108 protein-coding genes, 1 tRNA gene and 1 pseudogene (2 of these 110 only partly in view) are annotated in these 113,343 nt (G+C 69.5%); 59 read left to right on the top strand and 51 right to left on the bottom strand.

Translation table 11 applies throughout. The annotated features are described in order from the left end of the window. Positions 1-1,493: the 5' portion of an ABC transporter substrate-binding protein gene (locus PUT80_RS01420; RefSeq protein WP_275291091.1), read on the bottom strand. The gene continues 292 nt to the left of window position 1, outside the view; the window shows 1,493 of its 1,785 coding nt (coding positions 1-1,493); the start codon lies at positions 1,491-1,493; its stop codon lies beyond the left edge, outside the window. Between the two features lie 188 nt (positions 1,494-1,681). On the opposite strand from PUT80_RS01420, the gene PUT80_RS01415 reads away from it, so the two are divergent. Together PUT80_RS01415 and PUT80_RS01410 are read left to right on the top strand one after the other, a co-directional pair. Then, the gene (locus tag PUT80_RS01415; protein ID WP_037805955.1) at positions 1,682-2,509 is read left to right on the top strand and encodes a M55 family metallopeptidase; all 828 of its coding nucleotides are present in this window, start codon (positions 1,682-1,684) and stop codon (positions 2,507-2,509) included. Beyond that, positions 2,502-3,806, top strand: coding sequence for a M20/M25/M40 family metallo-hydrolase (locus PUT80_RS01410; RefSeq protein ID WP_037805953.1), 1,305 nt, complete (start codon positions 2,502-2,504; stop codon positions 3,804-3,806). The genes PUT80_RS01415 and PUT80_RS01410 overlap by 8 nt, the downstream gene beginning before the upstream one ends. A 4-nt stretch (positions 3,807-3,810) precedes the next feature. Here the strand turns inward: PUT80_RS01410 and PUT80_RS01405 are convergent, their stop codons facing one another. Beyond that, a complete protein-coding gene (locus PUT80_RS01405) occupies positions 3,811-4,443 on the bottom strand; it encodes a class I SAM-dependent methyltransferase (RefSeq protein WP_037805952.1) in 633 nt (210 codons plus the stop codon). After that, entirely contained in the window at positions 4,443-5,096 is a 654-nt protein-coding gene (locus PUT80_RS01400; protein ID WP_037805950.1) for a methyltransferase domain-containing protein, read from the bottom strand. The genes PUT80_RS01405 and PUT80_RS01400 overlap by 1 nt, the downstream gene beginning before the upstream one ends. A gap of 891 nt (positions 5,097-5,987) precedes the next feature. Between PUT80_RS01400 and PUT80_RS01395 the strand changes: the two genes are divergently transcribed. Then, complete coding sequence (locus PUT80_RS01395; protein WP_275290807.1) at positions 5,988-10,295, top strand: GH92 family glycosyl hydrolase; 4,308 nt, start codon at positions 5,988-5,990, stop codon at positions 10,293-10,295. A gap of 71 nt (positions 10,296-10,366) precedes the next feature. Here PUT80_RS01395 and PUT80_RS01390 read toward each other — a convergent pair whose 3' ends face one another. Next, on the bottom strand, positions 10,367-10,669 hold the full coding sequence (locus PUT80_RS01390; protein ID WP_275290806.1) for a hypothetical protein: 303 nt from the start codon (positions 10,667-10,669) through the stop codon (positions 10,367-10,369). Between PUT80_RS01390 and PUT80_RS01385 the strand changes: the two genes are divergently transcribed. The 3 genes from PUT80_RS01385 to PUT80_RS01375 are packed head-to-tail and all read left to right on the top strand — an operon-like array spanning position 10,668 to position 16,288. Next, positions 10,668-11,066, top strand: a complete 399-nt coding sequence (locus PUT80_RS01385; RefSeq protein ID WP_134661496.1) for a GNAT family N-acetyltransferase — start codon at positions 10,668-10,670, stop codon at positions 11,064-11,066. The two genes, PUT80_RS01390 and PUT80_RS01385, sit on opposite strands and share 2 nt — an antisense overlap. 39 nt (positions 11,067-11,105) lie before the next feature. Next, positions 11,106-14,204 carry a GH92 family glycosyl hydrolase gene (locus tag PUT80_RS01380; RefSeq protein WP_275290805.1) on the top strand — a complete coding sequence of 1,033 codons (3,099 nt, stop codon included), beginning with the start codon at positions 11,106-11,108 and terminating at the stop codon, positions 14,202-14,204. Next, the gene (locus PUT80_RS01375) at positions 14,201-16,288 is read left to right on the top strand and encodes an FUSC family protein (RefSeq protein WP_275290804.1); all 2,088 of its coding nucleotides are present in this window, start codon (positions 14,201-14,203) and stop codon (positions 16,286-16,288) included. Before PUT80_RS01380 ends, PUT80_RS01375 begins: the two co-directional genes overlap by 4 nt. A 1-nt stretch (position 16,289) precedes the next feature. On the opposite strand, the gene PUT80_RS01370 is transcribed toward PUT80_RS01375, so the two are convergent. Then, positions 16,290-17,240: an aldo/keto reductase gene (locus PUT80_RS01370; protein ID WP_037805939.1), complete on the bottom strand. Its 951-nt coding sequence runs from the start codon at positions 17,238-17,240 to the stop codon at positions 16,290-16,292. Positions 17,241-17,367: 127 nt separating this feature from the next. On the opposite strand from PUT80_RS01370, the gene PUT80_RS01365 reads away from it, so the two are divergent. Continuing rightward, positions 17,368-19,137 carry a protein kinase family protein gene (locus PUT80_RS01365; protein WP_275290803.1) on the top strand — a complete coding sequence of 590 codons (1,770 nt, stop codon included), beginning with the start codon at positions 17,368-17,370 and terminating at the stop codon, positions 19,135-19,137. A 94-nt stretch (positions 19,138-19,231) separates the two neighbouring features. On the opposite strand, the gene PUT80_RS01360 is transcribed toward PUT80_RS01365, so the two are convergent. After that, on the bottom strand, positions 19,232-19,618 hold the full coding sequence (locus tag PUT80_RS01360; RefSeq protein ID WP_051728497.1) for a nuclear transport factor 2 family protein: 387 nt from the start codon (positions 19,616-19,618) through the stop codon (positions 19,232-19,234). Positions 19,619-19,721: 103 nt separating this feature from the next. On the opposite strand from PUT80_RS01360, the gene PUT80_RS01355 reads away from it, so the two are divergent. Beyond that, positions 19,722-20,159 (top strand): MarR family winged helix-turn-helix transcriptional regulator, encoded by a 438-nt coding sequence (locus PUT80_RS01355; protein ID WP_037805936.1) that lies wholly within the window; start codon positions 19,722-19,724, stop codon positions 20,157-20,159. 37 nt (positions 20,160-20,196) lie between these two features. Here PUT80_RS01355 and PUT80_RS01350 read toward each other — a convergent pair whose 3' ends face one another. Further along, positions 20,197-20,835 carry a DUF4360 domain-containing protein gene (locus tag PUT80_RS01350; protein ID WP_037805934.1) on the bottom strand — a complete coding sequence of 213 codons (639 nt, stop codon included), beginning with the start codon at positions 20,833-20,835 and terminating at the stop codon, positions 20,197-20,199. A gap of 554 nt (positions 20,836-21,389) precedes the next feature. Here PUT80_RS01350 and PUT80_RS01345 point away from each other — a divergent pair. Continuing rightward, positions 21,390-22,379, top strand: a complete 990-nt coding sequence (locus tag PUT80_RS01345) for a malate dehydrogenase (protein WP_037805932.1) — start codon at positions 21,390-21,392, stop codon at positions 22,377-22,379. A gap of 139 nt (positions 22,380-22,518) precedes the next feature. Here PUT80_RS01345 and PUT80_RS01340 read toward each other — a convergent pair whose 3' ends face one another. After that, positions 22,519-23,580, bottom strand: coding sequence for a Gfo/Idh/MocA family oxidoreductase (locus PUT80_RS01340; RefSeq protein WP_275290802.1), 1,062 nt, complete (start codon positions 23,578-23,580; stop codon positions 22,519-22,521). A gap of 92 nt (positions 23,581-23,672) precedes the next feature. Here PUT80_RS01340 and PUT80_RS01335 point away from each other — a divergent pair, with 92 nt between their 5' ends. After that, positions 23,673-24,311: a TetR/AcrR family transcriptional regulator gene (locus tag PUT80_RS01335; protein WP_134661507.1), complete on the top strand. Its 639-nt coding sequence runs from the start codon at positions 23,673-23,675 to the stop codon at positions 24,309-24,311. Here the strand turns inward: PUT80_RS01335 and PUT80_RS01330 are convergent. Next, the gene (locus tag PUT80_RS01330; protein WP_037805929.1) at positions 24,235-24,669 is read right to left on the bottom strand and encodes a MarR family transcriptional regulator; all 435 of its coding nucleotides are present in this window, start codon (positions 24,667-24,669) and stop codon (positions 24,235-24,237) included. The two genes, PUT80_RS01335 and PUT80_RS01330, sit on opposite strands and share 77 nt — an antisense overlap. Before the next feature lie 101 nt (positions 24,670-24,770). Between PUT80_RS01330 and PUT80_RS01325 the strand changes: the two genes are divergently transcribed. The 4 genes from PUT80_RS01325 (at position 24,771) to PUT80_RS01310 (ending at position 29,092) form a co-directional block, all read left to right on the top strand. Beyond that, a complete protein-coding gene (locus PUT80_RS01325) occupies positions 24,771-25,577 on the top strand; it encodes an MBL fold metallo-hydrolase (RefSeq protein WP_275290801.1) in 807 nt (268 codons plus the stop codon). Between the two features lie 10 nt (positions 25,578-25,587). After that, a complete protein-coding gene (locus tag PUT80_RS01320; RefSeq protein WP_275290800.1) occupies positions 25,588-26,187 on the top strand; it encodes an AAA family ATPase in 600 nt (199 codons plus the stop codon). 243 nt (positions 26,188-26,430) lie between these two features. Further along, entirely contained in the window at positions 26,431-28,053 is a 1,623-nt protein-coding gene (locus PUT80_RS01315; protein ID WP_275290799.1) for a beta-ketoacyl reductase, read from the top strand. A 46-nt stretch (positions 28,054-28,099) separates the two neighbouring features. Beyond that, entirely contained in the window at positions 28,100-29,092 is a 993-nt protein-coding gene (locus PUT80_RS01310) for a hypothetical protein (protein ID WP_275290798.1), read from the top strand. Between the two features lie 82 nt (positions 29,093-29,174). On the opposite strand, the gene PUT80_RS01305 is transcribed toward PUT80_RS01310, so the two are convergent. Together PUT80_RS01305 and PUT80_RS01300 are read right to left on the bottom strand one after the other, a co-directional pair. Then, a complete protein-coding gene (locus PUT80_RS01305; protein WP_275290797.1) occupies positions 29,175-30,893 on the bottom strand; it encodes a glycosyl hydrolase family 18 protein in 1,719 nt (572 codons plus the stop codon). 248 nt (positions 30,894-31,141) lie between these two features. Next, positions 31,142-32,392, bottom strand: coding sequence for an MFS transporter (locus PUT80_RS01300; protein WP_205673336.1), 1,251 nt, complete (start codon positions 32,390-32,392; stop codon positions 31,142-31,144). Between the two features lie 254 nt (positions 32,393-32,646). Between PUT80_RS01300 and PUT80_RS01295 the strand changes: the two genes are divergently transcribed. Next, positions 32,647-33,819 (top strand): serine/threonine-protein kinase, encoded by a 1,173-nt coding sequence (locus PUT80_RS01295; protein ID WP_051728493.1) that lies wholly within the window; start codon positions 32,647-32,649, stop codon positions 33,817-33,819. A gap of 72 nt (positions 33,820-33,891) precedes the next feature. On the opposite strand, the gene PUT80_RS01290 is transcribed toward PUT80_RS01295, so the two are convergent. The 3 genes from PUT80_RS01290 to PUT80_RS01280 all read right to left on the bottom strand — a co-directional run bounded on the left by PUT80_RS01290 (position 33,892) and on the right by PUT80_RS01280 (position 37,614). Further along, complete coding sequence (locus PUT80_RS01290) at positions 33,892-35,943, bottom strand: M3 family metallopeptidase (protein ID WP_043833210.1); 2,052 nt, start codon at positions 35,941-35,943, stop codon at positions 33,892-33,894. 91 nt (positions 35,944-36,034) lie between these two features. Beyond that, positions 36,035-36,742, bottom strand: coding sequence for a histidine phosphatase family protein (locus tag PUT80_RS01285; RefSeq protein ID WP_037805922.1), 708 nt, complete (start codon positions 36,740-36,742; stop codon positions 36,035-36,037). A gap of 29 nt (positions 36,743-36,771) precedes the next feature. Continuing rightward, positions 36,772-37,614 (bottom strand): undecaprenyl-diphosphate phosphatase, encoded by an 843-nt coding sequence (locus tag PUT80_RS01280; RefSeq protein WP_009078682.1) that lies wholly within the window; start codon positions 37,612-37,614, stop codon positions 36,772-36,774. A 162-nt stretch (positions 37,615-37,776) separates the two neighbouring features. On the opposite strand from PUT80_RS01280, the gene PUT80_RS01275 reads away from it, so the two are divergent. From PUT80_RS01275 to PUT80_RS01250, 6 genes are all read left to right on the top strand, one after another. Next, complete coding sequence (locus PUT80_RS01275) at positions 37,777-38,739, top strand: aldo/keto reductase (RefSeq protein ID WP_275290796.1); 963 nt, start codon at positions 37,777-37,779, stop codon at positions 38,737-38,739. Positions 38,740-38,837: 98 nt separating this feature from the next. After that, positions 38,838-39,851, top strand: a complete 1,014-nt coding sequence (locus PUT80_RS01270) for a hypothetical protein (RefSeq protein ID WP_238606018.1) — start codon at positions 38,838-38,840, stop codon at positions 39,849-39,851. Next, positions 39,848-40,072, top strand: a complete 225-nt coding sequence (locus PUT80_RS01265) for a DUF5703 family protein (protein WP_009078687.1) — start codon at positions 39,848-39,850, stop codon at positions 40,070-40,072. Before PUT80_RS01270 ends, PUT80_RS01265 begins: the two co-directional genes overlap by 4 nt. A gap of 18 nt (positions 40,073-40,090) precedes the next feature. Next, complete coding sequence (locus PUT80_RS01260) at positions 40,091-40,672, top strand: dihydrofolate reductase family protein (RefSeq protein ID WP_238606017.1); 582 nt, start codon at positions 40,091-40,093, stop codon at positions 40,670-40,672. Between the two features lie 6 nt (positions 40,673-40,678). Next, a complete protein-coding gene (locus PUT80_RS01255) occupies positions 40,679-41,881 on the top strand; it encodes a DUF6596 domain-containing protein (protein WP_275290795.1) in 1,203 nt (400 codons plus the stop codon). Between the two features lie 10 nt (positions 41,882-41,891). After that, positions 41,892-42,302 carry a VOC family protein gene (locus PUT80_RS01250; protein WP_275290794.1) on the top strand — a complete coding sequence of 137 codons (411 nt, stop codon included), beginning with the start codon at positions 41,892-41,894 and terminating at the stop codon, positions 42,300-42,302. Positions 42,303-42,305: 3 nt separating this feature from the next. Here the strand turns inward: PUT80_RS01250 and PUT80_RS01245 are convergent, their stop codons facing one another. The 6 genes from PUT80_RS01245 to metG form a co-directional block, all read right to left on the bottom strand. Further along, on the bottom strand, positions 42,306-42,668 hold the full coding sequence (locus tag PUT80_RS01245) for a YciI family protein (protein WP_134732298.1): 363 nt from the start codon (positions 42,666-42,668) through the stop codon (positions 42,306-42,308). Between the two features lie 70 nt (positions 42,669-42,738). Then, positions 42,739-43,467: an SRPBCC family protein gene (locus tag PUT80_RS01240; protein ID WP_275290793.1), complete on the bottom strand. Its 729-nt coding sequence runs from the start codon at positions 43,465-43,467 to the stop codon at positions 42,739-42,741. After that, on the bottom strand, positions 43,460-44,062 hold the full coding sequence (locus tag PUT80_RS01235; RefSeq protein ID WP_134661518.1) for a helix-turn-helix domain-containing protein: 603 nt from the start codon (positions 44,060-44,062) through the stop codon (positions 43,460-43,462). The genes PUT80_RS01240 and PUT80_RS01235 overlap by 8 nt, the downstream gene beginning before the upstream one ends. A 32-nt stretch (positions 44,063-44,094) precedes the next feature. Continuing rightward, positions 44,095-44,988 (bottom strand): alpha/beta hydrolase, encoded by an 894-nt coding sequence (locus tag PUT80_RS01230; protein ID WP_275290792.1) that lies wholly within the window; start codon positions 44,986-44,988, stop codon positions 44,095-44,097. Further along, on the bottom strand, positions 44,988-46,310 hold the full coding sequence (locus PUT80_RS01225) for a M20/M25/M40 family metallo-hydrolase (protein WP_275290791.1): 1,323 nt from the start codon (positions 46,308-46,310) through the stop codon (positions 44,988-44,990). The genes PUT80_RS01230 and PUT80_RS01225 overlap by 1 nt, the downstream gene beginning before the upstream one ends. Positions 46,311-46,885: 575 nt before the next feature. After that, on the bottom strand, positions 46,886-48,682 hold the full coding sequence (gene metG / locus PUT80_RS01220) for a methionine--tRNA ligase (RefSeq protein ID WP_037811198.1): 1,797 nt from the start codon (positions 48,680-48,682) through the stop codon (positions 46,886-46,888). Positions 48,683-48,743: 61 nt separating this feature from the next. On the opposite strand from metG, the gene PUT80_RS01215 reads away from it, so the two are divergent. From PUT80_RS01215 to PUT80_RS01195, 5 genes are all read left to right on the top strand, one after another. Further along, the gene (locus PUT80_RS01215; protein ID WP_037811196.1) at positions 48,744-49,328 is read left to right on the top strand and encodes a PadR family transcriptional regulator; all 585 of its coding nucleotides are present in this window, start codon (positions 48,744-48,746) and stop codon (positions 49,326-49,328) included. A gap of 94 nt (positions 49,329-49,422) precedes the next feature. Further along, entirely contained in the window at positions 49,423-50,421 is a 999-nt protein-coding gene (locus tag PUT80_RS01210; protein ID WP_275290790.1) for an ATP-binding cassette domain-containing protein, read from the top strand. Continuing rightward, positions 50,411-51,175: an ABC transporter permease gene (locus PUT80_RS01205; protein ID WP_037811192.1), complete on the top strand. Its 765-nt coding sequence runs from the start codon at positions 50,411-50,413 to the stop codon at positions 51,173-51,175. Before PUT80_RS01210 ends, PUT80_RS01205 begins: the two co-directional genes overlap by 11 nt. A gap of 97 nt (positions 51,176-51,272) precedes the next feature. Continuing rightward, positions 51,273-51,887: a GH25 family lysozyme gene (locus PUT80_RS01200; protein WP_037811190.1), complete on the top strand. Its 615-nt coding sequence runs from the start codon at positions 51,273-51,275 to the stop codon at positions 51,885-51,887. A gap of 45 nt (positions 51,888-51,932) precedes the next feature. Further along, the gene (locus tag PUT80_RS01195; protein ID WP_275290789.1) at positions 51,933-53,171 is read left to right on the top strand and encodes an aminodeoxychorismate synthase component I; all 1,239 of its coding nucleotides are present in this window, start codon (positions 51,933-51,935) and stop codon (positions 53,169-53,171) included. Here PUT80_RS01195 and PUT80_RS01190 read toward each other — a convergent pair. Further along, positions 53,168-54,127: an NADPH:quinone oxidoreductase family protein gene (locus tag PUT80_RS01190; protein WP_037811187.1), complete on the bottom strand. Its 960-nt coding sequence runs from the start codon at positions 54,125-54,127 to the stop codon at positions 53,168-53,170. The genes PUT80_RS01195 and PUT80_RS01190 overlap by 4 nt on opposite strands. Positions 54,128-54,303: 176 nt before the next feature. Here PUT80_RS01190 and PUT80_RS01185 point away from each other — a divergent pair, with 176 nt between their 5' ends. Genes PUT80_RS01185 through PUT80_RS01175 form a run of 3 tightly spaced genes read left to right on the top strand, consistent with a single transcriptional unit; the run spans position 54,304 to position 55,488 of the window. Next, on the top strand, positions 54,304-54,780 hold the full coding sequence (locus tag PUT80_RS01185; protein WP_275290788.1) for a QsdR family transcriptional regulator: 477 nt from the start codon (positions 54,304-54,306) through the stop codon (positions 54,778-54,780). A 9-nt stretch (positions 54,781-54,789) separates the two neighbouring features. Beyond that, complete coding sequence (locus tag PUT80_RS01180) at positions 54,790-55,260, top strand: hypothetical protein (protein WP_275290787.1); 471 nt, start codon at positions 54,790-54,792, stop codon at positions 55,258-55,260. Between the two features lie 60 nt (positions 55,261-55,320). Continuing rightward, complete coding sequence (locus tag PUT80_RS01175; protein ID WP_275290786.1) at positions 55,321-55,488, top strand: hypothetical protein; 168 nt, start codon at positions 55,321-55,323, stop codon at positions 55,486-55,488. 1 nt (position 55,489) lies between these two features. On the opposite strand, the gene rsmI is transcribed toward PUT80_RS01175, so the two are convergent. Further along, complete coding sequence (rsmI, locus tag PUT80_RS01170; protein WP_275290785.1) at positions 55,490-56,329, bottom strand: 16S rRNA (cytidine(1402)-2'-O)-methyltransferase; 840 nt, start codon at positions 56,327-56,329, stop codon at positions 55,490-55,492. 54 nt (positions 56,330-56,383) lie between these two features. Between rsmI and PUT80_RS01165 the strand changes: the two genes are divergently transcribed. Continuing rightward, positions 56,384-57,952 (top strand): phospholipid carrier-dependent glycosyltransferase, encoded by a 1,569-nt coding sequence (locus tag PUT80_RS01165; protein ID WP_275290784.1) that lies wholly within the window; start codon positions 56,384-56,386, stop codon positions 57,950-57,952. On the opposite strand, the pseudogene PUT80_RS01160 reads toward PUT80_RS01165, so the two are convergent. Next, positions 57,903-58,651 (bottom strand): annotated as a pseudogene (locus tag PUT80_RS01160) (helix-turn-helix transcriptional regulator). The gene PUT80_RS01165 and the pseudogene PUT80_RS01160 overlap by 50 nt on opposite strands. 82 nt (positions 58,652-58,733) lie before the next feature. Between PUT80_RS01160 and PUT80_RS01155 the strand changes: the two are divergent. Beyond that, positions 58,734-59,300: a class I SAM-dependent methyltransferase gene (locus PUT80_RS01155; protein WP_275290783.1), complete on the top strand. Its 567-nt coding sequence runs from the start codon at positions 58,734-58,736 to the stop codon at positions 59,298-59,300. A 41-nt stretch (positions 59,301-59,341) separates the two neighbouring features. On the opposite strand, the gene PUT80_RS01150 is transcribed toward PUT80_RS01155, so the two are convergent. Further along, a complete protein-coding gene (locus PUT80_RS01150) occupies positions 59,342-61,063 on the bottom strand; it encodes a serine/threonine-protein kinase (protein ID WP_037811181.1) in 1,722 nt (573 codons plus the stop codon). A gap of 217 nt (positions 61,064-61,280) precedes the next feature. Here PUT80_RS01150 and PUT80_RS01145 point away from each other — a divergent pair, with 217 nt between their 5' ends. Both PUT80_RS01145 and PUT80_RS01140 read left to right on the top strand, forming a co-directional pair. Further along, positions 61,281-63,155, top strand: a complete 1,875-nt coding sequence (locus PUT80_RS01145; protein ID WP_275290782.1) for a propionyl-CoA synthetase — start codon at positions 61,281-61,283, stop codon at positions 63,153-63,155. A 211-nt stretch (positions 63,156-63,366) separates the two neighbouring features. Continuing rightward, positions 63,367-64,941: a beta-N-acetylhexosaminidase gene (locus PUT80_RS01140; RefSeq protein ID WP_275290781.1), complete on the top strand. Its 1,575-nt coding sequence runs from the start codon at positions 63,367-63,369 to the stop codon at positions 64,939-64,941. On the opposite strand, the gene PUT80_RS01135 is transcribed toward PUT80_RS01140, so the two are convergent. From PUT80_RS01135 to adh, 5 genes are all read right to left on the bottom strand, one after another. Then, positions 64,918-65,607, bottom strand: coding sequence for an MOSC domain-containing protein (locus tag PUT80_RS01135; protein ID WP_275290780.1), 690 nt, complete (start codon positions 65,605-65,607; stop codon positions 64,918-64,920). The genes PUT80_RS01140 and PUT80_RS01135 overlap by 24 nt on opposite strands. Positions 65,608-65,633: 26 nt before the next feature. Continuing rightward, positions 65,634-66,134, bottom strand: coding sequence for a hypothetical protein (locus PUT80_RS01130; protein WP_275290779.1), 501 nt, complete (start codon positions 66,132-66,134; stop codon positions 65,634-65,636). A 17-nt stretch (positions 66,135-66,151) separates the two neighbouring features. Next, positions 66,152-66,535, bottom strand: coding sequence for a hypothetical protein (locus PUT80_RS01125; protein ID WP_037811176.1), 384 nt, complete (start codon positions 66,533-66,535; stop codon positions 66,152-66,154). A 225-nt stretch (positions 66,536-66,760) separates the two neighbouring features. Next, positions 66,761-67,132 (bottom strand): DUF779 domain-containing protein, encoded by a 372-nt coding sequence (locus tag PUT80_RS01120; RefSeq protein ID WP_037811174.1) that lies wholly within the window; start codon positions 67,130-67,132, stop codon positions 66,761-66,763. Beyond that, the gene (gene adh, locus PUT80_RS01115; RefSeq protein ID WP_037811172.1) at positions 67,132-68,655 is read right to left on the bottom strand and encodes an aldehyde dehydrogenase; all 1,524 of its coding nucleotides are present in this window, start codon (positions 68,653-68,655) and stop codon (positions 67,132-67,134) included. Before adh ends, PUT80_RS01120 begins: the two co-directional genes overlap by 1 nt. Before the next feature lie 106 nt (positions 68,656-68,761). Between adh and PUT80_RS01110 the strand changes: the two genes are divergently transcribed. Beyond that, the gene (locus tag PUT80_RS01110) at positions 68,762-70,234 is read left to right on the top strand and encodes a helix-turn-helix domain-containing protein (RefSeq protein ID WP_275290778.1); all 1,473 of its coding nucleotides are present in this window, start codon (positions 68,762-68,764) and stop codon (positions 70,232-70,234) included. Positions 70,235-70,237: 3 nt separating this feature from the next. On the opposite strand, the gene PUT80_RS01105 is transcribed toward PUT80_RS01110, so the two are convergent. From PUT80_RS01105 to PUT80_RS01095, 3 genes are all read right to left on the bottom strand, one after another. Next, on the bottom strand, positions 70,238-71,149 hold the full coding sequence (locus tag PUT80_RS01105; protein WP_275290777.1) for an NAD(P)H-binding protein: 912 nt from the start codon (positions 71,147-71,149) through the stop codon (positions 70,238-70,240). 21 nt (positions 71,150-71,170) lie between these two features. Then, positions 71,171-72,040, bottom strand: coding sequence for a YwqG family protein (locus PUT80_RS01100; RefSeq protein ID WP_275290776.1), 870 nt, complete (start codon positions 72,038-72,040; stop codon positions 71,171-71,173). Positions 72,041-72,126: 86 nt separating this feature from the next. Further along, complete coding sequence (locus tag PUT80_RS01095) at positions 72,127-72,771, bottom strand: lytic polysaccharide monooxygenase (RefSeq protein WP_037811170.1); 645 nt, start codon at positions 72,769-72,771, stop codon at positions 72,127-72,129. Positions 72,772-72,929: 158 nt separating this feature from the next. Here PUT80_RS01095 and PUT80_RS01090 point away from each other — a divergent pair, with 158 nt between their 5' ends. From PUT80_RS01090 to PUT80_RS01065, 6 genes are all read left to right on the top strand, one after another. Beyond that, positions 72,930-73,715 (top strand): SGNH/GDSL hydrolase family protein, encoded by a 786-nt coding sequence (locus PUT80_RS01090; RefSeq protein ID WP_275290775.1) that lies wholly within the window; start codon positions 72,930-72,932, stop codon positions 73,713-73,715. After that, positions 73,712-74,281 carry a TetR/AcrR family transcriptional regulator gene (locus PUT80_RS01085; RefSeq protein ID WP_275290774.1) on the top strand — a complete coding sequence of 190 codons (570 nt, stop codon included), beginning with the start codon at positions 73,712-73,714 and terminating at the stop codon, positions 74,279-74,281. Before PUT80_RS01090 ends, PUT80_RS01085 begins: the two co-directional genes overlap by 4 nt. Positions 74,282-74,495: 214 nt before the next feature. Then, the gene (locus PUT80_RS01080) at positions 74,496-75,638 is read left to right on the top strand and encodes a sensor histidine kinase (protein WP_275291090.1); all 1,143 of its coding nucleotides are present in this window, start codon (positions 74,496-74,498) and stop codon (positions 75,636-75,638) included. Beyond that, positions 75,635-76,285, top strand: coding sequence for a response regulator transcription factor (locus PUT80_RS01075; RefSeq protein ID WP_134665115.1), 651 nt, complete (start codon positions 75,635-75,637; stop codon positions 76,283-76,285). Before PUT80_RS01080 ends, PUT80_RS01075 begins: the two co-directional genes overlap by 4 nt. A gap of 230 nt (positions 76,286-76,515) precedes the next feature. Further along, positions 76,516-77,247, top strand: coding sequence for a DUF2786 domain-containing protein (locus PUT80_RS01070; RefSeq protein WP_037811165.1), 732 nt, complete (start codon positions 76,516-76,518; stop codon positions 77,245-77,247). 13 nt (positions 77,248-77,260) lie between these two features. Continuing rightward, on the top strand, positions 77,261-77,965 hold the full coding sequence (locus PUT80_RS01065) for a GNAT family N-acetyltransferase (RefSeq protein ID WP_275290773.1): 705 nt from the start codon (positions 77,261-77,263) through the stop codon (positions 77,963-77,965). Here the strand turns inward: PUT80_RS01065 and PUT80_RS01060 are convergent, their stop codons facing one another. Beyond that, positions 77,966-78,895, bottom strand: coding sequence for a LysR family transcriptional regulator (locus tag PUT80_RS01060; protein ID WP_275290772.1), 930 nt, complete (start codon positions 78,893-78,895; stop codon positions 77,966-77,968). 203 nt (positions 78,896-79,098) lie between these two features. On the opposite strand from PUT80_RS01060, the gene PUT80_RS01055 reads away from it, so the two are divergent. Continuing rightward, on the top strand, positions 79,099-80,787 hold the full coding sequence (locus tag PUT80_RS01055) for a 2-isopropylmalate synthase (protein WP_275290771.1): 1,689 nt from the start codon (positions 79,099-79,101) through the stop codon (positions 80,785-80,787). Between the two features lie 37 nt (positions 80,788-80,824). On the opposite strand, the gene PUT80_RS01050 is transcribed toward PUT80_RS01055, so the two are convergent. Then, positions 80,825-81,472: a response regulator transcription factor gene (locus tag PUT80_RS01050; protein WP_043832501.1), complete on the bottom strand. Its 648-nt coding sequence runs from the start codon at positions 81,470-81,472 to the stop codon at positions 80,825-80,827. Positions 81,473-81,483: 11 nt separating this feature from the next. After that, positions 81,484-82,815 (bottom strand): sensor histidine kinase, encoded by a 1,332-nt coding sequence (locus PUT80_RS01045; protein WP_275290770.1) that lies wholly within the window; start codon positions 82,813-82,815, stop codon positions 81,484-81,486. A 132-nt stretch (positions 82,816-82,947) separates the two neighbouring features. Here PUT80_RS01045 and PUT80_RS01040 point away from each other — a divergent pair, with 132 nt between their 5' ends. Beyond that, positions 82,948-84,123, top strand: a complete 1,176-nt coding sequence (locus PUT80_RS01040) for an MFS transporter (RefSeq protein WP_275290769.1) — start codon at positions 82,948-82,950, stop codon at positions 84,121-84,123. On the opposite strand, the gene PUT80_RS01035 is transcribed toward PUT80_RS01040, so the two are convergent. Further along, entirely contained in the window at positions 84,076-84,990 is a 915-nt protein-coding gene (locus PUT80_RS01035) for a polysaccharide deacetylase (protein WP_275290768.1), read from the bottom strand. The two genes, PUT80_RS01040 and PUT80_RS01035, sit on opposite strands and share 48 nt — an antisense overlap. Before the next feature lie 56 nt (positions 84,991-85,046). Between PUT80_RS01035 and PUT80_RS01030 the strand changes: the two genes are divergently transcribed. The 3 genes from PUT80_RS01030 to PUT80_RS01020 are packed head-to-tail and all read left to right on the top strand — an operon-like array spanning position 85,047 to position 87,738. Beyond that, the gene (locus tag PUT80_RS01030; protein ID WP_275290767.1) at positions 85,047-85,841 is read left to right on the top strand and encodes an IclR family transcriptional regulator; all 795 of its coding nucleotides are present in this window, start codon (positions 85,047-85,049) and stop codon (positions 85,839-85,841) included. A gap of 45 nt (positions 85,842-85,886) precedes the next feature. Next, the gene (locus PUT80_RS01025; protein ID WP_275290766.1) at positions 85,887-86,957 is read left to right on the top strand and encodes an NADH:flavin oxidoreductase/NADH oxidase; all 1,071 of its coding nucleotides are present in this window, start codon (positions 85,887-85,889) and stop codon (positions 86,955-86,957) included. Between the two features lie 10 nt (positions 86,958-86,967). Then, positions 86,968-87,738 (top strand): alpha/beta hydrolase, encoded by a 771-nt coding sequence (locus tag PUT80_RS01020; RefSeq protein WP_275290765.1) that lies wholly within the window; start codon positions 86,968-86,970, stop codon positions 87,736-87,738. Here the strand turns inward: PUT80_RS01020 and PUT80_RS01015 are convergent. Together PUT80_RS01015 and PUT80_RS01010 are read right to left on the bottom strand one after the other, a co-directional pair. After that, positions 87,735-88,466: an SDR family oxidoreductase gene (locus PUT80_RS01015; RefSeq protein WP_275290764.1), complete on the bottom strand. Its 732-nt coding sequence runs from the start codon at positions 88,464-88,466 to the stop codon at positions 87,735-87,737. The genes PUT80_RS01020 and PUT80_RS01015 overlap by 4 nt on opposite strands. Continuing rightward, on the bottom strand, positions 88,463-88,780 hold the full coding sequence (locus tag PUT80_RS01010) for a hypothetical protein (protein ID WP_275290763.1): 318 nt from the start codon (positions 88,778-88,780) through the stop codon (positions 88,463-88,465). The genes PUT80_RS01015 and PUT80_RS01010 overlap by 4 nt, the downstream gene beginning before the upstream one ends. Before the next feature lie 70 nt (positions 88,781-88,850). Between PUT80_RS01010 and PUT80_RS01005 the strand changes: the two genes are divergently transcribed. From PUT80_RS01005 to PUT80_RS00995, 3 genes are all read left to right on the top strand, one after another. Further along, a complete protein-coding gene (locus tag PUT80_RS01005; protein ID WP_037811154.1) occupies positions 88,851-89,684 on the top strand; it encodes a LysR family transcriptional regulator in 834 nt (277 codons plus the stop codon). A gap of 197 nt (positions 89,685-89,881) precedes the next feature. Next, positions 89,882-90,421, top strand: coding sequence for a helix-turn-helix transcriptional regulator (locus PUT80_RS01000; protein WP_205670053.1), 540 nt, complete (start codon positions 89,882-89,884; stop codon positions 90,419-90,421). 189 nt (positions 90,422-90,610) lie between these two features. Continuing rightward, positions 90,611-91,498 carry a carbohydrate-binding protein gene (locus PUT80_RS00995; RefSeq protein WP_275290762.1) on the top strand — a complete coding sequence of 296 codons (888 nt, stop codon included), beginning with the start codon at positions 90,611-90,613 and terminating at the stop codon, positions 91,496-91,498. Here PUT80_RS00995 and PUT80_RS00990 read toward each other — a convergent pair. After that, entirely contained in the window at positions 91,495-92,451 is a 957-nt protein-coding gene (locus tag PUT80_RS00990; RefSeq protein WP_275290761.1) for a LysR family transcriptional regulator, read from the bottom strand. The two genes, PUT80_RS00995 and PUT80_RS00990, sit on opposite strands and share 4 nt — an antisense overlap. A gap of 59 nt (positions 92,452-92,510) precedes the next feature. Continuing rightward, positions 92,511-93,659, bottom strand: a complete 1,149-nt coding sequence (locus PUT80_RS00985; protein WP_275290760.1) for an MFS transporter — start codon at positions 93,657-93,659, stop codon at positions 92,511-92,513. Positions 93,660-93,739: 80 nt separating this feature from the next. Here PUT80_RS00985 and PUT80_RS00980 point away from each other — a divergent pair, with 80 nt between their 5' ends. The 4 genes from PUT80_RS00980 (at position 93,740) to PUT80_RS00965 (ending at position 98,775) form a co-directional block, all read left to right on the top strand. Continuing rightward, positions 93,740-94,162, top strand: a complete 423-nt coding sequence (locus PUT80_RS00980) for a MarR family transcriptional regulator (protein ID WP_275290759.1) — start codon at positions 93,740-93,742, stop codon at positions 94,160-94,162. Positions 94,163-94,266: 104 nt separating this feature from the next. Further along, complete coding sequence (locus PUT80_RS00975; protein ID WP_275290758.1) at positions 94,267-96,027, top strand: glycosyl hydrolase family 18 protein; 1,761 nt, start codon at positions 94,267-94,269, stop codon at positions 96,025-96,027. A gap of 138 nt (positions 96,028-96,165) precedes the next feature. After that, positions 96,166-97,239, top strand: a complete 1,074-nt coding sequence (locus PUT80_RS00970; RefSeq protein WP_275290757.1) for an amidohydrolase family protein — start codon at positions 96,166-96,168, stop codon at positions 97,237-97,239. A 42-nt stretch (positions 97,240-97,281) separates the two neighbouring features. After that, complete coding sequence (locus PUT80_RS00965) at positions 97,282-98,775, top strand: aldehyde dehydrogenase family protein (RefSeq protein ID WP_275290756.1); 1,494 nt, start codon at positions 97,282-97,284, stop codon at positions 98,773-98,775. Between the two features lie 15 nt (positions 98,776-98,790). On the opposite strand, the gene PUT80_RS00960 is transcribed toward PUT80_RS00965, so the two are convergent. Continuing rightward, complete coding sequence (locus tag PUT80_RS00960; protein ID WP_275290755.1) at positions 98,791-99,720, bottom strand: LysR family transcriptional regulator; 930 nt, start codon at positions 99,718-99,720, stop codon at positions 98,791-98,793. 144 nt (positions 99,721-99,864) lie between these two features. On the opposite strand from PUT80_RS00960, the gene PUT80_RS00955 reads away from it, so the two are divergent. Next, positions 99,865-100,827 (top strand): amidohydrolase family protein, encoded by a 963-nt coding sequence (locus tag PUT80_RS00955; protein WP_275290754.1) that lies wholly within the window; start codon positions 99,865-99,867, stop codon positions 100,825-100,827. A 157-nt stretch (positions 100,828-100,984) separates the two neighbouring features. Here PUT80_RS00955 and PUT80_RS00950 read toward each other — a convergent pair. The 5 genes from PUT80_RS00950 to PUT80_RS00930 all read right to left on the bottom strand — a co-directional run bounded on the left by PUT80_RS00950 (position 100,985) and on the right by PUT80_RS00930 (position 105,032). Next, positions 100,985-101,057, bottom strand: a tRNA-Ala gene (locus PUT80_RS00950). Between the two features lie 74 nt (positions 101,058-101,131). Beyond that, positions 101,132-101,950, bottom strand: coding sequence for a gephyrin-like molybdotransferase receptor GlpR (gene glpR, locus PUT80_RS00945; RefSeq protein ID WP_037811142.1), 819 nt, complete (start codon positions 101,948-101,950; stop codon positions 101,132-101,134). A 161-nt stretch (positions 101,951-102,111) separates the two neighbouring features. Beyond that, complete coding sequence (locus PUT80_RS00940) at positions 102,112-102,771, bottom strand: GNAT family protein (protein WP_037811141.1); 660 nt, start codon at positions 102,769-102,771, stop codon at positions 102,112-102,114. Between the two features lie 3 nt (positions 102,772-102,774). After that, on the bottom strand, positions 102,775-104,130 hold the full coding sequence (glp, locus tag PUT80_RS00935) for a gephyrin-like molybdotransferase Glp (RefSeq protein WP_199817529.1): 1,356 nt from the start codon (positions 104,128-104,130) through the stop codon (positions 102,775-102,777). Beyond that, positions 104,127-105,032, bottom strand: coding sequence for a UTP--glucose-1-phosphate uridylyltransferase (locus PUT80_RS00930; RefSeq protein ID WP_134665155.1), 906 nt, complete (start codon positions 105,030-105,032; stop codon positions 104,127-104,129). Before PUT80_RS00930 ends, glp begins: the two co-directional genes overlap by 4 nt. A gap of 24 nt (positions 105,033-105,056) precedes the next feature. On the opposite strand from PUT80_RS00930, the gene PUT80_RS00925 reads away from it, so the two are divergent. From PUT80_RS00925 to mscL, 4 genes are all read left to right on the top strand, one after another. Beyond that, positions 105,057-105,656 carry a 5-formyltetrahydrofolate cyclo-ligase gene (locus tag PUT80_RS00925; protein ID WP_275290753.1) on the top strand — a complete coding sequence of 200 codons (600 nt, stop codon included), beginning with the start codon at positions 105,057-105,059 and terminating at the stop codon, positions 105,654-105,656. A gap of 765 nt (positions 105,657-106,421) precedes the next feature. After that, positions 106,422-106,751, top strand: a complete 330-nt coding sequence (locus tag PUT80_RS00920) for an FmdB family zinc ribbon protein (protein WP_078870386.1) — start codon at positions 106,422-106,424, stop codon at positions 106,749-106,751. A 129-nt stretch (positions 106,752-106,880) separates the two neighbouring features. After that, entirely contained in the window at positions 106,881-107,540 is a 660-nt protein-coding gene (locus tag PUT80_RS00915) for an SAF domain-containing protein (RefSeq protein ID WP_275290752.1), read from the top strand. A 74-nt stretch (positions 107,541-107,614) separates the two neighbouring features. Then, positions 107,615-108,034, top strand: a complete 420-nt coding sequence (mscL, locus tag PUT80_RS00910; protein WP_134729256.1) for a large-conductance mechanosensitive channel protein MscL — start codon at positions 107,615-107,617, stop codon at positions 108,032-108,034. Between the two features lie 4 nt (positions 108,035-108,038). On the opposite strand, the gene PUT80_RS00905 is transcribed toward mscL, so the two are convergent. Continuing rightward, positions 108,039-108,212 carry a hypothetical protein gene (locus tag PUT80_RS00905; RefSeq protein ID WP_162836035.1) on the bottom strand — a complete coding sequence of 58 codons (174 nt, stop codon included), beginning with the start codon at positions 108,210-108,212 and terminating at the stop codon, positions 108,039-108,041. A 64-nt stretch (positions 108,213-108,276) separates the two neighbouring features. Further along, positions 108,277-108,777 (bottom strand): MogA/MoaB family molybdenum cofactor biosynthesis protein, encoded by a 501-nt coding sequence (locus PUT80_RS00900; protein ID WP_275290751.1) that lies wholly within the window; start codon positions 108,775-108,777, stop codon positions 108,277-108,279. A 123-nt stretch (positions 108,778-108,900) separates the two neighbouring features. On the opposite strand from PUT80_RS00900, the gene PUT80_RS00895 reads away from it, so the two are divergent. Then, positions 108,901-109,962 carry an SDR family NAD(P)-dependent oxidoreductase gene (locus PUT80_RS00895; protein WP_275290750.1) on the top strand — a complete coding sequence of 354 codons (1,062 nt, stop codon included), beginning with the start codon at positions 108,901-108,903 and terminating at the stop codon, positions 109,960-109,962. A gap of 53 nt (positions 109,963-110,015) precedes the next feature. Next, positions 110,016-110,864: an MBL fold metallo-hydrolase gene (locus tag PUT80_RS00890; RefSeq protein WP_275290749.1), complete on the top strand. Its 849-nt coding sequence runs from the start codon at positions 110,016-110,018 to the stop codon at positions 110,862-110,864. An 18-nt stretch (positions 110,865-110,882) separates the two neighbouring features. Here the strand turns inward: PUT80_RS00890 and PUT80_RS00885 are convergent, their stop codons facing one another. The 3 genes in view from PUT80_RS00885 to PUT80_RS00875 are tightly spaced (at most 8 nt apart) and all read right to left on the bottom strand, a layout consistent with a single transcriptional unit that may run on beyond the window. Continuing rightward, complete coding sequence (locus PUT80_RS00885) at positions 110,883-111,932, bottom strand: HAMP domain-containing sensor histidine kinase (protein ID WP_037811134.1); 1,050 nt, start codon at positions 111,930-111,932, stop codon at positions 110,883-110,885. After that, positions 111,929-112,630, bottom strand: a complete 702-nt coding sequence (locus tag PUT80_RS00880; RefSeq protein ID WP_275290748.1) for a response regulator transcription factor — start codon at positions 112,628-112,630, stop codon at positions 111,929-111,931. The genes PUT80_RS00885 and PUT80_RS00880 overlap by 4 nt, the downstream gene beginning before the upstream one ends. Before the next feature lie 8 nt (positions 112,631-112,638). Beyond that, positions 112,639-113,343: the 3' portion of a hypothetical protein gene (locus tag PUT80_RS00875; protein WP_275290747.1), read on the bottom strand. It continues 699 nt past the right edge of the window; 705 of the gene's 1,404 nt are visible here — the last part of the coding sequence; its start codon lies off the right edge, out of view — the gene reads right to left on this strand; the stop codon is at positions 112,639-112,641.

Genomic DNA, 113,343 nt, shown 5'->3' with positions numbered 1-113,343 from the left:
AGCCGTGCCTGGGCCTGCTTGACGTAGCCGGCACGGACAGCCGGGTCGGTTTCGGCGAGCTGCTTGGCGTAGAGCGCGTCGTACTGCGGGTCGCAGAAGAACGTGTCGGTGGTGCCGCCCTTGCCTTCCGCGTTCGGCCGTGCGGCGCAGGTGTGCAGGGCCAGCGAGTAGTCCGGGTCCGGGTTGTTCGCGTAGCCGGAGATCGCGAGGTCGTAGTTGCCCGCGTTGGTGCGGTCGTTGAGCTCGTCGTCGGAGACGAGTTCCTGCTTCACCGAGATGCCGATGTCGTGCAGCCAGCCGGTGATGTACTGGGCGAGGCGCTGGTCCTGGGCGCGGTTCGCGTGTCCGGTGAGGCGCAGTTCGAGGCGCGCGCCGCCGGGCGCGGTGCGGATGCCGTCCTGGCCCTTCGGGTAGCCGGCCGCGTCGAGCGCGGCGTTGGCGGCGGCGAGGTCGAACTTGCGCGCCTCCCCCGGCGCCGGGTCCCAGTGGTAGGCCGAGTAGATCGGCGGGATCACGCCGCCGCCGGGCTGGGCGTAGCCGCCGGCGACCTTGTCCACGATGGTCTTGATGTCGATCGACTGCGCGATCGCCTGGCGCAGCCGGATGTCCTTGAGCACCGGGTTTCCGTTGCCGATCGGCTTGTTCTCGGAGTTCTCGGCGCCGGGGTTCAGGTTGATCTCGTTGTAGCGGCGGCCGGGCGCCTTGTTCAGCTCGATGTTCGGCTGGCCCTTGAGCGCGTCGAACTGGGTCGGGGTGAGCCGGTTGATCACGTCGACCTCGCCCTGTTTGAGGGCGTTCACCGCGGCCTCGACGTCCTTGAACACCAGCAGCTGCAGTTCGTCGACCTTCGGCGCGCCGCGCCAGTAGTTCTTGTTGGCCTTGAACTTGACGTATTCGTTCTGCTTGTACTCGGTGATCTGGTAAGGCCCGTCGTCGACGCCGACGACCGGGATCGTGTCGGTCTTCGGGTCGCTCAGGTCCTTGATCTGCGACCACACGTGCTCGGGCACGATCGGGACGTCGAGCAGCGTCATCGACGACTGGACGGTCTTGGTCTTGATCACCAGCGTGGTGTCGTCCGGCGCCTTCACCGACTCGAAGCTCGCGACGTAGTTGCCGTTCGCGGTGCGCGCGGTGGAGTCGGTGAGCATCCGGTTGAAGGTGAACGCGGCGTCCTTCGCGGTGACCGGCTGCCCGTCGGACCACTTGGCGCCCTTGCGGATCTTGAACGTCCAGGTCAGCTTGTCCGGCGAGGTCGTCCACGATTCGGCGAGCGCCGGGGAGGCCTCGGCCTTGTCCTGCGACGGGATCGTCAGGAACTCGTAGATGAACCGGCCGACCTGGGTCGACGCGGCGAGCCCGGCGGTGAACGGGTTCAAGTGGTCGATACCAGTGGTCAGCGCGACCCGCAGCACCTTCGGCTGGGCCTGCTGTGGTGCCGCCTGTGCTGCCGCCGTCCCTGCCAGCGGCAGAATCGCCAGCGTTCCCGCCATCACGACACCGAAAACGCGGCGCAACCCGTGCCGCCCGTGCTTATTTCGCACTTGAGAACCACCCCATCGTCAATCCCCGACCCCAGAGACGAAAAGTAACCACATACGGCGGGAAGTGCGCAATATGTGACGGCGCCGCTGCGTGTCCGATCGTTATGCTCGCGGGGCGGATCACTAGAGTGCCCGGCATGCGGATCCTGATCTCGGCCGACATGGAAGGCGCCACGGGGGTCACCTGGACCGACGACGTCGTGCCCGGGAGCCCGCAGTGGCAGCGGTTCCGGGGCATGTTCACCGGCGACGTCAACGCGGTGCTGGCCGGCCTGTACGCGGCGGGCGCGACCGACGTGCTCGTCAACGAGGCGCACTCGTCGCAGCGCAACCTGCTGCTGGAAGACCTCGACGAACGCGCGCGGATGCTGACCGGGCGGCACAAGCCGCTGTCGATGATGCAGGGCATCGATTCCGGTGTGGACGGTGTGGTGTTCCTCGGCTACCACGCCGGCGCCGGGTTCGACGGCGTCCTGTCGCACACGTACCTGGAGAACCAGATCACCGGCGTGTGGCTGGACGACGTCCCGGCGAGCGAGGGCAGGCTGAACGCCGCGATGGCCGGCGAGTACGGCGTGCCGGTGCTGCTGGTCAGCGGCGACGACCAGACCTGCGAGGACGCGCGCGACTACGCGCCGGACGCGGAACTGGTGCAGGTCAAGGAATGCGTGAGCCGGTACGCGGCGATCTGCCTGCCGCCGGCGCGCACCGCGCGGCTGCTGGAAACCGGCGCGCGCGAGGCGATGGGGCTGGCCGGGCGGACCGAGCGGACGCCGGGGCGGCACCGGATCGAGGTCGAGTTCGACGCGAGCCATCTGGCGCAGGCGACCGCGGTGATCCCGACCGTGGAGCAGACCGGGACGCGCCGGGTCGCGTTCGAGGCGCCGAGCATGACCGAGGCGATGAAGGCGTTCAAGGTGGTCACGGCCATCGCGGCAGGGGCGGTGCAGGGCATTTATGGCTGAGGTCGACGTGGTTTCGCTGTGCGCGGACCTGATCCGGTTCGACACCACCAACTACGGCGGCGGGGAGGCGGCGGGCGAACGGCTCGCCGCCGAGTACGTCGCGGAATTCCTTGACCGGCACGGGGTTCCGTCCCGGATTCTGGAGCCCGAGCCGCAGCGGTCGAACGTGATCGCGCGGATCCCGGGCACCGATCCGACGCTGCCCGCGCTGCTCGTGCAGGGGCATCTGGACGTGGTGCCCGCGCGCGCCGCCGATTGGTCTGTACCGCCGTTTTCCGGCGAGGTGCGCGACGGGTTCCTGTGGGGCCGGGGCGCGGTCGACATGAAGGATTTCTGCGCGATGGTGCTGTCCGCCGTCGCGTCCGGGCTGGCGCCGCGGCGGGATCTCGTGCTGGCGTTCGTCGCCGACGAGGAGGACCGCGGCGACTACGGCGCGCACTGGCTGGTCAAGGAGCACGCGGACCTGTTCGAAGGCTGTGCGGCGGCGATCAGCGAGTCCGGCGGGTACAGCTATCACGTGCCCGCCGCGGACGGCCGGAAAGTGCGGCTGTACCCGGTCGGGACGGCCGAGCGCGGCACCGCGCACCTGCGGCTGACCGCGAGCGGGCGGGCCGGGCACGGGTCGCGGCCGAACGCGGAGAACGCGGTCGTGCGGCTGGTCGGGGCGTTGCAGCGGATCGCGGACCACCGCTGGCCGGTGCAGCTGACGCCGACGGTGCGGGCGTTCCTGGAACGGACCGGCGCGGCGCTGGGCGTGCCGGTGGACCTGTCGTCGGGCGACGCGGTCGACGAAACGGTGGCGCGGCTGGGGGCGGCCGGGTCGCTGGTGGTGCCGACGGTGCGCAACAGCACCACGCCGACGATGCTCGAGGCCGGGTACAAGGTGAACGTGATCCCGTCGACGGCGACCGCGCAGGTCGACGTCCGGGTGCTGCCGGGGACCGAGGACGACCTGTTCGCGGTGGTGGATTCGCTGCTGGGCGAGGGTGTGACGCGGGAATTCGTGGCGCATCAGCCGCCGGTGCAGGCTCCGGTCGATTCGCCGTGGTTCGACGCGATGGCCGAGGCGCTGCGGGCGGAGGACCCGGAGGCGGTCGTGGTGCCGTACTGCATGGGCGGCGGAACGGACGCGAAAGCGTTCAGCCAGCTGGGGATGGCGTGCTACGGCTTCGCTCCCCTGGCGCTGCCGGAAGGCTTCCCGTACCGGGCGATGGCGCACGGCGTGGACGAGCGGGTGCCGGTGGACGGGCTGCGATTCGGGACGCGGGTGCTGACGCGGTTCCTGGAGTCGTGCTGAGCGGTCAGGCGTCGACGCGCCGGATCGTCGCCAGCCAGGCGGGAAGCCCGTCCGGGGCGAACCGGGCGACGATCCGGCTGCCGCGCAGGGTTTCCAGCTGCCAGCCGGTTTCGCGCTGGAACGGCGCTTCGAGTTCGGCGCGGGAGACCGGGTGCGGTCCGGCGTCCCCGTCGGTTTCGCGGAAGCACAGGATGTGCAGCCTCGCGCCCGGTTCGGTGACGGACGCGAGGCTGGCGACGTAGGTCTGGCGTTCTCGGGCGTCGAAGGTGTGGAACAAGCCGCAGTCGAGGACGGTGTCGAAGGTCTGGTCCACAGTGGACAGCCGGAAGGCGTCGCCGACCGCGAACTCGGCCGCGATCCCCCGGCTTCGGGCCTTCTCTTTCGCTTGCTCGACAGCGGTTTCCGCGACGTCGATGCCCACAATGGACAGTCCGGTCGCGGCGAGGTGCAGCGCGTTCTCGCCGGTGCCGCAGCCGGCGTCGAGGACCGTGCCGCGGAACGCGCCCTCCGCGGCGAGCTCGACGATCGCCGGTTGCGGGCGGCCGAGGTCCCAGGGAGCCGGACCGTCCTGATAGGACTCGTCCCACGGACGCCCGGCCGCGCGTTCGTGGCTGGTCGCGGGACGGTCCTCGGGCATCAGCGGGTGAACTCCGCCCACCAGCGGCTGTCGCGGACCCGTTCCAGCGAGGCGAGGGTGACGCCGTCGCGGGCGAAGGATTCGACCTCGGCCTTGCTGAGCGGCCACGGCGGTCCGGACCAGGTGGCGAGGTCGATGCTTTCCTCGGCGACCGCGCCGACGACGAGCGTTCCGCCCGGGGCGACGAACCCGGACACCGAGGCGATGGCCGGGTCGTGGACGTCCTTGGGCATCGACTGGACGGTCATGATCTCCACGACCAGGTCGAAGGCGTAGTGGAATTCCGCGGGCGGGGTGAGCAGGTCCGCGGTGCGGTAGGAGACGACGGTGTCGGGGAAGCGGTTGAGCACGGCTTTGATCGCGCTGGGCGAGACGTCGAAGGCGGACGTCTCGTATCCGGCGGCGGCGAGGAGTTCGGCGTCGTCGGCCATGCCGCAGCCGACGACGAGCGCGCGCCGCCCGTTGCCGGGCCGCCCGGCGACCCAGGCGGCGAGTTCCGGCGAGGGCTCGCCGCGGTACCACGGCAGGACGGCCTCGCCCGCTTCCGCCGCGGCGTAGAGGGGCTCGAACCACCCGGTGGGGTCGCCGTTGGCGAGGGCGAGTCCGGCCCGGCGGCGGGCTTCCTCGTCGGGATCGATGGCGTCGTCTGGCATGGACTCTGTTATACCCGCCGGGCCTGGGCGCCGGTGCGCTCGACTGGCCGAGTGCCGATGGCTTCTCCGCCTGGGCCGGATGTTCCGTGTGGTTTCCCGGCTGGGCCGCGCGGCTGGCTGTGAAGGGCTCCTTGAGGGAATCTGATTCTCTCAAGGAGGCCTTCACAGACCTCGGGCTCGCCGACGGCAGTCTCGCCGACGGCGCCGAGTCTCCGCCTCGCCGACCGCGCCAAGGCTCCGCCTCGTTGACCGCTCCGCCTCGTTGGCCGCCTGGCGCCTGCGCCTCGCCTGCCGCCCCAATGCGGCATTGGGTGCATGCGACGAGCCCGATGGGGTTTTGTTACTAGCGAGGGCTGCGTCAGCGAGCCCGCCCACCGACTGCACGCGAGCGGTGCGTGAGGGTTCCCCTCACGGAATCTGATTCCGTGAGGGGAACCCTCACGCACCTCCCCTGCGCCTGCCGGGGCAGCCGGATGGGGAGAGTTCCGCGCATCCGCACTCGCTACGCGCGAGATGCACCCAATGCCGCATTGGGTGCATCTGACGCACCCAATGCGGCGTTCGGTGCGTGGCACACACCCCATGCCGCATCGGGGCCGGGAGGGGCGGGGTGGTCACCCGAACGCCGCGTCGGGGCGGTTCCGCCCGGGCGGACACCCCGTTTGCCGTAGCGGCGCGGCCCGGGCGGGGCGAGCGTCCGGTTGTCGCATCGGGGTGCCCCGGGGCCGGGCCGACACCCGGTTGCCGTAGCGGGGCCGGGAAGGGTTGTCCGTTTCCGGTCAGGTTTGCGGGGCGGCCTTGACATCGATGTCACCCGCGCGTTGAGCTTCCCGCACCCCGGGATTTCGCGAAGTCCCGGGCCCCCGATCCCCTGACGAACTGGGAGCAATGATGCCCCGAAGCGCCAGACCGTTGCATGCCGTGCTCGTCGCGGCGGTGGCGGCTGCGGGCTTGGTCGTCCTGCCCGCCGCGGCCGGTGCCGCGCCGGGCGAGGCCGCCCCGCCGGACTTCGTTTCTTCGTTCGAGCCGAACGACCCGCAACCGATCCAGGACGCTGTCGACACCGATGCCGCCGGGAAGCCGCGGGCTTCGGGCGTGGACGGCGCGAACGGGACCGCGATCCCCGGCGACATCCGGGGCAAGGTCACCGACATCAGCGCGACCAGCGAGAACACCGGCGGCGGCGAGGTCGCCGCGAACCTGATCGACGGCAGCACCGGCACGAAGTGGCTGTCGTGGGATCCGACCGCGTCGGTGACGTTCACGCTGTCGGAGCCGACGAAGATCACGCACTACGCGGTGTCCTCGGCGAACGACGCGCCCGGCCGCGATCCGCGGGACTGGACGCTGCGCGGTTCGAACGACGGCCAGCAGTGGACCGATCTGGACAAGCAGGCGGGCCAGTCGTTCGACAAGCGGTTCCAGCAGAACGACTACAAGCTGCCCGCGCCGAGCGACGCGTACCGGTATTACCAGCTGGACGTCACGCGCAACAACGGCGACGACATCATGCAGTTTTCGGAGCTGCTGCTGGCCAACGACGATCCGGCCCCGCCGCCGTTGCCGAACATGCGCAGCGTCGTGGATTCGGGCCCGAGCCAGGGCTACACGAACAAGAACCGGGTCGGGTTCACCGGCAAGAAGGCGTTCCGGTACTCCGGCAGCCAGCCCAAGGCCGGGCACGGCTACTCCTACAACAAGGTCTACGACGTCGACCTCCCGGTGACGGAGACGAGCGAGCTGTCGTACAAGGTGCAGCCGCAGTTCGTCGAGGGCGATCTGAAGTACCCGAGCACGAACGTCGCGGTCGACCTGGACTTCACCGACGGCACGCATCTGCGCGATCTCGGCGCGACCGACCAGTACGGTTTCCCGCTGACGCCGGAGGGCCAGGGCGCGAGCAAGGTCCTCTACGCGAACCAGTGGAACCTGGTGCGGTCGGCGATCGGGCGGGTCGCGGCGGGCAAGACGATCGACCGGATCGCGATCGGCTACGACAACCCGGACGGCCCGGCGCAGTTCGCGGGCTGGCTGGACGATCTGAAGATCTCGGCGACGCCGACTCCCCCGGCCAGCACCCGGCCCAGCGACAACGTCCTCACCACGCGCGGCACCATGGCGAACGGCACGTTCTCGCGCGGCAACAACTTCCCGGCGACCGCGGTGCCGCACGGCTTCAACTTCTGGACGCCGGTGACCGACGCGGGTTCGGCGAGCTGGCTGTACAACTACCATTCGCAGAACAACGCGGACAATCTCCCGCAGCTGCAGGCGTTCAGCGTGAGCCACGAGCCGAGCCCGTGGATGGGCGACCGGCAGAGTTTCCAGGTGATGCCGTCGGCGGCGAGCGGGGTGCCGGACGCGAACCGCGACAAGCGGGCGCTGCCGTTCACGCACGACAACGAGGTGGCGCGGGCGCATTACTACGGCGTCACGTTCCAGAACGGGATCAAGACCGAGATCGCGCCGGCCGATCACGCGGCGATGATGCGGTTCTCGTTCCCGGGCGCTGATTCCAGCCTGATCTTCGACAACGTCAACAACTCCGGCGGGCTCACGCTCGACCCGGCGCACGGCACGCTCAGCGGGTATTCCGACGCGAAGAGCGGGCTGTCGGCGGGCGCCGGGCGGATGTTCGTCTACGCGACGTTCGACAAGCCCGTCACGACCGGCGGCAAGCTCACCGGGCAGAACCGCGACAACGTGACCGGCTATCTGCGGTTCGACGCGGGCGCGGACAAGACGGTGACAATGCGGATCGCGACGTCGCTGATCAGCGTGGACCAGGCGAAGAAGAACCTGGAGCAGGAGATCGCCCCGAACGCCGGGTTCGACTCGGTGCGGGACGCGGCGCAGCAGGCGTGGGACAAGCAGCTCGGCGTGATCGAGGTCGAGGGCGCGTCGAAGGACCAGCTGGAGACGTTGTATTCCAACCTGTACCGGCTCTTCCTGTACCCGAACGAGGGTTTCGAGAACGTCGGCTCGAAGGAGGCGCCGAAGTACCGGTACGCGAGCCCGGTGTCGCCGAAGGCGGGCCCGGACACCGCGACGCAGACCGGGTCGAAGGTCGTCGACGGGCAGACGTATGTGAACAACGGGTTCTGGGACACCTACCGCACGACGTGGCCGGCGTATTCGCTGCTCACGCCGGACATGGCGGGCAAGATGGTGGACGGTTTCGTGCAGCAGTACCGCGACGGCGGCTGGATCGCGCGCTGGTCCTCCCCCGGTTACGCGGACCTGATGACCGGGACGAGCTCGGATGTCGCGTTCGCCGACGCCTACCAGAAGGGCGTGACGAACTTCGACGTCAAGGCGGCCTATGACGCGGCCTTGAAGAACGCGACGGTGACGCCGCCGAACTCGGCGGTCGGCCGCAAGGGTCTGGACCAGTCGATTTTCCTCGGGTACACGCCGAATTCGACCGGCGAGGGCTTCTCGTGGGCGATCGAGGGCTACGTCAACGACTTCGGCATCGCGAACCTGTCGAAGAAGCTGTACGACCAGGCCGCGGCGAACGATCCGCGCAAGGCGGAGTACCTGGAGAACTACCAGTACTTCACCAGCCGCGCGCAGCAGTACGTGAACCTGTTCGACCCGAGCACCGGGTTCTTCCAGGGCAAGGACGCGAGCGGGAAGTTCACGAAGGCCAAGGCCGATTACGACCCGCGCCAGTGGGGCGGGGACTACACCGAGACCGACGGCTGGAACATGGCCTTCACCGTGCCGCAGGACGGGCAGGGGCTGGCGAATCTCTACGGCGGCAAGGACAAGCTGGGCGCCAAGCTCGACCAGTTCTTCGCCGACCAGGAGACGGCGAATTTCCCGGGCAGCTACGGCGGCGTGATCCACGAGATGCGGGAGGCGCGGGACGTGCGGATGGGCCAGTACGGCCACTCCAACCAGCCTTCGCACCACATCCTCTACATGTACGACTACGCGGGCCAGCCGGCGAAGACGCAGGCGAAGGTGCGCGAGGCGGTGTCGCGGCTGTACACCGGCAGCGAATTGGGCCAGGGCTACGCGGGCGACGAGGACAACGGCGAGATGTCCGCGTGGTACGTGTTCAGCTCGCTGGGCTTCTACCCGCTGCAGATGGGCAGCCCGGATTACGCGATCGGGTCGCCGCTGTTCACCAAGGCGACCGTGCACCTGCCCGGCGGGGACCTGGTGATCAACGCGCCGAAGAACTCGGCGAAGAACGTCTACGTCCAGGGTCTGAAGGTCAACGGGAAGAACTGGACGTCGACGTCGCTGCCGCACGACGTGCTCGCGCACGGCACCACGCTCGACTTCGACATGGGCCCGAACCCGTCGACGTGGGGCACCGGCGCGGGCGACGCGCCGAAGTCGATCACCACGGGCGACGCGGTGCCGACGCCGCTGCACGACGAGACGGGAACGGGGCTGGGCACGCTGTCCACTTCGGACGGTTCGGACGCGTCGGCGTTGCTGGACAACACCTCGCGCACGCAGGCGAAGGTGACCGGTGCGGTGCAGTACCAGCTGAAGTCGACCGACGAGGCGGTCACGCACTACACGCTCACCTCCGGCACCGGGGCGGGCGACGCGAAGAGCTGGACGCTGAAGGGTTCGTACGACGGGAAGAACTGGACGGTCGCCGATCAGCAGACCGACCAGTCGTTCCAGTGGCGGCAGCAGACCCGGGCGTTCGCGGTGAAGAACCCGGCGCATTACGCCTACTACCGGCTGGAGGTCACCGCGACCACCGGCGGTCCGGCGACGTTGGCGGAGTTCGAGCTGCTGGGCCGTCCGGACGCGTCGTGCACCAAGACGCTGACGGGTGTGCAGAACGGCCCGTTGACCGTGTCGGGCGGCGTGGTGTGCCTGAACGGCGCGACGGTGTCGGGTCCGGTGAACGTGGCGCGCGGCGCTTCGCTGATCGTGCGCGGCGGCCAGATCACCGGCCCGCTCGCGGCGGCCGGCGCGGCGCAGGTGGTGCTGAACCGGACGAAGGTCGCCGGTCCGGTGTCGATCACCGGCAGCACGGGTCCGGTGTCGATCGAGCTTACCGACATCTCGGGCCCGGTGAACCTGACCGGGAACCAGGGGCCGCTGATCACGAGCAGCACCGTGGGCGGGCCGCTGGCCTGCACGGGCAACTCTCCCGCCCCGACCGACCACGACCTCGCCAACACCGTCCGCGGCCCGTCCGCCGGGCAGTGCGCGCAGTTGTGATCGGCTGATTTTCCCAGTCGCAGGCCAGTCGCCCGGATTCGTTCCGGGCGCCTGGCCTGCGGCGCGTCCGGCTACTTGTCCGGGCAGTCGGCTTCGGTCCAGGCCGCGGTCAGGTCGCGGCTGACGACGGTGAGCGATCCGGCGAGGAAGCCGATCTCGTGGCTGCAGCCGTGCTCGTGGGGCAGGATTTCGTCCAGCGTGACCGCGCCGAAGCCGGTCCAGTCGGCCGGGTCGTGGGTGAGAGCGCGGAGGCCCGCGTAGCGGATGTTCAGGTCTTCGTCGTGTTTCCAGCGGGGCGGGAGCTCGGCAGAGAGCGCGCCGCCCCAGCTTATTCGGTGGCTCGCCCGCCGAAACCCGTGGGAGCGTCGCGTCATGGAGATCACCTACGCCTGGCGAGCCGACCTCGCCGACGCGCAGCTCGTCGCTCTCACCGAAGCGCACGGCGGAGACGCGGAACCCGGCTGGTGGAACCGAGCGAGGCAGCACAGTCTCGGCTGGGTCAGCGCCCACGACGGCGATCAGCTGGTCGGCTTCGCGAACCTGGCCTGGGACGGCGCCGACCACGCGTTCCTCCTCGACCCGAAGGTGCACGCGGACTGGCAGCACCGCGGCATCGGCACCGAACTCGTCCGCCGGGCGCGGGATGCCGCGAGGGACGCGGACTGCGAGTGGCTGCACGTCGACTTCGAACCGCGCCTGCGCCCGTTCTACTTCGGCGCCTGCGGGTTCACCTCCACTGACGCGGGGTTGATCCGGCTCACCGCGAGCTGATCCGGCGCGCGCCGGTGCGGGAGCGATTACCGTGGGGGCGTGACCACGGCTGCGTTCTTCTCCTCGTTCGAAGCGGGCGATCCGCAGCCGGTCGCGGGGGCGCGGGTGGACAGCGGGCCGCGGCGGTCGCCGACCGCGAAGACCGGCGTCGGGTTCACCGGGGCGAAAGCCTTGCGCTACCAGGCTGGGCCGCCGGTCGTGTTGTTCGAGGTGGACATTCCGGTCACTGACCACAGTGCACTGTCGTATGTGGTCTTCCCGGCTTCCGACGGTCCGGTGCCGAGTTACCGCAGCACGCGGGTCGCGCTCGATGTCGAGTTCGACGACGGCAGCCGCGCCGGGTTCGCCCCCGAAGAGAAAGCGCTCTACGTCGACCAGTGGAACCTGGTGCGCCGTCCGCTGAACGCGTTCGCCGGACGGCGGGTGCGGCGGATCCTGCTGACGACCGCGTTCGACGGCGACGGAACGGGCTGGCTGGACGACGTCCGGATCGCCGAGCATCCGCCGGAGCGCAAAGATCCAGTCGACTGGGTCCGCACGACGCGCGGCACGCATTCCAGCGACGAGTTCTCGCGCGGCAACACCTTCCCGGCCACCGCGGTCCCGCACGGGTTCAACTTCTGGACCCCGGTCACCGACGCGCGGGCGCTGAGCTGGTTCTACTCCTACCACCGGCACAACGACGAGCGGAACGAACCGCGGCTGCAGGCGTTCGGGCTCAGCCACCAGCCGAGTCCGTGGATGGGCGACCGGCACACCTTCCACCTCATGCCCGGCTCCGGACCGGTCGAGCCGGACCGCGGGCGGCGTTCGCTGGCGTTCAGCCACGACGACGAGACCGACCGGCCGCACCATTACCGCGTGCGGTTCCGCGGCGGCATCACCGCCGAGGTCGCGCCGGCCGAGCACGCGGCGATGTTCCGGTTCGCGTTCCCGGCCGAACGCGGCTGGGTGCTGTTCGACAACGCCCGCAACCGCGGCGGCATCCGGATCGACGCCGCGCGCGGGATCGTCACCGGGCACACGTGGGTGCGGAGCGGGCTGTCGACCGGCGCGCGGCGGATGTTCGTCTACGCCGAGGCTGACCAGCGGCCGTCGGGCGGCGGGCGGATCCGGCGGCCGTTCTGGCGGACGGTGACCGGCAGCCTGGAGTTCGCCGAGCCCGAGGTGACGCTGCGGATCGCGACGTCGCTGATCAGCCTGGCGCAGGCGAAACGCAATCTGGCGCTGGAAATCCCGGCGGGCACGACGTTCGACCAGGTCCGGGACCGGGCGCGGGAACGCTGGCAGGAGGCGCTCGGCCGGGTCGAGCTGGAAGGCGCGTCCGAGGACGAGCTGACCACTTTCTACTCGTGCCTGTACCGCCTGTTCCTGTATCCGAACGTCGCGCACGAGAACACGCCGCGCGGCATCCGGCACGCGAGCCCGGTCGTGCGGAGCTTCCGGCCGAGCACGCGGCGGCGCACCGGCGCGAAAGTCGTCGACGGCGAGTTGTACGTCAACAACGGCTTCTGGGATACCTACCGCACCGCCTGGCCCGCGTACGCGCTGCTCGCGCCGCGCCAGTGCGGCCGGATGATCGACGGTTTCGTGCAGCAGTACCGCGAAGGCGGCTGGATCGCCCGCTGGTCCTCCCCCGGCTACGCCGACCTGATGACCGGCACCAGCTCCGACGTCGCGTTCGCCGACGCGTACCTGAAGGGCGTCACGAACTTCGACGTCGAGGCCGCCTACGACGCCGCGCTCAAGAACGCCACCGTCAGCCCGCCGCGCAAAGGCGTGGGCCGCAAGGGTCTCGACCGCTCCGCATTCCTCGGCTACACGCCGGCCTCGACGCGCGGCGGCCTGTCCTGGGCGCTCGAAGGCTGTCTCAACGACTTCGGCCTCGCCAACCTGTCCGACGCGCTCGCTCGGGAAAGCAGCGGCGCGCGGGCCCGCCGGTTCGCCGACAACGCCGTCTACTTCCGCCAGCGGGCCCTGCATTACGCCAACCATTTCGACGCGCGGACCGGCTTCTTCCAGGGCCGCACCCTCGACGGCGGCTGGCGGCACGCGGCCGAAGGATTCGACCCGACGGCGTGGGGTCCGGACTACGTGGAGACCAACGCCTGGAACACCGCGTTCTCCGTGCCGCACGACGGTCCCGGTCTCGCCGCGCTCCACGGCGGCCCGGCGGGTCTCGAGGCGAAACTCGACGAGTTCTTCCGGCTCCCGGAAACCGGCCAGGGCGGCCGGATCCACGAGATGACCGAGGCCCGCGACGTGCGGATGGGCCAGTACGGGCATTCCAACCAGCCCTCGCACCACATCCCGTTCGTCTACGCCTTCGCCGGGGCGCAGGCGAAACTGCAGCGGACCGTCCGCGAGGTGCTGCGCCGGCTGTACGTCGGCGGCGAACTCGGCCAGGGCTATCCCGGGGACGAGGACAACGGCGAAATGTCGGCCTGGTATGTCTTCACCGCCCTCGGTCTCTACCCGCTGGCCGTCGGCAGCCCGCGGTACGCGGTGTGCGCGCCGCTGTTCCGCTCCGCCACCGTGCACCTCGACAGCGGAAAGGACCTGGTGATCCGAGCACCCCGCGCCGCGACCGCCGACAGCGCGGCCGACACGCCGTACGTGCACGGCCTGACTGTCGACGGCGAACCGCACCCTTCGGCCACCCTCGCGCACACGGTCCTCGCGCGCGGCGCGGTGCTGGAGTTCGACGTCCGCGCCGAACCCGGCGACTGGGGTACGGAACCGGTCGCCCCGGCCGCCCCCGCGCCGCTGCGCGACCTCGCCGTCCGCACTGTCCACGGCGTTCTGGCGGACAACACCAGCCGTACCCAAGCCGTCTTCCGCACGCCAAGGCCGACCATCGCGTTCGCCGTCGAAGGCGAGCCGCGCGAGGTCGTCCTCTACACGCTCACCTCCGGCAGCCGAGCGGGCGATCCGAAGGACTGGGTGCTCGAAGGCTCCGACGACGGGCGCCGGTGGCGGACCCTGGACGAACGCTCCGGCGAGGTGTTCCGGTGGCGGCGCCAGACCCGGCCGTTCGTGCTCGCCGAACCCGCCGCGTGCCGGCACTACCGGCTGCGGGTCCGCGCCTCGACCCGGCGGCGCGTCGCCCTCGCCCAGTGGGAGCTGCTGGCCCGATGATCACCGACGTGCGCAACGCCTTCCTCGACCGGCTGGCGGCGGCCGACCCCGGGCTCGTTCGGCTGCGGCTCGCCGCGTCGGCGGTGCTCGGGATCGTCATCGCGGTCCTCGCGATGCTGCCGCTGCATTTCCCGCTCACCACGACGCTCGTCGCGGCCATCGCGGCGATGATGAGCGCGTTCACCGTCAACGACGCGACCAGCGGCGGCCAGGCCGTCACGCTGCTGCTCGCGCTCGTGGTCGGGGCCGCGTCGATCACCGCCGCGTGCTTCGGCTCCGCGTACGCGCCCGCGGACAGCATCGTGTTCGTGCTGCTGATCTTCGTCGCGGTGTACGTGCAGCGGTTCGGCGCGCGGGGCATCGCGCTCGGGTCGATGGCGTTCTTCCTGTTCTTCTTCCCGATGTTCCTGCAGGCGCACCTCGCGCAGGTGCCGCACCTGCTGCTCGCGTTGGCGATCGGGGTCGCGGCGAACGCGGTCGTGCGGTTCCTTCTCTTGCGCCGCAACGCCGAAAGCGAGCTGATCCGCTACCGGCAGGCGTTCCGCGCCCGGCTCGGCGCGGCGGTGCGGGCGACCGAGGCGTACATCTCGTCCGGCGGTTCGGACCGCAGCGACCGGCAGATCCGCACCTCGGTGGAGCGGCTGCACGAGGTGGTCCTGCTCATCGAGGACCACGCGCCCGACGTCGTCGACGACCGCCGCGCCGACCAGCTGCGCCGCCGGGTGATCGAGGTCGAACTGGCCGTGCAGTGGCTGGTGATCACCGTGCGCCGGACCTGCTCGCAGCCGCTGCCCGAGGGGGTCGCGGACGATCTCGTGGCCCGGCTGTCCCGGTTCCGGTCGCTCATGGAACGAGACCCGCGCGACCTGCCGCTGATCAGCGAGACCGGCGAGTACAGCCGGATGCTCGTGGAAGGCAGCCGGATCGACGAACGCGCGCACCCCGGCGACGGCGTCCGCCGCGCGATCGCCGAACTGGCCGTCGCGGACGACCGGGCGCAGCGGATCGCCAGCCTGCAGTCCGAAGTGGACTTCTCCGTCGGCGACGACGAGGACGACGAACCGACCAAGGCCTTCGCCTACGACAACCAGACCCGCGGCGCGATCCAGGCCGTGCTCGGCGGCGGGCTCGCCGTGCTGGCCGGGCAGCTGATCTCGCCGCAGCGCTGGTACTGGGCGGTGCTGACGGTGTTCGTCGTGTTCATCGGCACCTCCAGCGCGGGCGCAAGGTTCGTGAAAGGCATGCGCCGCACCGGCGGGACCCTGCTGGGCATCGTCGGCGGCGTCGCGCTGGCGCTGCTGGTCAGCGGGAACACCCCGGCGATCCTCGCGCTGCTGCTCGTCTGCGTCTTCGGCATGGTCTACACCGCGCGGGTTTCGCAGTTCCTGATGGCGTTCTTCGTGACCAGCATGCTCGGCTTGCTCTACAGCCTGCTCGGCACGTTCAGCATCGAGGTGCTGTGGATCCGGGTCGCCGAAACCGCGGTCGGCGCGGCGTGCGGGCTGCTCGCCGCCGTGGTGGTGCTGCCGGTCCGCACGCGCGCGGTGATGCTCGACGACATCGCGATCGCGCTCGACGAACTGCACGAGTTCATCGAGTCAGCCGCGACCCTGCTGTCCGGCCGGGAGAACGTGAACATCATCGAGATGTCCCGCGACCTCGACCGCGCGGTCGAACAGGTGCGGCTGACCATCGAACCGCTCACCCACCCGATCAACCTGCGCAGCGCCCGCCGCGACTACGGCTGGCACGTGCTGACCACGTTGGAGGGCATCGCCTTCCGCGCCCGGCACGTGGCCGCCCGCGCGCAGCCCGGCCAGCTCGCCGGCCCGGTCTCGGAACGGCTGGACCAGTTCGCCGGCCGGATCATCGCGAACGTCGACCTCGTGCACGAGGCGGTCAGCAACCCCGGCGGCACGCGGCCGCGCAAACTCGTCCGCGACGACGGCACCCCGGTCGCCGACCGGATCGACGAGGCCGAGACCCGCGCCGTGCTGTCCAGCCTGAGCCACCTCGACGAGGGCTTGATCGCGCTGGGCCGCGTGCTGGGCGTCGGCGCGCAGGACCCGCCGCGGCACAGCTGACCTACGCGGAGGCGGCGTCGAGGATCCGCAGCTCGTCGTCGCTCAGCTCCACGTCGTGCATCGCGACCAGCGCGGGCACCTGCTCGACCGTGCGCGCGGACGCGATCGGCGCGGCCACCGTCGGCTGCTGCGCGAGCCAGGCCAGCGCGACCGTCGCCATCTCCGCGCCGCGCGCCTTCGCGACCTCCTCCAGCGCCGCGAGCACCTTCACGCCGTGCTCGGTACCCGCGTAACCACCGGCGAGCCCCGGCAGGTTGCGGATGTTGTCCGCCTGCTGGCCGGGCCGGTACTTGCCGGTCAGGAACCCCGACGCCAGACCGAAATACGGCACGCAGGCCACCCCGTGCCGCTGCACGATCCCCCGCCGCTCGCTCTCGTACTCGTCCCGCGCGACGAGGTTGTACTTCGGCTGCAGCGCCACGTACTTCGCCAGCCCCTCGCGGTCGGAGAACTCCAGCGACTCGGTCAGCCGCTCCGGGCTGATGTTCGACGCCGCGATCGCGCGGACCTTGCCTTCCTTCACCAGCTCGTCCAGCGCGGTGACGATGTCCTCGACCGGAACCGATTCGTCGTCGAAATGCGTGTAGTACAGGTCGATCCGCTCGATCCCCAGCCGCCGCAACGACTCCTCGGCCGCGGCCTTGACGTTCGCCGGCGCGAGCCCCTTGAACTCCGGATGGTCCCCGACCTTCGTCGCCACGACCACGTCGTCCCGGTTCCGCCGCGAGGCGAGCCACTTGCCGAGGATGGTCTCGGACTGTCCCGGCTCGTTGCCCGGGAACTGGTACATGTACGAATCGGCCGTGTCGACGAAGTTCCCGCCCGCCTCGGCGTAGGCGTCCAGCACCGCGAACGACGCCGGTTCGCCGGCGGTCCAGCCGAACACGTTCCCGCCGAGACACAGCGGGGAGACGGCGAGGTCGGATGAGCCCAGTGTGCGAAGTGCGACCATGATCGCATTCAAGCACTCCCCGCCCGCCGATGCCCGTGCCGGCGAGCGATTCTGCCCGCTCGTACCTCGCCCGCCCGCAAACCTGGCAGGATCGATCTTCTCGCACAGCTTTCCGGGGAGGCAGCTGATGAGAAGACCGGCGGTCGACGACCCGCTCTGGCTGGGTCAGTACCGAGTGCTCGCGGAACTGGCCCGGGACGAGACCACCCGGGTCCTGCTCGGCAGCGGACCGGACGACCGTCTGGTCGCGCTCACGCTGGCGCCCCGGCAGTCCGCCGAAGCCGCGGCGTTGAGCGCGGTGCTCGAGGCCGACCCGGACGCGTCCACACCTTGGTGGGCACAAGAATTCGTGCCCGGCCCCTCACTGCGGGACGTACCCGACGCACTGCCCGAACCCGCGGTGCTCCGGCTGGCCGCCGGAATCGCGGCCGACCTGACCCGGCTCCACAGCGCCGGGCTCGCGCACGGGAAGCTGACGCCGTCCCACATCCGGCTCACCAGCAGCGGAGCGAGGCTCATCGCCCGCGCGACCGGCGACGACCCAGCCGACGACGTCTTCGCGCTCGGCACGCTTCTCGCCGCGAAGTCCGCGCTTCCCGAGGCGCTCCGCCCATGCCTCGCGGAAAACCCCGCAGACCGGCCCACCGCCGCCGAATTGCTCGAAGCGCTCAGGCCGTCCGCGGACCCGTGGCCGCCCGCCGTCGAGAAACTCGTCGCCGAACGAACCGCCGAACTCGCCCAGTACCTCGACGGCCAGCACATGCCGCTGGACGACTCGGTGATCTACCAAGTCGCGGACACCCCGCCGCCCCCGCGACGTGCCGCCCCGCGTCGGCGGATCCTGATCAGCGCGCTCGCCCTGGCGATCGCCGGACTCGCCGCTTGGATCGCGTGGCCGGACCCGCCCGCACCCCCGCCCGCACCCCCGTCGCCGCTCACCGAATCCGGCTTCCTCGTCGCGCGCGGACATCCGCAGTACGTCACGTTCAACCACGACGGCCGGCTCCTCGCGACGGCGAACGCCGACTTCACCATCGACGTCCTGGACGTCGTGACCCGCAAACCGGTCGGCCCGCGCATCGGCCCCTTCCCCGAAACCGGCTTGCCCGGCATGACCTTCCGCTCCGACGGCATCACCCTGGCCACCGCGCAGGTCAAAGACAACCAGTTCACGGCGCGCACCTGGGACTCGCGCACCGGCCGGGAAATCGGCGAACCCCTCGTGCTCGAGAACATCGACCGCGGCGGCGCCTGGCCCGAGCTCAGCCCCGACGGCAGCGTCGCGGCGGTGCCGATGGCCTCCCCGCGCAGGACCGACCTGTGGCGCGTCGCCGACCGCACCCGCATCGGCAGCATCGACACGCCAGCCGCCTTCCGGGTCTCGGCATTCAGCCCCGACGGACGCACCCTCGCCGTCTACCAGCGGGACGGCCACTCCGCCCACACCAGTCAGCTCGACCTGTGGGACACAGCTTCGCTCAAGACAGCGGGAAAACCGATCGTCTTCTCCGAGACCGAGCCGATCTGCTGCCTCGCCTTCCGGCCGGACGGCCGGACGTTGATCACCACTAGCGCCGGAGCCGGTGCACCGCCGCAGGTGCGGCAGTGGGACACCGCCACGCACGAGCAGCTGCGCCCGGCGTTTTCCCTGGCCCCGGCTCCCGCCTACGGGGAAATGAGGGAAGCCTACGTCTTCATGGCTTCAGCCGGGCTGGACGACCAGCACCTCCTCGCGCTCGCGGCGGGAACAGTCACGGTCCGGGACCTCGACGGCCAACAGGACGGAGCCAGTCTCCCCGGAATCCTCAGCTTCGCGGTCAGCCCGGACCGGAAAACCATCGCCACCACTACCGGCTCGACAGCGGACACGACCGTGCACCTGTGGCGCAAACCCTGACCCCGCACCACATGCCACGACGGAGCCCTCGGGACCTGGACCCGACGCCGTTGAACTAGGCGGCAGTCCGAGCCACACGATCCGTCGTCCCGGGTCAGCGGGCGAAAGCGGGCGGCGCACCCATCGGACTGAGGTGCATCCCCGCGATCCGCCAGCCGTCCTCGCCGCGCACCAGAATGTGGGTCGCCCGGAAGGTGCCGTCCACGCGGTTCCCCTGATGGGTCGCTTCCTGGTCGTGCACGCCGATCGCGATCGCCGTGTCGCCGTGGACGCGCACCTCGACGTCGCGCCAGTCGAGGCGTTGCGTCGCCAGCGCGCCCGACTGGTAGCGGTCCAGCCACTGCTGCCGGTCGAGCACGAAGCCGAGCGGTCCGACGAGCCGGAATCCGTCGACGACCAGGCCGCTCAACGTGTCCGTGTCGCCCGCGACCTCGGCGGCCGCCCAGCGTTTGCCCAGGTCGGAGATCTCCGCAACATCCATAGTGTCCTCCAGTGCCGATCGATGAGACACCACAAACGTTAGGTATCGAATCGTTCGTCGTCAAACGGTTAGAGTTCGACGAACCTGCGGTACCGTCCTCCCCGTGCCCCGACCCGCCACCCCGCCGCTCGGCGTTCTCCTCGCCCGCACCGCCAAGACCGCGGGCCAGGCCTTCGACCGCGCGCTCGCCGAGGTCGGCGGATCGCAGCCGGTCTGGCAGATCCTCATCGCGCTCAAAACCCGCCAGCACGCGAGCCAGCGCGAACTCGCCGACGCCGTCGGCATCCAGGGCGCGACGCTCACCCACCACCTCAACGGCATGGAAACCGCCGGCCTGCTCACCCGCACCCGCGACCCGGAAAACCGGCGCGTGCACCAGGTCGAGCTGACCGGCTACGGCGAACGCACCTTCCACCGCCTCGCCGACGCCGCGATCGCGCACGACAAGCGGATGCGCCGCGGGTTCACCGACGACGAAATCGCGACCCTGGCCGCATTGCTGGGCAGGCTCGCGGAAAACGTCGCGCGGACGGACCCGTGAGCGCCCGAGGAAGCGCTCACGGGTCCGCGTCCCGCAGTTACCGGGTTTCCGGGCAGGTCTTCCAGGCGAAGTGGTAAACCGTCTGGACGCTGCCGTCCGTCGAGTCCATCGTCAGGAAGCTCGTCGTCTTCGCCGGATCCGAAGTGCCGGCATAAGCCCGCAATTCCGTGTTGACGTTCAGATTCCGCTCCTGCCCGCACGGTTCGTAGATAATCGCGTCGATGTCGGTCGAATCCGAGAATTGCCAGTCATTGTCATAGAACCCGTCGAGCCGATGCGTCGCGTACGCGGTCGGCGAGTTCCCCTGGAAATAGTAGTTCGCGCGCTCCACGCCGTACGCGCCCTTTTCCAGGTGCCCGAACCCGCGGTAGTCCGCCGAGGCGATCCCGTAGGTGAACCCCTGCGGCACGTGCACGCGAAGGCCGATCTGGCAGTTCTTCCGGAAGTCCGTCGGCTGCGCGCCGACGCCGACCTGCGCGGTGTATTGGCTGTAGGTGACGGTGAACGCGGTGTTGTCCGCGGAAACCGAAACCGCGGCCGTATCCGGCGGGCAACCGGTCCCGTTCACGGTCGCGACGTCGATGATAATTTTGTCCGGCGGCGGATTCTGCGGCCAAGACTGCGGGGTAATTGTCGAAGAAAGCGCCAAAAGAGCAGCGGCCATCGTGGCAAGCATGGGTTCCTTCCCATTACTTCCGGGTGGGTGGGGGTTTCGACAGGGTAGCGCAACAACTGTGCGGCTAGTCCCACTGAATGGAGCAACGCCGTTGCTTAGCTGTGCACAGCAACGTGTTCACAAGCCGTTGACAAAAGCTATTATGGACAATTGACGAATCAACAAAAATTATTCAAAAATAAACGACACAGCACCTGCTGACCCAGCAGGTCCGGACAATCCGGCGAAAAAGACCGCGGAAACCGGGGCAATCAGGACAGTTCACGCGCCGCGCCCGCTACCTCGCCGACCCGCTCTTCCCGGGGCGATTCGACGGACCGCCCCGCCCGTCGCCGTCCGACCCGAACCTCCGCGCCCGCACGCCCGTCGCGACCGCGCGCGCCCGCAACTCGATCGTGATCTCGAGTTACGCCCTTCGCCCCACGACTTAAGGCGGATCGCCCGGGACGCGAACGTGATCCTGGCTACCGTGACTGGACGCACCCGGACGACGCCCGCCGGTAGGGCTAGCATCCTCGGTACTAGCCAAAGTCGTCTCAAGCTGGAGAAGCGCAATGACCCAAGCCCCTGTCAACGTCACCGTCACCGGTGCGGCCGGCCAGATCGGCTACGCGCTGCTGTTCCGCATCGCGTCCGGTCAGCTGCTCGGCGCCGACACCCCGGTGAAGCTGCGGCTCCTGGAGATCCCCCAGGCGGTCAAGGCGGCTGAGGGCACCGCGATGGAGCTGGACGACGGCGCGTTCCCGCTGCTCGCCGGCATCGACATCTTCGACGACCCGAAGCAGGCCTTCTCCGGCGCGAACATCGGCCTCCTGGTCGGCGCCCGCCCGCGCAGCAAGGGCATGGAGCGCGGCGACCTGCTCGAGGCCAACGGCGGCATCTTCAAGCCCCAGGGCGAGGCGATCAACGCGGGCGCGGCCGACGACATCAAGGTGCTCGTGGTCGGCAACCCGGCCAACACCAACGCGCTCATCGCCCAGTCGCACGCCCCCGACGTGCCCGCCGAGCGCTTCACCGCGATGACCCGTCTCGACCACAACCGCGCGCTGGCCCAGCTGGCCAAGAAGCTGAACGTGGCCGTGACCGATCTGAAGAAGGTCGCGATCTGGGGCAACCACTCGGCCACCCAGTACCCGTCGGTGCAGCACGCCGAGGTCAACGGCAAGAACGTCGCCGAGACCATCAACGACGAGGCGTGGCTCGCCGACACCTTCATCCCGACCGTCGCCAAGCGCGGCGCCGCGATCATCGAGGCCCGCGGCCTCTCCTCGGCCGCCTCCGCCGCGTCGGCCGCGATCGACCACGTCTACACCTGGGTCAACGGCACCCCCGAGGGCGACTGGACCTCGGCCGGCGTCGTCTCCGACGGCTCCTACGGCGTCCCGGAGGGCCTCATCTCCTCCTTCCCGGTCACCGCGAAGGACGGCAAGTACGAGATCGTGCAGGGCCTGGAGATCGACGAGTTCTCCCGCCCGCGCATCGACGCCTCCGTGGCCGAACTGGCCGAGGAGCGCGACGCGGTCCGCAAGCTGGGCCTGATCTGAGGTTCGTTTTCCACGATGGCCGCCCCGGTTTCGGGGCGGCCATCGCTCGTTTTCGCGTCCTGTGCGGTTGTTTTGGACATGCGGGGCGCACGGTTGTATCACGTGTAGGTTGTCTTTCGATCGCCCGCCGTATAGGCCGTTATACAGTTGAAAGGAGCTCGTGGAGTCGGCGGGCAGTGGCGAAGTCGGGCACCGCGTGCGTCCCGTCGCGGAGGTCCGCGGCCAGGTGGTCGTAGACCCGGCCTACGTTCGCCGCCTGGACTGGCAACTCGCTGGGATCGCACACCGGGACCACCGTCCATTCCGGACTGCCGGGGCGGGACAATCGCAGTTCCAGCCCACCGATCTGCAGCTGCGCGGCCCACGGATCGGTCTCCGGCGCGGATGTCAGCGCGAGATTTCCTTCGGTGCCCGCGATCTCGATCCGCGTCCGGGGTATCGCCGCTTCCCCGTCGTGCAGGTGGACGGACACCACTGCCCCGCCGTCGAGTTCGGCGTGCGCGAGGAAGTGGTCGGGTGCCGTGACGTCGATCGGCTCCCCCGTTTCGGCCACGCGATGCGAGCCGTTCCGGATCGCGGTCCGGGCGGTCAGCTCGCGGATCGGCCCGAGCAGGTACTGCACCAGATCGAGCGTGTGCCCGCCGAGGACTTCGACCAGCCCGGCACCGCTGCGGCGGTCGTAGGTGTAAGCCGTCCAACCGGGAACGTCGTGAGTGTTTCCCTTGCCGCGCGAACTGTAGACGGTCGCGGACATCACCTCGCCGATCTCCCCGAGCATCTCGCGAGCCCGGCGGACAGTCGGCGAGAACCGCGCTTGCAGGCCCACCGCCGTGTGCACTCCGGCCCGCTCCCCCGCCGCAGCCAGCGCGGCGGCTTCGTCTGCGGTCGTCGTCAACGGCCACTCGCAGTAGACATGCTTACCTGCCTCGAGCGCAGCCGTCACCAACTCAACGTGCGCGGGCACCTTCACCGTCACGACAACCAAGTCGACGTCAGGGTGCTCGGCGAGACTCCGGGCGTCAGTAAAGGCATGCCGCGCACCGAACCGGGCGCGCGCCTCTTCCGCGCTGCTGGTGCGCGTGGTGGCGACGGCGGCAAGCGAGAAGCTGGGCGACGCAGCGATGGCGGGAATGTGCGCCCGCGCGGCCCAGCCCCGATCCGGGTTCGCTCCGAGGATTCCGACGCCGATCGGCTTGGTCAAGTCCCCACCTCCACTAAACGGGTCACGTTGTTCCGTTTCCGCCAAGCTACCAGAAGCGGAACAGAGTGACCCGCTTGGTTTAGACTGCGGGAATGCCGGACTCCGCCGTCGCAGCGCTGCTCGCCCAAGGCCGACCGCGCGCCGACGCACAGCGCAACGTCGAGCGGTTGGTGGCAGCGACCCGCGAAGCGCTCGACGAGCTAGGACTCGCGGTCACGACCCGCGACATCGCACAGCGCGCAGGCGTCGGCCTCGGCACGCTGTACCGGCGCGTGCCGTCGTTGGACGCGCTCCTGGCCGCCATCCTCACCGACACCATCGACGAGATGACCGACCGCGCCGCGTGCGTGCTCGACTCCCCCGATCCGTGGCAGGGATTCGCCGAATTCGCCGAAACCTACATCCAACTCCGCGCGGCCAGCTGCGGACTGCACGACGCCCTCTCCGGCCGCGGCGAACGCCTCGACCTGGAGGAACGGATCACCCGGCTGCAGCGGGCGGTGCGACAGCTGGTCGAGCGGGCGCAACAGGCCGGCACCCTCCGCGCCGACGTCGACTGGCGGGACGTCCCGTTCGCGCTCGCCACCGCGATCCCGCCGGACCACACGATCGGCCTCGTCCCGGGCGACGACCAGTGGCGGCGGAACCTCCGCATCATCCTCGACGGCCTGCGCCCGGCACGATCGCCTGCTCCAGCAGACCCTGCAGCACCCGCTGCTCCTGCGGACTGAGCCCGGCCAGCGGCGAATCCCGGGTGAGCAGTTCGAGCAGCCGCTCGCGCAGCGCCGTGCCGTCCTCGGTGAGGACGAGATGCCTGGCGCGCCGGTCGGTCGGATGCGCGCGCCGCTCGATCAGCCCCTGTTTTTCCAGCTTGTCGACGACGAACGTGGCGTTCGACGGTTCGCAGCTCATCCGCTCGGCCAGCTCGCGCATCGTCATCGGGCCGGTCAGCTCGCGCAGCGCGGTGGCCTGCGGGGCGGTCAGCCCCAGCGTCACCGCGCGCTCGCGGACGTGGTCGGCGATCTGCTGCGCCAGCCCGTTCACCAGACCGCACAGCTCGCGTTCGGCGACCGCCCGGGATTCCGTCATGAGCCCATCCTAGCAACTCCATCAAGTCAGAATAATTAGAGCTTGAATGTTTCTAGCTTGATGCTTATGGTCGGAGTAGACCGAGGGAAGGGAACAAGACCGTGCTCGACGACCGACTGCGCAGGCCCGCGCAGAGCCGCACGATCCACTTGGGCGAGACGAAGGTGTCCTACGTGCCGGACGGGGCGGTGCAAGGGAACCCGCGGCTATGGCTGCCCGACAGCACCGCCGAGACCTGGTCCGCGCATCCGGAGTACCTGGACGACGACGGCTACCTCGTCGCGAGCATCGGCGGACTGCTGGTGGAACGCGATGGCCGGGCGCTGCTGATCGACGCCGGGTTCGGTCCGCAGACGGTTCCTGCCGAGCCAGGCGCGCCGAACGGCGTGCTGTACGGCGGCGCCCTGCTCGACAACCTGGCCGCGCTCGGGCGCAAACCGGAAGACATCGAGGCAGTGGCGCTCACGCACTTGCACTCCGACCACATCGGCTGGGCGCTGCGACCCGCGTTCGCGCACGCCGAGTATCTGGTTACGGAACCAGAGTGGGCACAGCGCGAGAGCGACGCGATGGCACCGCAGGTCCGGACGATCTCGGACGGACAGGAAGTGTTTCCCGGCGTCCAGGTGCGCTTCGCCGCCGGGCACACCCCGGGACACGCCGAGTACGTCATCACCGACGGCGGCCAACGGCTGATCGCTTTCGGCGACGCCGTCCATTCGCCGATCCAGATCGAAAACCCGGACTGGTCCTGCGTCTACGACCACGATCCGGTCGAGGCCGCGAGCCACCGCCGGAAGCTCGTCGCGGAACTGGCCGAACCGGGCACGATCGGCTTCGGGAACCACTTCGCCGACGTCGTCTTCGGGCACGTCCGCGACGGCCGCTGGCAGCCGCTCGACCGCTAAGGTCGGGTGGATGGCCCGGCTGATCCACCTCAACGGCCCGTCCGGCATCGGGAAATCCACCGTCGCGCGGCGCTACGCCGATCTCCACCCGGGAGTGCTCGATCTCGACGCCGACCAAGTGGTCATGATGATCGGCGGCTGGCGGACCGCGTTGCGGGACACGCTTCCGGCCGCGCGCCGGCTCGCGCTCGCCATGGCGGAAACGCATCTGCGGGCCGGGCACGACGTCGTCATGCCACAGCTGGTGGCCCGCGTCGAGCAGGCCGAGCGGTTCGAGGAGGCGGCCCGCGCGGCCGGCGGCGAGTACGTCGAGATCGTGCTCGCCGCGCCCCGGCCGCAGGCGAAGGCCCGGTTCGCCGCGCGCGGCGAGCACGCGGCCGCCGACGCGATGGCCGAACTGGGCGGTCCGGGCGCGCTCGACCGCATCCACGACCACGTCGCGGAGTATCTTCCGCTCCGTCCACAGTGCACAGTGCTGGACACCGAACACCTCGACCCGGACGAAACGTGCGCGAGGGTCGCGGAAATCGTTGCCCGCCGAGCAGCGGCGGAGGTACCGAGTGCACGGAACGGGGACCAAACGGGAAGCCTGCCGCCCAGCCCGGCCTGAGCGCGGTATATGTCGAGGAGTGCCAGGACACAGAGCCGACGCGGTTCGGCCGCCGTTTTCCGGGCGGACCGCGCGCACCGGACCCGGTGTCGCCGCGCGCATCGCCGCCGCGGAAATCGCAGCTGATTCCGGCGCATTCCTGATTCTCGACGACGAGCGACAGACCAGTCCGCAGCGAGCGCCCGTCAACGGCCCGGTTTCCGCACTCCCCGATCCGCGCAGGTCCTTCCGGAAGAGACTCCCATGCCCGAACCCGTTGCCCGCACGGACTTCCCCACGCCGCCCTGGCTGCTCAGCGCGAGCGACGGCGTTGCCTTGCGCGCCCTCGCCGCGGGCCTCCTCGACAGCACGGCGTCCGACCTCGACCTCGCCTACTCCCTCGCGACCCGGTCCCCGCGCGCGCTCCGCGTCCACATTCCAGCCGGCGACCGCACCGCTCTCGAGGCAGTCGCCAGCGGCGAAACGCCCGGCGAACCCGTGCTGGAGCGTCCCCGGCTGACGTTCGTCTCCCGCGACAGCAAACTCGCCCCGGGCCGAGAAACCGAGTTCTCGCAACGATTTCCGCTCTTCGCCGACACCTTCGACACGATGTTGGGCGACTACCAGGACTGGCTCTTCGCTTTCCAGGCCGCACTGTGCTGTCTGCTGGACTCCTGGGGTCTCCGCCCGGAAGCCGTCGCCCGCATAACCCGAAGGCCCTGGGACGACACCAGCCTTGTCCTGGACCTCACGCCACCCTCCGTCCGCGAGTTGTTCGCCGAACTCGCCCGGCTGCACACCGCGGGCATCCCCGTCGCCTGGACCGAGGTCTTCGCCGGGAGCGGCGCGCGACGAGTAGACCTGCCCGCCGAAACCCTGCTGTATCGCCCCCGCTGGGTCCCCGTCCCAGCGCGGCCCGGCGAAGCGGAAATCCTCGAAATCCCCGCGAGCAACGACATCCACTCCCTCACGCTGGACGCCCTGCGCCCCCGCGAGGATCGGCTCGTCGTCACGACCAACGCCACCGGACCGGATCCCGATCTCGTGAGCGCCGCCGCCTGGGGCCTCCTCAACGCCGTCAAGGTCACCGCCGTCGACGTCGACCGGCCGACCCCCGCCGCCCAGATCCTCGACCTCGTCGGCGGCAGCACCGAACCCCGGCTCGCCATCCGCGACGGCGTCCCGCACGTCTTCCGGGTCACACCCGCCACGCCTTCCGCCGCCCGGCCGATCGACCCGTCCGGCACCGTCCTCGTCACCGGCGGCACCGGCCGGATCGGCACCTTGCTGGCCGAGCACCTCGTCGCCGAGCACGGCGTCCGGCGCCTCGTCCTGGCGAGCCGCAGCGGCCCCGCCGCCGAACGCCGCCCGACCGATCTCGACGCGGACGTCCGCATCGCCGCCATCGACGCCGCCGACCCGGGTCAGGTCGAAAGCCTCATCGCGTCCTGCAATCCGCCGCTGACCGCCGTCATCCACTGCGCCGCGGTCTTCGACGACCCCTTCGCGGCCGTGCGAACCCCCGAATGCCCCGACCCGGTCCTGCGCGCCAAAGCCGATTCCGCCTGGGTCCTCCACGAAGCGACCAAACACCTGCCGCTGTCGGCGTTCGTGCTCTTCTCGTCCCTAGCCGGAACCTTCGGCGAATCCGGCGCGAGCTACGCCGCCGCTAACCGGTTCCTCGACGCCCTCGCCACCCACCGGCGCGCGCACAGGCTGCCCGCGGTGTCGATCGCGTGGGGCAGATGGGATCCCGCTGTCTTCGACGCCGCACTCGGCAGCGACGAACCGGTCCTGCTCGGCCCCGGCGCGTCACCCGCCGAACAAATCCGCCCGCCCCTGGACCCTTTCCCCACACTGCTGACGAGTGTCCCGGCCGGAAGATGACATCCGTCATCGGGTCCGCGCGCGGAGAAGCCCAATACTCAGTGCCATGAAGAAACTCCGGCTCGCAGCCGCCGCTCTCACCGGCGGACTCGCCATGCTCGTCCCGGCCGTCGCCGACGCCGCGCCGATGCCGCTCACCTTCGGCATCTACCCGGGCGGTTACGCGGGCGGCGGGTCCACCACGGGCAAACCCGACAATCCGGCCGAGGTACGGAAAGCGTTGGCACAGCTGCAATCCGGGCACCGGCCGTTCCTGCTCCGCGATTACCTCGGCTGCGGCAGCGCCTTCCCCGACGACGAAATGCAGTACCTCGCCCCGGGCCGCCGCCTCGACGTCGTGCTCAGCTACTCCGGCGAGAGCATGCCGGAATGGCAGGCCTGCGTGGACAAGACAGTGCACCGCTACGGTCCGGTCGCCGACACCATCTCGGTCACCCTCGAGCAGAACGTGGTGCCCCAGCCGAACGGCGACACCGCGCTCGTCCAAGGCGTCATCACCGGCAAGAAGGCAGCCGACCGGGATGGGTTCGCCCGGCTGCAGATCGGGTTCGACGAGGTCGCCTACACCCAGCCGTTCACCCAGTTCTGGCAGCACCTCGCCCAGCTGGGCGGAGCGGAGTTCAGCCGCTCGGTCGGCTTCGTCGGCGTCGACCTCTACCCGGACGCCGGGCTGCCGGGCATCCCGCCGGTGCCCGACCTGGCCGGGTTCGTCCACCAGACCCTGCACAATGTCCGCACCCAGGAGATGCCCATCGCGGGCCTCGGCCGCGACGTGCCGATCCGCGTGTCGGAGAACGGCTGGGCGACCCACACCGCCCAGCGCACGCCAGTCGACCAGGCCCGCGCGCTGACCACGGAAATCCTGGCGATCAACCAGGATCGGGTCACGGAAAACGTCGCCAGCTACGAGATGTTCGCCCTGCGCGACGACGTCACCGGCTCCCCCAGCCCGTTCGACAACTTCGGCGTCCTCACCGACGACTACACGCCGAAGCCGATGTACTGGCTGTACCGCGGATTGATCTCGGCCCTCTCCTGAGCGGTTTTTCCCTGAAACGCAAGCCGGGCGCTGGGCAGATTTTCTTGCTCAGCGCCCGGATGTATAGGTCGTTATACACTAATCAGGCGACGGAGATGTCGTCCGCGTAGATCGCGCTCTGGCCGTACCAGCCGTGGACGTACAAGGTCACCGCGCCGGACGCGCCGGTCGTGAACGGGATGGTCAGCTTGGTCCAGCTGGAGTTGGCGGTCCACGAGCTGGCCGTCGCTCCCCCGCGGACGCCGGCGTAGGCGTAGCCGCCCTGGACCCACGCGGTCAGGGTGTACGCGTGGTTCGGCGCGAGCGTCAGGTTCTGCGTCGCTTCCCCGGTGGTCGACGCCGTCGGCGACACCTGCAGTGCGTGGCTGCCGGAGTGCACCGGCGAGGACACGATCGTCCCGCCGCTCCACGGGCTGAGCGCTCCTGTTTCGAAGTTGCCGTTGACGACGCTGCCGGTCGGGCTGGTTCCGTTGACCGTCAACGTGTATGTCGCGGTGTGGCTGCCGCCGCCCGCGACCGAGCCGGTGATCGTCAGCGGGTAGACGCCCGGCTGAGTCGCGGCGGTCGTGGTGATCGACAGGTTCGCGCTCTCCCCCGCCTTGACCGTCGTCGGGCTGACCGACGCGGTCACGCCGCCGGGCGCGCCGCTCACTGAAAGCGAAACCTGTTGCGCCGTACCGGAAGTCACCGCGGTGGCCACCTTGCCGGCGGCCGAACCGCCCGGGTCGACCGAAGCCGAGGCCGGGCTCGCGGTCACCGAGAAGTCGTTGCCCGGCAACGGAGTTCCGCCGGTGAACGGGGCGAACGTGTGGCTGAAGTACCACTTGTCCTGCGGGATGCCGGAGCAGGTGTCCTGTGCGCCGGTGCCGGGACAGGTGCCGTTGTCGCGCTGCAGCGCCCAGAACGACAGCATGTTGATGCCCTTGGACACCGCCCAGTTGTAGACGGTGACCGCGTCGGCTGTGGTGAACGTTTCCGCGGCGCCGAAGTCGTCGATGCCCGGCATCTCGGTGATGCCGACCATCCCCCACAGCTGTTCCTGCGTCTTGCCCGGATACAGCGACGCGAGCTGCGAGACCAGCCCGGCCGCCGCCGTTTGGGTGTCCTGGGCCATGTTGTGCGTGGCGTTGTCGTAGTAGTCGAAGGTCATCAGGTTGACCACGTCGACCTTGGCCCCGTTGGACACCGCGTTCCGCAGCACGTCCAGCGCGCTGGTGAGACCGCTCGTGGTGGTCGGCAGCGTGTAGGAGATCTGGAGCTGGCGCCCGTTGGCCGCGGCCCAGTCCTGGACCTTCTTGATCGCCTTGTTCCGGCGGTCGATGCCCGCGGAGTTGGTCAGCGAGTTGTCCTCGATGTCCATGTCCAGGCGCGGCACGTCGTAGGTGGTGATCAGCGATTCGTACGCGGCCGCGATCTGGTCGACGTTCGTGCAGCTGTCGGCGATCTCGGTGGCGTTGTGGTCCGCGGTGTATCCGCCGAACGACGGGATCACGTCCCCGCCGCGCGAGCGGATGGTGCGGAAGTCCGCCCCGAACGTCGAGTCCGACACCGGCATGCTGGCGTCGCCGTTCCAGAGGACGGTGCACGAACCCGAGGACGCGGTCTGCAGGAACGCCATCGTCAGGTGCTTGACGCCCGCTTCCTGGGCCATCGCGGCCGGGCTCTGGCCGTTCCAGGATTCGAAGTAGGGCGCGAACACGTGGTTCGGCAACGGGGTCGCGGCGTGCGCGGGCGCCGCGGTGGCGACCAGCACTCCGAGCGGAGCCGCCGCGGCGGCCAGGACAGCGGACAATCGTGACAAGTGACTTCTTCGTCGCATGCGGGCTCCAGTGCCGAAAAAGGGGCCGTGCGGCGGCGGCGCACGGCCGGAACCTTCTCAGAATTGGACTGGACCAGTCACCCGTCAAGGTCTAGACCACTAATGCGGCCGAACGGCCGGGTCGGATCGTCGGGCGCCACCCGAGGTCAGTGGTCCGGTGTGCCCGCAGCCCCGGCGCTCGTGAGTGCTCATGCCGGTTCTCACCGGCATGAGCATCCACGAGACCCGCCTCAGCCCACCTGCTCCTTCGCCGGGACCGGCGCGCCGAGCGAGAGCTTGGTCGAGCGGGTGGTCAGCGAAATCGCCGCCGCGGCCAGCGTCGACACCGCCAGGAAGCCGAACGCGGCGGCGAACCCGAACCGGTCCGCGAGCCAGCCCATCACGAGCGGTGCGAGCACGCCGGCGAGCTGGCCGCCGGTGTTGACCAGGCCCATCCCCGCGCCGACCAGGTCGCGCGGCAGCACCCGCAGCGGCAGCCCGACGATGCCGATCGAGGCGAGGCCGCTGATGAACATCGCGACGGTCTGCAGCACGGTGAACCCGGTCGCCGAATCCGACAGCAGCATCGCGACGAGCACCCCGGCCGCGGCGACGAGCGCGGGCACCACGAGCCAGCGCGGCCGGCGGTCGAAGTACCGGCTCATCAGCCAGCCGCCGATCAGCACCGCCGCCGCGCTCACCAACTGCGGGATCGCCGCCGAGATCCCCGCCGCGACCAGCGACAGCCCCTTGGTCTCGACCAGGTACGACGGGACCCAGGTGATCATCCCGTAGGCGAGCATGTTGAAGCAGGCGAACATCGCCGCGCACCGGATCACCAGCCGGTTCCGCAGCACCTGCGACACCGGCACCTTCACCGGGGCGACGCGCGCCTCGGGTTCGGTCAGCTCGCGCGGCAGCGGCGGAGGCAGCAGCCGCCACAGCGCCAGGCCGACGATCAGCCCGGCCACCGCGACGATCCAGAACGTGTGCCGCCAGCCCGCGGCGACCACGAGCGGCGCGACCAGCAGCGGCCCGAGCCCGGCCCCGACCGAGTTGGACGCCAGCAGCAGTCCCGCGCCGCGGCTGCGGCCTTCCTGCGTCGTGCGCTCGGCCAGCGCCTTGAACGCCGCCCCGGGGAACAACGCCTGCGCGAACCCGAACGCCGCGCGCAGCACCAGCAGCACGACCAGCCCGGGCGCGAACCCGGTGGCGGCGGTGAACACCGACCAGGCCACCAGCGAGATCACCAGCAACGGCCGCGCACCCACGCGGTCCGCGAGCAGCCCGCCCGGCATCTGCCCGACCAGGTAGGCGATCGCGAACGCGGACACGACCAGCCCCTGCGTGGTCTTGGACAGCCCGAACTCCGCGCCGATCAGCGGCAGCGCGACCGCGATCATGACGCGGTCGATGTAGTCGATGATGAAGACGCCGACCAGCAGCGCCAACGTGGTCCGTTCGGTCCGCCGCACGACCGGCGCGGAACTCGGAATGCTCACCGTCGGATCCTCCTTGATTCGGCGACGCCGCATTGTGTGGTCATGCACCCCCTCCGCGGCTTCGTCGGATCCACTGACAGTCGGCTCTCGGATTGCGCCGATCCGACGAAGAGCTGGTTGCGCGAGGAGCAGGGTTCCGCTTTGGCGCAGGTCAGCGCGCTCGGCCGCGAAGAAACGGCCGTTCGCCCCCGGAACGCGCCTGCCTTCTCTACGCTGGCGTGGCCGCGAACGGCGCGAGGAGAAGGACGGTGGGCATGGCCGAGGGACGACCGGACGCGGTGATCGGCGGCCGTTACCGCCTGATCAGCGAACTCGGGTCCGGCGGTTTCGGCCGGGTGTGGCGGGCCAGGGACGAAACCCTCGGCGTGGCCGTCGCGGTGAAGGAGCTGCGGCTGCCGCCGTCGTCGAGCGAGGCGGAGCGGGCCGGCCGCCTCAAGCGGGCCGAGCGCGAGGCCCGGCACGCCGCCCGGCTCCGCGACCACCCGCACATCGTGGCCGTCCACGACGTCGTGGCCGAGGACGGGGTGCCGTGGATCGTGATGCGCCTGGTCGAGGGCCAGTCGCTGGCCGACCGTATCGCCGCCGGGTCGCTCTCCCCCGCACAAGCGGCCCCCGTCGCGGCGGCGCTGATCGAGGCGCTCGCCGCCGCCCACGACGCGGACATCGCGCACCGCGACGTCAAGCCCGCCAACGTGCTGCTGACCGAACGCGGCGAGGTGCTGCTCACCGATTTCGGGATCGCCGCCCACGACGCCGACACCCAGCTGACCTCCACCGGGATGTTCGTCGGCTCGGTCGAATACACCGCCCCGGAACGGCTCGAAGACCGCGGCAACGGTGCCGTCAGCGACCTGTTCTCCCTGGGTGCGACGCTGTACCACGCCGTCGAGGGCGTCTCCCCGTTCGCCCGGGACACCGCCAAGGCGACGATGGCCGCGATCCTGTTCCACCAGCCCCCGCCGCCCCGGCGCGCGGGTCCGCTGGCCGAGCTGATCACCCGCCTGCTGGAGAAAGACCCCGCCCGCCGCCCGTCCTTCGCCGAAGCCCGGGAACTGGCGGCGGAAGCGGTCTCGCCGCGGCGCGAAACCCGGGCGGAGACCGTTCAGCAGCCGGTCGATCCGGCACCTGGGCCGCCGGGGCAGCCGACGAACCGGCCGCGAATCATCGCCGGGACCGTCGCGTCCGCTTTTGGCGTGGCGATGGCCGTCCTGGTCACGATGATCACCCTGAGCGGCGCGACGCACGCCGACACCCGGGCAGATGCCGTCTTTCCCCCGGCACTGATCGCCGGGGGAATCGCGTTCCTCGTGGGAGTCGGCCCGCGCACCTGGCCGATCCGGCACTCCTGGCCGATCGCCATCGGCGCGGGTGCCGTCACGTTCGCCGTGCTGCTCGCGCTGTGGTTGCCGAACATCGCCGTCGGCTGAACCTCTCCCCTAAAACGCCAACGGCGGGGCCGGTCTCCCCAGCCCCGCCGTATAGGTCGTTATACACCCAGCTTACGCGCCCGCGAGCCCCCGGCGCTTCAGCAGCGGCTCGATCTCCGGTGCGCGGCCGCGGAAGGTCGCGAAGGCCTCCATCGGGTCGACGCTGCCGCCGAGGCCCAGCAGGGTCGACCGGAAGTGGTCGCCGTTCTCCCGCTTGAGGCCGCCGTTCTCGGTGAACCACTCGACGGTGTCCGCGTCGAGCACCTCGCTCCAGATGTAGGAGTAGTACCCGGCGCTGTAGCCGCCCGAGAAGACGTGGTTGAAGTACGTCGTCCGGTAGCGCGGCGGGACGCTTTCCAGTGCCACGCCCGCCTTTTCGAGCGCCGCGGCCTCGAACCGCTGCACGTCCTCCACCCGGTCGTCCGGGCCGAGCTTGTGCCACGCCAGGTCGAGCAGCGCCGCGGCGAGGTACTCGGTCGTGCGGAAGCCTTCGCCGTACTGCTGCGCGGCCTCCAGCAGCTCGACCTGCCCGGCGGGCAGCGGCTCCCCCGTCTCGTGGTGCTTGGCGTAGTTGGCCAGGATTTCCGGCCACAGCATCCACATCTCGTTGACCTGCGACGGGTACTCGACGAAGTCGCGCGGCACGTTGGTGCCGGTGAACGTCGGGAACTCGACGCCGGACAGCAGCGAGTGCAGCGCGTGCCCGAACTCGTGGAACGCGGTGCGCACCTCGTCGAGCGAGAGCAGGGTCGGCTCCCCCTCGCGCGGCTTGGTCACGTTCAGCACGTTGACCACGACCGTGCGCCGCCCGAGCAGCCGCGACTGGTCCACGAAGTTGTTCATCCACGCGCCGCCGCGCTTGGAGTCGCGGGTGTAGTAGTCCATCAGGAACAGGCCGAGCCCGCTGCCGTCGGCGTCGAAGACCTCGAAGATCCGCACCTGCGGGTGGTACTTCGGCAGGTCGTTCCGCTCGGTGAAAGTCAAGCCGTACAACCGGTTCGCGGCCACGAACACGCCGTCGTGCAGCACCCGGTCCAGCTCGAAGTACGGCCGCAGCGCCGCGGTGTCCAGCTGGAACCGCTCGCGCTCCACCTTCGACGCGTAGAACGCCCAGTCCCACGGCTGCAGCGTCGCGCCCGGCACGTCCGCTTCCAGCAGCTTCTGCAGTTCCGCGGCTTCGGTGCGCGCGTTCGCGACTGCCACCGGCGCGAGCCGCTCCAGCAGCCCGCCTGCCGCCTCGACAGTCTTGGCCGTCTCGTCCGCGATCACGTACGCCGCGTGGTTCGGGTAGCCCAGCAGCGCCGCCCGCTCGGCCCGCAGCCGGGTGATCTCCTCGACGATGGCGTTGTTGTCGTACTCGTTGCCGCGGTTGCCCCGCGACACCGAAGCGGTGAAGACGCGCTCGCGCACCGCGCGGTTTTCCAGCGACGCCACGGCCGCCTGCGCGGTGGGCAGCGTCAGGGTCAGGACGTACTTGCCCTCGAGACCGCGTTCGGCTGCCGTCTGCGCCGCCGCCGCGATCGCGCTTTCGCCGAGCCCGGCCAACTCCGCGGCGTCGTCGAGCACGACCGCGAGATCATTGGTGTCCCGCAGCAGGTTCTGCGAAAAACGGGTCTGCAGCGTCGAAAGCTGCTCGTTCAGCGCGCGCAGCTTCGCCTGGTCCTCCTCGGGCAGCCCGGCGCCCGCACGGCTGAAGTCGGTGTACCGGCGCTCCAGCAGCCGCAGCTCCTCCGCGTTCAAGCCCAGCTCCGCACGCTTCTGGTACAGCGCGTCGATGCGGGCGAACAGCCGCGGGTTCAGGTGGATCGCGTCCTCGTGCGCGGCCAGCTTCGGAGCCAGCTCGGCCTGGATCTCCTGGACCTCTTCGGTCGCGTTCGAGCTCGAGATGTTGAAGAACGTGCCGGACACCCGGGTCAGCAGCGCACCGGCCCGCTCCAGCGCCGCGATCGTGTTTTCGAAGGTCGGCTCGGCCGGGTCGTCGGCGATCCGCTCCACGTCGGCGGCGTGCTCGGCGAGGCCGGCTTCGAAGGCGGGCCGGTAGTGCTCGTCGGCGATCCGGTCGAACGGCGGCAGCTCGTAGGGCAGGTCGCTGGGGACGGCGAACGGGTTGTCCGGGGAAATCATTCGGGTTTGCGCTCCTGGTTCTCCACAGGGTTCTCCACGTGGTGCCGCCCACCCTACGGGGTCCGGCATCCGACGGAAGGACTGTCGATCGTCAGCGGCCCGTGCTTCCGCCCACGACGGCGTCGCTCGAAGCCTTCTTGCCGCGGCCGCGCTTCTTCTTCGGCGGCGGCGGCACGATCCCGGCCAGGTCGCCGCCGTGCTCGTTCACCCGGAGCACGAACGGCCGCGTTTCGGTGTAGCGCACGACCGACACCGCGGCCGGGTCCACGACGATCCGCTGGAACGCGTCGAGGTGCTGGCCGAGCGCGTCGGCCAGGATCGACTTGATCACGTCGCCGTGGCTGCACACCACCCACACCGCGTGGTCGCCGTGCTCGGCGGTGATCCGGGCGTCGTGCGCGCGGATCGCGGCCACCGCGCGCGCCTGCATCTCGGCGAGCCCTTCCCCGCCCGGGAAGACCGCCGCCGACGGGTGCGCCTGCACCACGCGCCACAACGGTTCCTTGACGAGGTTCTTGAGTTCCCGGCCGGTCCACTCGCCGTAGTCCACTTCGGACAGCCGCGGCTCCACGACCTTCGTCAGGCCCTGCGCGGCGGCCAGCGGCGCGACGGTCTGCTTGCAGCGCAGCATCGGCGACACGACCAGCTCGGCGACCGGCACCCCGGCGAAACGCTCGACGAGGGCGTCGGCCTGTGCCCGGCCGGTGTCGTCCAGCCCGACCTTCGGCGTGCGCCCGGCGAGGACGCCCGAGCCGTTGGCCGTGGACTTCCCGTGCCGCAGCAAGATGACCGTACTCACGACGCCACCCTAACCGGTGATCCGCCGGTTCAGCCGCCCGCGGGTCCCGCGTTCGGGTCCAGCACGCCGCCGAAGACCAGCCCGAACAGCACCACGCCGAGCACGACGCGGTAGATCACGAAGGGCACGAAGCTGCGCTTCTTGATGTAGGCCATCAGCCACGCGATCACCAGGTAGCCGACGCCGAAGGCGACCAGCGTGGCCAGGATCGTCGGCCCCCACTGCGCGTTCTCGCCGTTCTTGCCGATGTCGGTCAGCTTGTACAGCCCCGAGCCGAACACCGCGGGCACCGCGAGCAGGAACGAGTACTCCGCGGCTTCCGAGCGGGTGTAGCCCATCAGCAGGCCGGCGCTCGTCGTGCCGCCCGAGCGCGAGACGCCCGGGATCAGCGCGAGCGCCTGCGCGAAGCCGTACGCCAGGCCGTGCGGCACGTTCAGGTGGTCCAGCGTCCGCTGCTGTTTCGCGGTCCGGTCGGCGAACAGCAGGATCAGGCCGAACACGATGAGCGTCGTCGCGGTGATCCGCAGGTCGCGGAACGCCCGGTCGATCTCGTCCTGCAGCAGCAGGCCGAGCACGACGATCGGCAGCGAGCCGACGATGATCAGCCAGCCCAGCCGCGCGTCCGGGTCGCGCCGCCAGTCCGGGCGGTAAAGCGAGAAGAACCAGGCGCGCAGGATCCGGCCGATCTTCGGCCCGAAGTAGAGGATCACTGCCAGCTCGGTCCCGATCTGGGTGACCGCGGTGAACGCCGCGCCCGGATCGCCCCAGCCCGCCAGCGCGGCGACGATCCGCACGTGCGCGCTCGAGGAGATCGGCAGGAACTCGGTGAGCCCCTGCACCAGCCCCAGGACCAGGGCCTCGAACCATCCCATCAGGCCGCTCCCGCCGGTTCGCCCGCCCGCACGGGGCGCAGTCCGATTCGCACGGTCGGGAACCTATCGGGTGGTTCCTGAGGACCACCCCGAGGGCGCCGGTCCGACACGGGGGTCACCTTGCCCGGGTCGCGGCGGGCGCGCCCACTAGGCTCGGCGGTCGTGGAAAAGCGACAGCTCGGCCGGTCGGGACTGCGGATATCGCGGATGGCCCTCGGCACCATGACGTGGGGCGGCGACACCGATCCGGACGAGGCGGCCAGCCAGCTGGTCGCGTTCGTGGACGCGGGCGGCACGCTCGTGGACACCGCCGACCTCTACGCCGGCGGCGAGGCCGAGCGGATGCTCGGCGAACTGCTGTCGGACCTGGTGCCGCGCGAGGACGTCGTGCTGGCCACCAAGACTGTCGCCCGCCGCACCGACGGCCCGTTCGGCGGCGGCGCTTCGCGCGGTGCGCTGCTGTCCGCGCTCGAAGGGTCGCTGCAACGGCTGCGCACCGACCACATCGACCTGTGGCAGCTGCACGCGTGGGATTCCGGCGTGCCGATCGAGGAAACGCTCTCCGCGCTCGATTACGCGGTGACGAGCGGCAAGGTCCGCTACGTCGGCGTCTCCAACTATGCGGGCTGGCAGCTCGCCACCGCCGCCTCGCTCGCCGCGGTGCCGCTCGTGTCCGGGCAGTTCGAGTACTCGCTGCTGGAACGCGGCATCGAACGCGAAGTCGTCCCGGCCGCGACGCACCACGGGATCGGCGTCCTTCCGTGGGCTCCGCTCGGCCGCGGCGTCCTCACCGGGAAGTACCGCACCGGCACGCCCGCCGACTCGCGCGGCGCGTCCGCCGAGTACGCCGGATACGTCGAGCACCACCGCACCGAACGTGCCGCGCGGATCGTGCAGGCAGTCGTGACCGCCGCCGAAGGGCTCGGCACGTCGCCGCTCGCGGTGGCGCTGGCCTGGGTCCGGGACCGGCCCGGAGTGGCCGCACCGGTCGTCGGCGCGCGCGACACCGGCCAGCTCACCGGGTCGCTCGCCGCCGAAGAGCTCACGCTCCCGCCTGCCATCCGAAGCGCGCTCGACGACGTCAGCGACATCGAATTCGGCTATCCGGAACGAGGCACCCGGTGAGCCGCAGGTGTCGGGTCGGTGACACGGGCGTGACGCGTCGGCGTTCCTGGAGGATGCTGGAGGGACCCGTTCGCCGGAGCTTTGGTGGAGGTTTCAAGGTGCGTCGGCTCACCGCCGCGTCGCGGATCGCGATCCCGCTGGCCGGTGCGCTCGCGCTGTCCGCCTGCTCGTCCTCGGAGCAGCCGAAGGACAACCTGCAGGTCGTGGCCAATCCGACGGCCGCGAAACCCGCCGCCTCCCCCGCTCGCGCGGTGCCGCCCGCCGGGCAGGTGCTGCCGATGCCGGTGGTGTCGGCGATCGCGGCCGACCAGCAGAGCCACACCCTCGTCGTCGCCCTCAAACAGCCCGCTGAGCTGCGGATTTACGATCTCGCCTCGCTCGGCGCGCCGAAGAAGACCGTCGCGCTGCCCGGTCCGGCGGAATCGCTCAGCGTGTCCGGGGGCCAGGCGCTCGCCGGAATCCCGGGCAAGGGCGTGCTCGCCCGCGTCGCGCTGCCGAGCGGGCAGATGACCGCCGAGAAGGTCGCCGGGCAGCCGGCCGCCGGGGTCGCCGACGGGCCGGACACACTCGTCGCGGTCCGCGACCGCAAGGCCGTCGAGGTGCTGGCGAACGGCTCGGTCGCGAAGACCATCACCGGTCAGCTCTACAGCGCCGACGACGTGGTCAACACCGGCAACGGCGTCGTCGTCCTCGACCGGCTGCGCACTGCCGTGTTCAGCGTGGACGTGCAGGCCGGAACCATGGACGAGGGCCTGCGCGCGGGCGACGGCGCCGCCAACGCGGTCGCCGACTCCTACGGCCGCGTCCTGGTCACCGACGCCCGCGCGGGCGCGCTGCTCGCGTTCTCGACCAACCCGCTGATCCTCCGCCAGCGCTACCCGGTGCCCGGTGGCGCGTACGGCCTCGCCTACGACGCGAAGCGCAGCCTGGCGTGGGTCACCCTGACCGCCCGCAACGAGGTCGTCGGCTACGACGTCCGCGGCGGAGAGCCTGTCGAGAAGTACCGATTCCCGACCGTGCGCCAGCCGGACACGGTGGGCGTCGACGACCAGAGCGGCCGCGTGTTCGTCGGCTCGGCCGCCGGAGAAGGGACCCAGGTGATCCAGCCATGACGACAGTCGACGAGGCGGTGGTCGAAGGGGATTGGGAGTATCGCCGCCTGCGCCTCCCCCCGGCGGTGTCCCGGCGCGCGGCGATGATCCAGCTCTCCATCCACGCGGAGTTCGCGGGCTGGGAACTGCGCACGGTCCGGCTGTACGCCGACGGGACGCGCCGCATCTGGTTGCGGCGCAAGCGCACGGCGGCCGACCACTCGACGGGGCTCGCGACCTGACCTGCTTGACTGTCCGTTATGCGCAAGTTGGTCTATCTGGTCGCGTCCACCCTCGACGGCTTCATCGCGGCTCCGACCCGGGAGGACCCGACCGGCTCGGTATTCCAGTTCGAGGGCGACCACGCCGAGCCGCTGCTGCGCGAGTATCCGGAAATGGTGCCGACGCACCTCCGGTCCGTGCTCGGCATCGAGGACGTCCCGCACCGGCATTTCGACACGGTGGTCGAAGGCCGGGTTTCCTACCAGATGGGCGTCGACCTCGGCGTTCCGGACGCGTACACGCACCTGCGGCACTACGTCTTCTCCCGCACGATGACCGAGGCACCCGGCCCAGCTGTGCAGGTGGTCAACACCGACCCGGCGGAGAAGATCCGCGAGCTGAAGAAGGAAGACGGCAAGGACATCTGGCTCGTCGGCGGAGGCGCGCTGGCCGGAGCGCTGCGCGACGAAGTGGACGAGTTGCACCTGAAGCTGTACCCGGTGGTCATCGGCTCCGGCGCGCCGCTGTTCGACGCCGGGTTCTCCGTGGACAGCTACCGGATGGCGGACAGCCGGACCTTCGAGAGCGGCGTCGCCCTGCTGCGGTACGTCCGCGCCTGAACCCTCGTGAACGACGTCGCCGAGCTGACCGAGCGCATCTGGCGTTCCGACGCCGCCAGCATGCTGGGTGCGCTCAGCCGTCGGCTCGGCGACTTCGATCGCGCTGAGGAAGCGCTGTCGGAAGCGATCGCCGAGGCGCTCAAACGCTGGCCCGGCGAAGGGGTGCCGTCCAGTCCCACCGGATGGCTCGTGACTACCGGGTGGCGCAAGGCGATCGACCGGCTCCGCCGGGACGTGGTCGGCCAGGAGAAGGCCGTCCGGGCAGCGGCGGAACCGCCTCCGGAACCGGGCAGCGACGACCGGCTGGCGATGATTTTCGCTTGCTGCCACCCGGATCTGCCGGAACCGGCACAGGTCGCGCTGACGCTGTACGCTGCGGGCGGGCTGACCACCGCCGAGATCGCCGCCGCGTTCCTAGTGCCGGTGCCGACGATGGCGCAACGGCTTTCGCGGGCCAAACGGCTGTTGCGGGAACGCGGCATCGGATTCGAACCGCCGCAGCCGCACGAGTACGCCGACCGGCTGCCCGCTGTCCTCGCGGTGGTCTATTTGGTGTTCAACGAGGGCTATCTCTCCAGCGGAGATTCGGCGCAGCGGCAGGAATTGGCGCGCGAGGGCGTCGAACTCGCCCGGCAGCTCGCCGACTCGCTGCCTCGGGAACCGGAGGTCGCCGGGCTGGCCGCGTTGCTGGAGTTGCAGCACGCGCGCGTCGCGGCGCGGTTCGACGCACAGGGGCGGATTGTGGTACTGGAGCAGCAGGATCGCCGGTTGTGGGACGGGCCGACGATTCAGCGTGCGGTGCTGCGGTTGCGCGAGGCGGTGCGGCTTGGCCAGCCCGGGCCTTATCAAACCCGGGCTGGCATCGCCGCGATGCACGCTGTCGCAAGGAGTTTCGCGGAGACCGACTGGGTGGGCGTCCGCGCGATGTACGACCGGCTTTACGCACTGGACCCGTCGCCCGTCGTCCTGCTGAACCGGGCGGTCGCCACGCGATACGCCATCGGCCCGGCTCCGGCGCTCGGCGAGGTCGACGCGCTCGAAGACCAGCTGTCCAGCTACCACCTGTGGCACGCAGCCCGGGCCGATCTGCTCGCCGCGCTCGACCGGACGGACGAGGCGCTGACGTCGGCGAAGCGGGCACTGGAACTGGCCTCGAACCCGGCCGAGCGCGAGCTGATGGCGCGACGCGTAGCCGATTTAGCAGGCTAGTCTGACGCACATGGTCGACACTCCGCTGCAGACCGTGTACCCCAACCTCACCTACGCCGATCCGAAAGCCGCGATCGAATTTCTCGCCGAGGCCTTCGGATTCGAGTCGCATTTCGTGGTCGAGGCAGGGAACGGCGTCGAGCACGCCCAGGTCCGCGCGGGCGCGAGCCTGATCTTCCTCAGCCGGGACCACGAGGGCGGCCAGTACGGCATGCACAGCCCGCTCGCGCTGGGCGGCACCAGCCACGCGTTGTGCGTCTGGGTGCCAGACAGCACGCTCGACGACCACCAGGCCCGGGCCGAGGCCGCCGGCGCGCGAATCCTCAACCCGGTGCACGATTCCCCGGCCGGGGTGCGCGAGTACTCGTGCGCCGATCCCGAAGGCCAGGTCTGGACCTTCAGCAGCTACGCGGGCGAGTGAGGCTCACTCTTCTTCTCGGCTCATCACCGGCCGGACCTCCACCGCGCTCACGCCCGGTCCCAGCGGCCAGCTCGCCGCGACCTCGACCGCCTCGTCGATGTCGGCACACTCCAGCAAGATCACCGAACCGACGATCTCCTTCAGCTCCACGTACGGCCCGTCGGTGACCACCGGTTTCCCGTTCGCCCCGGCCCGGATCGTCCTCGCCGTCTCCCGCGGCTGCAGTTCGACGCCGTTCCCGACCTTGCCGGACGGCTGCCAGCGCTCGAACCACGCGTAGATCTGCTTCATCTGGTCGTCCTCGTCGGCCGGGGACAAGGCGGCCCATTCGCGGTCGTCGCCGCAGATCAGCATCGCGTACTGCACGGTTTCTCCTCCTGGCCGGAAAACGCTCTCGACCGGATGACGAACGGGCCGCCCCGGTTTTCGACACGGCTCAGCCGAGCGCGGCCATCCACTCCGTCCACTTGGCTTCCTCCGCCGCCACGTCGACGTCCGGCGCGACGATGTGGTGCGTCGCCACCAGTGGTCCGCGGAAGCCTTGCATGAAGCAGAAAAGGCCCTCTGCGGTACGAATCCCGACGGTCTGGTCGTTCACCGCGTACACCACGCCTTCCGAACCGACCAGCCGGACCTTTGCCCCGACAGTCAGCTGTCCGACGCCCACTTCCTTCGCCAGCGCAGCCCACAATGCAGGCCAGTCCGCGACGGCCGTCGTCCCGAAGGCGGTGACCGGTTTCGCCGTCCGGCCCGGGAAGTGCTGCACGAACTCCACCAGGTTGCGGAAGAACAGCGCGCCGCCCGCCTGCATGGCCTCGAACTCGTCCGCCCAGTCGTCGCCGGGCAGGAAGCCGCTGGTGACACAACGGATCACCGAACTGCCGCCCTCGCGGCCCTCGACGAGGAATTCGTAAGCGATCCGCCGTCCGTCCGGATCCGGTTCGCCGCCGTAGGCCAGCCGGTTCGGCGGATCCCAGGCGGTGATCGCGTGCGTCGGTTCGTAGGCCGCGAACGCCCCGCGCACCGCGCCGCCGACCCCGCCTTCGACCTCGTTGCGGCCCATGAACCACGAGTCGATGCCCGGCCCGGTCGCGATCGCCGCCCAGACCTGTTCCGGTTCGGCCGGGACCTCGGCGACGTCGATCTCCCGGAATTCCTTACCCATGCTCGGTTTCCTCCCCCATCGGCACGCTCGGGTGCACCGCCAGGACCACCCGGTGCGCTCGGCCGTTCTCGGCTTTCTCGTCGTGGTACTTCCCGACCAGCGTGGTCACCGCCGTCGCCAGCTCTTCCGCGAACGCCGCCCGGTCGGCCGCCGAAGCGAACCGGACCTCGCCGTCGAGCGCGAAGGTGGCGACGCGTTTCTTCGCTTTCGCCGCACCGGTGATCAGGATCCCGACGTCGCGCACCAGCCGTCCGGCGACCGCCAGCAGCCAGCGCGCGGAGAGCCGGTCCGGCGACTGCGCCGGATCGGGCTGCACGGCCGCGAGCGCGGACGGCGAGATCACGTACGACGCCGCGGTCGCCCGCATCATCCGTTCCGTGACGTTGCCCTTGCGCCGTTCCTCGACCAGCTCCACGAGGCCGTGCTTTTCCAGTGCGCGCAGGTGGTAGTTGACCTTCTGCCTCGGCAGGTCGACGCGGGCGGCCAGCATCGTCGCCGAGGCGGGCTGCGCCAGTTCGGCGAGCAGCCGGGCCCGGACCGGGTCCAGCGACACCTCGGCCGCGGCCGCGTCCTCGATCACCGCAACGGGAAACATGCGCCCATCGTCGCGGCTGAATACTCAGATTGTCAAGACAGGTTTTGTTGTCGGTAGACCTCGTGCACCACCGAGGCGATCCGCGGCACCACCTGCGCCGCGGCCTCCAGCGGCACGACGTGCCCGACGCCGGGCAGCACCACGGCATAGCCCTGGGCCAGCCCGCGCACGAACTGCTCGACGTCGGCGGGCGCGACGATCCGGTCCCGCTCCCCCACGATCGCCGTCACCGGCAGGTCGCCGGCCAGCGACAACGCGGCTTCGCGCGCGTAGGCATCGAGCGCGGGCCGGAACTGCGCGACGGTGTGCGGCCAGTTGCCGCGAATCATCTTCACAGTCAGCTCGACCAGGTCCGGGTCGGGATCGTCGCCGAACAGCCACCAGCGCAGCCCGGCGCTCACCGCGCGGCTGGTGTGCTCGCGGAACACGCCGTACAGCTTCGCGCCGAGCACCATTTCGAGGTCCTGCGCGAGCTTGCCGACCGCGTTGGGCCAGGCGGCCGACGCCTCGGTGGCCAGCCGCCCGGACGACGTCGACAGCAGCACCAGCCCGCCGGCACGCTCGGCGAACAGCTCCGGATGCCGCTGGGTCAATGACATGACCGCGAGCCCGCCCATGTCGTGGCCGACGAGCACGACGCGTCCGTGCGGGACGGCTTGCTCGATCACCTCGGCGAGGTCGTCGGCGAGCTGGCCCATCGTCGCGGTGCCGCGCGCGGCCCGGCCGGATTCGCCGTGCCCGCGGTGGTCGTAGCTGACCACCGCGAGCGGATGTTCGACCGCGTCCGGCAGCACCGGGGCGATCCGGCCCCAGCTGCGCTGGTCGAGCGCGTAGCCGTGCAGCAGCACGACGGTCACGGCCGCCGCCGGATCGCCCCTGCGCACGAGGTGCAGGGGCGTGCCGTCGGCGAGCCGGAACCCGGACATCAGGAGGAGCGGAGGAACCGGTCCAGCACGCGGACGCCGAACTTCAGCGCGTCGACCGGGACGCGTTCGTCCACGCCGTGGAAGAGCCCGGAGAAGTCCAGGTCGGCGGGCAGTTTCAGCGGCGCGAAGCCGAAGTTGCGAATGCCGAGCTGCTGGAAGGACTTCGCGTCGGTGCCGCCGGAGAGCATGTACGGCAGGGTCCGCGCGCCCGGGTCCTCGGCGAGCACCGCAGCGGTCATGGCGTCGACGAGCGCGCCGTCGAACGTCGTCTCGACCGGCGGCAGCTCCATCCACTCCTTCTCGATGTCCGGCCCGAGCAGCTCGTCCAGCTCCCGGTCGAACGCCTCGAGCCGCCCCGGCAGGATCCGGCAGTCGACCGCAGCCTCGGCCACCGAAGGGATCACGTTCGACTTGTAGCCCGCGGTGAGCATCGTCGGGTTCGCGGTGTCGCGCAGGGTCGCGCCGATCATCCGGGAGATGTTGCCGAGCTTGGCGACCGCGCCCTCGATGTCGTCCTCGGGGAAGTCCCAGCCGGTGATCTCGGTGACCCCGGCGAGGAATTCGCGCACGGAATCGGTCAGCACCAACGGAAACTGGTGCTGCCCCAGCTTCGCGACGGCTTCGGACAGCTTGGTGACCGCGTTGTCGCGATGAATCATCGACCCGTGGCCCGCCGTGCCGCGCACGCGCAGCTTCATCCAGCGGATGCCCTTCTCGGCCGTCTCGATCACGTACGCGCGGACGTTGTCCTTCAACGTGATCGAGAACCCGCCGACCTCGCTGATCGCCTCGGTGACGCCCTCGAACAGCTCGGGCCGGTTCTCCACCAGCCACTGCGCCCCGTACTTGCCGCCCGCCTCCTCGTCCGCGACGAACAGGAACACGAGGTCGCGAGGGGGCACGATATTGTTGATCTTGTAGTGCCGCGCGAGGGCCAGCGTCATGCCGACCATGTCCTTCATGTCGACCGCGCCGCGCCCCCACACGTACCCGTCCTGGACCGCACCGGAGAACGGATGCACCGACCACTCGGCCGGGTCCGCGGGGACGACGTCGAGGTGCCCGTGAATCAGCAACGCCCCGCGGCTGGGGTCGGCCCCCGGCAGCCGCACGATGACGTTGTGCCGGTCCTTGCCGCCAGACTCGACGTAGGTGATCTCGTACCCGGCGTCAGTCAGCTTCTCCGCGACGTACTCAGCCGCGACCCGCTCGCCCACGAGGGTTTCGGGGTCGCCGGTATTGGTGGTGTCGATGCGGATCAGCTCGCTGGTAAGCGTGACAGCCTCGTCCGCGGCGGCGTCGATCAAGTTCGGTTGGGTCACCGGCCATTCCTATCATCCGCCACGAGAAGACGCCGCCGTCCCGCCGACTGGACCCCCTCCCCGGGCGCGGCGCCCACCACGGAGTACGTGAGGGCCACCCTCATTGACTCTGACTCCCTCAGGGTTCCCCTCACGACCCACCACCGGGTGTGAGGGGCCCCTTCACGGACCTGGATTCCCTCAAGGGGCCCTTCACGGACCATCCGCTGGCCGCAGCCGCCCGGGATGCCGCCCCAATGCGGCATTGGGTGCATCCCACGCACCGAACGCCACATTGGGTGCATCCGACGCACCCAATGTGGCATTGGGGCGCTAGCCCCACCACACGCACCACCGCAGCCAGCGCACCCAACGATCGAGGCACCCAGCCCACCCCGCAGCCGATGCACCCAACCATCGAGGCACCCAGCCCCTCCCCCGCACCCCGATACGAAGCCTCCCTGCGGTTCGGGGGTGCTTGTCAAGGCATCTTTCCCGCCTTGACAAGCACCCCCGAACCGTCAGCACAATCAAGCTTCGGGGTGCCCCACGCAACCACCACGGCAATGTCGCCGCCAGGCGACGAGCCCCCCCAGTCAGTCAGTAACAATCGGAGCCCACTCAGGCCCAGTCTCCCCCAACTTCGGATCCAGCTTCGTAAACAACGGCGTCGGCTTCGCCAACGGCCGCCCGACCTCAACCGGCTTCGACTCCCACCGAGCCTGCTCCCCGGCATAATCCCCGGTCAAAATCGGATTAACCCGATCCGGCACATCAAGATCCGGAACCTCCTGCAGCTCAGGCTGCGCAGCCCAAACCCCAGTCCCGCCCAGCGCCTCATGCACCTTCTGCGCCGAGTGCGGCAGGAACGGCGTCAGCAACGTATTAGCGTCACTAACCACCTGCAACGCCGTATGCAACACCGCATCCCGCCGATCCGGATCGTCCTTGAGCTTCCAAGGCTCCTGATCCGACAGATACCGGTTAGCCGCCGTAACCACCCGCATCGCCTCAGCCGCAGCCAGCTTGAACCGCGACCGAGCAAGATGCCCGCCAGCCGTCTCAAACGCCTGCCGAGACAAGGACTTCAACTCCTCATCCGCAGGCGCAGGCGCGGTCGGAGCCGGAATAGCCCCATTGTTCTTGTGCGCCATCGAGATCGACCGGTTGACGAGGTTCCCCCACTCGTTGGCCAGCTCGAAGTTGGTCCGCCGCACGAACTCGTCCCACGTGAAGTCCGTGTCCTGAGTCTCCGGCCCGGCCACCGAGATGAAGTACCGCAGCGCGTCCGGCCCGAACTCGCGCAGGAAGTCGTGCACGTAGATGACCGTGCCCCGAGAGGTCGAGAACTTCGACCCGCTCATGGTCAGGAACTCGCTGGACACGATCTCGTCCGGCAGGTGCAGCTTGCCGTACTTGCCGGGCTCGCCGCCGCGGTCGCCGTCGCCGTTCTGGCCGAGCAGCAGCGCGGGCCAGATCTGGGCGTGGAAGGTGATGTTGTCCTTGCCCATGAAGTAGTAGGCGCGCGCGTCGGGGTTGGCCCACCACTCCTGCCAGGCGTCCGGCGTGCCATTGCGGCGCGCCCATTCGACGCTGGCGGAGAAGTAGCCGATGACCGCGTCGAACCACACGTAGAACCGCTTGAGCGGCTGGTCGCGCCACCCGTCCAGCGGGATCTTCACGCCCCAGTCGAGGTCGCGGGTGATCGGCCGCGGGCGCATGTCGTCGATCAGGTTCTTGGTGAAGTTGAGGACGTTCGGGCGCCAGTCGGTCTTGGTGCCCAGCCAGTCGCCGAGGGTCTGGGTGAACGCGGGCAGGTCGAGGAAGTAGTGCTCGGTCTCGACGAACTTCGGCGTCTCGCCGTTGATCCGCGACTTCGGGTTGATCAGCTCGGCGGCGTCGAGCTGGTTGCCGCAGTTGTCGCACTGGTCGCCGCGCGCGCCGTCGTAACCGCAGATCGGGCAGGTGCCCTCGATGTAGCGGTCGGGCAGCGTGCGGCCGGTGGACGGGCTGATCGCGCCGCGGGTGGTCTTCGGGACGACGTAGCCGTTGCGGTTGAGCGCGAGGAAGATCTCCTGCGTGACCGCGGCGTGGTTGCCGGTGGTGGTGCGGGTGAACAGGTCGTAGGAGAGGCCGAGGCCGCGCAGGTCCTCGTCGATCTGGCGGGTGTACTTGTCCGCGGTCTGCTGCGGGGTCATCCCCTCTTTGTCCGCCTGGACGGTGATCGGCGTGCCGTGTTCGTCGGTCCCGGACACCATGAGCACCCGGTTGCCGGCCATTCGCTGGTAGCGGGAGAAGACGTCGGACGGGACGCCGAATCCGGACACGTGGCCGATGTGGCGGGGGCCGTTGGCGTAGGGCCAGGCCACCGCGGTCAACACAGGGGTGCTCATACCTGTTTAGCCTACGGATGCGCTCCAGGGCGTTTCCTGGCGGTCGGGGAAGGGAGAGCCGGTGTCGGCGACGCGTCTGCTGGTGCTCGGGGTCGTGCGGATGTTCGGCCGCGCGCACGGCTACCAGGTGCGCCGCGAACTGCTGTCGTGGTCGGCGGACAAGTGGGCGAACGTCCAGCCCGGTTCGATCTACCACGCGCTCAAGAAGATGACCGCCGAGGACCTGCTGGAGAAGATCGACGTCGAACCGGGCGACGGCGGTCCGGACCGGGTCGCCTACCGGCTCACCCCGGACGGCGAGCAGGAGTTCCAGACGCTGCTGGCGAAGGGCTTGTCCGATCCGAGCGCGAGCAACGCTGAGCTGTGCGCGGCGATCAGCCTGATGCCCGCGCTTCCCCGCAGGAACGTGATCAGCCTGCTCCGGCAGAACCTGATCCACTTCGAGGCCGAGGAGCGCCGGTCTCGGCTGGGCCTTGAAGACGACACCTGGAACAAGCCGCCGCACGTGTCCGAACTGTTCCGGCTGTGGGGCGGGATCGCCAAAGCCAGCCGGGAATGGCTCACCGGGCTGATCACCCGGCTCGAGGCGGGCGAATACGTGATGGCCGACGATCCGGGCTCGGCGTTCGGCCAGCCGGCCCAGTAATCAAATTTGACTAACTCGCTCTTGCTCGGGCACAGTGTGCGCGTCAACTAGTCAAGCTTGACTAGTTGATCTTCTTGGGAGGAGAGGGGTTTCCATGATCACGGCACGCGGACTCGAGCGGCGGTTCCGCCGCAAGGGCCGAGCCGGTGGCGAGGTGCACGCGGTGAAGGGGGTCGACCTCGACGTCGAGGCGGGCGAGCTGGTCGGGTTCCTCGGCCCGAACGGGGCGGGCAAGACCACCACGCTGCGCATGCTCACCACCTTGCTGAAACCGACCGCGGGCACGGCGACCGTCGGCGGGCACGACCTGCTCACCGACGCGGCGGGGGTGCGCCGCAACATCGGGTACGTCGCCCAGGGCGGCGGGACCGCGCCCGAATCACGCGTCGGCGAAGAGCTGGAGCTGCAGGGCAGGCTGTACCGGATGAGCAAGGCCGACGCGATCGCGCGCGGCAAGGTGCTCGCCGGCCAGCTCGACCTGACCGGGCTCGAGGAACGCGCCACGAAGACGCTGTCCGGGGGGCAGCGGCGCAGGCTCGACATCGCGCTGGGGCTGATCCACTCGCCCGGCCTGGTCTTCCTGGACGAACCGTCCACCGGGCTCGACCCGCAGAGCCGGGCGAACCTGTGGGAGCACATCCGGCGGTTGCGCGCCGAGCAGGGCGTCACGATCTTCCTGACCACGCATTACCTCGACGAGGCGGACGCGCTGGCCGACCGGCTGATCGTGATCGACGACGGCCGGATCGTCGCCGACGGGCATCCGGACGAGCTCAAGGAGCAGGTCTCCGGCGACGGCGTCGCGATCGAGGTCGATCCGGAATCCGCCGCGGCCGCCGCGGACCTGGCTCGGCAGCTGCCCGGCGCGCACGAGTTCGCGGTGCGCGAGGGCTCGATCCGGTTCCGGGTGCCGCGCGGCGACACCGCGATGCCGGAGCTGCTGCGCGCGCTCGACGCCAAGGAAATCGCGACGACCTCGATGCAGGTCACGCGACCGACCTTGGACGACGTGTTCCTCGCGCTCACCGGACGCTCCCTGCGCGAGGCCGAACAGCCCGCGCCGGCGGGACCGGAGGTGTCCGATGCTGCGTGACACCTGGCTGATCTTCCGCCGCGACATGGCGGCCGCGCTGCGGAATCCGGCGTGGCTGCTGATCGGGCTCGCCCAGCCGCTGCTGTACCTGTTCTTCTTCGGCCCGCTGCTGGTGAAGTCGCTCAGCGCGCAGGGGATGTCCGAGGTCGACGGCTGGATGGTGCTCACGCCCGCGCTGATCGCGCAGCTGGCGCTGTTCGGCAGTTCGTTCGTGGGCTTCGGGTTGCTGGCCGAGTTCCGGTCCGGCGTGGTCGAGCGGCTGCGCGTCACCCCGGTGCACCGGGCCGCGCTGCTGCTCGGGAAGGTGCTGGCGAACGCGTTGCAGGCGACCGTGCAATCGGTGCTGATCATCCTGCTCGCCTACCTGGTGTTCGACCTGAACGCGCCGTTCAGCGGCGTGCTGCTGAGCCTCGCGATCGTGTTCCTGCTCGCGCTCACGCTGGCGTCGTGCTCCTACGCGCTGGCGCTCACGCTCAAGAGCGAGGAGTCGTTCCCGGCGCTGCTCAACGCGGTGCTCATGCCGTTGCTGCTGCTGTCCGGGATCCTCATCCCGATCACCGCCGGACTGGCTCCGAAGTGGCTGTACACGATCTCGCAGATCAACCCATTCCGGCACGTGGTCGACGTGGAGCGCAACAGCTTCCGCGGCGACTTCTCGATGGACGCGCTGTTCACCGGCAGCGTGGTCGTACTGGTCATGGCCGTTTTGGCGATTTGGTGGGGAACGCGCACCTTCCAACGGGAAAACGCCTGATCAAAGCCCATCGACACGCCGGGAAAGGTCACCCCGCTCCGGAATTCCGGACGTAGGGTGGCCTTTCACCCGTCGTGGGGCTTGTCAGGGGTGCGAGGTGGCGGAACCGGAGAGTGGGCGCGGACTCACGCTCACTCATCGCGAGCAGGTGCTCGACTGGACGGCGGTGCGCGGCGCCGACGTGCGGTTCGCCTCGGTCACGATCAGTGAAAACGTCAACTGGAGCGATCCGGGCGCGGAGCGGATGCTCGCCGCGGCCCAGCACGCGGGCATCCACACCGGGGCCCGGCACTACGCCCGGCCCGGCGCGGTGCACGACCAGGCCGACCATTTCGTCCGGACGGCGAGCAGGCTCGGCGCGTTCGCGCCCGGATCGCTCGCCCCCGCGCTGGAGGTGGACGCGCAGAGCGTCGACGACCGGTTCGTGAAGGCGTGGATCAAGCACGTGCGGCACGCCGCGAAGATCAGCCGGGTGCTCGTGTACGCCGGGCACGACTGCTGGGCGCACCGGCTGCACCCGGACCGCTGGGCCGATTCCGAGGTCGTGCTCTGGCTCGTGCGGCACAACGGCATCCCCGGACGGCCCGGTTGGTTCCATTCTCGGCTCGGGCTGCACCAGCACGCCTTCGCGCCGGACGTGCCCGGAGTCGACGGACCCGTGGCGCAGGACGCGGTGGTGTATCCGTTCGCCCTGTCCGATGTGCTGCTCTGATCACCTTCTCCGCTGGTCACCGCCGGTTTCCGGCACAATGGCGCGATGCGTTTCCAGCGGCTGCGGACCGACCTGACCCCTTCTCGGGCGCTCGTTCTGCTGTCCGCGTACGCCCGGGCCCACGGCCTGCCCGAACCCGCCGCGGTGTGCGGGAACTGGTGCGGATCGCGCGCGGTGGTGGCGCCGTTCGTGTCGGTGACTCCGCGACCGTTCCCGTCGGCTTTTTCCGCCTCGGGACCCTCAGGCCGGATCGGCGGCGGGTGGTTCGGATTTCTGGCTTACGACCAGGCGGATCCGTCGGGCCGCTCCACCGGGGTTCCGGCGTCGGCCTGGGGCTGGGCGGATCACGTGCTGCGCTGGGACGCGGCGGGAGCGTGTTGGTTCGAGTCGATCGAAGGCGACGCGGACGCACAGCTCGCCGTGGTGGAACGTGCGTTGGCCGGATCCGCGGAGTTGTCGTGGTCCGCTAGTGCGCTGGACCGGCCGTCCGGGCACGAGCAGGCAGTGAAGGCGTGCGTGCACGAGATCGAGGCGGGCGAACTCTTCCAGGCGAACGTCTGCTCGCGGTTCACCGGGACGTTCGAGGGCTCGCCCGCCGCGCTGTTCGCCGAGGGAGTGCGGCGGCTGGCTCCGCAGCGGGCGGCTTACGTCACCGGTGAATGGGGTTCGGTGGTTTCGCTGTCGCCGGAGCTGTTCTTGGAACGCCACGGCCGCCGCGTGCGGTCGTCGCCGATCAAGGGCACGCTGCCCCGTCGCGGCCCGGCCGACGACGGGAACGCATCGCGGTTGCGGCAGTCGGCGAAGGACGTCGCGGAGAACGTGATGATCACCGACCTGGTGCGCAACGACCTCGGGCGGGTGTGCGAGGTCGGCAGCGTCGTGGTGCCGGAACTGCTCGCGGTGCACCCGGCTCCCGGAGTGTGGCATCTGGCGTCCACTGTGGAGGGTGCGCTCGCGGACGGCATCACCGATGCCGGGCTGCTAGCGGCGACGTTCCCGCCGGGGTCGGTTACCGGGGCGCCGAAGATCCGGGCGCTGGACCTGATCGCCGAGCTGGAACCGGCCGCGCGCGGCGTGTACACCGGCGCGGTCGGGTTGCTGTCGCCGTTGGCGGGGCTGGAGCTGAACGTGGCGATCCGGACCTTCGAGATCGCCGAAGGCCGGATCGCGCTGGGGGTCGGCGGCGGGATCACGGCGGACTCGGACAGCGCCGCGGAGTGGCAGGAGTGCCTGCACAAAGCGGCGCCGTTGGAGTCCTTGCTCGCCAGCCCCCGGGAGTGCTAGCGCCGCGGGTCGAGCAGCAGTTTTCCAGTCGTGCCACGGGAACGCAGCGCTTCGTGGGCCTTCCGGGCGTCCGCCAGCGCGTACTCGCCGCCCGCGATCGCGCGGAGCTTCCCGTCCAGCACCATGGTGAACAGATCGGCCAGCGCGGTGCCGAAAACGTTGCCCGGCAAGCGGAACACGTGCGGCAGCCACATCCCGGCGACGGTCGTGCTGTGGCCGAGCAGATTGCGCAACTCGATCGGCTTCGGCGAGCGGCGGCCGGCCATCCCGTAGAACACCAGACGGCCGAACGGGGCGAGCGCGGCGATGCTCTGGTCGGTCGTCGTGCCGCCGACCATGTCGAGAACGATGTCGACCCGCTTGCCGCCGTTGGCTTCCCGCAGGACTTCGGTCATGTTCTCGGCACGCGAATCGACCGCGACGTCCGCGCCGAGTTCGATCGCCAGCTCGCGCTTTTCCTCGCTGCTCGCGGTCGCGATGACGCGGCCCGCGCCCCACGCGTTCGCCAGCTGCACCGCGATCGACCCGACCCCGCCGGCCGCGGCGTGCACGACCACGGTCTCGCCGGGCTCGAGGTGGGCGTTCTTGCGCAGCATGATCCACGCGGTCGCGCCCTGGACCAGCATGGAAAGCGCGTTCAGGTCGTCGACGCCGTCCGGCACCGGGAACGTCATGGCTTCGTCGGCCGCGACGCGCTCGGCGTACCCGCCGCCGTCGTTGAGCAGCGCGACCACGCGCTTGCCGTCCGCCGTGCGCCCGACGACCTCGCCGCCCGGCACGAGCGGCAGTTTGCTCGGGGCGAGATACGAGTTCTCCGCCTGATGCGTATCCGCGTAATTCAGCCCGACGCGGTCGACCTCGATCAGCACCTGCCCCGGCCCGGCCACCGGATCGGGCAGCTCGACCGGCTTCAGCACCTCGGGACCGCCGAACTCGGTCACCTGCACAGCACGCATCTTCGCGGCTCCTCTCGCTCTTCGTGAGACATTCTGCCATATGTCTCATCGATGGAACACTTTCTGCTAACGTCTCACTCATCGACACGCCACTGTCCACCCGAACCTCGCGACCCGACGCCGTCGCGGCCTTCCGCCTCGCCCGCGCCCGGTTCCTCGCCGGAGACCGCGTCGACATGCGCGACCTGGCCGCTGACCTCGGCGTCAGCCGCGCCACCCTGCACCGCTGGGTCGGCAGCCGCGACCACCTGCTGAGCGAAATCCTGTGGGCAGAGACGTCCTCGGTGCTGGATAACGTCAGTTATGCGGGCCGCGGTGGGGACGGCGTCGCGGAGGCGATCGGGGCGTTCGTGCGGACGGTCAACGCTTCCTCGCCCTTTCGCGCTTTCCTGCGCCGGGAGCCCGAACGCGCGCTGCGGTTGCTGACGACCAAGGCGAGTCTGGTGCAGTCGCGGACCATCGAGAAGGTGCAGGCGTTGCTGTCCGACGAGGTCGCGGCCGGGCGGCTGGAGTCTCCGTTGCCGGTGGCGGATCTGGCGTATCTGCTGGTGCGGGTCGGCGAGTCGTTCATCTATACCGACGCGATCACCGGCGAGGAGCCGGACGCGGAGAAGGCCTTAATAGCAGCGAAAATGCTGTTGCGCAGTCGCTAAAGTCTTCTGGTGACTGCTGTCCAGGCCATCGCCCGGATCCCCGCCGCCTCGATCGGCAACCTGGTATCTCATCCGAAACTGCCGCTCGTCGCAGAGATCGACCAGGAGCGGCCCGCGGTGCATCTCTACTACGCCGAGAAAGTGCTTCGCGAAATCGGCGCGGTGGGCGCGGATTCCGCGGAGTACGGGAAGTTCGACCGCTGGCCCGTCGTCGCCTGGCATCCGGAGCGACCGGAACTGGTCGTGTCCGGCAGCGGGGAAACGGTGCGCTGGACCCGGAACGGCACCTCCGTGCTGGATGTCGCCGTCTCTCTCGACGTGGCGTTCAGCCCGGACGGCCAGTCGCTGTGGACCTCACCGACCCCACCCGAGCGCTACCACTGTTCGGACGTCATCGATCTCGGCACCGGCATCGTCGCGCATCCGGCGTTCTCTTCTTCCGCACCGGCGACCGGCTGCGGTTCCTCGACCGGGCGCTGATTCCGGAATCCAACGGCCCGGCCTTCAGCTCCGGCGGACAGCGCCTGGCGATTCGCGGCAATGACTACAAACACCAAGTCCTGCGGAGCCCGGCGCACTGTGGATCGGGACTCCGCCCGGTCCACCGTCGCCGAGTTCCTCGTCGGCGCCAAGGAAATTCTCGACGACGTCCTGCTGGAAGACCACGCAGTGCTCACAGACGGCGTCCGAAACGCCCGGAGGAGCTGACTCACTTCCGAGCCGCGAGCACCGCCGCGTAAAGCTCCTTCGTAGACACCCCAGCCGCACCCGCTACCTCGGCCGCCACGGTCTTCAACCGCTCCCCCGAAGCGACCCGCTCCGCCACCTCCGGCACCAAATCCGACACCGATGTCTGCCGAGGTGCCGCCCCCTCCAGCACCACCGAGATCTCGCCGCGCACCCCGTCCGCTGCCCACTCGGCAAGTTCCGCGAGTGTGCCGCGTTTGACCTCTTCGTACGTCTTCGTCAGCTCCCGGCACACCGCGGCCCGCCGCGAACCGCCCAGGGCGGCGGCAGCGTCGGACAGCAGCGAAGCGATCCGGTGCGGCGATTCGAAGAACACGACAGTCCGGCGTTCGCTCGCCAACTCCGCGAACCACTTCGACCGCTCGCCAGGCTTGCGCGGCGCGAAGCCCTCGAAGCAGAACCGGTCGCACGGCAGCCCGGACAACGCGAGCGCCGTCGTCACCGCCGACGGGCCGGGGAGGCAGGTGATCGGCAGGTCCTCCTCGACGCAGGCGGCCACGAGACGGAAGCCCGGATCGGACACGCTCGGCATCCCGGCGTCGGTCACCACCAGCACCGTCTCGCCCCCGTGCAGTGCCTCCAGCAGCTTCGGCAGCCGGGCGGTCTCGACGTCCTCGTAGAAGCTGACCACCCGCCCGGTTGGCGACACGCCGAGCGCGGAAGTGAGCCCGCGCAGGCGCCGGGTGTCCTCGGCCGCGATCACGTCCGCCGAGCCCAGCGCCTCGATCAGCCGGGCGGACGCGTCGCCGGGATCGCCCAGCGGGGTGGCGGCGAGGACGAGCCGTCCGGGCGCAGAAGTCATGGCAGTCAGCCTAACCAGACGCCACCGGTGGATCAGGCCGTACTATCGGGCCCCGTGACCGCGCTGCTGACCCGTGCCGACGACGAGAGCGTGCGGCCGGACCCGGTCGACGCGCGCCGTCCCCCGACCGACCGCGAAGCCACCCTGCTCGGCCGGGCCATGCCCGCCGACCGGCTGCGCGGCTGGATCGTCACGATCGTGCTGACCGTGATCGGCGGCGTCGTCCGGCTGCAGAACCTTGGCCTGCCCACTGACCACGGCAGTCCCGTCTTCGACGAGAAGCACTACGTGCCCCAGGCCGCGCAGATGCTGCGCAACGGCGGGTACGAGGACAACGCCGGGTACGAGCTGATCGTGCACCCGCCGCTGGCCAAGGACTTCATCGCCTTCGGCGAGTGGCTCTTCGGCTACAACGGCTGGGGCTGGCGGCTGATGTCGGCGGTGGCAGGCACGTTGATCGTGCTGCTCACCGTGCGCGTCGCGCGCCGGCTGACCCGCTCGACGCTGCTCGGCGGCATCGCGGGCGTGCTGGTGATCTGCGACGGCGTGCTGCACCTGCAGTCGCGGATGGGGATGCTGGACATCTTCATCGCGTTCTTCGTGCTCGCCGCGTTCGCCTGCGTGCTCTGCGACCGCGACCAGGTGCGGCAACGGCTGGCCGTCGCGGTGCGCGAGGGCTGGATCGGCGAATCGCAGTGGGGGCCGAAGCTCGGCTTCCGGTGGTGGCGGTTCGCGGCCGGGCTGATGATCGGCCTGACCTTCGGTGTCAAATGGTCGGCGCTGTACTACATCGCGGCGTTCGGCCTGCTCACCGTGTTCTTCGACGTCGCGGCCCGGCGCGCGGCGGGCGTGCAGCGGCCGTGGGTCGGGACGATCCGGCGCGACGTCGCGCCCGCGCTGTGGGCGATCCTGGTCGTGCCGGTGCTGATGTACCTGGCGGCGTACTGGGCGTGGTTCGCCAGCGAGACCGCGACCGACCGGCACTACACCGAGATCAAGAACCTCGACCCGGGCATGTTCGGCTGGATCCCGCCCGCGCTGCGCTCGCTCGGCGACTACACCGCCAACGTCCTGCACTTCCACGAGACCCTGCTGACGCCCAAGGACAATCCGCATCCGTGGGAGTCGAAGCCGTGGACGTGGCCGATGGGCCTGCGGCCGATGCTCTACTACTACGACGGCGACGTCACCGGCTGCGGCGAATCGCGCTGCCTCGGCGCGACGATGCTGATCGGCACGCCCGCGATGTGGTGGCTGGCCGTCCCGATGCTCGGCTGGGGCCTGTGGCGCTGGTTCTTCCGCGCGGACTGGCGCTACGCCGCCGTGCTCACCGGCTACTTCGCCGGCTACCTGCCCTGGTTCACCAACATCGACCGGCAGATGTACTTCTTCTACGCCACGCCGATGGCCCCGTTCCTCGTGCTCGGGCTGGTGCTGGCGCTCGGGCAGATCCTCGGCAGCGCCAAACGCGGATTCGAACGCCGGGGCACCGGTCTGCTCGTCGTGTCGCTCTACGTCGGGCTGGTGGTCGCGAACTTCGCCTGGCTGTGGCCGATCCTCAACGGAATCCCGATCACGAACGCCCATTGGCAGGCGGAAATGTGGCTGCCTTCGTGGCGCTGAAGTAAGCGCCCGGCGGCACCCCCACCGCCCGGCGGAAGGCGGCGACGAACGCGCTGGCCGTCGCCCGACCCGGTGCGCGACGGTCGTCATCGGCGTTCCCCGCGCCAGCAACGGCAACGCCGCGCGCAGGCGGGCTTGCGTGCGCCAGGTCCCGAACGTCATCCGGCAGTCGCGGACGAACGCGCGGGCCAGCGTCCGCTCGCTCGCGCCGACTTCGCGGCCCAGCTCGGCCAGGCTCCGCGAGTCTGCGGGATCGGCGAGCACCGCGTCGGCGACGTCCCGCGCTCGGGGATCGGCGGGTGCGGGGACCACGATCGGCGCTACGTCCATCGGCTCCAGCAGATCGAACGCGACGGCTTCGGCGCGGCGTCGGGCGGCGTCGCTGATTCCGTCCGCGGACAGGTGCTCCAGCAGCTCCCGCAGCAACGGCCGGACGATGACGATTCGCGGGGACGGCCAGTCGACCGGGCACTGCTCGGGATCGGCGTAGATGCCGCGCAGTTCGACGTTCCCGGCCGCGCCGGTGCGATGCCGGAGGCCGGCCGGAATCCAGAGCGCGCGCGTGGACGGCAGCACCCACTGCGCGTCGCCGACCATCACCGCGGCGACCCCGCGCGCAGCCCAGACGAGCTGGTGCGCCGGATGTTCGTGCCAGGGGAACCAGGCTCCGGGCGCGATCGGGAGGTCGCCGAGCAGCATCGCGCCGGTTTGACCGTACTGCGACATGAGGAGACAGCCTATCGTCTTCCGGTCAGCCAGGCTCGTCCCTAGCGTCGGGGCCATGCCGATGAACCTGATGCACCGCAAGCTCTGCAGCTCGGAAAAATGGACCGCCGCGGTCGCCGAGGTGCTGCCGGACTGGCTCGCCCGCTTCGAACTGGGCGATGACGTGCTCGAGATCGGACCGGTTTTCGGGGCCACCACGAGGGTGTTGATCGACGCTCTCCCTCGACTGACCGCGCTGGAAATCGACCCGGCGTCGACCCGGCTGTTGCGGGAGAAATACGGGGACCGGGCGGACATCATCGAGGGCAGCGGTGCGGAAATGCCGTTCGAGGACGGCCGGTTCTCCGGGGTCGTGTGCTTCACGATGTTGCACCACGTGCCGACCGGCGAGCTGCAGGACCGGATCTTCGCGGAGGCGTTCCGGGTGCTGCGGCCCGGCGGCACCTATTGCGGCGTGGACAGCCAGCTCAGCTTCGGATTCCGTCTGCTGCACATTGGGGACACGATGAACGTCCTCGACGCGGGCACGCTGCCGAGGCGGCTGGCGGCGGCCGGGTTTGAGCAGGTGCGGGTGGGGATCGAGCGCAAGCGGCTGGAGTTTTCCGCGGGGAAGCCGTCGTGAGCGGCTGCGCCGGTTAGAACCGGCTTAGCCGCTCACGAGACTCAGCGGGACGACCGGCGCGGCACGATCTGCGTGACCGGCCCGTCCAGTGCCTTGCCCTGCCTGCTCAGCCAGCCGTCGACCTCGCGCCGCACCGAGTTCAGTGTCGGGCGGCGGCGCGGCTCCGGGTCCAGCGACGCCGCCAGGATCCGGGCGTGCACCGAACGCTGCGGCAGGTGCGTGACCGGATCGGCCCGCGCCGCGGCCATCAGCGCGGCCATCGGCGTCTCGCGGGTGCCGCGCGGCGGCTGGCCGGACAGTGCGTAGCTGACCGTGGCGGCGAGCTGCCAGGCGTCCGACGCCGGGCTCGCCGGGGAACCCATCGCCTGCTCCGGGGCGACGAAGTCGGGCGTGCCGATCATCATCCCGGTGGCGGTCATCTTGGAGTCGCCCTGGCTGCGGGCGATGCCGAAGTCGATGAGGTGCGCGATGCCCGCCGGGTCGAGGATGACGTTGGACGGCTTCACGTCGCGGTGCAGCACGCCCCGCTCGTGCGCCGCGACCAGCGCGCCCGCCATCGTGGACCACAGCCGGCCTGCGGCGACGTCGTCGATCGGGCCCTGTCCGTCGACCACCTCGGCGAGCGGACGGCCCTGCAGGTACTCCATGACGAGCGCGAGCCCGTCCGGCTCCTCGACCAGGTCGTACACGCGGACGCAGTTGGGGTGGTTCACCACGGCCAGCGCCCGCGCCTCGCGCTGCATGCGCTCCTCGGTGTCGCGGTCGGGCGCGTGCGCGATCTTGAGCGCGACAGTGCGGTTGAGCTGCGTGTCGACGGCTTCCCAGACCGTGCCGAACCCGCCGTGCCCGAGCTGGCGGACGCGCCGGTACCGGCTGCTGCCCGCGTTGCGTGAACCGGGCGGCGGCGGGATCGCGCCGGGCGCGGCGGCCAGCATCCCGGCGGGCGGCGGCTCCGGAGCGGACGCCAGTGCGGTGGCCGGGTACTGCTTGTTCTGCGGCGGCGGAGGCGGCGGCAGCTGTTCCCGGCGCGGCGGAGGCGGCGCGGCGGGCGGTTCGTCGCGGCGCGGCTCCGGCCGGTTGATCACCGACCACGGCGGCGGGCCGACCAGCGCGACCGGGATCAGTCCCAGGATGCTGAACGGCAGGAACCCGAGCCAGAAGTGCACGGCGGTGTTGGCCGACATGCCCGAGCTCGCGACCGCCATGACCACGAAGGGAATCCAGAAGAACCGCGACGGCCACTTCGGCCCGCGGCGGAACGCGGTGCGCGCCTGCAGCATCACGAACAGCAGCGAGCCGACCGGCAGCACGGTGAAAGCGAGCAGGTACAGCGCGTACGACAGCTTGAGGCCGCGCGGGTAGAAGAGCGTCTCGAAGACGTTCGGCCCGCCGCCCAGGTAGGTCTTCTGCACGCCGATGAACGAGCAGTAGTTCGTGCTCAGCTTGGCGGTTTCGGAAGCGGACAGCCCGCTTACGCCGCCTGCGTTGGCCGCGCGGAAGGTCTCCGAGATGCCCGAGGCCATCAGCCACGGCAGCACCAGCACGCTGACCACGCCGATGAGCCCGAACACGGTGAGCGTCGTCGCGTCGTACCGGTTGCCGGTCCCCTTGCGGACGATCGCCACGATCAGCGCACCGGCCGCCGGGAAGAGCGCGACGAGCGCACCCGCTGTGGTCGTCGCCCACACCCAGTCGCCGGGGCAGAACCCCGGGCCGAACAAGGTGTGCGCGAGCGAGAGCAGCGCGCTCGCGATTCCGCTCACCGGCTGGTTCCCCTCACTGTCAGTGTCGTCTTAGTGCCGCTGCGCGGCTGTTCCCCACGGTCCAGCTTAGGACGCACACGGCCTTCGCGGGGTTGCCGGGTCGCGCCGGGATCGTGATCCACTGCATCGTTCTCGCCTGACCTCGCTGACCTGCGTTCCGCCGGGGGAAAGGCCATCATGAGGGCAGATTCGGCCGTCGGAAGTCAAAGGAGACCTCGTGGGCGCGTACACCGAGACGTATCGACGCAGTCTGGACGACCCCGAGCGGTTCTGGCTCGAAGCGGCCCGGGCGATCGACTGGACGCAGCGGCCCACCCGCGCGCTCGACTCGTCCGCCGCGCCGTTCTACCGCTGGTATCCCGACGGCGAGCTGAACACCTCCTACAACGCGCTCGACCGGCACGCGGACGGCGGCCGCGGCGCGCAGGACGCGCTGATCTGGGACTCGCCGGTCACCGGCCGCAAACGCCGCTACACCTACGCCGAGTTGCGGGACGAGGTCGCGACCTTCGCCGGCGCGCTCGCGTCGCTCGGGGTGACCCGCGGCGACCGCGTGATCCTTTACCTGCCGATGATCCCGCAGGCCGTCATCGCGATGCTCGCCTGCGCGCGGATCGGCGCGGTGCACTCCGTGGTGTTCGGCGGGTTCGCGCCGAAGGAACTGGCCGCGCGGATCGAGGACGCCAAGCCGAAACTGATCCTCGCCGCGTCGTGCGGGATCGAGCCGACGCGGGTCGTCGAGTACAAGCCGATCATCGACGCCGCTCTCGAGACCACCGAGCACCAGCCGGAGCACGTCGTGGTGTTCCAGCGCGAGCAGGCACGCGCGGAACTGTCCGGCGCCGACCTCGACTGGACCGAACTCGTCACCGACGCCGACCCGGTCGACCCGGTTCCGGTGAAGGCGACCGACCCGCTGTACATCCTCTACACGTCCGGCACCACCGGGCGGCCGAAGGGCGTGGTCCGCGACGCGGGCGGGCACGCGGTCGCGCTGGCGTGGTCGATGGGCGCGCTGTACGACGTCCACGCCGGGGATGTCTGGTGGACGGCTTCCGACGTCGGCTGGGTCGTCGGGCATTCGTACATCGTCTACGCGCCGCTCCTGGTCGGCGCGACAACCGTGCTGTACGAAGGAAAACCCGTCGGGACCCCGGACGCGGGCGCGTTCTGGCGGGTCATCTCCGAGCACGGCGTCCAGGCGCTGTTCACCGCGCCGACGGCGTTGCGCGCGGTCAAGAAGGTGGACCCGGACGCGGACGAGCTCAAGAAGTACGACCTGTCCCGGTTCCGCACCCTGTTCATGGCGGGCGAGCGGCTCGACCCGGAGACCTACCACTGGGCACACGACATCCTCGGCACGCCGGTCGTCGACCACTGGTGGCAGACCGAAACCGGCTGGCCGATCGCGGCGAACCCGCGCGGGCTCGAACCGATGCCGGTCAAACCCGGGTCGGCGACGAAACCGGTGCCCGGCTGGGACGTGCGCATCCTCGACCAGGCAGGCGAAGAACTCCCGGCGGGCCGCGAGGGCGCGATCACGCTGAAACTGCCGCTGCCGCCGGGCTCGCTGCCGACTCTGTGGGGCGACGACGAGCGCTACCGCGAGGCGTATCTGTCGCGCTACCCCGGCTACTACCTGACCGGCGATTCGGGCTACCTCGACGAGGACGGCTACCTGTTCGTCATGGGCCGCACCGACGACGTGATCAACGTGGCCGGACACCGGCTGTCGACCGGCTCGATGGAAGCCGTGCTGGCCTCGCACCCGGCGGTCGCGGAGTGCGCGGTGATCGGGGTCGCGGACCAGTTGAAGGGGCAGGTGCCGCGTGGTTTCGTCGTGCTGAAGTCCGGGGTGGAGGTGCCGGAGGAGCAGTTGCGGGACGAGCTGGTGGCGCTGGTTCGCCGGGACATCGGGCCGGTGGCGGCGTTCCGGGACGTGTCGGTGGTCAGCGCGTTGCCGAAGACGCGCTCGGGGAAGATCCTGCGCAAGACGATGCGCGGGATCGCCGACGGACGCGACGAGGTGATTCCGTCGACTATCGAGGACCCGTCGGTGCTCGACGCGTTGCGGGCGATTCTGCGGCCCTGAGGACCGGCCCCAATGCGGCATTGGGTGCATGCGACGCACCCAATGCGGCGTTCGGTGCGTCCAGCGCACCCAATGCGGCATTGGGGCACCGGAGCATCCCGGCGAACGGGACATCAAGTGCCAGCCGACCCTTTCGGGCGTTGTCAGTCCGCCCGGAGTGGTCTATACCTCTTGGAGTCCGCCTTCTCCGCGACGCGACCGGAGGTATGCCGTGAGGAAGACCCTGTCCAGGGCCGTGCTTGGGGTGACCGTGCTCGGGCTCGCCGCGGTGGGAGTGCCCGGGCCGGCCGCGGCGAGTCCCGCGTCCAGTGAACGGCAGGTCACCGACCTCGTGCCGGTCCCGGTGCATGCCGTGGCGAAGGCGGACGCTACCTTCCGGCTCACGCCGCTGACGGTGATCCGCGCCGGGCACGGCACCGGCGACGTCGCCGGGTACCTGCGCGGCCTGCTGCGGCCCGCGACCGGGTTTCCGCTGCCGGTCGTCCCGGTGAGTCCGGGGCTGTCCGCGATCTCGCTCGACCTCGGCCACGCCGACCCGCGCGTCGGCGACGAGGGGTACCAGATCGACGTCACGAAGAACGGCGTCCGGCTGCGTGCCAACACCTCCGCCGGGCTGTTCACCGGCGTCCAGTCGCTGCGGCAACTGCTGCCGTCGGCGATCGAGGCGAAGACCGTGCAGCACCGCGCGTGGACGATCGCGGGCGGCAGCGTCCTCGACTACCCGCGCTTCGCCCACCGCGGCGCGATGCTCGACGTCGCGCGGCATTTCTTCACGCCGGCGCAGGTGAAGAAGTACATCGACCAGATCGTCCAGTACAAGATCAACACGCTGCACCTGCACCTCAGCGACGACCAGGGCTGGCGCATCGAGATCAAGAGCTGGCCGCGCCTGGCGACCGAAGGCGGCAAGACCGCGGCCTACGGCGACCCGGGCGGTTACTACACGCAGGAGCAGTACCGCGACATCGTCGCCTACGCCGCGAGCCGGCACGTGACGGTCGTGCCGGAGATCGACATGCCCGGGCACACCAACGCAGCCCAGTCGGTCTACGCGGAGCTGAACTGCGACGGCGTCGCGGTCCCGCCGCGCACCGACATCGAGGTCGGTTACAGCTCGCTGTGCATCAATTCGCCCACCACGTACCGATTCGTGGAGGACGTGATCCGCGAACTCGCCGCGATCACGCCCGGAAAGTACATCGGCATCGGCGGCGACGAAGCACATTCGACGCCCGCCGCGGACTACAAAACCTTCTACGAGAAGGTAAGCCCGATGGTCGCGAAGTACGGCAAGCTGATCACCGGCTGGCACGAAATCGCGAAGACTCCGTTGCCGACGTCCGCCGTGCCGCAGTACTGGGACCAGGGCGGCCCGAACGAGGACGTGGCCGCCGCCGCGGCGCGCGGGAACAAGTTCGTCATGTCGCCCGCCAACCATGCGTATCTCGACATGAAGTACACGGAATCGACGAAACTGGGCCAGGATTGGGCCGGTCTGGTCGAAGTCCGCGACGCCTACGAATGGGACCCGGCGACGCTCGTTCCCGGGGTCGAGGAGAAGTCCGTGGCCGGGGTCGAAGCTCCACTGTGGACGGAAACCATCCGGACCAATGACGACATCGAGTACATGGCCTTCCCGCGCCTGCCCGGCGTCGCGGAAATCGGCTGGTCGCCGCGAGCGTCCCGGACCTGGGACGGCTACCGGGACCGCATCGCCAAGCAGGCGCCGCGCTGGGAGGCGCAGGGAATCGACTTCTACCGCTCACCCCAGGTCGACTGGAAGTAACCCCTTCGCCCGGTCCACTTTGGACTTAATGCCGTTGCGATAGCTTTCGGGCAGCGCGGTCGACGTCAGCACGCGCTCGGCCAGCTCCAGCATCGGCGCCGGGTCGGGCAACTGCGCGTAGTTCGCCGAGGTGACCAGGAAGGTCTCCGCGACGGTCGGCCCCTCGGCCCGCTCCACGACCTCGAGCGGACCGGCCGTCGGGACCGTGCCCGGGCGCAGCACGCGCAGGTACCAGCCGCAGCGATTCGTGCTGATCATCGCGGGAACGACGTCCTTGCGCCCGGTCCGCATCGCGAGCTTGAAACACGGATGCCGCGGCTGGGCGATCTGTACGAGCGCGTCGCCCCAGGCCCAGACGTCGCCGATCCGCGCGTCGGTCTCGAGCGCGCCTTCGACGGACAGGTTCTCGCCGAAGTCACCGTGCGCCACGGAGTACCCCTCGGAGGTCCACACCGGGTAGTGCTCGATCGGGTAGACGTAGACGGCTTTTTCGGGCCCGCCGTGCACCGAAAGGTCGGCCTGACGGTCCCCGGAGAGGTTGAGTTCGGACAGTGCCAGCTCTTGAGTGGCGACCCGGGTTTTCCGGATGGCGCTCAGAACGGGCTGGTCCCGCTGGTGGCCGAGGACGGTCGGCTCGCCTGCGTAGACGTCTTTCAGCGACAGCATGGGATGAACCTAGCAAGGGGTCCCGACTATTTCGACGGGTCCGGGAAGCCAGAGGTCAGACTGCGCGCGTAGACCGTCTCCTCGATGCCCGGCTTCACGAATACCGCAAATTTCGCGTGGTACGGCGTCTCGAGGCGGGTGTACAGGTCAGCCTTCGCCTTGGGATCGTAGGTCCAGCCGAACTGCCGCATCTCGTCCGCGTCGAACGGAGGCCGCGGCTCGGGGTCGCTGACCGGCCACTTGCGGGTCGGGTTCGCCGGATCATCGCCGTACTGCTTCAGGAACTTGTCCACGCAGGACTTCGACGCGACGAAGGCGAACGCGAGCCGTTCGGTGAGCCTGGGCTGGACGTCGAAATGGAACTCCTTGACCGGACAGGACGGCAGCGTCATCTGGAACCTGGCGGAGGCCTCTTCCCAGCTGACGCCGTCCTCACTGCCCGGATACGCCCGCGGGTCCCGCTGGCCACCGCATCCGGCGACTACCGCGACGGAAAAGAGAATCGCGGCTATCGATTTCTTTGTCATTTTCCCTGCGACGATTACTAGTTCGGGTAACCGGTCGTCAGACTATAGGCGTACACCGTCTCCTCGGCACCCTGTTTGACGAACACCCAGAACGACGAGCCATTCGGTGTCCGGAAACCGTGGTACAGAGCGGAGCGCTGCTTCAAGTCATAGGTCCAGCCGTATCGCTCCGACTTGTCCGCTCCGAACGGCGGAAAGTTGTCGTCCCGAGGCCATTTCAGCCCCGGGTGAGCAGGGTCCGCACCGTACTTCGTCAAAAAGCCGTCCACGCAGGACTTCGATGCCACGAAAGTGAACACCAGATGGTCCCGAAGCCGGGGCTGCACGTCGAACCGGAAAGCCTTGGTCGGACACGACGGCAACGCGATCGCGTACCGCGCAGCAGCCTCTTCCCAGCTCACTCCGTCCTCGCTGCCGGGATACGCCCGAGGATCCGGCGGCCCGCTACACCCGGCCGCCACCAGGGCGAGAAGAACGACAACAGCACACTTCTTCTCGCAGAAATCAGTCAACCCCCGAACCACAAGGAAGCTTAATGGTGCGCTCAACCAGCCGTCAACAAACAAACGGCGGCACCCGGTGAGCGGGAAACACTCACCGGGTGCCGCCGTAGCGGACCTGTCCGGTTATCCGTTCAGCTCAGCCGACTCCTCGTCGCTGAGCAACCGGGACCGGATCAGGAACCGCACTCCCTCCGGAGCCTCCAAGGAGAACCCGCTCCCCCGTCCCGGCACCACGTCGATCGTCAGGTGCGTATGCCGCCAGTACTCGAACTGCGGACCGGACATCCACACCGGCACCGCGTCGATGCCCTCCACCGTCAGGTCGCCCAGATGGACGTCGCGAGCTCCGACCCGGAATTCGCCGGCCGGGTAGCACATCGGGGCGCTGCCGTCGCAGCATCCGCCGGACTGGTGGAACATCACCGGTCCGTGGACTGGCACCAGCCGCCGCAGGAGGTCGGCGGCGGCTGGGGTCAGGTCCACCCGCTGCGGCATCAGAAGAAGCCCAGCGCCTGGTCGGAGTAGGAGACCAGCATGTTCTTCGTCTGCTGGTAGTGGTCCAGCATCATCTTGTGGTTCTCGCGGCCGATGCCGGACGCCTTGTAGCCGCCGAAGGCCGCGTGTGCCGGGTAGGCGTGGTAGTTGTTCACCCACACGCGGCCGGCCTGGATGTCGCGGCCCGCGCGGTAGGCGGTGTTGCCGTCGCGGGACCAGACGCCGGCACCGAGGCCGTACAGGGTGTCGTTGGCGATCTTCAGCGCGTCGTCGTAGTCGTCGAACTTCGCCACGGACACCACCGGGCCGAAGATCTCCTCCTGGAAGATGCGCATCTTGTTGTCGCCCTCGAACACCGTCGGCTGCACGTAGTAGCCGCCGGACAGGTCGCCGCCGAGGTCGGACTGCGCGCCGCCGGTCAGGACCTTCGCGCCCTCCTGCTTGCCGATGTCGATGTAGGACAGGATTTTCTCGAGCTGGTCGTTCGAGGCCTGCGCGCCGATCATCGTCTCGGTGTCGAGCGGGTTGCCCTGCTTGATCTTCTTCACGCGCTCGACCGCGTCACCGAGGAACCGGTCGTAGATGCCGGACTGGATCAGCGCGCGCGACGGGCAGGTGCAGACCTCGCCCTGGTTCAGCGCGAAGAGCGCGAAGCCCTCCTGCGCCTTGTCGTAGAACGCGTCGTTGGCCGCGGCGACGTCGTCGAAGAAGATGTTCGGGCTCTTGCCGCCCAGTTCGACCGTGACCGGGATGATGTTTTCGCTGGCGTACTGCAGGATCAGCCGCCCGGTGGTGGTCTCGCCGGTGAACGCGACCTTGCGCACGCGGTTGCTCGACGCGAGCGGTTTGCCCGCCTCGACGCCGAAGCCGTTGACGATGTTCAGCACGCCCGGCGGGATCAGGTCGCCGATGATCGACAGCAGCAGGTGGATCGACGCCGGGGTCTGCTCGGCGGGCTTCAGCACGATCGCGTTGCCCGCGGCCAGCGCCGGAGCGAGCTTCCAGACCGCCATCAGCAGCGGGAAGTTCCACGGGATGATCTGCGCGACGACGCCCAGCGGCTCGTGGAAGTGATAGGCGACGGTGTTGTCGTCGATCTGCGAGATGCCGCCTTCCTGGGCGCGCAGCGCGCCGGCGAAGTAGCGGAAGTGGTCGATCGCGAGCGGGATGTCCGCGGCGAGGGTCTCGCGGACCGGCTTGCCGTTCTCCCAGGACTCGGCGACCGCGATCTTCTCGAGGTTCTGCTCCATCCGATCGGCGATCTTGAGCAGAATGTTCGCGCGCTCCTCGGGCGAGGTGCGGCCCCACGCGGGCGCGGCGCCCTCGGCCGCGTCGAGCGCCCGGTCGATGTCGGCCGCCGTCCCGCGGGCGATCTCAGTGAAGGTCTTCCCGGTCACCGGGGTCGGGTTCTCGAAGTACTGCCCGCCGGCCGGCGCGACGTATTCGCCGCCGATGTAGTGGTCGTAGCGGGTCTCGTAGTCGACGACGGAGCCGTCGGTGTTCGGTGCGGCGTATACGGCCATCTTGCCCTGCCTCGTTGCTGGTCGGTGACGGTCGGCGGCGACCGTAGGCCGGGCAACGTTGCGCCGACGTTGCAGCCTTGTGACCAGGGTCTCTACTCTCGTTGACGTGGCAGAGGCGCCCGAACCCGACCTGTTGCGCGATCCGGAGTCGTACGCGCGGCTGCTCCGGCATGTCCGCGAGGCGGTGCTGTCCGGGTCCACCTCGCCGCGTTCGCCGCGCTCGGTGGTGTCGGCGTCGTGGGAACGCTCGCTGGCCGCGCGCGTCGACCCGGACGCCGGCGAGGCCCCGCTGATCTGCGAGGCGGACGAGCTCTCCGACCTGCGCGCGGAGCATCCGCTGGCCCCGGTGCTGCCGCTGTTGCGCGAGATGCTGGTGAGCATCGCCGACGACGCCGAGCACATGATGATCGTGACCGACGCGAACGGGCTCATCCTGTGGCGGGAGGGCGCGACCGGCGTGCTGCTGCGCGCCGACCAGGTCGCGCTCACCGAGGGCACGCGGTGGAGCGAAGAGGCGATCGGCACGAACGCGATGGGCACCACGCTCGCGACCGGGCAGCCGGTGCAGATCTACTCCGCCGAACACCTCGTCCGCCGCTATCACACGTGGACCTGCGCGGCGGCTCCCGTACGCGATCCGGACACCGGGGCGTTGCTCGGCTCGATCGACGTCAGCGGACCTCTGCGCACGGTGCATCCGGCGATGTTGTCGCTGGTCACGGCCACCGCGCAGCTCGCCGAGGGACGGCTGCGAGCCCAGCTGGCGGTCCGCGACGAGAAGGTGCGGCGGGCGAACATGCCGCACCTGGCGTCGTTGCGCGGACGCCCCGGCGCGCTCCTTTCGGCGGGCGGGCGGGTGCTGGCCGCCGAGGCGTGCACCCTTCCGTCCGCTGTGGAGGTACGGAAAGGCGGCGGCACCGTGACGCTCCCGGACGGCCGGATCGCCACCGTCGACCCGCTCGACGAGGGCTACCTGCTGCGGATCGCCACGTCCGGCTCCGCGACCCGGCGGAAGTTGTCGCTCGAGTACCTCACCGATGGCCCGGGATCGACCACTGTGGACGGTCGGGACATCCCGTTCACCCTGCGGCACGCCGAATTGCTGACCCTGCTTGCGCTTCAGCCGCGCGGTTTGTCGGCGGAGAAGCTGGCGCTGCAGCTGTACGGCGAGACCGGCAATCCGGTGACCGTGCGCGCCGAGATCCACCGGTTGCGCACCCAGCTCGGCACCGGGGTGCTGCAGACGCGCCCGTACCGCCTCGCGGCCACGGTGGACGCGGATTTCCTGCGCGCCAAAGCAGCTCTGCGCGCCGGGGACGCCGCGGCGGCGGTCCGGTCGTTCCAGGGCCCGCTGCTCGCGGAGTCGGAATCGCCCGCGATCCTGGAGGAACGCGAGTCGATCAGCGCGCAGGTCCGGCAGCTCGCGTTGAACAGCCGGGACGCGGACACGTTGTGGGCGTTCTGGGAAACCTCCTGTGGTGCCGATGATCTGGCGATCCTGGACGCGCTGGCCTCGGTGCTCGAACCGTCGGATCCGCGGTTGGCGGCGGTGCGGACGCATCGGGCCCGGCTGGGTTGATTCTTACCGTGCCACAGCAGTCTCCCTGATCGCCTCGTCCACCGGAGCCGGGTAATTCAGCTCCAAATACAACTCCCGCAACAACAAGCCGTCCATGTGCTGCACTGTCAGCCCCGGTTGCTTCCCGCTCAGCCCGTTGAGAAATCCGCCGAGCTTGAACGCACCGCGCACCGGCCAGGAGGGCATGGGCCGGACCCGGCGGGGTCGCCCCGCTGCTGCCGCCAGCCGGGCGAACATGTCCGTCCACTGGAGATTTTCCTCTGCTACCGGGACATCCGCGCCCGATGCTTGCTCCAGCGCGTCCACCGTCGCGACGCCGACGCCGCGCGCACTCGTCGCCGCGGTCCCGCCTGGCGGCGCGAAGAGCGGCGAGTTGGAACGGACCCACTTGACGATCGGCACCGACCACTGCGGCACCCGGTCCTCCGCAACGCCGAAGACAAACGGCACCTCGATCACCGCCACCGGCAACCCCGGCCCAGCCGTTTCGCGCGCGACGCGAGCCTGCTCCAGCCGACTGCGCACGTACGGATGCTTCGCGGCCAACCCCCACTCAGGATGTACGCGGTCAAAGTACGTGTAGTACGACCCAAGCACCGCCGCGCGCGTACAGCCTGCTTCGCGCGCCGCGCGCAACAACGCGGCGACAGGTGCGACATTGCCCGCGCGCAGCCGCGGCTCGACCGGTCCGCGTCCAACCGCGCGGTCGTCCATGCCGCCGGCGAAGACGACACCGTCGTGTCCGTCTAGCGCTTCGCGCAGCTCCGCGTGCGAAGCCTTCGAGACGTCGAGCGTCCGGTCGACGCCTGCACGTGCCGTACGCGCGACGGCGGTCGTCTCGTGCCCGCGGTTCCGCAGTTCGTCGAGCACATGCTGGCCCAGCAGACCGCTGCCGCCCACCACCAAGATCTTCATGGTCCGTTCCATTCGGGCTTGTCAGCCGCACTGCATCAAGCAGCGGGCAGCGTCGAACCGGCCTGCCTTCAAATCCTCGGGCCGGATGAGCCAGTACAACATTCCGACGTCGCCCCACATCATGTCGGTTTCCTCGGCGCTGTCGAACTGGGCGAGCAGCACCCAGCGGGCCGCTTCCTCTTTGTGCCGCGGATCTTCCCACCCGCCCTCGAGCACTTCCGCCGCGATCTCGTTCTCCACGGCACCCTGGACTGGTGCGGCAAGGCCACCGACCTGATGCCGCCGCGTGCCCTGGGCGACTTCCCACGTCATCTCCCCGAACACATCCGTGCCTGCCCGCCCAGGACCGAGGACCGTCTTGACCGCTTCGGCCAGGGACTCTCCGCTCGCGATCGTGGTGCGGTCCAGCAGGAAGTGCTCTCGTTCCGGGGCAGTGGCCACGATTTCCGCGAAAACGTCCCGGCGCGGGTACGGATCGAGGCCGGACGGGGGCGTTCGTTCGGCGACGGGAGTGCCTGCGGGCACGAAGAGCACTCGGTACCCGTCGGCATCGCGGGGCAGATCGTGCTGGTAGCGATCGGGGGTGTAGCGGCCGTCGAAGCAGAAGAACAACAGCGTTCCGGCCTCCGGCAGCGGGATGGTCACGAACTCGCGCGGCAGCGTCGCGCAGTCCACCGCGGCGACGAACGTCAGCGGCCCATGGTCCGCCCAGGCAGGCCATTCCACCGCTTCCGGCAACGCCGGGTTTCCGCCGAGCTGCCCCACCCGTGGACCGGTGCCGCGGGACACCAGCCGGATTCCGGGTTGAAACAGCTCGATCCATTTCGCCGCCACCTCAGCGGGCAGCCGATCCTGAGCGAGAGCGCTGAGTCGATCTTTCCATGCCGTCACTCCGTCATGATGGCGCGGCACACCGACAAAAACGCTCGAGCAGCTTGCCCGGCAGAGGTCTTCGCTGCCCCTGCCGGGCCCCGCGATCAGCGGAAGATCACGTCCGAGCAGGAGTAGAAGGCCTCGCCGGAATCGGGCCAATGGCGTTGCCAGATCGAGTAAATCAAGTGCCGGCCGGTGCGCCCGCCGGGGATGTTCGCCTGGAGCTGATAGGCGTTGCCCGCGATCGGCGGGTTGTCCTGCTTGTAGAACGGAGTGTCTTCCAGATCGGACCACTTGAGCGGTTTCGTCGGGTCGTAGCCCGGCTTGGTGACGTACAGCTCGAAGGTGCCCTCGTGCGCGGCGGTCAGCTGGTACTGGAAGGTGTACGGGCCGCTGCTCGGCAACGTGGTCGCCGGCCAGTCGTCGCGGGCGAGGTCGAGCCCCTTGTACTTGTCCCGGCCGGCGCTGCACAGCTTGCCGTCCGGAATGATCTCGCGGCTGCGGCCGCTGGCGTCGCCGATGTTGACCTCGTCCCAGTCGTAGATCGGCCAGCTGTCGCCGACCGCGATGGCGGCCTTGCACGCGGCGGACTGCGGATTCTCCGGACCCTCCTGGAAACACTGCATGATCCGGCTGATCGGGTTGCCCATCGAACCGTGCGCGAGGGCGGGAACGGCGGTGAACACCGAAACCGTCCCGAGCACGGCGGTCAGTATCCCGACTTTGACGGCGGAGCGGGAAAACTTCATCGCGGGTTCCTCTCATGAGAGGTCTAGACCAAACCCACGCTAAGGGCGCGACCGCAGCGCGCTGCAGACCCGAAAGTCGGGCGCCCCTGAGGTAGACACCGTCTACCTACTTTGATAGACAGTGTCTACAAGGTGAACCAGGGGTTACGGAGAGCGGAATGGGTTTCCACACGTTCGTCGCCGTCGGCGACAGCTGCGCGGAGGGGCTGGACGATCCCTACCCGGATCACAGCCGGTACCGCGGGTGGGCGGATTACGTCGCCGGGCGGCTCGCGCGCGACGAAACCGCGTTTCGCTACGCCAATCTTGCCGTTCGCGGGCGGCGGCTGGACCAGATCGCCGCGGAGCAGCTGCCCGCGGCCGAGCGGCACGAACCGGATCTGATCGCGTTGTTCGGCGGCGGCAATGACGTGATGAGCCGCGGCTGGGACGCTCGCACGGTCGCTCGGCGCGTCGACACCGCGATCCGGCAGTGCATCCAGATCGCGCCCACCGTCGTCACCTTCACCTTGAGCGACATCGCGCATCGCATGCCGCTCGGCGGGCGGATGCGACCGCGGGTCACCGCGCTCAACGACGCCATCCGCGAGGCTTCGGTGAGCTACGGCGCGAAGCTCGTCGACCTGTGGCCGGACCAGGCCGCGCACGATTCGCGCTACTTCGGGCCGGACCGGCTGCACCTGTCGCAGGCCGGACATCTGCGCGTCGCCGGGCACGTGCTCGACCGGCTCGGCGTCGCGCATGACGGCAGTTGGCTGGAGCCGCTTCCCGGCGCTCCGGCCCAGGGCAGTGCGATCGCCGACCTGCGCTGGCTGTGGCAGGAGGTGCTCCCGGTGGGGATTACGCGGCTGCGCAACCGGCTCACCGGCCGGTCCCCTGGCGACGGCTTCCTGCCGAAGCGTCCGGAGCTGCTGCCGGTGGCCTTCTCCGAAGCTCAGGTATGAGCGCGCGACAGCGGTTGATCCGCACCGCAGCGGATCTGCTCGTCGGCTCCGGCGTCGAGGCCGTGACGTTGCGCGGTATCGCGAAGGCGGCAGGCGTGTCGCACGGTGCGCCGCTTCGCCACTTCTCGGGACGCGCGGAGTTGCTGTCCGCCGTAGCGACGCTTGGCTTCACACAGCTGCTCCATCGCGGCGCACAGTTGCCCGAGGGCACCCCGCGCGAACGCGTCACGGCCGCCTGTCACGCGTACGTCGACTTCGCGGTAGCGAACCCCGCCATGTTCGAGCTGATGTTCCGTCGCGACCTCATCGACCCGGAGGAGCCAGGGCTGGTCGCGGCCAGCAGCGCCGTCTTCGACACCTTCGCCGAGTTAGTGCGGCTCGACCGCGCCGAAGCGGACGACGATCGACTGCGTCCGGGTACGGATCCTCGGCTGGTCGCGGCGTCGCTGTGGGCCGCGTTGCACGGTCTCGCGCAGCTGTGGTTGTGGGGTGGGCTGGCCGGAGCCAGCTTCGCGCCTTCGCCGGAATCGGCGTTGGCGGTGACGCTCGACGCGTATCTGGGGTGAAGCTCAGCGGAGAGCCCGGAATCCTCCCCACCCCTGGCTCTCCGCCGAACAGCGGGAATGGATGACCATTCAAAAACGACCGTAACCGCTCGATCACGTCCGCGGAATCCGCCCTTCGCCGCAGCCTCGGGTAAACCCTGGCGGTAGGCGGCCTGCCGCGATCGCGGTACGGAATTGGGAAACCGCCGGTCAGGCAGGTAGTTTCGGGCGCGTGATGCGGATCCTGCGGGCGCGGCCGCTGTGCACGGATTCGCTGCTGGCAGCCGCGGTCGGACTATTCCTGTTTGCCGGAGCGGCGGTCCACCACGGCTCCCTCGGCGACCGGCCGGGGCTGTTCGGGCTGCTGCTCGCCGCGGCGGGCGCGGTGCCGCTGGTGGTCCGCCGGCGCTACCCGATCACCGTGCTGCTCGCGGTGACCCTGCTGGTCGGCGCGTTCGCGCTGGCCGGGTACCGCGCGACGCTCGGCCGTCCTGACCTGCTGATCGCCGCGTACACGGTGTGGGCGCGCTATCCGGTCCGGCAAGCCTGGCCGCCGTCGCTGTTCGCGGTGGCCGGGTTCGAAGTCACGATGCTCGTCGGCGACAGTTCGAACCCGATCGGCGACACGGTGATCGCGGTGCTGCAAGCGTCCGCGACCGTCCTTATTGGACACTCGGTCTACCTCCGCGGGCTCGCCCTGCACGCAACCGCGGAACGGGCCGACCGCGCCGAACTGGCGGTCGTCGAGGAGCGGCTGCGCATCGCCCGCGAGCTGCACGACGTTGTCTCGCACCATCTGTCGGTGATCTCCGTGCAGGCCAACCTCGCGCGGTACGTCTTCGAGTCCGCGCCGGACACCGCTCGCGGCGCGCTCGACACGATCACCGGCACGACCACCGAGGCGCTGGACGAACTCCGCCGCCTGCTCAGCGTGCTGCGGCCGCCGCACCACGAGCCGGGCGAATACCGTCCACAGCCGGGTCTCGAAGAGCTTCCCTCGCTGGTCAGCCGGGTCCGCGAGGCCGGGCTGACCGTGCGGATGCGGGTCGCCGGAACGCCGCGGACGTTGCCGTCGGGGCAGCAGCTGTGCGCGTACCGGGTCGCGCAGGAAGCGCTGACGAACGTCCTGAAGCACACGCCGGAATCTTTCGCGACGCTGGACGTCGAGTACCTGTCCGACGCACTGCGGCTGAGCGTCGCCGACTCCGGCGGCGGACCGCGCACCGACGGCAATCCCGCCGGTCACGGCCTCGTCGGCATGCGGGAGCGGGCGCGTATGTACGGTGGCGAGATCGAAATCGGGCCTCGCGAACCGGCGGGGTTCGAGGTGGTGCTGACCCTCCCGTACTCGGACCGGACCGGCGGAGAACCGAAGTGACCAGTGTGCTCGTGGTGGACGACCAGGATCTCGTCCGCGCCGGGCTCGTCGCGCTGCTCAACGCCGCGCCGGGCGTCGAGGTCGTCGGCGAGGCGCGCGACGGGATCGAGGCCGTGCACGAGGCGGCGCGGCTGCGGCCCGAGGTGATCCTGATGGACATCCGGCTGCCCGGTCTCGACGGCGTGTCGGCCACCGCCCGCATCCTCGCCGGGCCGGACCACCCGCGCGTACTGATCCTGACCGTCTTCGACCTCGACGAATACGTGTACCGCGCGCTGCGGGCCGGCGCGGCCGGATTCCTGCTCAAGGACAGCCCGCCGGAGACGCTGATCTCCGGCATCCAGGCGGTGGCGCGCGGGGACATGCTGTTCGGCCCGACGATCACGCGGCGGCTGGTCGAGGCTTACACGAGCGCGCCGCCCGCGGAGCCCGCGCCGGAACTGAGCGGGCTGACCGAACGCGAACGGGAGGTGCTCCGGCTGGTCGGCACGGGGATGCCGAACGCGGAGATCGCGGCCCGGCTGCTGGTCAGCGAGGCGACGGTGAAGACGCACCTCAACCGGCTGATGCCCAAACTCGGCATCTCCAGCCGGGCGCAGGCGGTCGTCGTCGCTTACGAAACCGGATTGGTCCGGCCAGGGCGGTAGCCGAATTCGCGGCGCAGCACGCGTTCTCCCCGGCTTTCGTCCCTCCAATGTGGACAGTAATCCTCGGCTGACAGCCGCGACCAGGCCGTTCGGACCCGAGCCGACCACGGCTGCGACGAACCGGGCGCCCAGTGTCACTCCCGAACATCTGATCGAATATTGTCGTACCCCACGCCTACCGTGCACCCCATGCCGGTCCGCACGGGCCGCGCCTGCTGGAGAGGGGGGTCATGCCCGACCACGACACGTTGCTGGAGCGCGTGCGGAAGCTGCTGGCCAAGGCCGAGGACCCGGCCGTCACGCCCGCCGAAGCCGAGCTGTACAACACCAAAGCGGCGCAGCTGATCGCGCGGCACGGGATCGACAACGCGATGCTCGCCGCGTCCGGGCAAAGCGGCGACGACATCACGGTGCTGAAGCTGCCGATCTCCAATCCGTACAGCCGTGACAAAGCCAGCCTGCTCACCAGCATCGCGTACCCGTTGCGCTGCCGGACCTTGCTGCACCGGGTCGGCCAAGGGGTCGAAGAGGTCACCGTGTTCGGCTTCCGCACCGACCTCGCGCGGGTCGAGCTGCTGTTCACCAGCCTGTTGCTGCAGGCGAGCACGCAGCTCACGCGGGTGCGGCCGGAGGAACGGGTGTTCCGCGAATCGCTGGCGGCGTACCGGCGGACGTGGCTGCACGGTTTCGCGCGCGCGGTGCACGAACGGCTGACCGCGGCGGAAGAAAACGCCGCGCGGACGTACTCCGATGTCGCCGGCGGGAAGTCGGCGGAACTGGTGGTGCGGGACCGGACGGCGCTGGTGCAGCAGGCCTTCGACCGCGAGTACGGCGACCTGCGCTCGGCGGCCCCGCGACGGTTGTCGGGGTCCGGATACCGGGAGGGGCACCGGGCCGGGACCCGGGCGAATCTCGACCCGGCGGCGCTGGGAAGGCGGCGGTCAGCGCTTCCGGTGCGCTGACCTGGAGGGCGTCGTGCTCCGCATCGAAGACCTCGCCGCCCGGCCGGAGCTGCGCGTTCCCGCGCTCCAGCTGGGATTCGTCGGCGGGGAGTTCCTCGGCCAGGGCCTCACCGCCGGGCTGGCGAGCTCGAGGCGGATCGCCCCGGAGTTCTTCCTGGTCCTCCTCGACGACGACGTACCGGTAGCGCGAGCGGCGGCGATTCCCGTCGCCTTCCCCACCCCAGAGCGAACTGAACTGCCCGACCACGGCTGGGACGGTGCTCTCGTCTGGGCCGCCGAAGACCACCTCGACGGACGGGCACCCACCACGCTGGTCGCACTGGAGGTGTACGTCGCGGAATCCGCGCGCGGGCAAGGGATCGCCGCGCAAGCGCTCGTGGAGTTGCAGAACCGGGCGCGCCGGGCTGGGCTTTCCCGGCTGGTCGTGCCGGTGCGGCCCACCGGAAAACCGCCGTTGGAGTCCATTGTGGACTATCTCGGCCGGGGCACCGATCCCTGGCTGCGCAGTCACGAGCGGCTGGGCGGGAAGTTCCGGAAGATCGCACCGTTCGCGATGACCGTCACCGGCACGCTCGCGCAGTGGGCGCAGTGGACCGGCATCCGGCTCGAAGACGGACACACCGTCGTGCCCGGCGGAATCGCCCCGGTACTGGCGTCGACGGAACAGGATCTGGGCGTGTACGTCGAACCGAACGTCTGGTACGAGCACCCGCTCTGACTACTCCTGCTCCCAGCCAGGCAGCCAAACCCCGTCCCCTGGTTCCTGCCCGGTCACCAGGTGATCGCGCAGCTTCCGCACGTCCGGATGCGCGGGCTCGCGCCGCCACAGCAGCGACATCGGGTACACCGGCGTCGGGTCGACCACCAGCACGCGGCGGAGGTCGTACTCGTCCGGCCAGAAGTAGCGCGAGCCAGCGCCCACGAACGTCGCCAGGTCCGGCGAGGTCGCCAGTTCGTCCAGCATCGTTTCGTTGCCGAAGACCGGGCCGGACACGTCGATGGTCAGGCCGAACGCCTCGGCCAGCTCCGCGTAGTACGCGCCCCATTCCATGCTCGCCGACAGCCCCGGCATCCAGATCCGATGGCCGACGAGTTTCGCGATCGGCACCGACGGCAGGTCGGCGAACGGGTGGTGCGGGCCGACCAGCAGCTCGTGCGCGTCGTAGTCCACCACCCCGCTCGTCACGCCGCCCGGCAGGTCGCGCTTCGGCACCCCGCGGAACGCCGCGTCGACCGAACCAGCCGCGACCGCAGCGACGGCGGCGTCAAAGCTCAACTCGGCGCCGGTGGTCACGATCTCCAGCTCCACCTCCGGGAACGCCCGGTGGAAGCTCAGCGCCAGCTGCGCCGACTTGGTCCGCCGGTTCAGCACGTCCACCCGCAACGGCCGCTGCTCCGGACGCACCGCGGCGAGTGCGCTTTTCTCGGCGTCGAGCAGCACCCGGGCGTGTGGCAGGAACGCCTCGCCGTCGGTGCTCAACCGGGCCCCGCGCGCGGTGCGGGTGAACAACTGCACCCCTAGTTCGCGTTCCAGCGCGCCGACGCGTTTGGACACTGCTTGCTGCGTGATCCCCAGCTCCGCGGCCGCTTCCTGGAACTGCCCTCCGTCCACGACGGCGACGAAGGTCCGCACGAATTCCAGCTCCACGGGCCAATCCTAAGCGCTCGCGCCGCCCGCCGCGGCGGGTTGCCTCGACCCCGCTACTTGTCTGAGGAGTTGTGGTACGCTCCGCCTCGATGTTCACGCGCTTCCTTCTCCTTCGCCGCCACGGCGGGGCCTGACCGGACCGGCCCCCCGCCGTGGGGCAAGCACGCGCGCCGGTCGGCTCCCGACCACTTGAAGGACCGCAGATGAACACCGTTTGGAACCGGCAGCGACCCTCTCGCATGCCGTCGTACCGCTACCGCGACGTCTACCAGCGCGTCGACGTCCCCAACACCGGCCGCGCCTGGCCCGGCAACCGGATCACCCAAGCCCCGCTCTGGGTGCCGGTCGACCTGCGCGACGGCAACCAGGCGCTGGCCGAACCGATGGACCCGGCGCGCAAACGCCGGTTCTTCGAACTGATGATCAGCATGGGGTACAAGGAAATCGAGGTCGGCTACCCGTCCGCGTCGCAGACCGACTACGACTTCGTCCGGCTGCTCGCGGACACCGATCTGGCCCCGGAAGACGTCACCATCGTCGTGTTCACCCCGGCGCGGCGCGACCTGATCGAGCGCACCGTCGAGTCCGTCCGCGGCATCCGCAACGACGTCGTGATCCACCTGTACACCGCCACCGCGCCGACCTGGCGCACAGTGGTCCTCGGCCACGACCGAGCGTCGCTGAAAGAACTGATCCTCGACGGCGCCCGCGACGTTCTGCGCGCGGCCGGCGACCGGCCGAACATCCGCTTCGAGTTCTCCCCCGAGGTCTTCAACCTCACCGAACCCGACTACGTCCTGGAAGTCTGCGACGCGGTCACCGAAACCTGGCAGGCGAGCCCGGACCGTCCGGTGATCCTGAACCTGCCGGCGACCGTCGAGATCGCGACGCCCAACGTGTACGCCGACCAGATCGAGTACATGCACCGCAACCTCGCGCGCCGCGATTCGGTGATCCTGTCCGTGCACCCGCACAACGACCGCGGCACCGGCGTCGCCTGCGCCGAACTCGCCGTGCTGGCCGGGGCCGAGCGCGTCGAGGGCTGCATTTTCGGCAATGGCGAGCGCACCGGGAACGTCGACTTGGCGACGCTCGCGCTGAACCTGCACGCACAGGGCGTCGACCCGATGATCGACTTCTCGGACATCGACGAGATCCGCCGCACCGTCGAGTACTGCAACCGGATCGAGGTCCACGCGCGGCATCCGTACGTCGGCGACCTCGTGCACACCGCGTTCAGCGGCACCCATCAGGACGCGATCAAGAAGGGCTTCGCCGAACATCACGCACGCGCCGCGGAAACCGGCGTGCCCGCCCGCGATCTGGACTGGCGCGTCCCGTACCTGCCGATCGACCCCGCCGACCTCGGCCGCGACTACGCCGCCGTGATCCGGGTGAACTCGCAGTCCGGCAAGGGCGGAATCGCCTATCTGCTGGAAAACGAGTACGGCATCACGCTGCCGCGGCGGCTGCAGATCGACTTCGCGCGCCGCGTCCAAGGCCACACCGACGGCTCCGGACACGAGGTGACCGCGACCGAACTGTGGCAGCTCTTCGAAGCCGCCTACCTGCAGCCGAACCCGACGATCACGTTGTCCCGCTTCGAAAACTCAGCCGACGAGCACACCAGCATCACTCTGCGCGTCGACGGGATCGAGCACACCAGCACGCACACCGGAACCGGGCCGGTCGAAGCGCTCACCGCGGCGCTCGGCGAGCACGGGCGGAAGGTGGACATCGTGGCCCTGCACCAGACGAGCATCGGCTCCGGCAACGACAGCGAAGCGTTGACTCTGCTGGAATATCGCACTGACAGCGGTACACAATGGACAGCCGGGCGCGACCGTTCGGTGCTCGCGGCCAGCCTCACCGCAGTGGTGAACGCGGCATAAGCCCAGCGGTGCGAGCTCGACCTGCGCTCGCACCGCCTCAGCCGTTACCGCGAAGAAAGGCCAGCACCGCCAGCACTCGACGGTTCCCGTCGTCCGTCGGCGGGAGGTCGAGTTTCGACAGGATGCTTCCGACGTGCTTGCCCACCGCGGCGTCGGACACCACCAGCCGCCGGGCGATCGACGCGTTCGAGTGCCCCTCGGCGATCAGCGACAGGACCTCCCTTTCCCGCGCCGACAGCCGGGCGAGCGGGTCGGCCCGGCGGCGCAGCAACTGGCGCACCACCTGCGGATCCACCGCCGTTCCGCCGTCGACGACCTGGCGCAGCGTCGCGACGAATTCCTCGACGTCGACCACCCGGTCCTTCAGCAGGTAGCCGACCCCGCGCCCCTCGGCGGAGTCGAGCAGCTCGGCCGCGTGGTGGTGTTCGACGTATTGGCTCAGCACCACCACAGCCAGCTCCGGCCGCGTGCGCCGCAGCTCGACCGCGGCGCGCAGGCCCTCGTCGGAATGGCCGGGCGGCATCCGGATGTCGGTGAGCACCAGATCCGGTCCGTGCTCGCGCACCGCGGCGTGCAACCCCTCGGCATCACCGACCGCGGCGACGACCTCGAAACCGAACCGCTCCAGCAACCCGCACAATCCCTCGCGCAGCAGCACCTCGTCTTCGGCGAGGACGACCCGCATCGGCTCTCCCCTCAGCACGGCAGCTCCACTCGCACGACGGTCGGCCCGCCGACCGGACTGCGCACCCACATCCGGCCGCCCAGCACGGCGACCCGGTCGCTCAAGCCGGTGATCCCCGTGCCGCGCGACGGCTCAGCACCGCCCGCTCCGTTGTCCCATACCTCAATGGTAAGCACCCGACCGACAATTCCGGCGGTCACCGAGGCGCAACTGGCCGCGGAGTGCTTGGCGACATTGGTCAGCGACTCGGCCACCACGAAGTACGCCGTGGACTCCACCGACTCCGGCAACCGCACCGGCACCGCCACGTCCACGGTGACCGGCACCGCGCATCCGTCGGCGAGCTCCTCCAACGCGGCGGGCAAGCCGAGTTCAGCGAGCGCACGCGGATGGATTCCGTTGATCAGCTCGCGCAACTCGACCATCAGCTTCTTGGCCTGGTCATGCGCGTCCGACACCGCCTTCGCCGCCGCGGAATCCGGTGGCAGATCGACCTTCGCGAGCCCGAGCTGCAGGCTCAGCCCGACCAGCCGCTGCTGCGCGCCGTCGTGCAGATCGCGTTCGATGCGTTTGCGTTCCGCGTCGAACGCCGACAGCAGCCGCGTGCGGGATTGCGACACCTCGGTCAGCTCGCCGCGGAGCTTCTCGGCTGCCCCGTCGGTGAGCAGCGAACGCGCCAGCATCGCGTGCAGGCCAGCGAACCCGGAGAGCAGATAGCCGGACAGAACGAGCAGCACCACCCCAGCCAACGCGTACGGCACCGCACCGCCCGGGGTGGAAACCTCAGTGAAGCCAACGGAAATCGTATCGTTCTCGTTGACGAGCAGCGGACTCGCCACCAGAACGGCCGCGAACAACGCGACCATGCCAGCCACCGAGTACAGCGCGGGAATCGCGGTGCACAACAGCACCGCGTACCCGAGTTCACGCCACGCCGCCGGTTCGGTGTAGCGCGTCCGCATTCGGGGCCACCAGCCCGGTTCACTGATCGGTCCAAAGGGGACTGTGACCGGGTTGAGGTCGACCATGCGCAACCGCTGCCTTTCGACCCCGGCAACCACCGCTGCCCACGCCGGGCCCGCGCTCAGGAACAGCAGCATGCCGAACACCGAGAACGCCGCGACCAGCCCCAGATCGGAGGTCTGTCCTTGCACGACCCGGCTGACCAGCACCGCGAGCGGAAGCAGGCAGAACCCGAACGGAAGACCGAACAGCAGCGTCATCGGGCCGGTGCTGAGCCCGTACAGCAGCGCCCGCCACGGCCAGGAGGAGATCAGGAATGTCCGATGCGACAAAGCATCCAGCACAGTACGCGGTTTCGCGGTTGTCGAGACGGTAGCCACGAGATCCAGATTAGCCAGCGCGCTGCCCGGTTTCGATCAGCTTGCCCGTAGTCTCGGAGGTAGGGCTAGGCATACCCGGCACGCGGTCCTGACCTTGACTTCAAGTTAAGTTGAAGTTCTACCTTCGGCGTCGTGACCGAGACGACTGACGCCGGAGTGCGGCGCCCACCGAGATCTCTGCTGGCGACGTTGCTCGGCGTCAGCACCATGACCATCATGGCCAGTGCCACGATCACACCCGCGTTGCCAGGCATGCAGCAGCACTTCGCCGCGGAACCGCACGCGGAACTTCTCGTCCGGCTGGTGCTGACGTTGCCGGGGCTGGCGATCATGGTCTCCGCGCCGTTGCTCGCCAAGCTGAGCGGCCGGACCGGACGTGTGCCGCTGCTGCTCGCCTGCCTCGCCCTGTACACCGTCGGCGGCGGGTCCGGTCTGCTGCTGGACTCGCTCCCCGCACTGCTCGTCGGACGGGCCGTGCTCGGCATCGGCATCGCCGGGATCATGACCACGTCCACCGCGTTGATCGCCGACCATCACGACCCCGAGGAACACGGCCGCGTGCTCGGATTGCAAGGCGCGGCAATGGGTTTCGGCGGCGTCGTCGCGCTGCTGCTCGGCGGCTTGCTGGCCGCGCTTGACTGGCGCGGTCCGTTCGCCATCTACCTGCTCGCGATTCCGATGCTGGTGCTCGTGCTGCGATTCGTGCCGGACGCGCCCGTCCAGCCGACCGATCCGGCGGACACCACCACGGCCGCGTCGCCGTGGCAGCCAAGGTTGCTCGGGTTGTACGCGTTGATCTTCATCGGCGTCGTGGTCTTCTACACCGTTCCGACACAGGCACCGTTCTGGCTGGCCGAAGTCGGCGGCGCCGGACCGGCAGTCGCGGGAGCCTTGATCGCCGCGGTCAATCTGGTGATGACCTTGGTGGGCCTGAACTTCCGCCGGCTGCGGGCCCGTTGGTCCTTCCCCGCGCTGGCCATCGCGATGTTCGCCGCGTTCGCCGTCGGGCTGGTCGTCCTCGGTACCGCGAGTGCATTGTGGACAGCCGCGCTGGGCATGGTCGTGGTCGGACTTGGCATTGGGCTGCAGAACCCGACCGTGAACGGCTGGCTGGTCTCCACCGCCTCCCCTGGGGTGCGAACCAGGGCGCTGGGGTTGCTGACCTCCGCGTTGTTCCTCGGCCAATTCTCGTCGCCGCTGATCGCGCAGCCGGTGATCGACGCCGTCGGGATGGGGACGACGTTCGTCCTGGCTGGAGCGTTAGCCGCGGCCGTCGGGATTGTCGTGGCTGTCATCCATCGGCGATGACACGTAGTCGACGACCTGCGCGTGCGTCGCGAACCAAACCCCGTCGTGCGAAGCGATGTGCTCCAGCAGCTCGGTGAGAATCGTGATGCGGGAACGATGTCCGATGATGTGCGGGTGCATGGTGAGTTGGAAAAGGCCGCCCTCGGCCAAGGCTAGGTCGAACTCGTCACGCCAGATCGGCAGCACTTCCCGCGGCGGGGTGTACGGACGCTGCGAGCCGAAGCGGTTCATCGTGAAGTACGGCGCGTCGTCGCGGATCCATTCCACCGGAAGCTCGACGATGCCAGTCGGTTCGCCGTCGGCGAGGATCTCGTAGCAGCCGTTGTCCGCCATCAACGAGGAGTCGTAGGCGAGGCCCAGTTCGCGGATGATCGCGAGGGAACTTTCGGAGAAGTCCCAGGACGGCGTGCGGATGCCGACCGGACGCGTGCCGGTGAGCCGCTCCAGCGTGTCGGCGGCCCGGAAGGTGAGGTCACGTTCAGCGGTGGGCGGCAGTTGGGCGTTGCTTTCGTGGATCCAGCCGTGCAACGCGACTTCGTGCCCAGCATCCACATAGGACTGTGCCTCGCCGTCGTGCAGCAACGCCGACACCGCGGGCATGAAGAACGTCGACGGCACCCCGAACCGCTCAAGCAGCTTCAACACCCGCGGCACGCCGACCCGCGAGCCGTACTCGCCTTGCGAGAGCTTGCCCGGCAGCACGTGGCCGTCGCGCAACGAGATCGTCTCGTGGTCGGAGTCGAACGACAACGCCACGGCCACTCGCGCCCCGCCCGGCCAGGAGTCCGGCCGCAGCGGCCGCCCGGCACGCACGCGCTCGACGTGACCCCGCCAGGTTTGCTCGCTCCACTGCCACGGTTCCGTCATGCTTCCTCCCCCTGCGCCGCGAGGCTTCATCGTATCGCTGTGCCACGATGAGGCACATGCACGACGAAGAGCCCGAGAAGCCAGCCAGCGGGGTCCGGACGATGAACAGCGTCCTCAGCACGCTGCGAGTCTTCGAGGAAGTCGCCCAGCGACAGCCCATCGGCGTCTCGGAGCTGGCGCGGTGCACGGAGATCCCGAAGAGCACCGTGCAGCGCGGGCTGATCACGCTTCAGCAGGCAGGATGGCTGAAAGTCGTGGACGCCGAACGCTCGCGCTGGGGTGTCGCGCCGCGCGTGCTGGCGCTCGGTCTGCGCGACTGCGGGAAGCCGGACCTCAAGGAGCTGGCCGACCCGGTCGTCAAACGGCTCGCCGCGGAGACGAACGAGACCGTCATGCTGGCCGAACGCGACGGCGACAACCTCGTCGTCATCGCCACTCAGCACACCGACCAGGTCGTGCGGGTCGTGCTGGATGTCGGCACGCGTGTCCCGCTGCTGGCCACCTCCGGCGGCACGGCGATCATGGCGCGGCTCGACGAATCCGAGGTCGAGGAGCTGTTCACCCACGAACTTCCCGAGTTCGCCCAGAACCCGGCACCGGATTTCGTCGCCCTCCGCCGCGACATCGCCTTGACCGCGAAACGCGGGTACGCGCTCAACGGGTCCTCGTCGTGGTACCGCCCGCAGGTGTCGTCGATTGGCGCGGCCATCACGGACCCGGCCGGACGGCCAGTGGCGACGATCACCCTCGCGATTCCCGACACGCGCTACTCCCGCGCCCAGGAGAAGACCTTCGCGCCGCTGGTCGTGGCCGCGGCGGCCGAGGTCAGCCGCCTGCTCGCCGAAAGCTGACACGGAGCGTGCCGCATTGCGGAATGATGCGTACCGTGTTGTGGCATGAGTGAGTTCCCGGAGACGACCCCGTTGCGCTTGCGCGACGTCATCTTCCGCAACCGCGTCTGGATGTCCCCGATGGCGCAGTACGCGGCGGGCCCGGACGGGCTGCCGACCGAATGGCATCTGGCGCACTACGGCCCCCGCGCGATCGGCGGCGTCGGGCTGGTCATGGTCGAGGCCACCGCGATCAGCCCAGGCAACCGGTGCACCGCGGCCGACCTCGGGCTTTGGAACGAGGAACAGGCGCTCGCGCACCGGAAGCTGACCTCGTTCGTCGCCGGCCACGGCGCGGTGCCCGCGGTGCAGCTGAACGCCGTCGGCCGCAAGGGATCGCACCAGGTCCCGTGGGTCGGTGACGGGCAGAACGGACCGGTGCCGGTCGCCGACGGCGGCTGGGAGCTGATCGCGCCGTCGGCGATCCCGTTCGGCGACCTGGCGATGCCCCGCCCGGCGACCGCGGCTGACCTGGACCAGGTCGTCGAGGACTTCGCGCACGCGACCCGGATGGCCGAGCTGGCCGGTTACCAGGCTGTCGAAATCCACGCCTCGCACGGCTATCTGCTGCACCAGTTCCTGTCGCCGCTGTCCAATCAGCGCACCGACGAGTACGGCGGAAGCCCGCGGAACCGGATGCGCTTCCCGCTGCGCGTGGCCCGCGCCGTGCGGGAGGCGTTCCCGCAGGAAAAACCGGTGTTCGTCCGCATCACCGCCACCGACTGGGTCGAGGACAGCATCGCGCTCGACGACGCCGCGGCGTTCGCCAAGGAACTGGCGGCGATCGGGATCGACCTGCTCGACGTGACCTCCGGCGTGCTCGTGCGCGATCGAGGCGCCCGGCCGCCGAACCGGGAAGGCGTGAACGTCGAGTTCGCCGCCGCGCTCAAGGAAGCGTCCGGGCTGGCGGTCGCGCCGGTCGGACAGATCACGGACTTGGCGGCCGCGGGCCGGATCATCCGCGAGGGCAAGGCCGATGCCGTGCTGATGGGGCGATCACTGCTGCGCGACCCGTACCTCGCCCTGCGCAACCAGCCCAAAGACGCCTGGCCCGTCCGCTACCACCGCGCTTTCTGAGGGACTACCCGTGAATCACGAAACCACCCGCCCCGACGGCACGAGAATCCATTACACCGCAACCGGTTCTGCCGACGGACCCGCACTGACGCTCATCCACGGCTGGGGCTGCGACCGCGGGGATTTCGACACGATCGTCAAACACCTCCCGCCCGAGGTCCGCGTGCTGGCCGTCGATCTCGCGGAACACGGCGACTCACGGTCGTCTCGCGACACTTGGACCATCGAGGAATTTGCTCGCGACGTAGCCGCCGTACTGGCCGCCGAGTCGGTCGAATCCACTGTCGTAGCCGGGCATTCGCTTGGCGGAGCGGTCGCGGTCGAGACCGCCCGGCTGCTTCCGGACACGATCACCCGGGTGATCGCGCTCGATGCGTTGCACTACTTGGGCTTGTTCCCCGCGCAGAGCGAGGAGGACGCCCAAGCGTTGCTGCAGCCGTTCCGCGAGGACTTCACCGGAGCGATGCGAGGAATGGTCGAAGCCGGTTCGCCAGAAGGCACCGATCCGTCCTTAGTGGACTCGTATATCAACAAGATGGGCTCCGTACGTCAGCCCGCCGGTCTGCACGCGCTCGAAGGCCTCGCACGCTGGGACATGGACGCGGCGCTGCGCGAGATCGCCCAGCCGGTCGTGCTGTTCGCCGTGCGCTCGATCATCGCCAAGGAGGCGATCGACCGCTACAGCGACCGGATCCGGATCGAACTGGTCGACCTCGGCAGCCACCACTTCCCCGTCGAATCCCCGGCGGAAACCGCCAAGATCCTGGCCGACGAACTCTAGGCCCGTCGCCCGCCATCGACGGACAACGTCGTCCCGGTGATGTACGACGCGGCGTCCGAACAAAGCCAGACCACGGCCGCGGCGGCTTCTTCGGGAGTCGCCAGCCTGCCGAGCGGAGTGATCGCTTCCTGCCGGGCGATCATGCCGGGGTCGCCAGCCCACTTGTCGAACCCCGGCGTCCGCGTCGGCCCCGGGCACACCGCGTTGACGCGAATGCCGTCCGCCGCGTAGTCGACCGCCGCGACCTTGGTCAGGCCCACAATCCCGTGCTTCGACGCGACGTAAGCCGGCGCGTTCGGGATCGCGTACAACCCGCCGTTGGACGCGACGTTCACGATCGCGCCGCCCTTCAGGTGCGGCAGTTCGTACTTCATGCAGAGAAAGGTCCCGGACAGATTCACCTGCACGACGCGCTCGAACTCGGCGAGCGTCAACTGGTCAACGCGTTTGTGCGACGACAACCCGGCGTTGTTCACCGCGAAGTCGAGCCCGCCGTACGCCTCGACCGTCTGCTTCACCGCGGCCTGCACTGAAGACTCGTCGCCGATGTCGACCTGGACAGCCAGCGCTTCCCCGCCGTCCTTCTTGATCAACTCGACGGTTTCCGCCGCGGCCGCCGCGTCGATGTCCAGGACGGCCACCGCTGCCCCGGTGCGCGCGAACTCGATCGCCGCCGCGCGGCCGATCCCGCTGCCCGCCCCGGTGACGAGCCCGCGTCGCCGGCTCACGACAGCGACTCGTGGTTCGCCCAGGCCACGCGATACGAATGCCGCGCCTGCCACTTCTCGATCACCTCGTGCAGCTCAGGTGCGGTGAAGCTCTTGGCCAGCGTGCCGAGGTCGGCGAGGGTGACCTGGACGATCGCCGTCGCGATCAGCGCCGGGATGGCGTCTTCCCCGGGGATCGGCAGGTGGCGGCGAGTTTCGACCGACTCGGCGAACCCGGTCGCCAGCATGGCCTGTTTGATATCGCTGAGGTACTGATCCAGCTCGCCATCGGGTAGCGGCTGGTCGAACGAAACAATCATCGTGTGCGTGATCATGCTTCAAGTTTTGCCCCGGTTCCGCCCGGACGTCCAAGACCGATTCGCTATTTGGCGATAACCTGGAGGCATGGCTGAACTGGAGACGCGCGAACTCGAGTACTTCCTGGCAGTCGCCAGCGAGCTGCACTTCGGCCGGGCCGCGGTACGGCTGTCGATCGCCCAGCCGGCGCTCTCGAAGGCGATCCAACGCATCGAAACCCGGCTCGGCGTGCAGTTGTTCGCCCGCTCGAGCCGCCACGTCGAACTGACCGCGGCCGGCGAGGCGCTCCAGGAACACGGACGGCACGCGCTCAACGCGGTCAGCGCCGCCGCCCGCAACGCCCGCCGCGCCGGCGAAAGCCACCTGCGCCTGGTGCTCAAACCGGGCGGCGACGCCGGACTGCTGTCCGGAATCCTCGCCGAATACTCCCACCATCCCGACGCCCACCAGGTCGACATCCTCTTCAGCGGCCCCGCCGACCGCGCCGACTTCCTCCTCAGCGGCCGCGCGGACGTCGGCCTCCTGTTCGTCCCGTTCGACGACCTGACCGGGCTTGCCCACGAAACCCTCCACGCCGAGGATCGCGTCGCCATCGTCCCCAGCACACACCGGCTGGCTCAGCAGCCGTCGGTCCGGCTGTCCGATTTGGACGGAGAAACGCTGCCGTCGTGGAAGGGCGTGCCCGGCGTCGAGGGAACCGGCCCGGAGGTGGCTGACGTGGTCCAGTTGCTGCACCTCATCTCGCTGGAACGGATGGTCGGCGTACTGCCGCGGTCGCTGGTCGACCAGGTCCCGCCGGGCGTGGTCTGCGTGCCGATCGCGGACGCTCCGCCCAGTCAGCTGGTGCTCGCGTGGAACGAGCAGGACCGGCGGCCGCAGGTGGCTTCGTTCGTGAACGCGGCGCTGGATTCGGTCCGTTGACCCGCGGTTGAAGACCAGGCGCGCCGCCCTGAACACCGCAGCCCCCACGACCGCGGGTGCGGGGACGGCTGCCTGCCCGGTCACCCGCACCACGCTAGGGCGGCCGAACCGGCGAAACATCCGTCCGCGGTCGATCGCGGGTAGCCGTTGGTCTAATTGCGTTCAATCCCGCGGCCAGGAGTGTCATGCTGGCTGGCGTGGAGGACATCATCGCAGCGGTCGGACCCCGGCTCCGCCACTTCCGGCGGCAACGCAACCGCACCCTGGACGAACTGTCGAACGCGACCGGCATCTCGATCAGCACCCTCTCCCGTCTCGAATCCGGCCAGCGCAAGGCCACCCTCGAACTGCTGCTGCCCATCGCCCGGGCGCACCGGGTCCCGCTGGACGAACTGGTCGGCACCGCCCCGCTGCAGCCGGTCACTCGCAGCGACCGGACCGTCGTGCCGCTCACCCAGCAGCCCGGGCAGTTCCAGTCGCTCAAGATGATCTTCGACGCCGCCCAGTGCGAACCCGATCCGCGCACGCATCCCGGCCACGAGTGGTTCTGCGTGCTCAGCGGCAAGGGCAGGCTCGTTCTCGGCGACCACGACGTCGTCCTCAAAGCAGGCGAGGTCGCCGAATTCGACACCCGGATCCCGCATTGGTTCGGCAGCACCGGCGAGGGCCCGGTCGAAATCCTCAGCATGTTCGGCAAGCAGGGGGAGCGCATCCGCGTCCGCGCCAAGACCCGCTGATTGCTCCACTTGGCGGTATAACCCCGGGCGTAGGGGAAAACCTATGCCCGCACTGAGCTGCGTTTATCGGAACACACCGTCGAAAGTCGGTGCCTAGCACCAAAAATTCCGACTTAACATCCGTGTCCCGCGGACGGACACCCTTTTCCCTCCGCGCGTTTCCTTCGCTCACGACGAGGAGATGCATCGATGCGGAAACTCTTTGCCCTGCTCACTTCCGCCCTGGCGGCCGCGGCCGTCGTCGCCGGCAGCCCGCCGGTTTCCGCGGCACCGGGCAGCGGGGTGGTGCCCGGGCTGACCGGGGCCGCCGCGAAAGCCGCCGCCGGGACCGCCGCGGACAAATTCCTCAAGCTGCGCCGCGAAAAAGCCGGCCGCTCCGTCAAACCGCGGATCGACGCGCAGCAGCACACTTTCTGGGGTCCCGAACCGCAATTGTCCAGCGGCGCGGACGGAATTCTCGTCACACACAGTGTCGTCCCGGACCTGCGACTCTCGAACAGCGCGGACGTCGTCTACGCCCCGACGGTCAAGCCCACCGGCCATTCCTGCATCGAGGTCGTCACGGCGTACGGACTCGACCAAGGCGGTCAGGTCTGGGCTTGGGACTGGTGCGGGACGGTCGGCCCGGCCAAGGTCGTCCCGCTGGACAGCTCGTTCCTTTCCAATTACACGTCCACAGTGGACGGACACCCGGCGTTCACCGTCCAGGAAGTCCAGGCCGACGCGAGCGCCAACAGCTGGACGGCGTCGCTCTACAACGTGAAGACCGGCAAGTGGGACGACCTGTTCTCGCAAAGCGGCAGCGACCAGAGCACCCTCAACGAGGGCTGGGACATCTTCGAGCTGTACTCGACCGTCGACCCGTCGACCGGCCAGGCTTACTACTGTTCGGACGCCAAGGGCAAGGTCTTCGAATCCAGCCAGTTGCAGTTGCGCATCGGCGGCCAGTGGACCCCGGCGACGGAGTCGAACTCGCCGTTGCAGCCGACCGCCAACCCGAACCCCAGCGACTACAGTTGTTCGTCGCTGAACTTCGAGGTGCCGACGCCGAACAGCAACTGGCGCGTCACCGTCTAGGCCCCGGCCGGCAGGAGTGCGTGCCACCAGCGGTCGAACGCGGCACTGCACCCCTGCCGGTTGGCGTAATCACGGGCCACCTTCTGAGATATCTCGCCGGCCCGGTCCGCGACCGCCGTGCCTGCCCGGTAACACAACCGCAGCTCCTGCCACAGCGGCGCGTCCTCGATCGCCCGCACGACGATCCCGTCCTGCCGGTCCTCCCGAGTCGCCAACGCCGGCGCGACCGCCATGCCCTCGCGCACCAGATCCAGCAAAGTAGCCAGACACTGCGGCCGGTGCGGCTGATCGAGCACGACCCCGCGTTGTCGGCAGACCTCCTGTAAGTACGCCGACCACCGGGTCGTCCACGGCGGATCGTCCGCCCAGGGATACCCGGCGAGCTCCGCCAGCGGGATCTCCGCGCGGGAAGCCAGCGGATGCGCTTCGGCCAGAATCACGAAAACCGGCTCCCGCGCCTGCACGACGACACTCTCGACGCCGTCCGGAACGATCCGATCCGGAAGCGGCGCAAGGTAAACCAATGCGAGATCGAGGTCCCCGTCCGCGAGCGCCGCCAACGTCCGAGCCTCGTCCTGCTCCTCGTGCACCCGGACCGCGGGACACCACGGCTGATCCCGCAACCACCTCGCCAACGCGAGATGCAGAAACCCGCTGTACCCGCCGAGGCGAACCGCCCCAGCCGCTTCCCGCCGCGCCCCAGCCCGCTCGGTCAACGCCGACATCCCCGCCAGCACCGCCCGCGCGTCCGCGACGACGTCCTCCCCGAGCGCGGTCGGCACGCATCCCGTCGGCGAGCGCGCGAACAAACTCCCGCCGACCGACCGTTCGACCCGCCGCAGCAACCCGGACAACGCCGGTTGAGAAACGTGCAACGCCTTGGCCGCGCGAACGAGACTGTGCGCGTCGGCGATGGCCACGAGCGCGCGCAGGTGGCGCAGTTCCAGCTCCATGACTCCTCCGGCCGCAACCCCTCTCGCCTGGCCACTGTAACGCCGAAGATCGTGGGGAATTACCGACGCGAGTCGGTACTCAGTCGCTCCCGGCGCAGCGCGTACAGCGCGATGCCGAGGCCAATCACGGTGAGGACCGCGGCCAGCAGATAAATCGACTGCGGCGCACGGGCGATCACCTGCCCGCCCAGCAGCCCCGCGACCGCGGCGGCCAGCTGGAACCCGGACGCGTTGACCGCTACCGCCAACGTCGGAACGCTGCTGCCCGCGGCGATCACCCGCGCCTGCATTCCCGGGACGATCCCGAAGGCAAGCATTCCGAGCACGAACACCAACCCGATCATCACCGGTTTGACCGGGCTGCCCAGCCACGCCGCCGCCAGCGCCACCACTAGCGCGGCGAGCATCCAGGCCAGCGACGGCAGCAGTGCCCGGTCCGCCCACCGCCCGCCGAGGTAGTTGCCCGCGACCGCGCCGATTCCGTAAAGAACCAGCAGCACCGGAAGCAGCTCGCTGCTGAATCCACTGACGTCGGTGAGCAATGGCGCGATATACGTAAAAACGGTCACCACGCCCACGTTGCCGAGCACGGTCAGGCCGATCGCCTGCCAGACGTTGCGATCAGCCAGTACCCGCAACTCCCCGCGCACCGACCCGGTCGCGGGCTGGGCCGGAACGAACCGCAGCACGAGCAACAACGCGATCCCGCTGACCACGGCCACCGCCCCGAACGTCGCCCGCCAGCCAAGATGATGGCCGAGAACCGTGCCGAGCGGACTGCCCGCGACGATGCCCAGGTTCAGCCCCATGGTCACCTTTGCGATGGTCGAAACCGCCTTTCCCGGCGGAGCCATCGACACGACAGTCGCGATCGCGACCGCGAAGAACGTCGCCACCACCAGCCCGGCGACGAACCGCGACACCACCGCGAGCGCGTAGCCCGGAGCGAGCGCCGACCCGAGATTGCCGGCCATGGACACCACGATCAGCCCGGCGATGAGCGGTTTGCGCGCGACCCGCGCGGTAGCCAACGTGACCAGCGGCCCGCCGACGATCATCCCGATCGCGTAGGCGGTGACGAGCAGCCCGGCCGACCCGACCGAGACCGACAACCCGGCGGCGACGTCGGGCAGGATGCCGGCGATCACGAACTCGCCGGTGGTGAGGCTGAAGACAACGAGCAGCAAGGAAAACACCGAGAGCGGCACGGCACCCCACAGTAGTTCTAGTTCGAATGATTCGAACTAGAACTATCACAGCTCGAATCAGTTCCGCTAGACTCGGGTGCATGGCAGGGACTCCGGGCGTGGACCGCGACGTATGCAAACTGGTCCACCACCTCGCGCACACGCTGGACGTCCACGTGCGTCGCGTGGCGGAGCAGATGGGCCTGACGCCGAGCCAAGTGATCGCGTTGCGCGAACTGTCCGAGCCGATCACCGCGCGCGAGCTGGCCACCCGAATGGTGTGCGAAGCGTCGAACGCCACCTTCGTCCTGGACCGGCTCGAAGAGCAGGACCTCATCCAGCGTCAGCCGCACCCCGCGGACCGCCGGGCCAAGCAGATCGTGCTGACCCCGGCAGGCAAACGCCGCCGCACCGAAGCACTGCGCCACCTGGACGCGCGCTCCCCGCTGACGCCGCTCAGCCCGGTCCAGCAGGAATCCCTGCACGAACTGCTCCGCGCACTGATGCCGGACAGCACGGCCTAGTTCACCGGAAAGCCGACTTTCGTCGCCCCAATAGGTCTGGACAACTCCGCGAGTGGTCTAGACAATATGTGCCCAGGGGGTCGCATCGGACCGGAGGAACCGCAATGAAGCGTGCTCGTTTCCTCGTCGTGCTCCTGCTAGCCGCAGCCGGACTGGTCGTCGGCGGGCCAGCGCAGGCGGCGAACCTGCTCGCCAACCCCGGTTTCGAAGCCGGTTCGACCGCCGGCTGGACCTGCCCAGCAGGCGCGGCCGTGAAGACGCCAGTGCACTCGGGCAGCTACGCCCTAGCCGTCACCCCCGGTGCCTCTGACCAGGGCCAATGCACCCAAACGGTCTCCGTGCGCCCGAACACGACCTACACGGTTTCCGCCTGGGTCCAAGGCTCCCCGGTCTACCTAGGCGTCACCGGCGGCACGTCCACTTGGACCAACGCCTCCGCCTACAGCCAGCTCTCGCTGTCCTTCACCACCACCGCGACCCAGACGTCCGCCGAGCTGTACCTGCACGGCTGGTACGGCGCCGGCACGTACTACGCCGACGACGTAGTCCTCGACGGCCCCGGCGGCGACACCCCGGGTGCCCCCGGCGTCCCAGGCACGCCAACCGTCGGCACCGTCACCAACACGTCAATCGCCCTGAACTGGACCGCGGCCGCAGGCACCGTGACCGGCTACCGCGTCTACGAAGACAACACCCTGCGCGCCACCGTCACCGGAACCACCACGACGCTCTCCGGTCTGACCCCCTGCACCTCGCACAGCTACTCGATCACCTCCTACAACGACCAGGCCGAATCCGCCCACACCCCAGCGGTTTCCGCCACGACCGGCGGCTGCACCAGCACCGGCCTGCCCAAACACGCGCTGATCGGCTACGTCCACGCAAGCTTCGCGAACGGCTCGGGCTACCTGAAACTCGCCGACGTCCCCGCCGCGTGGGACATCATCGACCTGGCCTTCGCCGAACCCACGTCGATAACTTCCGGCGACATCCGCTTCAACCGCTGCTCGGTTACCGAATGCCCCGGGGTAGAAAGCGACGCGGACTTCATCGCCGCGATCCGCGCGAAGCAGGCACAAGGCAAGAAGGTCCTGATCTCGATCGGCGGCCAAAACGGCGAAGTCCAGCTCACCACCACCGCCGCCCGCGACAACTTCGTCAACTCAGTCGCGGCGATCATCGACAAATACGGCCTTGACGGTCTGGACGTCGACTTCGAAAGCCAGTCCCTGTCCCTGAACTCGGGCGACACGGACTTCCACAACCCGACCACCCCGGTGATCGTCAACCTGATCTCGGCCCTGAAAACGTTGAAAGCTCGCTACGGAGCCAAATTCGTCCTGACGATGGCCCCAGAAACGTTCTTCGTCCAGGTGGGCTACCAGTTCTACGGCGGTGCCGGCGGTGGCGACAGCCGAACCGGTGCGTACCTGCCGGTGATCTACGCCTTGCGCGATTCGCTGACGGTCCTGCATGTCCAGGACTACAACTCCGGCCCAGTCATGGGATTGGACAACCAGTACCACACCATGGGCGGCGCGGACTTCCTGATCGCCATGACCGACATGCTGAAGTCCGGTTTCAAAGTCGCGAACACCGGCCAGACCTTCCCGGGCCTCCGAGAAGACCAAATCGCCGTCGGCCTGCCCGCGGCGGTCAGCGCAGGCAACGGCTACGTGTCCCCGGCGGAAGTCCAAACCGCCGTGACCTGCCTGGCCCACGGAACCGGCTGCGGGTCGTACACCTTGCGCGGTGGCCCGTCGCCAGCGCTGCGGGGGTTGATGACATGGTCGGTGAACTGGGATCGGTACTACGGCTGGGCTTTCCAGAACGCACACCGACCGTTCCTGGACGGTCTTGGCTGAGCCGTAGGCCAGGGATCCGGTCTCGGACAGCGCGCCATCGCACTGATCTATACCGCCTATCGTGAAAATTGGCTTCCTTTACCGCGGGTGGAACGCCGAGCATCGACTGCGTGACAGTGCAATGGTGAAAGGCGCTCCATGCCCGGCGAGGTAAGCAGTTCCGTGTTTCCGACCGTGGACGTGCATGCGCACGCCTGGCTGCCGGAAGTCGAGGCGCTCGTGCGGAATCGTCCGGGATACGCGGCGTATGCGGACCTGGAAGAGTTGCGCGCGGGCCGGGAATCGAGCGCGGTGAGCAAGCGTCGTTTCGCTGAGCGGCGGGAGCGGCTGATCGATCCGCGCACCCGGATCGAGGTGATGACCGAGACCCAGGTTGAAGTTCAGGTCGTCTCGGTCTCGCCAACGCAACACCATTCCTGGGCGGATTCCGCGCTGGCGTGGGAGCTGGCCCAGGCCACCAACGAAGGCATCCGGACGCACTGCGCGGTCTACCCGGACCGGTTATGCGGTCTGGGAGTTGCTCCGCTGCGGCATCCCGGGGTCGCCGTAGCCGCCTTGGAGCACGCTGTGCGCAGCGGACTGCGCGGCGTCGAGATTTCCTCCCACGCACCGGATCAGCCGGACGGGACGATCGAGCTGTCCGATCCCAGGCTGGACCCGCTGTGGAAACGCGCCGAAGAGCTCGAAGCCGTCATCTTCGTTCACCCCTGGGGTTGCACCCTCGACGCGCGCTTGGACCGTTGGTATCTGTCGAATTCCGTCGGGCAACTGGTGGAGCACGCGGTCGCTGTGTCGCACTTGATCTTCGGCGGTGTGCTGGATCGGTTTCCCCGGCTGCGTCTGCTTATCGCGCATGGCGGCGGATATCTGCCAGCTTGTCTCGGGCGCAATGACCACGCCTGGCTCAACCGTCCCGAAGCCAGCGGATGTCGTGAGTTGCCGAGCACGTACCTGCGCCGGATGTGGTTCGACTCGCTGGTGTACACCCCGGAGTCGCTGCACGCCCTGATCCGTGCGGCAGGCCCCACCCAGCTCGTGCTCGGGTCCGATTACCCATTCGACATGGGCGTCGACGACCCCGTGCGGCGGGTGAACGAGGCGGTGTCCGACCCCATCGTCGCCGCGGCCATCAGAGGTCGGAACGCGGCGAACCTCAACCTGCTGCCGCGTTCCGCCCCGTCGCCCGGAAACCCTGCGCCCGGCCGCCGGTAACCGGTGGGCGATCACCCGTTGGACAAGGAGGATTTCGTGCCCATGACATACGGACCCGGTCAGGTGCTGCGCACCCGGTGGTCGTCGGAGGACGACGCTGATCAGTTCACTGTGGACAATCCGGCCACCGGGAAGCCGGTCGTGGTGATCCAGGGCGCCGGTGTGCACCAGGTGGATCAGGCGGTCCGTGCCGCGGATGAGGCGCAGGGCGGGTGGAAAGCCCGCACGCCACGGGAGCGCGGGCGGTGGCTGTGGAAGATCGCCCAGGCGGTGCGCGAGCATGGCGACGAGATCGCTGCGCTGGAGTCCAGTGACAATGGCAAACCGGTGTCCCAAGCGCGCGAGTTCGATGTGGAAGCCGCTGTCGCGATCTTCGAACTGTTCGCCAGTCTCTGTGAAGCCATGCCCAACCAGGTGCGCGACGCGGGCAGCATTCTGGACGTCACCGTGCTGGAACCCTATGGCGTCATCGGTGCCATCGTGCCGTTCAACTGGCCGCCGCTGCACGCCGCCGGCAAGCTCGCCCCCGCGCTCGCGGCAGGAAACGCCGTGGTCATCAAGCCGCCCGAGCAGGCGCCGCTGTCGGTGCTGCGCGTCGTGGAACTGGCGCAGTCCGTGCTTCCGGACGACGTCGTGCACGTCGTCCCGGGCACCGGCAAGATCGGTGCCGCATTGGCCGGACACAAGCTGGTCGGCAAGATCTCCTTCACCGGAGCCCCCGCCACCGGGACCGCAGTGATCAAGACGGCCGCGGACAACCTGACGCCCACCCTGATGGAACTCGGCGGCAAGAACGCACTGGTGCTCTTCGACGACGCCGACCTGGACTCGGCGCTGCCCTGGGCGGTGGAGGGTGGCTTTTTCAACCAGGGCGAAGCCTGCACCGCCGCGTCCCGTGTCCTCGTGCACGCCGATCTCTACGACGAGGTCGCCCGGCGTTACGCCGCCGCTGTGAAACGGCTGAAAGTCGGCAATGGCGCCGACGCGGGCACCCACGTGGGTCCAATGGTGACACCGGCACAGCGCCAGCGGGTGCTGGACTACCTCGACATCGGTGTGGCCGAAGGCGCGACGATCGCGGCACAGGCGGCGCTGCCCGCCGATCCGGGCCTGGCGGACGGGTTTTACGCACCGCCGACCCTGTTCACCGGCGTGACCCCGGACATGCGCATCGCCAAGGAGGAGATCTTCGGCCCGGTCGTGTGCTTGATCCCGTTCCGCGACGAGGCGGAAGCGATCACCATCGCCAACGGCACGGACTTCGGCCTGGTGGCCGGGGTGTTCACCCGCGATTCCGAGCGCGCTCTGCGGGTCAGCCGGGCGATCCGCGCGGGCATGGTGTTCGTCAACCACTACCACCGCGCGTTCACCGGGACCCCGTTCGGCGGGGTGGGTGCCAGCGGCTACGGCCGCGAACACGCTCTGGAAACGCTGCACGAGTTCGGCTACAGCAAGAGCCTCCGGCTGCCCTCCGGCACCGCGGAGATCCCGCGCTGGGCACCGTCCCTGGAAGTCATCGACGCGAACGATTCCTGATTCGCCGCCCGGCGGTCACGTTGAGGTGATCAGGGCGCTCGCCTCCGCGAGGAGACCACGCAACCAGGCATGTCCGGAATCCGGATCGTGCATCGGATGCCACCAGAACGCCTCGACGATGGGTACCGCGTCGAACGGGCAGGGCAGAATCCGCACCCCCGCCGCCTCGGCCATCCCGGCGGCGAGCTTGCGTTGCATCAGCGCGAGACCACCGCTACGGCGAACAAGTTGCAGCATAGGAAGGAAGGACTCCGCGGTCGCGCACACGCGGGGCGTCACGCCGAGAAGTTCCATCTGCCGCCACGCCGGCGTCCGCCCCAACGGGTCGCCGAAGGTGGTGACCCAGGGCAGGCGACGCAGATCGTCCATGGTCAGCCGGTCTCCGACTTCCTGGTTGCCGGCAGCGACGACGCAGACCCACTGGTCCTGGAACAGATCCATCGACTGCGGCAGATCGATGTACCCGTGGGGCATGAAAACGCCGTCCACAGTCCGGTAGAAATCCGGGTCCCGGCTCAGCGCTTCCGGGGTCACCGCCTCGAAGCGAACCCCCGCGCCGGGCGCCCGCTTTTCCAGCAACCCCACCAGATACGCACCGACGACGCTGATTCCGTAGTCCGAGGAAACGATGGTGAAAACCCGGCTGGAATTCGCCGGATCGAATTCCGGCTCCGCCGAGAACACTCGCTCGACCGCGGCCACGGCCACACTGACCAGCGGCCGCAACTGCTCCGCGAACGGGGTGAGCTGGTAATGATTCCCGACCCGGGTCAGCAGATCATCGGAGAAATGGCGGCGCAACCGGGCCAGCGCGACCGACAACGTCGGCTGGGTACGGCCCAGACGGTGTGCCGCACCAGTGACCGTGCGCTCGGTCAGCAGCGCATGCAATGCGTGCAGGTGATTGTTGTCCAGGCTGTGCAACTCAGCCGACTCAGAAACCACGGTGAACTCCGACGGGCGATGGTGCGTTATCGCTTCACTCTATACTCCATATGGAGAGTATTTGCTTCCTTTGTTGTGAATGAGGGCGGACCATCGATCCCGTGGTCAGTACGCCACCTCCCAGGCAAAGGATTACTCGTGACGATGTCCGATTTGATCGATGTACACGCGCATTTCACCCCGCCCACCACCCCCGAAGAACGGGAAGCACGATGGCGGTCGATGCGGGAGGCGCAATTCCTCGCGCCAGCGCCCTACCACTGGACTGTGGACGGGGCGTTGGACTACATGAATCGCACCGGCGTCACGATGCAGTTCCTCAGCAACATCCCGAAGACGCCGGACGCCCTTCGCGCGTCTAACGACTACGGCGCGTCCCTCGTGTCGGATCACCCGACGAGGTTCGGTCTGCTCGCCGCTCTGCCCACCGACGACCCGCCCGTCGCACTCGCCGAAATCGAGCGCGCCTCCCGCGACTTGTCGGCGGACGGATTCGCGGTGACCTGCAACTACAACGGCATCTCCCTCGGCGACGCAAGCCTGGAACCAGTGTGGGCCGAACTCGATCGCCGGCGCGCGACCGTGTTCGCCCACCCAGACGCTTACGCTCCCGCGTCCCTGGGCCGCCCCAGCCCGCTGCTGGAAGTCGCCTTCGAAACCGCGCGCACCATCGTCGACATGCTCTACGCGGGCATCTTCCGCAGATTCCCGAACATGCGGCTGATCGTCGCCCACTGCGGCGGCGCGCTGCCCGCCCTGTCCGGACGGCTGCGACTGCTGGGCACGGAAGCCTGGGTGCCGAACCCGAACCAGCTCGACCCCCGCGAGATCCGGGAGCACCTTGCCGGCCTGTATCTGGACACCGCCGCCACCGGCACCGCGCACTCTCTCGCCGCGGCTCTGGCCATGACCACCCCAGACCACATCGTCTACGGCTCCGACAGCGGCGTGCCATGCAGCACGGAGGCAACGCTGGAAGCCAACAGACATGCCCTGGCGCACTTCGAGGGACTGCCGCGCGATCAACTCAAAGCCATCGGCGGCAACGCGCTACGCCTATTCCCCGAAGCCGCCGCCCGGCTCGGTCGGCAGGTTACGCCCGCCTGATCAGACTCCGTGCACCCGAATACGGCGGAGATCGAATCGCTCGCCCGACGCCACTGCAGCACCGACGGATAGGGAGGCGAAAGGCGCTGCTGTACTTTGCTGTACGGGCACGAAAAAGGCCCTTCCCGGTTAGCCGGAAAGGGCCTTTGACTTGCTGTGGAGCTGAGGGGAATCGAACCCCTGACCTTCTCGATGCGAACGAGACGCGCTACCAACTGCGCTACAGCCCCTCAGGAGCGTGAGCCCCTGTTGTTCAGTGCTTGGAAAGCTTAGCAGCGCCCTCCAGGCACCGAACAACGGGGGGTCACTCTCCGACCGCCCGGCGGTACGGGCCCGCGGTGGGCTCGGCGAGTTCCTCGAAAGCGGGGTCTTCGTCGTCCAGGTCGACCACGACCGCCTGCCGGCGGATGCGGGACATCGGGGACGGTTTGCGCTCCACGATGTCGCGCGGCACCTCGGGTGCGACGACCTCGACGTCCTCCTCTTCCTCCTCCTCGAAGGAGTCGTACGCCTCGTAGGCAGGAGCGGGAGCCGTCGTCGCGTAGCGGGCCATCCGGCGCTGCCGGATCTCGTTCTCTATGCGGACCTGGCGGCGGAGGTACACGAGGTAGCCGACGAGGGCGATGTCCACCGCGGCGTGCGCCCACCACGCGAGCGAGATGGCGAATCCGGCGATCGCGGCCGTGACGACGGCGGCGATCAGCAGGATCACGACCACCCGCTGGCGGAACGCGTACTTCGCCTTGGCCGCGATCTCCGCTGCCTCCGGGTCGAAGCCACCCCGGCCGGGCCGGTAGCTGCGGCGTTCGCGGCGCGGTTCGGCGGCCCGTTCCGCGCGCGAAGGCTGCGGAAGCGGCTCCGGTTCGGGTTCGGGCTCGGCGTCCAGGTCAGCGTCGAGTTCCGCCTCGAGTTCGGCGAGGTCATCCTCCACCGAAGGATTCGCATGGTCGGACATGGCGTCGTCCTCCTGTCCCTCGTTGCGAGCACTGCCCCTTCGCACTACCCGGGCGGCCAGCGCGGAGGTTGGCGTCCGCGCGACTTGCTGGCGTTTGCGAGCCACCATGGGCACGAGAACGACGAGCCATGCCGCGGCGAGCGCGACGATGATCACCGAACTGGGCATCTCCCGTCACCTCCCCCGATCCTCTGCTGTAGTCACGCTAGCCACAACAGTCACACAGGAGGCGCAGACTCGCCGGGTTCGATCACGAAAATGCATCACCGCATTAGGTGAATCTCACATGATGTGGTAACGCGTGATCGCACCGGGACGCGTAGTCACCGTCAGGCCAGTTCGGCGCGTCCGGACGCCACCAGCCGGGACACCAGGCCGTTGCCGGTCTCCTCTTTCGTCACGGCGAAACACAGGTGGTCACGCCAGGCGCCTGCGACATCGAGGTACCGCTCGAACAGCCCTTCCTGCCGATACCCGGCCTTGGTGAGCACGCGGATGCTGGCGTTGTTCTCCGGCCGCACGGTCGCTTCGAGCCGGTGCAGGCCGGCGACATCGAAAGCGTGATCTGTCACGAGCGCGACGGCCGCGGTGGCCACGCCTCCCCGGACGATCTCGGACGACACCCAGTACCCGATCCAGGCCGACCGCAGTGCGGCGCGGATCACATTACCGACAGTGATCTGCCCCGCGAACTTTCCGTCCACCGTGATCGTGAACGGCAGGCACTGCCCGCGCCGCGCGAGCCCGCGCAGCGCCGCCCACTGCGACGGCCACGACCAGAACGCGTTGCGGTCCGCCCACGGCCCGATCCCGGTCGGCTCCCACTCCTCGAGGTGCTCGCGGTCGCGCAGCCGGACGCGGCTCCACTCGCCGGCGTCGCGCAACCGCACCGGGCGCACGGCGAGCACGCCTGCCGGGATCCGCAGGGGGCCGAGCGTGGCGGGCCAGCCGGGGTGCCGGTTTTCGACCGAGTCGGCGAGTGCGGCCACGGATCAGGCGCGCTGGGCGAGGAAGGTGACCTTGACCTGGTCGCCCGCGGCCACCTCGGTGAGATCCTCCTCGACGGTGATGAGGCAGTTGGCCTCGGCCAGCGACGCGAGCAGATGCGCACCCGACGTCCCGAGCGGCTGCACCAGGTACTCGCCGTTCGCCTCGTCGCGCAGCAGCTGGCCGCGCAGGTAGCCGCGGCGGCCCTTCGTCGAGGTGATCGACGACAGCAGCCTCGCGCCGACCACCCGGCGGTGCGGGTTGCGCGTGCCGCGCGCGGTGCGGATCAGCGGCCGTACCAGCACCTCGAACACCACGAGCGCGCTCATCGGGTTGCCCGGGATGAGGAAGGTCGGCACCGAGTCCGGGCCGAGCCTGCCGAAGCCCTGCACCGAGCCGGGGTGCATCGCGACCCTCGTCAGGTCGATGTGCCCGAGGTCGGACAGCGCGGCGTGCACCTCGTCGCCGGAAGACCCGCCTGCTCCGCCCGCGACGACCACGATCTCGGACATCAGCAGCCGTCCTTCGACGACCTCGCGGAGCCGTTTCGGGTCGCCCGGTACGATGCCGACCCGGCTCACCTCGGCGCCCGCGTCGCGAGCGGCCGCGGCCAGCGCGTACGAGTTGACGTCGTAGACCTGGCCGACCGACGGCGTGCGGTCGATGTCCACGAGCTCGTCGCCAACCGACACGATCGAGACCCGCGGCCGGGGGTAGACCAGCACCTTCGCGCGGCCGACCGCGGCGAGCAGCCCGACCTGCGCGGAGCCGATGGTGTCGCCCTTGCGCACCGCGACGTCGCCGATCTGCACGTCCTCGCCGGTCCGGCGCACGTAGCCGGCCGACGGCACGGACCGGGTGATGGTGACCTTGGCCTGGTGGCCGTCGGTGTAAGCGGTCGGGACGACGGCGTCCGCGAGCGTGGGCAGCGGCGCGCCGGTGTCGACCCGCACCGCCTGGCCCGGCTGCAGCCGCCGCGGCTGACGCGAGCCGGCCGGGATCTCGCCGACGACCGGCAGCTGGACCGGTTCCTGTCCGGCGGTCTGCACGTCGACGCTCCGGACCGCGTAGCCGTCGACCGCCGCCTGGTCGAACCCGGGCAGCGCGTGCTCGGCGACGACCTCCTCAGCGCAGAGCAGGCCCTGCGCTTCGGAGATCGCGACGCGAACCGGACGCGGGCGCACGGCGGCGTCGAGGGTCAGCGCGATCTGCTCGTCGACCGAGCGGAAATCGCCGGTCTCGGCGGATTCTTCCGTCGAGGCAACGATTTCCGCCGATTCCGCCGCGGCGACGGCCTGAACCGCCGGTTCGGGCACGTCTTCGGTCGGGACGGCAGGGGTGGAATCGAGGGAGTCCGTCATGGGCGATCGTTTCCGATCCGTTCGGTCAGCCAGGTGCGCAGCGACGGCCCGTAATCCGGGTCCTCGAGCGCGAAATCGACGGCGGCGCGCAGGAATCCGCCCGGGTTGCCCAGGTCGTGCCGCCCGCCGCGGTGGACGACGATGTGCACGGGGTGCCCCTCCTGGATCAGCAGCGCGACGGCGTCGGTGAGCTGCAGCTCTCCGCCCGCACCGGGCTCGATCCGGCGCAGCGCGTCGAAAATCGCCCGGTCGAGCAGGTACCGCCCAGCCGCGGCGTAGGTCGACGGCGCGTCCTCCGGCTTGGGCTTCTCGACCATGCCGTGGACCTGCTTGACGTCCGGGTCGCCGGTGTCGGTGACGTCGAAGACGCCGTACGGGGAGATCTGCTCCTTCGGGATGTCGAAGGCGCAAAGCACGCTTCCGCCGTACTGGGCGCGGACGGCGGACATCCGGTCGAGGACCCCGGCGGGCAACACGAGGTCATCGGGCAGGAGAACGGCGACAGCGGTGTCCTCGTCGGTGAGGTTCGGCTCGGCCTGCGCGACCGCGTGCCCGAGCCCGAGTGCCTGCTCCTGGATCGCGACCTCGACGTCCAGCAGCTCCGGCCCGCGGCGGACCTTCGCCAGCAGCTCGGTCTTGCCCTTGTCCTCGAGCGTCTTCTCCAGGTCCGGCTTCGCCTCGAAGTACCGGACGACAGCTTCCTTGTCCGGCGAGGTGACGATCACCAGCCGCTTCGCCCCCGCACTCGCCGCTTCGCTCGCGACGATCTCGATCCCCGGCGTGTCGACCACTGGCAGCAGCTCTTTGGGCACCGCTTTCGTGGTCGGCAGGAATCGCGTGCCGAGGCCTGCGGCAGGCACGATGGCGGTTCTGAAGGTCTGGGTGGTTGAGGCGCCCGTCATGGGCGCAAAGCCTAACCTGGTCTCATGCACGAGCCGGGCAATGAGACCCCGAGCAAGGCGGAGTGGCGGACACGAATCCTTCGCGCCCGCGCCGAACTGCCCCCCGAAGCCCACGCTCGCGAGGCAGCCGCCTTGGCGACCGCAGCGTCGTCGATCCACGCGGAAACGGTGTGCGCGTACCTCCCTTTCGGCACCGAGCCCGGCCAAATCTCCCTGGTGAACGCCCTGGCCGCGACGGGCGCGCGCGTCCTGCTGCCCGTCATCCCGGACACTCCGGGCCCGCTCGACTGGTCCGAGTACACCGGCCCGGACGCCCTGATCCCCGGACGCCTCCGCGGCGTCCTCGAACCCTCCGGCCCACGCCTGGGCACCGCCGCGGTGGCGTCGGCGCAGGTGCTGCTGATCCCAGCCCTGGCCGTCGACCGCCACGGCACCCGCCTCGGCCGCGGAGCGGGCTACTACGACCGCACCCTGGCCGCCGCGCCCGACACCGCCCGCGTGGCCGTGGTGCGCGCCGAGGAGGTCGTCGACCACCTCCCCGCCGAACCCCACGACGTGCCCATGACCGCCGTCCTGACGCCCTCCGGCCTCATCCAGCTGCCAACGGCTGCCGCTGCCAGGTGAGACCGCCGCTGCCAGGTGAGACCGCCGCTCGACGCGACTCGGCGGGACGCAGCGCGGGTTCAGCGCGACACGGCTCCGCTCGGCACCTCAGCACGCCAGGGCTCGGCTCAGCTGCTCCACGCGACGCCTCTCAACGGCTCAACGGTGCCACGGCTCCACGCGACGCGGCACAGTCCGGCTCGACGGCTCCGGACAGCGCGGCTCAGCTCGACTCGACGGCTCCGCGCGGCGCGGCTCGCTCGGCGGCACCAGGCGACGCGGCACGGCGCGGCGCGGCGCGGTCCGGCCCGACTCGGCTCGGCTCGGCTCGAAAGTGGTCAAGACCACTCAATCGGCCAGCCGTGTCCGGTACCGCCGCCCGAACCCGATGCCCACCGCCATGGCCCCACCGAACCCGATGGCCGCCACCATGACCCGCCGCCCGAATCCGATGGCCGCCATCCAGCCACGAACCACCCAAACCACGCATCCGCGCACAACCCACACCAGCGCCCGCCCCTCACGACGACCCAAACCGTCGCGAGCAAGCCCGCACGAGGCCCTCCAGACCCCGCCAACCAGCCCAGCAACGGCCCGGCCGACCGGACCAGCCGCAGTCCAGCCACCCACCCGCGGCCACCCACGACGTCCTGACCAGCACTAACCCGCCACCGCCCCTTCCTCGCCCGCACTGTGAGCAAGGGGTAATTGCGCTGAGGGAATGCTGTCCAGCACAATTGGGTTAGCACTCTTGTAGGTCGAGTGCCAGTGCATGAAGGAGCTTCAGTGCCCACGTACCAGTACGCCTGCAAGGAATGTGACCACCGCTTCGAGGCGGTGCAGTCCTTCTCCGACCCCAGCCTGACCGTCTGCCCGCAGTGCTCCGGCGCACTGCGCAAGGTCTTCAGTTCGGTCGGCGTGGTCTTCAAGGGCAGCGGGTTCTACCGCACGGATTCGCGTGATTCGAGCAAGTCGAGCACCTCCGCGACCCCGGCTAAGACCGAGAGCGCCAAGTCCGACTCGTCGTCCACCACCTCCTCTTCGTCGACGTCTTCTTCGTCCTCGAACACATCCTCCACGACGAGCACGACAAAAACGGCTTCCACGCCCTCCTGACCCCCGAGTTATCCACAAGGGGCCAGTTGTCCACAGGTTCGCGAATCGGCTCTTCCGGCCGGTTCGCGACGTCCTTAACGTCGGATTCGTGCGGCATCCCGCCGCACCGGAACCGACGAGGGGACAACCGTGAACACCTTGCTCAGCCGCCTTCCCGCGCTGCCTGACTTCCGTCTGCCGCGCGGGCGGCGAGCCCGGATGCTCCGCCGGTGTCTCGCGGCGGCCTTGCTCTTGGCCGGCCTGCTCGTCCTGTTTCTCCTGCCCTCCGCACGGGGCGCACCCGCCACCTCGACGGTGGTCTCCGCACGCGACCTGCCCGCGGGCTCAGTCCTGCGCGCTTCGGACGTGCGGACCGTCGCGCTGCCCGACAACCTCCGCCCGTCCGGCGCGCTCTCGGCGACTGACACGGCGGTGGGTCGGCTTCTGTCCGGCGCGGCGCGAGCCGGCGAGCCCATCACCGACGTCCGGCTTCTGGGCAACAACCTCCCCGTAACGGGTGAACCCGGCGCGGTCACCGTGGCCGTCCGGCTCGCGGACGCGGCCGTCGCCGAGTTGCTTCAGCCGGGCCAGCGCGTTGACGTCGTCGCGGGCGCGGATACCACAAATTCCGCGTCTGTGCTGGCCAGAGGGGCTTCGGTGGTCACCGTCCGGCGTTCCGACGACACCGGGAACCACACTTTGGGCCCGCCGCAGAAGGGTCCGCTGGTGCTGCTCGCGCTGCCGGCACAGGTTGCCACGCAGGTCGCTGCTTCCTCGCTCGAACGACCGGTAACGGTTACTCTCCGCTAACCCGACCCTGTTCCGACGGGCGACAGCTGTCTGAAGACGGCCAGACGCCCGTCCCGAATCCCCTGGGAGCAGCAGTGCTGAAAGGTTTCAAGGACTTCCTGATGCGCGGCAACGTCGTCGACCTCGCGGTCGCCGTCGTGATCGGCGCCGCGTTCACCGCGATCGTCACCGCGTTCACCAACGGCCTGATCAAGCCGCTGATCAGCGCGATCGGCGGTTCCGACGCGGCGCAGGGGCTCGGTTTCCGGATCCTCAAGGCAAACGGCGCGACCTTCATGGACTTCGGCGGCGTGATCAACGCGGCGATCAACTTCGTGATCGTGGCGGCGATCGTCTACTTCCTGGTCGTCCTGCCGGTGAAGCACTTGCAGGAGCGGCGGAAGCGCGGCCAGGAGCCCGGTCCCGCCGAGCCCACCGACGTCGAGCTGCTCATCGAAATCCGCGACCTGCTGCGCGCGCAGCAGGGCAACGGCCCCTCCAGCCGCGACAACTGAGGGGTCACCGATCGTGATGCGGGGGCCGGTTCTCGAGATACCACGAATCCGGAGTGGTCTCCGGGCCCCGGCCCCGCTCATCGGACGTGGTCTCCGGCAGGACGTCGCCGAAGATCTCGTCGACCCGGCGGCGGCGCTGGGCCTCGTCTGTGCGGGGACGTCGTTCCTCGTGCGGCATGGGTCCATCGTCCCACCTGTTGTTTGACAAGTGCAGAGAGACATCCGCCGCGAAACGGCCGGGCTCAGACCTCTTCGAGGCCGGAAAGCTCGTCGATCACGTGCGGGACCAGCGAGGAGAGGGTCGCCATGCCGTCGCGCACAGCCGCGCGCGAGCCGGCCAGGTTGACCACCAGCGTGCTGCCCGAAACGCCGGCCAGGCCGCGGGAGATCCCGGCGTCGACCGCGCCCGCGGCCAGCCCCGAGGCGCGCAGAGCCTCGCCGATGCCCGGGATCGGGCGGTCGAGGACCCCGGCGGTCGCGTCCGGCGTGCGGTCGCGCGGCGACACTCCGGTGCCACCGACCGTGATCACCAGGTCAGCCCCGCCGATCACCGCCGTGTTGAGCGCGTTGCGGATGCCCGCGGTCTCGGCCTCGACCACCACGACGCCGTCGACGATGAACCCGGCCTCCTCGAGCAGCTCGGTGACGAGCGGCCCCGAGGTGTCCTCGTGCTCCCCGTGCACGACCCGGTCGTCCACAATCACCACGAGTGCCCGGCCCAGCCGCTGTGCGCTCCGTTCCATGCCGACACCGTATCCGGTTCGGGGCCCGCTTCGCCGCCACGGGCCCGGTGATTTCTGACGATTCGGTGACGTGGTCCCCGCAGGCCGCGCGCACCCCGGGGCGGGCCGCCTAGCGTCGGCGGGGTGCGAGTGCTCATCACCGGCGGAGCCGGGTTCATCGGGTCCCGGATCGCCGATCAGCTGGCCGACGACGGTGCCGAGGTCGTCGTGCTGGACAACCTGCTGTCCACCGCGCACGGCTCCACCACGCCGCCCGAATACACCCAGCGGCACCGTTTCCTCCGCGGTGACGTCACCGACACCGAGATCGTCGCCGAGCTGCTCGACGGCGTCGACGCGGTCTGTCACCAGGCCGCGGTGGTCGGGCACGGCGTGGATCCCTCCGACGCGCCCTCGTATGCGCTGAACAACGACTACGGCACCGCCGTGCTGCTGGCCGCGATGCACGCGGCGAAGGTGCGAAAGCTCGTGCTCGCCTCGTCGATGGTGGTCTACGGAGAGGGGCGCTACGCGTGTGCGGAACACGGTGTCGTTCCGCCGTCACCTCGCCGGCAGTCCGATGTGGACGCCGGACGATTCGAACCCGCTTGCCCGCACTGCGGTGCCGAGTTGGGCTGGCAACTCGTGCCCGAAGACGCGCCGCTGTTGCCCCGGAGCACCTACGCGGCAACAAAACTGGCGCAAGAACATCTCGCGGGCGCATGGGCGCGGCAGACCGGCGGCACGGTCTGGGCGTTGCGCTACCACAACGTCTACGGCCCGCGGATGCCCCAGAACACGCCATACGCGGGCGTGGCGTCGCTGTTCCGCTCGGCATTGGAGCGCGGCGAAGCGCCGACCGTGCTTGAGGACGGGCGGCAGCAACGGGATTTCGTGCACGTGGACGACGTGGCCCGAGCGAATGTCCTCGCGCTCCAGAGCGACGGTCCGGAGGCAGACCTCACGCCGCTGAACGTCTGTTCCGGACAGCAGCACAGCGTCGGCGACCTGGCCCGGGAGCTGGCCCGTGCCTGCGGAGGGCCGGAGCCGCGGATCGTCGGCGGCGCGCGGCCCGCGGACGTCCGGCACGTGGTCGCCGACCCGGCTCGAGCACGGGAGCTGCTCGGGTTCCGGGCGGAAACGTCCTTCGCGGAGGGCATCGCCGCGTTCGCCACCGCGGAGCTGCGTGCCTCCGTCACCCGATGAGGTGAAGATCACGTTACGGAATGAATCGGCCGTACCGGATCTTGATGTTGGGCATGCGTTCCATCGTGGTGGGGGACATTGAAATCCACGCGCTGACCGACGGACGGTTGCAACTGCCGTCGTCGTTCTTCCCGGGACTTCAGGGCAAGCGCTCGGCGCCGAGCACCGTGCCCGTGGTCATCGGCGCGTTCCTGATCCGGACGGGCGGCCGCACCGTGCTGGTCGACGCCGGTTTCGGACCGCGTGCGTCCGGCGAGCCGCACCTGCCGCAGCACTCCAAAGAGCAACTGCACCCCGTGGTCAGCGCCGCCGAGCCGGAGCACACCGGCGGCTTGCCCGCAGCGCTCGCTGAGGCCGGGGTTTCCCCCGCAGACATCGACACCGTGGTGCTGACTCATCTGCATGCCGACCACATCGGCTGGGTCGCGCCGAACGGCGAGCCGTACTTCCCGAATGCCGAAGTGCGGTATGGCGCGCCCGACTGGGCAGCGTTCATCGAGTCGGCGGGACGGCACGACCGCGGCCGCGTAGCGCTGGAAGCCCTTCGCGCCCAGGGCAAACTGCGTCCGATGCTTGACGGGGAAGCGGTCGCTCCCGGCGTCACCGTCCGGCATGCGCCTGGGCACACGCCAGGTCATTACGTGCTGGAAGTCGCGGACCAGGACCGTCGCGCTGTCCTGATCGGCGACGTCTTCCAAATTCCGGAGCAGATGGCTGATCCGGCGATCGGTGCTGCGTCCGACGCCAATCCCGGACAGGCGGAGCTGACCCGCCGCCGCTGGCTCGGCGAGGTGGTCGGTACCGGCACGATCGTCGCGGCCGCGCATTTCCCGGACGAGCCGTTCTTCCGGATCGCGGCCGACCACAGCGTGGAGCCGGTCGCGGCGGTCGCCGCTTCCTGACTGTCCACAATAGACAGCTCAGGAGGCCGCCAGCGGCAACCGCACCTCGAAGCGGCATCCTGGGCCGTGGTTCTGCACGCCGATCCGTCCCCGGTGTGCCTCCACCAGGCCCTTCGCGATCGCCAGGCCCAGCCCGCCGCCGCTGGTGGTGCCGCTGCGGTCGGGGGTGCGGGCTTGGGTGCCGCGGAAGGCGACGTCGAAGACCCGGCTGATCTCGTCGTCCGGAATCCCGCCGCAGCCGTCGTCCACGGCCAGCAGCGCCTGGTCGCCGTCGATGCCGATTTGCACGGCGACCGTGCCGTCCGGCGGGGTGTGCCGGATAGCGTTGGAAACGAGGTTCCGCACGATCCGCGCCAGCTCCGGATCGCTGCCGGACACGACTGGCCACGCCGACGCGTTTTCCAGCACCCGTACGCGTTTGCGGTCAGCCACCGGTGCCTGCGCGGCGACCGCGTCGCTCACCACGTCGCGCAGCGGCACCGCCGACATGCTCAGTTCAAGTGCTCCCGCGGTGATCCGGGACAGCTCGAAGAGATCCCCCACCATGCCGGACAGCCGGGTGGTCTCGCCGCTGATGCGCTGGGCGTAGTCGGCCACCTCGGCTCGCTCCGAAACCACGCCGTCGGCCAGTGCCTCCGCCATCGCCTGGATCCCGGCGAGCGGGCTGCGAAGGTCGTGGCTGATCCACGCGACCAGTTCGCGACGCGACGCTTCCGCCGCGCGTTCGCGGTCCCGCGCCTCGCGTTCCCACACACTGCGCCGCGCGATGACCCGGCCCAGCACCATCGCCGCGGGCACCGCCACCAGTGCCACGAGCAGGCACACCAGCAGTTCCGTGGTCAGGGCCTCGGTGAACATGAAGCCGCTCACGCCGAGGATCCCGACCAGCATCGCGGCGACCGGAGTCAGCACGAGCGTGGTCATCGTCGTGGCCAGCGACCGGTGCCGCAGCAGGTAAAGCGCGAGTCCGCCCAGTGCTGCCACCGGCAAGGCGAACAGCAAGGCGAGCGGCAGGATGTGCAGGACGTGGACGAACATGTCCCACGCCGACTCGCCCGAGCCGATCACGGCTGTGTCCGGTCGTAGCGGTAGCCGACGCCCCACACCGTCGCGACGCGGACCGGTTTGGCCGGGTCACGTTCGATTTTCTCGCGCAGCCGGCGTACGTGGACAGTCACCGTGGACTGGTCGCCGAAATCCCAGCCCCACACCTTTTCCAGCAGGTCAGCCCGGCTGAACGCGACGCCGGGATGGGAGAGGAAGAACGCGAGGAGGTCGAACTCGCGCGTGGTCAGCGGAAGCGCCGCGCCGTCGAGTGTCGCCTGGCGGGCGGTCATCTGGAGCCGGAGGTTGCCGTCCGTCAGTTCAGCCGTGGGCGGCTCGGGCCGCGGCATCCGGGCCCGGCGCAGCACGGATGCCACGCGCAGGGTGAGTTCCTTGGGGCTGAACGGTTTGGTGACGTAGTCGTCGGCCCCCAGTTGCAGTCCGGCGATGCGGTTTTCCTCCTCGCCGAGTGCGGTGAGCATGACGATCGGCACCTGGCTCGTCTGCCGCAGCCGACGGCACACCTCCAGGCCGTTCAGCCCGGGCATCATCACGTCGAGCACCACCAGATCCGGCACGCGCTCGGCGAACTGGGCGAGCGCCGCCGTGCCGTCACCAGCCAGGTCGACGGTGAAACCGGCGGTTTCGAGGTAGCGACGGACGACGTCGCGCACGGTCTCGTCGTCGTCCACCACGAGCACGCGACCCGCTTGGTCCTCCATGCCTCACCTCACCAGTTCGTCAGCAGCAGGTGGTTGACCGCGAGCGCGACCACCGCCTGTCCGGCCAGCCACCAGCGGCGGTGGCCCGCCGGGAGCAGCGCCGTGGCCGGGATCAGCCACGCGCCGAACGGTAGCCAGATCCGTTCTACCTCAGCCTTCGACAGGCCGGACGAATCAGCGAACACGATCGTGAGCAGAGCCGCCACCACGATCAGCAGCACCGGATCGCGCAGGATCGTCCGGCGGGAAGGCAAGAAGACCGCGTTGGCCACTCCCCGGCGAGCCGCTGCGACTACTGCGGGGCCGCACGCGACCGCCACCGCGGCCAGATCGGCCCACACCCAGTAGGAATACGGCCGCACCAGCGCAACGCCCTGGTAGTAGCGCTCGACCACGAGGTGGTAGCCGTCGAACCACCAGAAACCGGCGAGCGCGAACACGGCGACCACTGCTAGCGCACCGAGGGCAGCGACGAGAGTGGCCCGCCATTGCCTGCCGAGCACGGCGACGGCCAGCGCGACCAAGCCGAGCAGGACGAGGCCGTAGGAGAGGAAGATCCCGAACCCGATGAGAATCCCGGCTGCCAACGCCGTGGGCCACGCGTAACCGCGCTGTTCCCGGAAGCCCACCGACGCCAGGGCGAGCAGTGCGATGCCGGTGGCGGTCACGCCGGCGAAGAGGCCGTCCGCGGATACGCCCAGCCACACCGCGCC

Origin of the sequence: Amycolatopsis sp. La24, from assembly GCF_029087445.1 — a bacterium.
GTDB lineage: Bacteria > Actinomycetota > Actinomycetes > Mycobacteriales > Pseudonocardiaceae > Amycolatopsis > Amycolatopsis nivea.
Note: the sequence above shows the minus strand (reverse complement) of the source record. Positions and strands in the feature narration are given on the sequence as shown.

Bases quoted from the DNA above. Each gene is read 5' to 3' on its own strand.
- PUT80_RS01415 (WP_037805955.1), top strand. From the start codon at position 1,682: ATGCGGATCCTGATCTCGGCCGACATGGAAGGCGCCACGGGGGTCACC.
- PUT80_RS01410 (WP_037805953.1), top strand. From the start codon at position 2,502: ATGGCTGAGGTCGACGTGGTTTCGCTGTGCGCGGACCTGATCCGGTTC.
- PUT80_RS01405 (WP_037805952.1), bottom strand. From the start codon at position 4,443: ATGCCCGAGGACCGTCCCGCGACCAGCCACGAACGCGCGGCCGGGCGT.
- PUT80_RS01400 (WP_037805950.1), bottom strand. From the start codon at position 5,096: ATGCCAGACGACGCCATCGATCCCGACGAGGAAGCCCGCCGCCGGGCC.
- PUT80_RS01395 (WP_275290807.1), top strand. From the start codon at position 5,988: ATGCCCCGAAGCGCCAGACCGTTGCATGCCGTGCTCGTCGCGGCGGTG.
- PUT80_RS01385 (WP_134661496.1), top strand. From the start codon at position 10,668: ATGGAGATCACCTACGCCTGGCGAGCCGACCTCGCCGACGCGCAGCTC.
- PUT80_RS01390 (WP_275290806.1), bottom strand. From the start codon at position 10,669: ATGACGCGACGCTCCCACGGGTTTCGGCGGGCGAGCCACCGAATAAGC.
- PUT80_RS01375 (WP_275290804.1), top strand. From the start codon at position 14,201: ATGATCACCGACGTGCGCAACGCCTTCCTCGACCGGCTGGCGGCGGCC.
- PUT80_RS01370 (WP_037805939.1), bottom strand. From the start codon at position 17,240: ATGGTCGCACTTCGCACACTGGGCTCATCCGACCTCGCCGTCTCCCCG.
- PUT80_RS01365 (WP_275290803.1), top strand. From the start codon at position 17,368: ATGAGAAGACCGGCGGTCGACGACCCGCTCTGGCTGGGTCAGTACCGA.
- PUT80_RS01360 (WP_051728497.1), bottom strand. From the start codon at position 19,618: ATGGATGTTGCGGAGATCTCCGACCTGGGCAAACGCTGGGCGGCCGCC.
- PUT80_RS01350 (WP_037805934.1), bottom strand. From the start codon at position 20,835: ATGCTTGCCACGATGGCCGCTGCTCTTTTGGCGCTTTCTTCGACAATT.
- PUT80_RS01345 (WP_037805932.1), top strand. From the start codon at position 21,390: ATGACCCAAGCCCCTGTCAACGTCACCGTCACCGGTGCGGCCGGCCAG.
- PUT80_RS01335 (WP_134661507.1), top strand. From the start codon at position 23,673: ATGCCGGACTCCGCCGTCGCAGCGCTGCTCGCCCAAGGCCGACCGCGC.
- PUT80_RS01330 (WP_037805929.1), bottom strand. From the start codon at position 24,669: ATGACGGAATCCCGGGCGGTCGCCGAACGCGAGCTGTGCGGTCTGGTG.
- PUT80_RS01320 (WP_275290800.1), top strand. From the start codon at position 25,588: ATGGCCCGGCTGATCCACCTCAACGGCCCGTCCGGCATCGGGAAATCC.
- PUT80_RS01315 (WP_275290799.1), top strand. From the start codon at position 26,431: ATGCCCGAACCCGTTGCCCGCACGGACTTCCCCACGCCGCCCTGGCTG.
- PUT80_RS01310 (WP_275290798.1), top strand. From the start codon at position 28,100: ATGAAGAAACTCCGGCTCGCAGCCGCCGCTCTCACCGGCGGACTCGCC.
- PUT80_RS01295 (WP_051728493.1), top strand. From the start codon at position 32,647: ATGGCCGAGGGACGACCGGACGCGGTGATCGGCGGCCGTTACCGCCTG.
- PUT80_RS01290 (WP_043833210.1), bottom strand. From the start codon at position 35,943: ATGATTTCCCCGGACAACCCGTTCGCCGTCCCCAGCGACCTGCCCTAC.
- PUT80_RS01280 (WP_009078682.1), bottom strand. From the start codon at position 37,614: ATGGGATGGTTCGAGGCCCTGGTCCTGGGGCTGGTGCAGGGGCTCACC.
- PUT80_RS01265 (WP_009078687.1), top strand. From the start codon at position 39,848: ATGACGACAGTCGACGAGGCGGTGGTCGAAGGGGATTGGGAGTATCGC.
- PUT80_RS01260 (WP_238606017.1), top strand. From the start codon at position 40,091: ATGCGCAAGTTGGTCTATCTGGTCGCGTCCACCCTCGACGGCTTCATC.
- PUT80_RS01250 (WP_275290794.1), top strand. From the start codon at position 41,892: ATGGTCGACACTCCGCTGCAGACCGTGTACCCCAACCTCACCTACGCC.
- PUT80_RS01240 (WP_275290793.1), bottom strand. From the start codon at position 43,467: ATGGGTAAGGAATTCCGGGAGATCGACGTCGCCGAGGTCCCGGCCGAA.
- PUT80_RS01235 (WP_134661518.1), bottom strand. From the start codon at position 44,062: ATGTTTCCCGTTGCGGTGATCGAGGACGCGGCCGCGGCCGAGGTGTCG.
- PUT80_RS01230 (WP_275290792.1), bottom strand. From the start codon at position 44,988: ATGTCCGGGTTCCGGCTCGCCGACGGCACGCCCCTGCACCTCGTGCGC.
- metG (WP_037811198.1), bottom strand. From the start codon at position 48,682: ATGAGCACCCCTGTGTTGACCGCGGTGGCCTGGCCCTACGCCAACGGC.
- PUT80_RS01210 (WP_275290790.1), top strand. From the start codon at position 49,423: ATGATCACGGCACGCGGACTCGAGCGGCGGTTCCGCCGCAAGGGCCGA.
- PUT80_RS01205 (WP_037811192.1), top strand. From the start codon at position 50,411: ATGCTGCGTGACACCTGGCTGATCTTCCGCCGCGACATGGCGGCCGCG.
- PUT80_RS01195 (WP_275290789.1), top strand. From the start codon at position 51,933: ATGCGTTTCCAGCGGCTGCGGACCGACCTGACCCCTTCTCGGGCGCTC.
- PUT80_RS01190 (WP_037811187.1), bottom strand. From the start codon at position 54,127: ATGCGTGCTGTGCAGGTGACCGAGTTCGGCGGTCCCGAGGTGCTGAAG.
- PUT80_RS01185 (WP_275290788.1), top strand. From the start codon at position 54,304: ATGCGCGACCTGGCCGCTGACCTCGGCGTCAGCCGCGCCACCCTGCAC.
- PUT80_RS01175 (WP_275290786.1), top strand. From the start codon at position 55,321: ATGACTACAAACACCAAGTCCTGCGGAGCCCGGCGCACTGTGGATCGG.
- rsmI (WP_275290785.1), bottom strand. From the start codon at position 56,329: ATGACTTCTGCGCCCGGACGGCTCGTCCTCGCCGCCACCCCGCTGGGC.
- PUT80_RS01155 (WP_275290783.1), top strand. From the start codon at position 58,734: ATGCCGATGAACCTGATGCACCGCAAGCTCTGCAGCTCGGAAAAATGG.
- PUT80_RS01135 (WP_275290780.1), bottom strand. From the start codon at position 65,607: ATGCTGTCGCTGAAAGACGTCTACGCAGGCGAGCCGACCGTCCTCGGC.
- PUT80_RS01130 (WP_275290779.1), bottom strand. From the start codon at position 66,134: ATGACAAAGAAATCGATAGCCGCGATTCTCTTTTCCGTCGCGGTAGTC.
- PUT80_RS01120 (WP_037811174.1), bottom strand. From the start codon at position 67,132: ATGCCGCAGCGGGTGGACCTGACCCCAGCCGCCGCCGACCTCCTGCGG.
- adh (WP_037811172.1), bottom strand. From the start codon at position 68,655: ATGGCCGTATACGCCGCACCGAACACCGACGGCTCCGTCGTCGACTAC.
- PUT80_RS01105 (WP_275290777.1), bottom strand. From the start codon at position 71,149: ATGAAGATCTTGGTGGTGGGCGGCAGCGGTCTGCTGGGCCAGCATGTG.
- PUT80_RS01095 (WP_037811170.1), bottom strand. From the start codon at position 72,771: ATGAAGTTTTCCCGCTCCGCCGTCAAAGTCGGGATACTGACCGCCGTG.
- PUT80_RS01090 (WP_275290775.1), top strand. From the start codon at position 72,930: ATGGGTTTCCACACGTTCGTCGCCGTCGGCGACAGCTGCGCGGAGGGG.
- PUT80_RS01085 (WP_275290774.1), top strand. From the start codon at position 73,712: ATGAGCGCGCGACAGCGGTTGATCCGCACCGCAGCGGATCTGCTCGTC.
- PUT80_RS01080 (WP_275291090.1), top strand. From the start codon at position 74,496: ATGCGGATCCTGCGGGCGCGGCCGCTGTGCACGGATTCGCTGCTGGCA.
- PUT80_RS01070 (WP_037811165.1), top strand. From the start codon at position 76,516: ATGCCCGACCACGACACGTTGCTGGAGCGCGTGCGGAAGCTGCTGGCC.
- PUT80_RS01055 (WP_275290771.1), top strand. From the start codon at position 79,099: ATGAACACCGTTTGGAACCGGCAGCGACCCTCTCGCATGCCGTCGTAC.
- PUT80_RS01050 (WP_043832501.1), bottom strand. From the start codon at position 81,472: ATGCGGGTCGTCCTCGCCGAAGACGAGGTGCTGCTGCGCGAGGGATTG.
- PUT80_RS01035 (WP_275290768.1), bottom strand. From the start codon at position 84,990: ATGACGGAACCGTGGCAGTGGAGCGAGCAAACCTGGCGGGGTCACGTC.
- PUT80_RS01030 (WP_275290767.1), top strand. From the start codon at position 85,047: ATGCACGACGAAGAGCCCGAGAAGCCAGCCAGCGGGGTCCGGACGATG.
- PUT80_RS01025 (WP_275290766.1), top strand. From the start codon at position 85,887: ATGAGTGAGTTCCCGGAGACGACCCCGTTGCGCTTGCGCGACGTCATC.
- PUT80_RS01010 (WP_275290763.1), bottom strand. From the start codon at position 88,780: ATGATCACGCACACGATGATTGTTTCGTTCGACCAGCCGCTACCCGAT.
- PUT80_RS01005 (WP_037811154.1), top strand. From the start codon at position 88,851: ATGGCTGAACTGGAGACGCGCGAACTCGAGTACTTCCTGGCAGTCGCC.
- PUT80_RS00995 (WP_275290762.1), top strand. From the start codon at position 90,611: ATGCGGAAACTCTTTGCCCTGCTCACTTCCGCCCTGGCGGCCGCGGCC.
- PUT80_RS00990 (WP_275290761.1), bottom strand. From the start codon at position 92,451: ATGGAGCTGGAACTGCGCCACCTGCGCGCGCTCGTGGCCATCGCCGAC.
- PUT80_RS00980 (WP_275290759.1), top strand. From the start codon at position 93,740: ATGGCAGGGACTCCGGGCGTGGACCGCGACGTATGCAAACTGGTCCAC.
- PUT80_RS00975 (WP_275290758.1), top strand. From the start codon at position 94,267: ATGAAGCGTGCTCGTTTCCTCGTCGTGCTCCTGCTAGCCGCAGCCGGA.
- PUT80_RS00970 (WP_275290757.1), top strand. From the start codon at position 96,166: ATGCCCGGCGAGGTAAGCAGTTCCGTGTTTCCGACCGTGGACGTGCAT.
- PUT80_RS00965 (WP_275290756.1), top strand. From the start codon at position 97,282: ATGACATACGGACCCGGTCAGGTGCTGCGCACCCGGTGGTCGTCGGAG.
- PUT80_RS00955 (WP_275290754.1), top strand. From the start codon at position 99,865: ATGTCCGATTTGATCGATGTACACGCGCATTTCACCCCGCCCACCACC.
- glpR (WP_037811142.1), bottom strand. From the start codon at position 101,950: ATGCCCAGTTCGGTGATCATCGTCGCGCTCGCCGCGGCATGGCTCGTC.
- glp (WP_199817529.1), bottom strand. From the start codon at position 104,130: ATGACGGACTCCCTCGATTCCACCCCTGCCGTCCCGACCGAAGACGTG.
- PUT80_RS00930 (WP_134665155.1), bottom strand. From the start codon at position 105,032: ATGACGGGCGCCTCAACCACCCAGACCTTCAGAACCGCCATCGTGCCT.
- PUT80_RS00925 (WP_275290753.1), top strand. From the start codon at position 105,057: ATGCACGAGCCGGGCAATGAGACCCCGAGCAAGGCGGAGTGGCGGACA.
- PUT80_RS00905 (WP_162836035.1), bottom strand. From the start codon at position 108,212: ATGCCGCACGAGGAACGACGTCCCCGCACAGACGAGGCCCAGCGCCGC.
- PUT80_RS00900 (WP_275290751.1), bottom strand. From the start codon at position 108,777: ATGGAACGGAGCGCACAGCGGCTGGGCCGGGCACTCGTGGTGATTGTG.
- PUT80_RS00890 (WP_275290749.1), top strand. From the start codon at position 110,016: ATGCGTTCCATCGTGGTGGGGGACATTGAAATCCACGCGCTGACCGAC.
- PUT80_RS00880 (WP_275290748.1), bottom strand. From the start codon at position 112,630: ATGGAGGACCAAGCGGGTCGCGTGCTCGTGGTGGACGACGACGAGACC.